This window comes from Vibrio sp. JZG120, from assembly GCF_053890955.1.
Window position 1 is genome coordinate 403700 of the sequence record NZ_JBSRRK010000004.1, and the last position, 115343, is coordinate 519042.

Annotated in this window: 109 protein-coding genes, 1 riboswitch and 1 other annotated feature (2 of these 111 running past the window's edge); of the genes, 49 read left to right on the forward strand and 60 right to left on the reverse strand. The window is 44.9% G+C overall.

Annotated elements, in window-relative coordinates; all coding sequences use genetic code 11:
• Positions 1 to 1269: the 3' portion of an SDR family oxidoreductase gene (locus tag ACWPOD_RS10230; RefSeq protein WP_258687477.1), read on the forward strand. The gene continues 210 nt to the left of window position 1, outside the view; the window shows 1269 of its 1479 coding nt (coding positions 211-1479); its start codon lies off the left edge, out of view; its stop codon occupies positions 1267 to 1269.
• On the opposite strand, the gene ACWPOD_RS10235 is transcribed toward ACWPOD_RS10230, so the two are convergent.
• Both ACWPOD_RS10235 and ACWPOD_RS10240 read right to left on the reverse strand, forming a co-directional pair.
• A complete protein-coding gene (locus tag ACWPOD_RS10235; protein WP_062858565.1) occupies positions 1226 to 1810 on the reverse strand; it encodes a NapC/NirT family cytochrome c in 585 nt (194 codons plus the stop codon). The two genes, ACWPOD_RS10230 and ACWPOD_RS10235, sit on opposite strands and share 44 nt — an antisense overlap.
• Positions 1811 to 1832: 22 nt before the next feature.
• Positions 1833 to 2456 carry a c-type cytochrome gene (locus ACWPOD_RS10240; RefSeq protein ID WP_317411190.1) on the reverse strand — a complete coding sequence of 208 codons (624 nt, stop codon included), beginning with the start codon at positions 2454 to 2456 and terminating at the stop codon, positions 1833 to 1835.
• Between the two features lie 451 nt (positions 2457 to 2907).
• On the opposite strand from ACWPOD_RS10240, the gene ACWPOD_RS10245 reads away from it, so the two are divergent.
• The 3 genes from ACWPOD_RS10245 to ACWPOD_RS10255 are packed head-to-tail and all read left to right on the forward strand — an operon-like array spanning position 2908 to position 8198.
• The gene (locus ACWPOD_RS10245) at positions 2908 to 5172 is read left to right on the forward strand and encodes an OmcA/MtrC family decaheme c-type cytochrome (protein WP_456231866.1); all 2265 of its coding nucleotides are present in this window, start codon (positions 2908 to 2910) and stop codon (positions 5170 to 5172) included.
• A 53-nt stretch (positions 5173 to 5225) separates the two neighbouring features.
• A complete protein-coding gene (locus tag ACWPOD_RS10250; RefSeq protein WP_025520777.1) occupies positions 5226 to 6206 on the forward strand; it encodes a DmsE family decaheme c-type cytochrome in 981 nt (326 codons plus the stop codon).
• A gap of 9 nt (positions 6207 to 6215) precedes the next feature.
• Positions 6216 to 8198 (forward strand): MtrB/PioB family decaheme-associated outer membrane protein, encoded by a 1983-nt coding sequence (locus ACWPOD_RS10255; protein ID WP_456231867.1) that lies wholly within the window; start codon positions 6216 to 6218, stop codon positions 8196 to 8198.
• An 86-nt stretch (positions 8199 to 8284) separates the two neighbouring features.
• On the opposite strand, the gene ACWPOD_RS10260 is transcribed toward ACWPOD_RS10255, so the two are convergent.
• The 3 genes from ACWPOD_RS10260 to rsuA form a co-directional block, all read right to left on the reverse strand.
• Positions 8285 to 8944, reverse strand: coding sequence for a DUF2913 family protein (locus ACWPOD_RS10260; protein WP_164666195.1), 660 nt, complete (start codon positions 8942 to 8944; stop codon positions 8285 to 8287).
• Positions 8944 to 10146, reverse strand: coding sequence for a Bcr/CflA family multidrug efflux MFS transporter (locus tag ACWPOD_RS10265; RefSeq protein ID WP_005393240.1), 1203 nt, complete (start codon positions 10144 to 10146; stop codon positions 8944 to 8946). The genes ACWPOD_RS10260 and ACWPOD_RS10265 overlap by 1 nt, the downstream gene beginning before the upstream one ends.
• A 437-nt stretch (positions 10147 to 10583) precedes the next feature.
• Positions 10584 to 11285 (reverse strand): 16S rRNA pseudouridine(516) synthase RsuA, encoded by a 702-nt coding sequence (rsuA, locus tag ACWPOD_RS10270; RefSeq protein ID WP_033905117.1) that lies wholly within the window; start codon positions 11283 to 11285, stop codon positions 10584 to 10586.
• Between the two features lie 121 nt (positions 11286 to 11406).
• On the opposite strand from rsuA, the gene ACWPOD_RS10275 reads away from it, so the two are divergent.
• From ACWPOD_RS10275 to rplY, 5 genes are all read left to right on the forward strand, one after another.
• Positions 11407 to 13158 carry a DEAD/DEAH box helicase family protein gene (locus ACWPOD_RS10275; protein WP_456231868.1) on the forward strand — a complete coding sequence of 584 codons (1752 nt, stop codon included), beginning with the start codon at positions 11407 to 11409 and terminating at the stop codon, positions 13156 to 13158.
• Positions 13159 to 13253: 95 nt separating this feature from the next.
• Positions 13254 to 13679: a PepSY domain-containing protein gene (locus ACWPOD_RS10280; protein WP_012841930.1), complete on the forward strand. Its 426-nt coding sequence runs from the start codon at positions 13254 to 13256 to the stop codon at positions 13677 to 13679.
• A gap of 76 nt (positions 13680 to 13755) precedes the next feature.
• Entirely contained in the window at positions 13756 to 14415 is a 660-nt protein-coding gene (locus ACWPOD_RS10285; RefSeq protein WP_005378073.1) for a response regulator transcription factor, read from the forward strand.
• Positions 14405 to 15754, forward strand: a complete 1350-nt coding sequence (locus tag ACWPOD_RS10290) for an ATP-binding protein (protein ID WP_031780334.1) — start codon at positions 14405 to 14407, stop codon at positions 15752 to 15754. Before ACWPOD_RS10285 ends, ACWPOD_RS10290 begins: the two co-directional genes overlap by 11 nt.
• A 284-nt stretch (positions 15755 to 16038) precedes the next feature.
• Positions 16039 to 16317, forward strand: a complete 279-nt coding sequence (gene rplY, locus ACWPOD_RS10295; RefSeq protein ID WP_005393245.1) for a 50S ribosomal protein L25 — start codon at positions 16039 to 16041, stop codon at positions 16315 to 16317.
• Between the two features lie 147 nt (positions 16318 to 16464).
• Here the strand turns inward: rplY and ACWPOD_RS10300 are convergent, their stop codons facing one another.
• Positions 16465 to 16980 (reverse strand): GNAT family N-acetyltransferase, encoded by a 516-nt coding sequence (locus ACWPOD_RS10300; protein ID WP_065645330.1) that lies wholly within the window; start codon positions 16978 to 16980, stop codon positions 16465 to 16467.
• Positions 16981 to 17729: 749 nt separating this feature from the next.
• On the opposite strand from ACWPOD_RS10300, the gene ushA reads away from it, so the two are divergent.
• Positions 17730 to 19418, forward strand: coding sequence for a bifunctional UDP-sugar hydrolase/5'-nucleotidase UshA (gene ushA / locus ACWPOD_RS10305; RefSeq protein ID WP_041852973.1), 1689 nt, complete (start codon positions 17730 to 17732; stop codon positions 19416 to 19418).
• 414 nt (positions 19419 to 19832) lie between these two features.
• Positions 19833 to 20054, forward strand: a complete 222-nt coding sequence (locus tag ACWPOD_RS10310; protein ID WP_005393249.1) for a hypothetical protein — start codon at positions 19833 to 19835, stop codon at positions 20052 to 20054.
• Between the two features lie 98 nt (positions 20055 to 20152).
• Here the strand turns inward: ACWPOD_RS10310 and ACWPOD_RS10315 are convergent, their stop codons facing one another.
• Positions 20153 to 20401, reverse strand: a complete 249-nt coding sequence (locus ACWPOD_RS10315; protein ID WP_048626242.1) for a DUF1289 domain-containing protein — start codon at positions 20399 to 20401, stop codon at positions 20153 to 20155.
• Positions 20402 to 20611: 210 nt separating this feature from the next.
• On the opposite strand from ACWPOD_RS10315, the gene ACWPOD_RS10320 reads away from it, so the two are divergent.
• From ACWPOD_RS10320 to ACWPOD_RS10360, 9 genes are all read left to right on the forward strand, one after another.
• A complete protein-coding gene (locus ACWPOD_RS10320) occupies positions 20612 to 21058 on the forward strand; it encodes an META domain-containing protein (RefSeq protein WP_005393252.1) in 447 nt (148 codons plus the stop codon).
• A gap of 466 nt (positions 21059 to 21524) precedes the next feature.
• Entirely contained in the window at positions 21525 to 22685 is a 1161-nt protein-coding gene (locus ACWPOD_RS10325) for an ABC transporter substrate-binding protein (RefSeq protein ID WP_456231869.1), read from the forward strand.
• 9 nt (positions 22686 to 22694) lie between these two features.
• Positions 22695 to 24404 (forward strand): ABC transporter permease, encoded by a 1710-nt coding sequence (locus ACWPOD_RS10330; RefSeq protein ID WP_109168474.1) that lies wholly within the window; start codon positions 22695 to 22697, stop codon positions 24402 to 24404.
• The gene (locus tag ACWPOD_RS10335) at positions 24370 to 25017 is read left to right on the forward strand and encodes an ATP-binding cassette domain-containing protein (RefSeq protein WP_053807233.1); all 648 of its coding nucleotides are present in this window, start codon (positions 24370 to 24372) and stop codon (positions 25015 to 25017) included. Before ACWPOD_RS10330 ends, ACWPOD_RS10335 begins: the two co-directional genes overlap by 35 nt.
• Complete coding sequence (locus ACWPOD_RS10340; RefSeq protein WP_053807232.1) at positions 25010 to 25621, forward strand: CDP-alcohol phosphatidyltransferase family protein; 612 nt, start codon at positions 25010 to 25012, stop codon at positions 25619 to 25621. Before ACWPOD_RS10335 ends, ACWPOD_RS10340 begins: the two co-directional genes overlap by 8 nt.
• A 124-nt stretch (positions 25622 to 25745) precedes the next feature.
• Complete coding sequence (locus tag ACWPOD_RS10345; RefSeq protein ID WP_053807231.1) at positions 25746 to 26225, forward strand: outer membrane lipoprotein; 480 nt, start codon at positions 25746 to 25748, stop codon at positions 26223 to 26225.
• A gap of 212 nt (positions 26226 to 26437) precedes the next feature.
• Positions 26438 to 27967: a nitric oxide reductase transcriptional regulator NorR gene (gene norR / locus ACWPOD_RS10350; protein ID WP_456231870.1), complete on the forward strand. Its 1530-nt coding sequence runs from the start codon at positions 26438 to 26440 to the stop codon at positions 27965 to 27967.
• Between the two features lie 174 nt (positions 27968 to 28141).
• Positions 28142 to 29803, forward strand: coding sequence for a hydroxylamine reductase (hcp, locus tag ACWPOD_RS10355; protein ID WP_025520803.1), 1662 nt, complete (start codon positions 28142 to 28144; stop codon positions 29801 to 29803).
• Between the two features lie 81 nt (positions 29804 to 29884).
• A complete protein-coding gene (locus ACWPOD_RS10360) occupies positions 29885 to 30940 on the forward strand; it encodes a hybrid-cluster NAD(P)-dependent oxidoreductase (RefSeq protein WP_054867318.1) in 1056 nt (351 codons plus the stop codon).
• 213 nt (positions 30941 to 31153) lie between these two features.
• Here ACWPOD_RS10360 and ACWPOD_RS10365 read toward each other — a convergent pair whose 3' ends face one another.
• The 3 genes from ACWPOD_RS10365 to ACWPOD_RS10375 all read right to left on the reverse strand — a co-directional run bounded on the left by ACWPOD_RS10365 (position 31154) and on the right by ACWPOD_RS10375 (position 34272).
• Positions 31154 to 32095, reverse strand: coding sequence for a class I SAM-dependent methyltransferase (locus tag ACWPOD_RS10365; protein WP_248381052.1), 942 nt, complete (start codon positions 32093 to 32095; stop codon positions 31154 to 31156).
• 31 nt (positions 32096 to 32126) lie between these two features.
• On the reverse strand, positions 32127 to 32819 hold the full coding sequence (locus tag ACWPOD_RS10370) for a TIGR01621 family pseudouridine synthase (RefSeq protein ID WP_104974250.1): 693 nt from the start codon (positions 32817 to 32819) through the stop codon (positions 32127 to 32129).
• Between the two features lie 82 nt (positions 32820 to 32901).
• Positions 32902 to 34272 (reverse strand): sodium-dependent transporter, encoded by a 1371-nt coding sequence (locus tag ACWPOD_RS10375; RefSeq protein WP_043884644.1) that lies wholly within the window; start codon positions 34270 to 34272, stop codon positions 32902 to 32904.
• Positions 34273 to 34702: 430 nt separating this feature from the next.
• Here ACWPOD_RS10375 and cls point away from each other — a divergent pair, with 430 nt between their 5' ends.
• From cls to ACWPOD_RS10395, 4 genes are all read left to right on the forward strand, one after another.
• The gene (gene cls / locus ACWPOD_RS10380) at positions 34703 to 36157 is read left to right on the forward strand and encodes a cardiolipin synthase (RefSeq protein WP_005393277.1); all 1455 of its coding nucleotides are present in this window, start codon (positions 34703 to 34705) and stop codon (positions 36155 to 36157) included.
• Between the two features lie 241 nt (positions 36158 to 36398).
• Positions 36399 to 37607: a cystathionine beta-lyase gene (locus ACWPOD_RS10385; RefSeq protein WP_456231871.1), complete on the forward strand. Its 1209-nt coding sequence runs from the start codon at positions 36399 to 36401 to the stop codon at positions 37605 to 37607.
• Between the two features lie 221 nt (positions 37608 to 37828).
• Positions 37829 to 38758, forward strand: coding sequence for an esterase/lipase family protein (locus tag ACWPOD_RS10390; RefSeq protein ID WP_456231872.1), 930 nt, complete (start codon positions 37829 to 37831; stop codon positions 38756 to 38758).
• 12 nt (positions 38759 to 38770) lie between these two features.
• On the forward strand, positions 38771 to 39631 hold the full coding sequence (locus tag ACWPOD_RS10395) for a lipase secretion chaperone (RefSeq protein ID WP_456231873.1): 861 nt from the start codon (positions 38771 to 38773) through the stop codon (positions 39629 to 39631).
• Positions 39632 to 39656: 25 nt separating this feature from the next.
• Here the strand turns inward: ACWPOD_RS10395 and ACWPOD_RS10400 are convergent, their stop codons facing one another.
• The 7 genes from ACWPOD_RS10400 to pspA form a co-directional block, all read right to left on the reverse strand.
• Positions 39657 to 40223, reverse strand: a complete 567-nt coding sequence (locus tag ACWPOD_RS10400; RefSeq protein WP_237308449.1) for a DNA-3-methyladenine glycosylase I — start codon at positions 40221 to 40223, stop codon at positions 39657 to 39659.
• A 72-nt stretch (positions 40224 to 40295) separates the two neighbouring features.
• On the reverse strand, positions 40296 to 43406 hold the full coding sequence (vmeI, locus tag ACWPOD_RS10405; RefSeq protein ID WP_456231874.1) for an efflux RND transporter permease subunit VmeI: 3111 nt from the start codon (positions 43404 to 43406) through the stop codon (positions 40296 to 40298).
• Positions 43403 to 44500, reverse strand: coding sequence for an efflux RND transporter periplasmic adaptor subunit (locus ACWPOD_RS10410; protein WP_268845045.1), 1098 nt, complete (start codon positions 44498 to 44500; stop codon positions 43403 to 43405). The genes vmeI and ACWPOD_RS10410 overlap by 4 nt, the downstream gene beginning before the upstream one ends.
• Position 44501: 1 nt before the next feature.
• Positions 44502 to 45533, reverse strand: coding sequence for an efflux RND transporter periplasmic adaptor subunit (locus tag ACWPOD_RS10415; RefSeq protein ID WP_301581541.1), 1032 nt, complete (start codon positions 45531 to 45533; stop codon positions 44502 to 44504).
• Between the two features lie 162 nt (positions 45534 to 45695).
• On the reverse strand, positions 45696 to 46085 hold the full coding sequence (gene pspC, locus ACWPOD_RS10420; protein WP_456231875.1) for an envelope stress response membrane protein PspC: 390 nt from the start codon (positions 46083 to 46085) through the stop codon (positions 45696 to 45698).
• Complete coding sequence (gene pspB / locus ACWPOD_RS10425; RefSeq protein WP_005393293.1) at positions 46078 to 46311, reverse strand: envelope stress response membrane protein PspB; 234 nt, start codon at positions 46309 to 46311, stop codon at positions 46078 to 46080. The genes pspC and pspB overlap by 8 nt, the downstream gene beginning before the upstream one ends.
• 14 nt (positions 46312 to 46325) lie before the next feature.
• Positions 46326 to 46997: a phage shock protein PspA gene (gene pspA, locus ACWPOD_RS10430; RefSeq protein ID WP_005393294.1), complete on the reverse strand. Its 672-nt coding sequence runs from the start codon at positions 46995 to 46997 to the stop codon at positions 46326 to 46328.
• A gap of 232 nt (positions 46998 to 47229) precedes the next feature.
• Here pspA and pspF point away from each other — a divergent pair, with 232 nt between their 5' ends.
• From pspF to ACWPOD_RS10460, 6 genes are all read left to right on the forward strand, one after another.
• Positions 47230 to 48240 (forward strand): phage shock protein operon transcriptional activator, encoded by a 1011-nt coding sequence (pspF, locus tag ACWPOD_RS10435; RefSeq protein ID WP_268979499.1) that lies wholly within the window; start codon positions 47230 to 47232, stop codon positions 48238 to 48240.
• A gap of 205 nt (positions 48241 to 48445) precedes the next feature.
• Complete coding sequence (sapA, locus tag ACWPOD_RS10440; RefSeq protein WP_005393298.1) at positions 48446 to 50065, forward strand: ABC transporter substrate-binding protein SapA; 1620 nt, start codon at positions 48446 to 48448, stop codon at positions 50063 to 50065.
• Positions 50065 to 51027, forward strand: coding sequence for an ABC transporter permease (locus ACWPOD_RS10445; protein WP_046874787.1), 963 nt, complete (start codon positions 50065 to 50067; stop codon positions 51025 to 51027). Before sapA ends, ACWPOD_RS10445 begins: the two co-directional genes overlap by 1 nt.
• Positions 51014 to 51901 carry an ABC transporter permease subunit gene (locus ACWPOD_RS10450; RefSeq protein ID WP_005378123.1) on the forward strand — a complete coding sequence of 296 codons (888 nt, stop codon included), beginning with the start codon at positions 51014 to 51016 and terminating at the stop codon, positions 51899 to 51901. Before ACWPOD_RS10445 ends, ACWPOD_RS10450 begins: the two co-directional genes overlap by 14 nt.
• Positions 51901 to 52896 carry a peptide ABC transporter ATP-binding protein gene (locus tag ACWPOD_RS10455; protein WP_005378126.1) on the forward strand — a complete coding sequence of 332 codons (996 nt, stop codon included), beginning with the start codon at positions 51901 to 51903 and terminating at the stop codon, positions 52894 to 52896. The genes ACWPOD_RS10450 and ACWPOD_RS10455 overlap by 1 nt, the downstream gene beginning before the upstream one ends.
• A complete protein-coding gene (locus ACWPOD_RS10460; protein ID WP_006742848.1) occupies positions 52893 to 53684 on the forward strand; it encodes a peptide ABC transporter ATP-binding protein in 792 nt (263 codons plus the stop codon). The genes ACWPOD_RS10455 and ACWPOD_RS10460 overlap by 4 nt, the downstream gene beginning before the upstream one ends.
• A gap of 82 nt (positions 53685 to 53766) precedes the next feature.
• Here the strand turns inward: ACWPOD_RS10460 and ACWPOD_RS10465 are convergent, their stop codons facing one another.
• Together ACWPOD_RS10465 and ACWPOD_RS10470 are read right to left on the reverse strand one after the other, a co-directional pair.
• On the reverse strand, positions 53767 to 54156 hold the full coding sequence (locus ACWPOD_RS10465; protein ID WP_012841946.1) for a DUF2750 domain-containing protein: 390 nt from the start codon (positions 54154 to 54156) through the stop codon (positions 53767 to 53769).
• 68 nt (positions 54157 to 54224) lie between these two features.
• Positions 54225 to 55130, reverse strand: coding sequence for a manganese-dependent inorganic pyrophosphatase (locus ACWPOD_RS10470; protein WP_258652856.1), 906 nt, complete (start codon positions 55128 to 55130; stop codon positions 54225 to 54227).
• Positions 55131 to 55316: 186 nt separating this feature from the next.
• Between ACWPOD_RS10470 and ACWPOD_RS10475 the strand changes: the two genes are divergently transcribed.
• Positions 55317 to 56531 (forward strand): putative manganese transporter, encoded by a 1215-nt coding sequence (locus tag ACWPOD_RS10475; RefSeq protein ID WP_258666459.1) that lies wholly within the window; start codon positions 55317 to 55319, stop codon positions 56529 to 56531.
• Positions 56532 to 56608: 77 nt separating this feature from the next.
• On the opposite strand, the gene ACWPOD_RS10480 is transcribed toward ACWPOD_RS10475, so the two are convergent.
• The 4 genes from ACWPOD_RS10480 to torE all read right to left on the reverse strand — a co-directional run bounded on the left by ACWPOD_RS10480 (position 56609) and on the right by torE (position 62450).
• On the reverse strand, positions 56609 to 58348 hold the full coding sequence (locus ACWPOD_RS10480; protein WP_301610919.1) for a glycoside hydrolase family 36 protein: 1740 nt from the start codon (positions 58346 to 58348) through the stop codon (positions 56609 to 56611).
• 199 nt (positions 58349 to 58547) lie between these two features.
• Positions 58548 to 61010: a trimethylamine-N-oxide reductase TorA gene (torA, locus tag ACWPOD_RS10485; RefSeq protein ID WP_041156583.1), complete on the reverse strand. Its 2463-nt coding sequence runs from the start codon at positions 61008 to 61010 to the stop codon at positions 58548 to 58550.
• Between the two features lie 25 nt (positions 61011 to 61035).
• Entirely contained in the window at positions 61036 to 62220 is a 1185-nt protein-coding gene (torC, locus tag ACWPOD_RS10490) for a pentaheme c-type cytochrome TorC (protein ID WP_031780338.1), read from the reverse strand.
• 50 nt (positions 62221 to 62270) lie between these two features.
• A complete protein-coding gene (gene torE / locus ACWPOD_RS10495) occupies positions 62271 to 62450 on the reverse strand; it encodes a trimethylamine N-oxide reductase system protein TorE (RefSeq protein ID WP_005378141.1) in 180 nt (59 codons plus the stop codon).
• A gap of 462 nt (positions 62451 to 62912) precedes the next feature.
• On the opposite strand from torE, the gene ACWPOD_RS10500 reads away from it, so the two are divergent.
• Together ACWPOD_RS10500 and ACWPOD_RS10505 are read left to right on the forward strand one after the other, a co-directional pair.
• Positions 62913 to 63725, forward strand: coding sequence for an ABC transporter permease (locus tag ACWPOD_RS10500; protein WP_065645351.1), 813 nt, complete (start codon positions 62913 to 62915; stop codon positions 63723 to 63725).
• A gap of 366 nt (positions 63726 to 64091) precedes the next feature.
• Positions 64092 to 64217, forward strand: a complete 126-nt coding sequence (locus ACWPOD_RS10505; protein WP_254903806.1) for a hypothetical protein — start codon at positions 64092 to 64094, stop codon at positions 64215 to 64217.
• An 83-nt stretch (positions 64218 to 64300) separates the two neighbouring features.
• Here ACWPOD_RS10505 and focA read toward each other — a convergent pair whose 3' ends face one another.
• On the reverse strand, positions 64301 to 65161 hold the full coding sequence (gene focA / locus ACWPOD_RS10510; protein ID WP_005393324.1) for a formate transporter FocA: 861 nt from the start codon (positions 65159 to 65161) through the stop codon (positions 64301 to 64303).
• 299 nt (positions 65162 to 65460) lie between these two features.
• Here focA and ACWPOD_RS10515 point away from each other — a divergent pair, with 299 nt between their 5' ends.
• A complete protein-coding gene (locus tag ACWPOD_RS10515) occupies positions 65461 to 65694 on the forward strand; it encodes a TIGR02647 family protein (protein WP_005378148.1) in 234 nt (77 codons plus the stop codon).
• 36 nt (positions 65695 to 65730) lie between these two features.
• Here the strand turns inward: ACWPOD_RS10515 and ACWPOD_RS10520 are convergent, their stop codons facing one another.
• On the reverse strand, positions 65731 to 66189 hold the full coding sequence (locus tag ACWPOD_RS10520) for a PACE efflux transporter (protein WP_456231876.1): 459 nt from the start codon (positions 66187 to 66189) through the stop codon (positions 65731 to 65733).
• Positions 66190 to 66278: 89 nt separating this feature from the next.
• Here ACWPOD_RS10520 and ACWPOD_RS10525 point away from each other — a divergent pair, with 89 nt between their 5' ends.
• From ACWPOD_RS10525 to ACWPOD_RS10535, 3 genes are read left to right on the forward strand one after another with little or no spacing between them, the layout of a single operon-like run.
• Positions 66279 to 67157, forward strand: a complete 879-nt coding sequence (locus tag ACWPOD_RS10525) for a LysR family transcriptional regulator (protein WP_170902173.1) — start codon at positions 66279 to 66281, stop codon at positions 67155 to 67157.
• 22 nt (positions 67158 to 67179) lie between these two features.
• A complete protein-coding gene (locus ACWPOD_RS10530; protein WP_161445668.1) occupies positions 67180 to 68007 on the forward strand; it encodes an NAD-dependent epimerase/dehydratase family protein in 828 nt (275 codons plus the stop codon).
• Positions 68004 to 68642, forward strand: coding sequence for a YdcF family protein (locus ACWPOD_RS10535; RefSeq protein ID WP_456231877.1), 639 nt, complete (start codon positions 68004 to 68006; stop codon positions 68640 to 68642). Before ACWPOD_RS10530 ends, ACWPOD_RS10535 begins: the two co-directional genes overlap by 4 nt.
• 62 nt (positions 68643 to 68704) lie before the next feature.
• On the opposite strand, the gene ACWPOD_RS10540 is transcribed toward ACWPOD_RS10535, so the two are convergent.
• Both ACWPOD_RS10540 and cysS read right to left on the reverse strand, forming a co-directional pair.
• Positions 68705 to 69283: a thymidine kinase gene (locus ACWPOD_RS10540; protein ID WP_005378154.1), complete on the reverse strand. Its 579-nt coding sequence runs from the start codon at positions 69281 to 69283 to the stop codon at positions 68705 to 68707.
• Positions 69284 to 69370: 87 nt separating this feature from the next.
• A complete protein-coding gene (gene cysS / locus ACWPOD_RS10545; RefSeq protein ID WP_005390902.1) occupies positions 69371 to 70753 on the reverse strand; it encodes a cysteine--tRNA ligase in 1383 nt (460 codons plus the stop codon).
• Positions 70754 to 70956: 203 nt separating this feature from the next.
• Between cysS and ACWPOD_RS10550 the strand changes: the two genes are divergently transcribed.
• The 4 genes from ACWPOD_RS10550 (at position 70957) to ACWPOD_RS10565 (ending at position 74159) form a co-directional block, all read left to right on the forward strand.
• The gene (locus tag ACWPOD_RS10550; protein WP_005390900.1) at positions 70957 to 71451 is read left to right on the forward strand and encodes a peptidylprolyl isomerase; all 495 of its coding nucleotides are present in this window, start codon (positions 70957 to 70959) and stop codon (positions 71449 to 71451) included.
• Between the two features lie 60 nt (positions 71452 to 71511).
• Complete coding sequence (gene lpxH / locus ACWPOD_RS10555; RefSeq protein WP_006743038.1) at positions 71512 to 72249, forward strand: UDP-2,3-diacylglucosamine diphosphatase; 738 nt, start codon at positions 71512 to 71514, stop codon at positions 72247 to 72249.
• A gap of 98 nt (positions 72250 to 72347) precedes the next feature.
• On the forward strand, positions 72348 to 73562 hold the full coding sequence (locus ACWPOD_RS10560) for an EAL and HDOD domain-containing protein (protein ID WP_456231878.1): 1215 nt from the start codon (positions 72348 to 72350) through the stop codon (positions 73560 to 73562).
• A gap of 81 nt (positions 73563 to 73643) precedes the next feature.
• The gene (locus ACWPOD_RS10565) at positions 73644 to 74159 is read left to right on the forward strand and encodes a YchJ family protein (RefSeq protein ID WP_301571428.1); all 516 of its coding nucleotides are present in this window, start codon (positions 73644 to 73646) and stop codon (positions 74157 to 74159) included.
• A 283-nt stretch (positions 74160 to 74442) separates the two neighbouring features.
• Here the strand turns inward: ACWPOD_RS10565 and hisIE are convergent, their stop codons facing one another.
• From hisIE to hisG, 8 genes are all read right to left on the reverse strand, one after another.
• The gene (gene hisIE, locus ACWPOD_RS10570) at positions 74443 to 75078 is read right to left on the reverse strand and encodes a bifunctional phosphoribosyl-AMP cyclohydrolase/phosphoribosyl-ATP diphosphatase HisIE (RefSeq protein WP_456231879.1); all 636 of its coding nucleotides are present in this window, start codon (positions 75076 to 75078) and stop codon (positions 74443 to 74445) included.
• On the reverse strand, positions 75075 to 75848 hold the full coding sequence (gene hisF / locus ACWPOD_RS10575) for an imidazole glycerol phosphate synthase subunit HisF (protein ID WP_004749837.1): 774 nt from the start codon (positions 75846 to 75848) through the stop codon (positions 75075 to 75077). Before hisF ends, hisIE begins: the two co-directional genes overlap by 4 nt.
• A complete protein-coding gene (hisA, locus tag ACWPOD_RS10580; RefSeq protein WP_005390889.1) occupies positions 75830 to 76567 on the reverse strand; it encodes a 1-(5-phosphoribosyl)-5-[(5-phosphoribosylamino)methylideneamino]imidazole-4-carboxamide isomerase in 738 nt (245 codons plus the stop codon). Before hisA ends, hisF begins: the two co-directional genes overlap by 19 nt.
• A gap of 12 nt (positions 76568 to 76579) precedes the next feature.
• Positions 76580 to 77194, reverse strand: coding sequence for an imidazole glycerol phosphate synthase subunit HisH (hisH, locus tag ACWPOD_RS10585; protein ID WP_006743042.1), 615 nt, complete (start codon positions 77192 to 77194; stop codon positions 76580 to 76582).
• A 26-nt stretch (positions 77195 to 77220) separates the two neighbouring features.
• Positions 77221 to 78294, reverse strand: a complete 1074-nt coding sequence (gene hisB, locus ACWPOD_RS10590) for a bifunctional histidinol-phosphatase/imidazoleglycerol-phosphate dehydratase HisB (RefSeq protein ID WP_456231880.1) — start codon at positions 78292 to 78294, stop codon at positions 77221 to 77223.
• 65 nt (positions 78295 to 78359) lie between these two features.
• Positions 78360 to 79400: a histidinol-phosphate transaminase gene (gene hisC / locus ACWPOD_RS10595; RefSeq protein WP_456231881.1), complete on the reverse strand. Its 1041-nt coding sequence runs from the start codon at positions 79398 to 79400 to the stop codon at positions 78360 to 78362.
• Positions 79401 to 79418: 18 nt separating this feature from the next.
• Entirely contained in the window at positions 79419 to 80711 is a 1293-nt protein-coding gene (gene hisD, locus ACWPOD_RS10600) for a histidinol dehydrogenase (RefSeq protein WP_005390871.1), read from the reverse strand.
• A gap of 5 nt (positions 80712 to 80716) precedes the next feature.
• A complete protein-coding gene (hisG, locus tag ACWPOD_RS10605; RefSeq protein WP_005390869.1) occupies positions 80717 to 81613 on the reverse strand; it encodes an ATP phosphoribosyltransferase in 897 nt (298 codons plus the stop codon).
• 53 nt (positions 81614 to 81666) lie between these two features.
• Positions 81667 to 81804: a sequence feature (His leader region), on the reverse strand.
• 365 nt (positions 81805 to 82169) lie between these two features.
• Here hisG and ACWPOD_RS10610 point away from each other — a divergent pair.
• On the forward strand, positions 82170 to 83123 hold the full coding sequence (locus ACWPOD_RS10610; RefSeq protein ID WP_005390867.1) for a sigma-54 interaction domain-containing protein: 954 nt from the start codon (positions 82170 to 82172) through the stop codon (positions 83121 to 83123).
• A 326-nt stretch (positions 83124 to 83449) separates the two neighbouring features.
• Here ACWPOD_RS10610 and tet(35) read toward each other — a convergent pair whose 3' ends face one another.
• Entirely contained in the window at positions 83450 to 85051 is a 1602-nt protein-coding gene (tet(35), locus tag ACWPOD_RS10615) for a tetracycline efflux Na+/H+ antiporter family transporter Tet(35) (RefSeq protein WP_152812416.1), read from the reverse strand.
• Between the two features lie 109 nt (positions 85052 to 85160).
• A riboswitch (Lysine riboswitch) is annotated at positions 85161 to 85343 on the reverse strand.
• Between the two features lie 582 nt (positions 85344 to 85925).
• On the opposite strand from tet(35), the gene ACWPOD_RS10620 reads away from it, so the two are divergent.
• On the forward strand, positions 85926 to 86333 hold the full coding sequence (locus tag ACWPOD_RS10620) for an H-NS family histone-like protein (RefSeq protein WP_005390863.1): 408 nt from the start codon (positions 85926 to 85928) through the stop codon (positions 86331 to 86333).
• A 127-nt stretch (positions 86334 to 86460) separates the two neighbouring features.
• Here ACWPOD_RS10620 and ACWPOD_RS10625 read toward each other — a convergent pair whose 3' ends face one another.
• Together ACWPOD_RS10625 and ACWPOD_RS10630 are read right to left on the reverse strand one after the other, a co-directional pair.
• Positions 86461 to 87765 (reverse strand): inosine/guanosine kinase, encoded by a 1305-nt coding sequence (locus ACWPOD_RS10625; RefSeq protein ID WP_005390861.1) that lies wholly within the window; start codon positions 87763 to 87765, stop codon positions 86461 to 86463.
• A gap of 117 nt (positions 87766 to 87882) precedes the next feature.
• Complete coding sequence (locus ACWPOD_RS10630; protein ID WP_005390859.1) at positions 87883 to 88152, reverse strand: hypothetical protein; 270 nt, start codon at positions 88150 to 88152, stop codon at positions 87883 to 87885.
• 188 nt (positions 88153 to 88340) lie between these two features.
• On the opposite strand from ACWPOD_RS10630, the gene mnmA reads away from it, so the two are divergent.
• The 3 genes from mnmA to purB all read left to right on the forward strand — a co-directional run bounded on the left by mnmA (position 88341) and on the right by purB (position 91611).
• Complete coding sequence (gene mnmA / locus ACWPOD_RS10635) at positions 88341 to 89465, forward strand: tRNA 2-thiouridine(34) synthase MnmA (RefSeq protein ID WP_005390857.1); 1125 nt, start codon at positions 88341 to 88343, stop codon at positions 89463 to 89465.
• A gap of 10 nt (positions 89466 to 89475) precedes the next feature.
• Positions 89476 to 90093 carry a high frequency lysogenization protein HflD gene (gene hflD / locus ACWPOD_RS10640; RefSeq protein WP_046874772.1) on the forward strand — a complete coding sequence of 206 codons (618 nt, stop codon included), beginning with the start codon at positions 89476 to 89478 and terminating at the stop codon, positions 90091 to 90093.
• Positions 90094 to 90240: 147 nt separating this feature from the next.
• Entirely contained in the window at positions 90241 to 91611 is a 1371-nt protein-coding gene (gene purB / locus ACWPOD_RS10645; RefSeq protein ID WP_005390853.1) for an adenylosuccinate lyase, read from the forward strand.
• Between the two features lie 116 nt (positions 91612 to 91727).
• Here purB and ACWPOD_RS10650 read toward each other — a convergent pair whose 3' ends face one another.
• From ACWPOD_RS10650 to htpX, 9 genes are all read right to left on the reverse strand, one after another.
• Positions 91728 to 92261: a DUF3833 domain-containing protein gene (locus ACWPOD_RS10650; RefSeq protein ID WP_373275597.1), complete on the reverse strand. Its 534-nt coding sequence runs from the start codon at positions 92259 to 92261 to the stop codon at positions 91728 to 91730.
• Positions 92261 to 92854, reverse strand: coding sequence for a chalcone isomerase family protein (locus ACWPOD_RS10655; protein WP_395205247.1), 594 nt, complete (start codon positions 92852 to 92854; stop codon positions 92261 to 92263). Before ACWPOD_RS10655 ends, ACWPOD_RS10650 begins: the two co-directional genes overlap by 1 nt.
• Positions 92814 to 93326 (reverse strand): DUF2878 domain-containing protein, encoded by a 513-nt coding sequence (locus tag ACWPOD_RS10660; RefSeq protein ID WP_343429347.1) that lies wholly within the window; start codon positions 93324 to 93326, stop codon positions 92814 to 92816. Before ACWPOD_RS10660 ends, ACWPOD_RS10655 begins: the two co-directional genes overlap by 41 nt.
• 6 nt (positions 93327 to 93332) lie before the next feature.
• Positions 93333 to 94589: a class I SAM-dependent methyltransferase gene (locus ACWPOD_RS10665; RefSeq protein ID WP_456231882.1), complete on the reverse strand. Its 1257-nt coding sequence runs from the start codon at positions 94587 to 94589 to the stop codon at positions 93333 to 93335.
• Entirely contained in the window at positions 94583 to 95401 is an 819-nt protein-coding gene (locus ACWPOD_RS10670; protein ID WP_456231883.1) for a DUF1365 domain-containing protein, read from the reverse strand. Before ACWPOD_RS10670 ends, ACWPOD_RS10665 begins: the two co-directional genes overlap by 7 nt.
• Before the next feature lies 1 nt (position 95402).
• Positions 95403 to 96713, reverse strand: coding sequence for an NAD(P)/FAD-dependent oxidoreductase (locus ACWPOD_RS10675; protein WP_203346475.1), 1311 nt, complete (start codon positions 96711 to 96713; stop codon positions 95403 to 95405).
• 12 nt (positions 96714 to 96725) lie between these two features.
• Positions 96726 to 97451: an SDR family oxidoreductase gene (locus ACWPOD_RS10680; RefSeq protein WP_006743053.1), complete on the reverse strand. Its 726-nt coding sequence runs from the start codon at positions 97449 to 97451 to the stop codon at positions 96726 to 96728.
• On the reverse strand, positions 97448 to 97867 hold the full coding sequence (locus ACWPOD_RS10685; protein ID WP_005390833.1) for a nuclear transport factor 2 family protein: 420 nt from the start codon (positions 97865 to 97867) through the stop codon (positions 97448 to 97450). The genes ACWPOD_RS10680 and ACWPOD_RS10685 overlap by 4 nt, the downstream gene beginning before the upstream one ends.
• A 223-nt stretch (positions 97868 to 98090) precedes the next feature.
• Positions 98091 to 98960 carry a protease HtpX gene (htpX, locus tag ACWPOD_RS10690; RefSeq protein ID WP_005390832.1) on the reverse strand — a complete coding sequence of 290 codons (870 nt, stop codon included), beginning with the start codon at positions 98958 to 98960 and terminating at the stop codon, positions 98091 to 98093.
• A 510-nt stretch (positions 98961 to 99470) separates the two neighbouring features.
• Here htpX and ACWPOD_RS10695 point away from each other — a divergent pair.
• The gene (locus ACWPOD_RS10695) at positions 99471 to 99638 is read left to right on the forward strand and encodes a hypothetical protein (protein WP_005378215.1); all 168 of its coding nucleotides are present in this window, start codon (positions 99471 to 99473) and stop codon (positions 99636 to 99638) included.
• A 75-nt stretch (positions 99639 to 99713) separates the two neighbouring features.
• On the opposite strand, the gene bioD is transcribed toward ACWPOD_RS10695, so the two are convergent.
• From bioD to bioB, 4 genes are read right to left on the reverse strand one after another with little or no spacing between them, the layout of a single operon-like run.
• A complete protein-coding gene (gene bioD, locus ACWPOD_RS10700; protein ID WP_456231884.1) occupies positions 99714 to 100400 on the reverse strand; it encodes a dethiobiotin synthase in 687 nt (228 codons plus the stop codon).
• Positions 100397 to 101203, reverse strand: coding sequence for a malonyl-ACP O-methyltransferase BioC (gene bioC, locus ACWPOD_RS10705; RefSeq protein WP_046874764.1), 807 nt, complete (start codon positions 101201 to 101203; stop codon positions 100397 to 100399). The genes bioD and bioC overlap by 4 nt, the downstream gene beginning before the upstream one ends.
• Positions 101203 to 102354 carry an 8-amino-7-oxononanoate synthase gene (gene bioF, locus ACWPOD_RS10710; RefSeq protein ID WP_456231885.1) on the reverse strand — a complete coding sequence of 384 codons (1152 nt, stop codon included), beginning with the start codon at positions 102352 to 102354 and terminating at the stop codon, positions 101203 to 101205. Before bioF ends, bioC begins: the two co-directional genes overlap by 1 nt.
• Positions 102341 to 103393, reverse strand: a complete 1053-nt coding sequence (gene bioB, locus ACWPOD_RS10715) for a biotin synthase BioB (protein WP_047008583.1) — start codon at positions 103391 to 103393, stop codon at positions 102341 to 102343. The genes bioF and bioB overlap by 14 nt, the downstream gene beginning before the upstream one ends.
• 130 nt (positions 103394 to 103523) lie before the next feature.
• Here bioB and bioA point away from each other — a divergent pair, with 130 nt between their 5' ends.
• Positions 103524 to 104804 carry an adenosylmethionine--8-amino-7-oxononanoate transaminase gene (gene bioA, locus ACWPOD_RS10720; RefSeq protein WP_456231886.1) on the forward strand — a complete coding sequence of 427 codons (1281 nt, stop codon included), beginning with the start codon at positions 103524 to 103526 and terminating at the stop codon, positions 104802 to 104804.
• A gap of 69 nt (positions 104805 to 104873) precedes the next feature.
• On the opposite strand, the gene ACWPOD_RS10725 is transcribed toward bioA, so the two are convergent.
• The 8 genes from ACWPOD_RS10725 to lrp form a co-directional block, all read right to left on the reverse strand.
• Complete coding sequence (locus ACWPOD_RS10725) at positions 104874 to 105140, reverse strand: DksA/TraR family C4-type zinc finger protein (RefSeq protein WP_301567586.1); 267 nt, start codon at positions 105138 to 105140, stop codon at positions 104874 to 104876.
• 137 nt (positions 105141 to 105277) lie between these two features.
• A complete protein-coding gene (locus ACWPOD_RS10730) occupies positions 105278 to 105718 on the reverse strand; it encodes a hypothetical protein (protein WP_167426730.1) in 441 nt (146 codons plus the stop codon).
• Complete coding sequence (locus ACWPOD_RS10735) at positions 105712 to 106443, reverse strand: ATPase (RefSeq protein ID WP_167426731.1); 732 nt, start codon at positions 106441 to 106443, stop codon at positions 105712 to 105714. Before ACWPOD_RS10735 ends, ACWPOD_RS10730 begins: the two co-directional genes overlap by 7 nt.
• Positions 106444 to 106649: 206 nt before the next feature.
• Complete coding sequence (serS, locus tag ACWPOD_RS10740) at positions 106650 to 107957, reverse strand: serine--tRNA ligase (RefSeq protein ID WP_167426732.1); 1308 nt, start codon at positions 107955 to 107957, stop codon at positions 106650 to 106652.
• 91 nt (positions 107958 to 108048) lie between these two features.
• Positions 108049 to 109404, reverse strand: a complete 1356-nt coding sequence (locus ACWPOD_RS10745; protein WP_269819577.1) for a replication-associated recombination protein A — start codon at positions 109402 to 109404, stop codon at positions 108049 to 108051.
• A complete protein-coding gene (lolA, locus tag ACWPOD_RS10750) occupies positions 109405 to 110031 on the reverse strand; it encodes an outer membrane lipoprotein chaperone LolA (protein ID WP_012841960.1) in 627 nt (208 codons plus the stop codon).
• Positions 110032 to 110105: 74 nt separating this feature from the next.
• Entirely contained in the window at positions 110106 to 113159 is a 3054-nt protein-coding gene (locus ACWPOD_RS10755; RefSeq protein ID WP_456231887.1) for a DNA translocase FtsK 4TM domain-containing protein, read from the reverse strand.
• Between the two features lie 152 nt (positions 113160 to 113311).
• The gene (gene lrp / locus ACWPOD_RS10760; RefSeq protein ID WP_005378234.1) at positions 113312 to 113806 is read right to left on the reverse strand and encodes a leucine-responsive transcriptional regulator Lrp; all 495 of its coding nucleotides are present in this window, start codon (positions 113804 to 113806) and stop codon (positions 113312 to 113314) included.
• 156 nt (positions 113807 to 113962) lie between these two features.
• Between lrp and ald the strand changes: the two genes are divergently transcribed.
• Positions 113963 to 115087: an alanine dehydrogenase gene (ald, locus tag ACWPOD_RS10765; protein WP_005378241.1), complete on the forward strand. Its 1125-nt coding sequence runs from the start codon at positions 113963 to 113965 to the stop codon at positions 115085 to 115087.
• Positions 115088 to 115180: 93 nt separating this feature from the next.
• Here the strand turns inward: ald and ACWPOD_RS10770 are convergent, their stop codons facing one another.
• Positions 115181 to 115343, reverse strand: partial view of a methyltransferase gene (locus ACWPOD_RS10770; protein ID WP_134646911.1) — the 3' portion only. The gene runs 1034 nt beyond the window's last position; 163 of the gene's 1197 nt are visible here — the last part of the coding sequence; its start codon lies beyond the right edge, outside the window — the gene reads right to left on this strand; its stop codon occupies positions 115181 to 115183.

Genomic DNA, 115343 nt, shown 5'->3' on the forward strand with positions numbered 1-115343 from the left:
GTATTTTTCCTAGTACACGGAATGGCACAAGGCGATGACTTTGTTGAGTACGAGCTAAACCTTGCTTTGAACTTTAAATACGCATTGGAGCAAAGCCGTGTCAAACATGTCATTTATTTAAGTGCCATCCAACCGCAAACCGGAAACTCGCGCCATTTAGCCGCACGCAAAGCAACGGGCAAAATTATCCGACAGTCTGGCGTTCCAGTAACTGAATTGCGTGCAGGCGTCATCATTGGCCCCGGCTCCGCGGCTTTCGAGATCATGCGAGATTTTGTCTACAACTTACCTATTTTGATCGCGCCTAAATGGGTCGACTCAAAAGCCAACCCTATTGCCCTACCCAACCTCAATCACTATTTATTGCAGCTGGCCGAAGCATCAGCCCCAGAAGAAAACCAAATTTATGAAGTTGGTGGGCCAGATACACTCAGCTACCGCGAGCAGTTTAAAGTCATTTGCCGAATCACCAACAAGCCTTATCGGCTGTGGTCGACACCGTTGCTTACCCCAAAAATGGCATCGTACTGGCTCGGCTTGGTCACCTCTGTACCAGCAAACATCGGCAAAGCATTACTCGCGGGGTTAGAGCATGACTACATTGCCGATTCCAAAGCGATTGAAGCACGATTTCCGCAAACGCTGATCAGCTACGAGCAAGCGGTATCCGATACCATTCAAGATGAAGGCACGTTTGTACGCAGCAATGTTTGGGGCTTTGAACCAGCGGCACTTCGTCGATGGCAACCGGGGTATGGCTACTACCCTAAACAAGCCGGTGCGAGCATAAAAACTCAAGCCTCCGCTGCGGCATTATGGAAAGTGGCTCAAAAAATCGGGAGTCGTGAAAAAGGCTATTACTTTGCCAACATTTTGTGGCGCACACGTGAATGGCTCGACATCTTTTTTGGTGGCGGGAAACCGATTCGCGTTTCTCCTCCGGGGCCGGAGCTCAAAGTCGGCGATTATATTGACTCTTGGAAAGTGATTCGCTGCGAGGAAGATCAGTTCCTCTCACTGTTTTTTGGGATGAAAGGCCCGGGGCTTGGACGTTTAGAAATTACCATCAAAGACCATGGTGATGAACGAGAACTGGATATCACAGCTTGGTGGCACCCGCAGGGGTTTCTCGGGCTGCTTTACTGGTTTGCCATGATGCCAGCCCATCTATTCATATTCAAAGGCATGGTCAAAGCCATCGCGAAAGAAGCCGAAAGTATCAGTATTACTCCTCAGGTGGGACAGTCTCTGGAGAATCTAGAGAAATAGGCAGGTGATGGGCAATCCCCGCATGGCAATCAATGCACGATTGATCTCGACTTTCCATCATTTGATGTCGACGCGCAACGGTTCGTCCTTGCGCTTCGAAATCCATCTTGTCAACAGAATGGCAGTATCGGCACTGCTTTGATTTATTCTCGATAAACTGCTTTGTAACTTCAGCTGCTAATCTCGGACGATGCTCCGCCTCGAAATTCTCAAGTGTAATGTCACCAGTCAGTTTGTGATAGATGTCGGCTGTAGCGCCTATTTTCAATGCGATTTTAGCAAAAAACTCCCTAGGGACATGGCAATCACTGCACGTAGCGGCAACCACACCCTGAGCATTTTTGAAGTGTGGGGATGCTTGGTACTCCTCAACTATCGTATCCATCCCAATATGGCAACTGTAACAAAACTCGTTGCGATTGGTGTAATCCATACCAAAGTGGAAAACACTGAGGGCCGCCCCACCAAGGATAAACGCCAATAAGCCACCAATTGGTATGCCGAGCATCCATTTTCTGTTTGGTTTACGCCATAAACTCATTGGTGTTCATCCCAAAGCAGCGCTAGCGATAACTCGCATAGTATTCTACGAGCGCGTTTAAATCATCGGCACTAAGCCCTTTGAACGCCTCATCCATTTTTTTATCAACGGAGCGTTTGCCTTGCTTAAACTGTTTCAATGTCGTGGCGAGATAGCCCTTCTGCTGACCAGCTAAAATCGAAGCTTCATCCAGAGCGTTACTGCCACCATCCGAATGACAGTTCTCGCAACTTTTCGCGTGGATAGCCTTACCTTTCATCGCTAACGCTTGATCAAAAGACTGCTTAGCTGGCACAAACTCAAGCCCAGCATAATGCTTTGCTAACTCTTCAATCTGCGCCTCAGATAAAGATTTAACTATCGACACCATGTCGCCTTTTTTGCTCGTGTCTCCGTATACGTGATTAACCGAAGCTGAGGGTCTGCCTTCAAGGTAACGCAACATCTGGTCAAAAAAGTTGAACTCGGGAATCCCTGCGATGGTAGGAATATTCGTGTCGGAACTAACACCGTCTGGCCCATGACAGGCTTCACATTCGTATTGTGAAATTAGCTCACTTGGTGATGCTAAACTGTGGGAAACCAAAGCAGAACTGATGGCTAACACTGAGGAAATTTTTAGTGAGAATTTAATTATCTGGTGCATATTAGACTGACTCCGTAGTAATTATCTTTATTAATCAAAACCAGACAGCGAATAAACGATAAGAAAATCAATTTATAAACGCGACTTAAAACCAACGATATCCAAGATAAAAATATTAAGCCGTCAACTATTTAAAGTAGCGTAGTTCAATACCCTCACTTTTTCTGCGCCGACCTCTTAAATCGCAGAAAATCCAACCCAAACAATTGATTTAAAATGATAATAAATTCAACCCCAAAATTCACACACAAAAATAGCGGTTTATTTTAATAATATTTCATATTGCGTCTATACTCTTACAAGCCATGTATTTCGATTTATTCAAGCGATGTAAATATGGATATTTTTCTTTTGTCTTGAATATAAAATTAATATTTCAATCAATCGTTTATTGAAATATTCAACCATTCCCATGCATTCCCACTTACTTTAGGACGAATCGAGAGGGACTATGAACGGTTTAAAGTCGATCGCTACATTAATATTGTTTATTTTACTGCTCACCGGATGTGGTCCAGACAGCAAAAACGATCAGAATACACCACCACCTGCACTTGGTGATTTCGAGATCAGTGTTTCCGAGCCATCATTGGTCACTCAAGAAACCGGGGAAACCAAACTGGTGGTCAATTTTACCGTCAAAGACGGCAGTGGCAGACCTCATGAGCTAGACGAAACGAGAGATTTTCGCATCGCACTTCTCAAAGCAATGCCCTCTCGTGTCGATACACAAAACTCGAGCGATCCAGCCTTTGCCTTCAATGGGCGCCATGGCAACACTTATTGGAAGAGTTTCCATCACTCAAGTAATACCGCAAATAACCGTGCCAGCATGGAGAGTGTTTGGGATGGAACACTAGTAAAAACAGACGAGGGGTATCGCTACACGTTTGCCATTCCTGACGTTTTGAAAGTGTCAGATCCTTATACTGCCGACTCTTCTAGCAACAATGGTTTTATCGCTTGGGATGCGGATAAACTCCACCGAATCGTCATGGCGTATGGTGAGCAAGGCAACGGTTTTACCTACGTGTTTGAATGGGTGCCGCAAGAAAGTTCAGATACGGCTGTCTCCCGCAATGTGATTGAAACAGGCACCTGTGAAAACTGTCATATGGGCGAACCGCTTCATCATGGACCGGGCTATCGCTCAATTGATAACAACATTGCCGTTTGTACCGCTTGCCACAATGACAGTAACCCTGGCGCTGCGCCAGCCAGACGCCCTCTCGCTGCCGTTGTTCATCAATACCACGGTAATGTTTTCAAATTAGGTAGCGACAGAAATAACACCGAGACTTACAAACAGCCTGTCGACGAGAATGACGTGCTCGTTACCGACATCAATGGTTTAGTCATTGAAGGCAACCCTTTCCCGCAAGATGCCCGCAACTGTACAACCTGCCATTCAACCGATGTCGCGAAAGCATCAGACGCCAACAATTGGTTTGAACACCCAAGCCAAGTTGCCTGTGAGACCTGTCACTTGTACCGAGACAGAGGCGCGCATGATAACCAAATCGGTACGGCTTGGATAAGAAACGGCGAGCCACAAAACTCCTGCTCGGGCTGTCACCGACCTTATGACCGAGATGACAATGGCGATCCAATCATCGGCCAAGACGCAAGCCGAAGTGCTAAAACGGTTCACGTAATGCGTTTAGAGAATCTTGCAAAAGCGCGTGATTCGCTTGAAATCAACGTTGAAAGCGCGCGATTTATTGATGACCAGTTTGAGATTGAACTAAGAGTGTCGAAAGCGGGCACAGGTATTGGATCCATCAACGAACTGACCCCTTTCATTAATGAACATGGGCACCTCAATTTGTTGCTGAACTGGGATAACGGCCAAGGCCCGATAGTCGCAAACAACAGTCTCAACGTCGCCGATGATGGCGCACTTGGTGACGGCTGTGAGGCTCAAGGAGAAGGCCTATTCTTGTGTCATAAAGACTTCACTGACGCTGCGATTAAGCCAATCTCCAACTCTACGTTGACGGTTAACATCGCCGACATGCCACTTTGCGCCAACCGTAGAGATGGCGAGCTCGCCGAATGCGTCACGTTTGAAGGCATCGATCTTATCAAATCGCCTTTCGTCATTGCCGCCAATAACGCATCTGGCTCGTTTGATGTGTCTGGTATCAACAAGCAACACAAACTGCCAGTGGGCGCGGACATTTCATCGTGTAACGATTGTCACAAAGAGCTGACTATCCATAAGCTCGGTGAGCATCCACATGCTGCCACCGACTTCCAACAATGTAAAAATTGCCATAACTCTGAACGTTCTGCGTTTTATCCTGGAATGGCGGCTGATCTAAAGTACCACGTGCACTCATTCCACGCCTTTGGCTCCGCTCATAGCGGTGAAGCGTCTTTCCCTAGCGCAGTCAACAACTGTGAGTCCTGCCATACCAATGCTCAATACAACTTACCTAGCCAACAAAATACGCGCCCTTCTCTGGCGAGTGGTAAATATTTTAGTCCTGCATTAGTCGCCTGTGGCGCGTGTCACTTAGAGTCATCTTTAGCTAATGCTGACCCGGATACCGTGGCAGGAGATGCGCCTCTGAACCATATGCTGAATCACGGCGCGGTATTTGGAGCAGACACAGCAGCACAAGCAACGGGCTCCGAACAATGTGCGACTTGCCATGCTATTGGTCAGTCACAAGGGGTAGATAAGGTTCACAAGGTATACGACTACCGTTGAATTCGTCATTGAACACAATGCTTTGACAACTAAGGATAAGAAAAGGAAGAGCTATGAAAGCAATGTTTCTGCGGTGGTTGGTAGCTGGGATACTTGGGTTAGGCGTCATCTTCACCGTCAGTTCGGAAGATGTCGCCAAGCCAGAACCCGAAGCGGCGACGTTAACTCAAGAAGAAATGGAAACCATATTAGACACCAAGTTTTCCGAGGGAAAATATTCACGCCGCGGACCAGATGGCTGCCTTCGTTGCCATGACGATACCTCAGACAAACCTGCTACGGGTATTTTCGACAACATTCATGGCAAGTCCGCAAACCTGCATGGGCCAATGAATGATAAACAGTGTGAAGCATGCCATGGCCCAGCGAACAATCACGAACGCAATCCACGAAAAGGACAAGTTCGTGAACCGATGATCACTTTTGGGCCAAACTCCCCTGTTCCGGCCGAAAAGCAAAACAGCGTGTGTTTATCTTGTCACCAAGATGCGAAACGCTCGACTTGGCATAGTAGCGAGCACGCTTTTGAAGGGCTGTCTTGTGCAAGCTGTCACCAACTGCATCAAAAAGACGATCCGATGATGGTTGACGAAATGCAAGCAGACAAATGCACCGATTGTCACTCCCGCACCAAATCAGATATCCACAAACGCAGTCGTCACCCTATTATCGACGGCGTCATGACTTGTTCTAGCTGCCACAATCCACATCAGACATTAAATGAAGCGAGCCTGAACTGGTCAACCGTCAATAACGCTTGTTACGAGTGTCATGCAGAAAAACGCGGCCCATTCTTATGGGAGCATGAGCCTGTAACTGAAGATTGTACATCCTGCCACACACCTCATGGTTCAGTGAACAAAGCCCTGCTCAATAAACGGCTGCCAATGCTATGTCAGGAATGTCACCGTGTGCCACATGCAAACGTAGCCATTCCTGAAAACGACTTGAGAGTGCGCGGCGGAAGTTGTTTGAACTGCCACAATCAAGTGCATGGCTCTAACCACCCACGTGGTCAAACATTAAGTTATTAGGAGGGAGGCATGAAACTATCTCAACTGTGCATCGCTATTTCCCTTGCTTTTGCTGTGCAAGCGCACGCCAACGATTATTCGTTACAACGTTCTCAACCAGCCGACACTAGCCGCTGGCAGTGCAGTGAATGCAGCAGCGACGGCACATGGAGTGGAGAAGTCAGCACGGGCGTCGGTTACCTTAACAACGATGGTTCCTCGCGATTCTATAATTGGAATCCACCCGTTTACGGTACAAACTCTGACAATAAACACTTTAACGCGAGCCTAAACGCCGATATCGAACAATATGAAGACGATGGGTTCTACAATCGAATCGTCGTCGAAGATCTTGGTTTGCAACGCTTCTTACTGCAGTGGGAAATGGGCCAGTACGACGGATTACGTGTCCTCGGCAGTTATAGTGAAACGCCGTATTTCTGGAATCAGTCCTCACTCAGTGCGTATCATCCAAGAGAGGATGCATTCGTCAGTGGTGACCTATCGAAATATGAAAACTCAGTGACGCGAGAGACGTTTAAGTTAGAACTCAAGTACACACCACATACGCCATGGAAGCCATATGCATCCATGAAGCACGAACGTAAAGAAGGCACAACTTCGCTTTATTCATCGACTATTCCGGGTTACGCCAACGCGCCGGGATTCATACCCAAAGCCGTCGACCATGAAACATTAAATACTCAAGTAGGAGTAAGCTACATGGAAGATTTTTGGCTGGTGGATATTGCGTATCGCGGCTCGTTTTTTAGAAATGACAAGTCCGCACTTTATTACGGCAGCACTACCAATCCTTACGCTAACCACCTCGCGTATGAGCCTGACAACGACTTTCACCAGTTTGCTGTCACGGGGAATTATCGGTTGAATCAACAAACGTTCAGTGGCCGCTTACTTTGGTCACAGACGTCTTCTGAAGGCGGGTTAAATCCGTTTCCACAGTCCCCCGTTAACTCCAATACATTCCATGGCGAAACCAACACTTGGCAAATGAGCGCGGATTACCACAACAAACTTTCGCGAGACACTGCTTTCGCCATTTCTGCGGACTATTCAGATAAAGACGATAACTCCGATAGAAACACCATCATCGGATCGACGAGAGAAAAATACGACCACACCAAAACCAAACTGGAAGCAACACTCAAGCATCGTGTTACTTCTGATGTGAAATTGAATACGGGTTACCATTTTAGACAAGATGAGCGAAGTTATGCTGATAGGAAACGTACCGATGAACAGCGCGTTTTTGTTGGGGCCCAGTACAGACCAAATAGACCGTGGCAATTAGGCGGTAAAGTCTCCTACTCTTTTCGCGATGGCTCTGATTGGCAGGACGACAGCAGCGACTCGCCTAATTTGCGCCAATACTATTTAGCCGATAAAGAGAGGATTGAGCTCCGTGGCGACGGCAGCTATGACGTAACAAGCGATGTCCAGTTACTTGCTGAGCTTTGGTACGGAAACGACGACTATGCTAAACCCGATATAGGTTTAAGCGAAGGAGAAGATTACGGCTACGATATCAGCGTCAACTTCAATTTACTCGACGGACTAAACGGGCATGTTTTTTACAATCAACAGATCATCCGCTCCGAGCAACAACAAGCAAACTCTGACGTTGTCGGTTGGAACCGCTACACCACCAAACTCAAAGATGACATCACAACCATTGGCTTTGGTGTGAGTAAAGAGCAGCTACTAGACGACAAACTTTCTATCTCGTTTGATTACAGCTACAGCCAAACCGATGGGAAATCTTCAACCACATCTGGTGGCTACCAATATCCTGATAACGAGGCGAACTCGTACCGATTTGAAGTCATCGCTGACTATGAAGTATCTGAAAATCAAAACGTGCAGCTTAACCTCCGTTATGAAGACTACTCAGAAGAGGATTACTTGTTTAATAACGAAACCGAAACGATGGGCGACGTTTTGCAAAGCTATGAAGGTCTATATGGTGGCGTCTATTGGAAATATCGCTTTTAAATACAGAGTGACGTAACAAAAAAAGCATCAGACGTTTCAAACGCCTGATGCTTTCGTATTTCAATTCTACTGCTGTGAGAAGTTGATTAAGCTTGGAAGCTCAACGGAATCTCAGCCAATTGGTTACCTTCGTTTGCAGGAAAGATAAGGTACTCGCCGTGGTATTTCACCATCGATTTGTAGTCCGTCACTTTATGCACCATAAAGCCCGCTTGCGCTGCTTTCTCAACAAACTCAGCATGGTTGCCACGCACAAACCAGCTCATTGGTTTGACGAGCAGCTCGCCGTCGAAGCAGCTTTCGCATTGATCTGCACATAGCGCCAAAGAGTTTTGACCTTCCGTGAAGATTTGGATTTTGCCACAACCAACAAGTTGCTCAGACGTTGATACTTCCCAACCCGCTTGCTCCATCACATCTAAAAATGCTTCGACGTCAGAGTCTTTGATCACTTTTGAATCTTCATCTTCAGGAAAAAACTGAGCGTAAAAAGCAGAAATACGCTTGAAGATAAACAACAAACCAGCGTCATTACCCTTTGAACGACCCGCTTTTTGCCAACGTGTTAAGTCATCGCCTACGACTCGACCGAAACGCTGAGATTTAAGTGCTTTGGTAACCCAGCGCACTAAATAATGGTTATTCGCAACAGGGGCATTGGCTAACTTACCTGAGCGATGCTCTTGATCTAACTCTTCAAGTGCTGAGTTAACTAAGTTTTGAATTTCTTTGGTGTAATTCGACATTACGCCTTTCTTCCTAAAGTCCAATAAAACAGTGCTGAAAGCACAGAACAAGCAAACATCACAATGATCATCGGCCACGCCACATTACCTGGTAGTGATGCCACCAGCGCGCCAACCAATGAGCCGATACCGAATCTTAACGTCCCCGCCAGAGACGATGCTGTACCCGCCATTGATGGGTAGCCACTTAAAAGCAGCGCCATCGCGTTACTACCTATCGTCGACAATGTACCGATAAACAGCACAACAAAAGGTACGATGCCCCATAATCCGAAGTCCATTAACCAACTTACGAATAAACCAATCCCCGCCAAAAGTTGCACGAACAACCCAAAACGAAGCATGGCATGAGAGCCAACTTTCTTCACCAAGCGACCATTAATACTGGTCATGATGATCATCGCAACAATGTTCAAACCAAATAAATAACCAAAGTGGTCTGGTCGAACACCATATAAATCAATATAAACAAACGAGCCCGCAGTCAGGAATGCAAACATTCCGGAAAATGAAAACGCTCCAGAAAGCATCAAACCTATCGCTTCAGGGTTGGAGCATAATCTGGCGTAGTTTCTCATCGTAGTGCGAAAACGAAGCGGCTGACGATTTTCTGGTTTCAACGTCTCTGGGATTTTCCAAAGTACCAGTAGAATTACCACCACAGCGAAAATGGCTAACACCCAAAAGATCGAACGCCAACCAAACCAGATCGCTAGGTGACCACCTATCATAGGCGCAACCAAGGGTGCCATGGTGATCACTAAGGTGACGAAAGACATTGCACGGGCAAAGTCTTCACGGTCAAACATGTCACGCACGACGGCTTGGATAATGACCGCCGCTGCCGCGCCAGCAAAACCTTGTGCTGTTCGCACATAAGTCAATGCATCGATGCCGTTTGTGGTCGCACTCACTACCGCCGCTAATCCAAAGAAAAGCACACCCAAAATCAGTACAGGTCTACGGCCAAAACTATCGGCAAGCGGCCCATGAATTAACTGGCCAATCGCAAAACCTGCCGTATAAGCCGTCAACGTAATCTGAACCGCGCCAGGCGCAACACCCAAATCCTTCGCGATGGTTGGCATTGCAGGCAGATACATGTCGATCGCCAAAGGCGTCAAAGCACCAATCGCTCCTAATACAAGAAACAATAGAAAACTGATTTGGGATTGCGGAGCGCTTTGAGCTTTTTCTGTCATTCTTTTACCTCTTGTTGGAGCCCTTTCGTCAATACTTTCAGAGCAAAGTGAAAATAACGGACGGTTCTCATATCGCTGATATCTAGAAGCCAAAGGCCTGTTCTGTAAACGTTCGAGAATCATAAGGGCAAATATGTACCAAGGTGTGACCTTGACGAACTCGACATAGAAAAGCATGTGAAAGCGAAATGTGTTTATGGGAAACAAACACAATGCAGTAAAAATGATAGCGTTGACACCATCATTCCATTCACCGTAGCCGAAGGCTTTGCAATAAGAGTATGCATGCCTCAGCTAAATGCAAAGGCATATCACTGAGATGAGTAAGCACACCGGAATTGTCTAGGCACTAATTTTGGTAGGAAAATTAATTTTGAGCCAATTCCTACCAAAAAACTAGTTCCAATTGGGAACTAAAGAATTTCCCATGCCGATAATTAATTCCAAATAGAATCAATTTCTTCCTGCGTGAGGTAGCGATAATCACCAGGTTCTAGCGCCTCATCGAGTTCAATCGAACCAATACGCTCACGATGTAAGTACTCAACTTTATTTCCTAACGCCGCAAACATGCGTTTCACTTGGTGATACTTACCTTCCACAATAGTTAATAATACTTCATTCTCTGCCTCGTTCACGATCTCCAAACGAGCAGGTAATGTTGCTTCTGATTCATTGCGCAAAATGATGCCTTGTTCGAGCTTTTCCGCGTAATCAGGCTGAATCGCATCGACAAGCCAAACACGGTACGTTTTCTCACACTTATGCTTAGGTGAGGTAATACGGTGAGACCACTTACCATCATCCGTAATCAACACCAAGCCAGTTGTGTCGACATCTAATCGGCCCGCAAAGTGGAGGTTTTCAATTTTAGGCTCATCAAGCAATGCGAATGCAGTTTGGTTGTAGCCATCTTCATGTGAACAAACAAAGTCAGCAGGCTTATACAACATAATGTAACGAGGACCAGGAGCACCAATAACGCGGTCTTCCCACATTACTTCTGCACCTTCAGGTACTTTAAATGCACCACTTTTTTGAACCTCACCGTCAACGGTGATGTCTCCACTTTTGATGATCTTTGTTGCCTGTTTGCGTGTTGCACCCAGAGCATCACACAAATATTTATCTAAACGCATGAATACCTCATTGAATTATACCCAAGTGATCTCCAAATCTTGGTTTAAAGGTCACTTGGGTATAAAAGTCAGGTATTATAGCGTTCCTCGTTCGAATAGTTGAGCAATTTCACATATTTTCATGTACACACTTCGTCCTTATCAAGCCGACTCGGTTAAAGCAGTCATTCATTACTTTCGTAAACACTCGACACCAGCAGTGATCGTGCTGCCAACCGGTGCCGGAAAAAGCTTGGTGATCGCAGAACTTGCTCGCCTTGCGAAAGGGAGAGTGTTAGTCCTCGCTCACGTTAAAGAGCTGGTCGAGCAAAACCACGCGAAGTATGAAGGTTATGGTTTAAAAGGTTCCATCTTCTCAGCAGGATTGGGGCGAAAAGAAACTGACCAGCAAGTCGTGTTTGCTTCGGTTCAATCGGTCGTACGTAACTTAGATTCGTTCAAAAACCAGTTTTCTCTGCTCGTTATTGATGAGTGCCATCGTGTGCCGGATGACAAAAACAGCAGCTACCAAAAAGTTATTACTCACTTACGAGAACTGAACCCAGGCATTAAGGTTCTGGGACTAACTGCAACGCCCTATCGTTTAGGAATGGGCTGGATTTATCAGTATCACACCCGAGGTCAAGTACGCACCGAAGAGCCTCGATTCTTCCGCGATTGTATTTTCGAACTGCCGATCCGTTACTTGCTCGACGAAAACTTCCTCACTCCGGCCCGCATGATGGACGCGCCCGTTTTGTCTTACGACTTCTCGCAACTGAAACCCGCAAACACCGGACGCTACAAAGAAGCAGAAATGGACATGGTGATCGATAAAGCCAAGCGCGCCACTCCGCAAATTGTTGAGCAAATCATGCAATATGCGAGAGAACGTCAAGGTGTCATGATCTTCGCCGCGACTGTCCGACACGCACAAGAGATCCACAGTTTACTGCCTGAAGGCGAAACTGAAATCGTCATTGGTGATACACCTACGCCGGAGCGCGATGCGATCATCCAAGCGTTCAAGAATCGTCAAATAAAATATTTGGTCAATGTTTCGGTACTGACTACCGGGTTTGATGCGCCGCATGTCGATTTAATCGCGATTTTGCGACCAACAGAGTCAGTCAGTCTATACCAGCAGATTGTAGGGCGAGGATTACGCTTATCAGACGGAAAATCAGAATGTTTAGTGCTTGATTACGCAGGCAACAGCTACGATTTATACCAACCTGAAGTCGGTGACCCCAAACCAGACTCTGACAGTGAAATTATCACAATTCCCTGCCCGGCTTGCGGATTCAATAACAACTTCTGGGGGAAATTGGATAGTAACGGTTTCTTGGTTGAACACTTTGGCAGACGTTGCCAAGGTTACTTTGAAGATGAAGACACAGGCGAACGTGAACACTGTGGATACCGTTTTCGTGCCAAATACTGTGGTGAATGTGGTGCCGACAACGATATCGCTGCGCGCATTTGTCAAGAGTGTGACGCAACGCTTGTTGATCCAGATAAAAAATTAAAAGAAGCCCTTAATCTAAAAGATGCATTGATATTTGAATGCACAGAAATGGACCTGTCAGTATTTAAGTCCAGTGACGGTAAATCTCAACTCAAGGTGACGTATTCTGGTGAACCATACCAAGGCGAAGGCAATGCGTTAGTTCATGAGTTTTGGTCATTGAGTACCAAAAAACAAAAACAAACGTTTAAAGACCAATTTGTGCGCCCTCACTTGGCAGACAAGCATCGCCCTTTTGAAGAGGCTTCACCGACACGTGTTGTTGCCAATCAACATCGTTTCCGTTTACCTCAGTTTGTTATTGCAAGGAAATCCGGTCGCTTTTGGAAATTGCGAGACAAAATTTTTGAAGACGAGTTGAAATAACGTCTGCAACATATAGTAAAACTGAACTCGATGATTCACTCTCTGTTCATCTATATCCGATATACTGCGGCTAACGTTCTAGAAAAGGTTTGACTATGTATAAAGCAACGACTTCTCAACATTCTGCGTTACTTTTCGGCCTTATCACGACATTGATGTGTGCACCAAGTTTCGCCAAGCATGACGACTACTATGCCTCACAAAATGGTCACGCCATCGTGCAAGATGTCGAAAAGCCTGGAACACGTATTGAATTCGATGAAGATCAAGATGAGGTCTATCGCGCGGTTCAACAAGGATATATACGACCATTTTCGGACCTTTACGCCGCAGTAGAAAACGACCTATACGGCCGTATCATCAAGGTCGAACTTGAAGAAGATGATGATGCTTGGGTGTATGAATTGAAAATCCTGTACAACAATAGCGTCCTGAAAGTTGAGTATGACGCCGCCACGCTGGAAATGCTTGAGATCAAAGGTCGCAGCTTTAACAAAGCGTTAAAGCCACAAAACAACTAAACTGGTCTAATGCGTAATCCCGACTCAATGCGTAGCTTACGTCGATAACACTCCAAACATAATAAGAATCACCAATATGAAAATACTTGTCGTTGAAGATGACCCTCGTTTAGGCGAGCAAATCATCGAAACATTAGAAAGTACCGGCTGGGTACCAGAATTATCTCAAGATGGCATAGACGCTCTGTATCGCGCGACATCGGAAGAATGGGACGCTATTGTTCTTGATCTAGGACTGCCGAAATTGGATGGCCTCACCGTGCTAAAAGGCATTCGTGATGAAAACATCAATACCCCTGTCGTTATCCTGAGTGCTCGCGATACCCTAACGCAGAGAGTTGAAGGTCTAAACGCAGGTGCAGACGATTACCTAACTAAGCCGTTTGAAATGGTTGAGCTTATCGCTCGTATTCGCGCACAACTACGAAGAGCATCAGGTAACGCCTCTCCTGTGATGCAAATTGGCGACTTGAGCTTGGATACGCGCACTTCTAAAGTAATGTGGCAAGGGCAAGCAGTAAGCTTAACGGCACTGGAGTATAAAGTGGTCGCTTACTTTATGCATAACCCAGAAAAAGTAATTTCTCGCACCGAACTCGTCGAGCACATTTACAAACAAGACTTTGATCGTGACTCCAACACAATCGAAGTTTTTATCGGCCGAATTCGCAAAAAAATCGCGCCAAAGATCATCAAAACTGTCCGAGGGTTGGGATACCAATTAAATGCCGAATAAGAACAGGCTACCGTTGAACGCAATAAAACGACTGAGTATCAAAAGTCGCCTCGTTTTAGCGGCGATCGTTTGGTTGACGGCAATGATCCTCGCAGCTGGTGTGACGATACCGACCCAAGTGTACAACTATATGGTTGACGACACTCGCTCACAGCTGAGCATTTTTATGGATGAAATCGCCGCTCAGTTAGAAGTCGATGAGACTGGGCACCTCTCACTCGCTGCTCTGCTCTCAGATCCTCGATTTAACCGACCTTACAGTGGTTTATATTGGAGTGCCTCCACTGAGACGAGTCTCGAGCGTTCTCGTTCTTTGTGGGACAAAAAAATCGAATACAAAGGTCTGGATAACGATGCTTACGGCGCGAGAGGCGAAAGGCTGATTACCATCGAAAAAGCTCTGTACTTACCAGATTACGATGGGCCTATCCATATCATTATTGGTATTGACGAAGAGCCTATCAAAAGCACCCTGCAAACGCTAATCGGGCAACTCTGGCTTATTTTAGGCTTATTATTCGCAGGGGTTCTTGCCGTCATTTTGCTGCAAATTGCATGGTCATTGAGTCCGCTTACGAAGTTACAAAAAGAGTTGGCCGAGCTGAAGTCTGGTAACAAAAAGAGTCTAGAAGAAACCTATCCGAAAGAGATTTCTCCTCTTATCTTCGACCTCAACGCTCTGCTTTTCCATTATCAGGAGTTGTTAGAACGAGCTAGGAATCATGCAGGCAATCTCTCACATGCGCTAAAAACCCCACTTTCTGTCCTAAAAAATGAAGTACAGACGTTAGAACCTGATACGCAATCCCGTCTGCGTACTCCGATCAATCAAATACAAGATCATATCGATTACCATCTGGGCCGTGCCCGCATGGCGGGGTCTATGAATATTTTATCAGTGAAATCGAACCCAGCAGAGCGTGTGGATGCTATCTCAATGGCGTTTGATAAAGTGTATGCGAGCCGAGATATCTCCTTAATTAATGAACTTGATTCAGAGCTGAATGTAGCGGTAGAGCAGACCGATCTCGACGAAATGCTGGGTAACTTGCTTGAAAATGCCTATAAGTGGGCCAACAACATGATTCGTGTGCACTCCTCTCAGGATAAAGACAATATACACATCATCATTGAAGATGACGGACCAGGTATCCCTAAAGAGAAACTGAGTCAAGTAATCAAGAGAGGCGTTAGATTGGATGAAGCGACCCCTGGGTCAGGTCTTGGTCTAAATATAGTCAGTGAAATGGCACACAGTTACCGAGGTCAATTAACACTGGAAGCGAGCGCTTTAGGTGGCTTAAAAGCATCTTTAGTCTTGCATCTCAGCCGAACATAAAGCATATAACGCATAAACTTTGTTCTTCGGACCATGATTAGTAAACCGATGAAAATGAAGCCGATGTGAACAAAATCCAAGCAAAGCGTTAAAAGGGATAGCCTTACACCCAGATAAATCATACCTTTTTGTTGATTTGGGGACGATTTGGGTTGCCCATTTATAAGTGGAATGATAGTATCCGCGCTCGCTTGAACAGTTCCTGTTTCAAGCTTTACCACGAACAACAAGGTCGCATTGTTGATTGTGAACATTTGATTTTTACTAATTTGAGAGTAAATACTATGAAATTCGAAGCAGTAGTACGTACTGAACTAGGTAAAGGTGCGAGCCGCCGCCTACGTCACGCTGGCAAATTCCCTGCAGTTGTATACGGCGGTGAAGAAGCAGCAGTAGCTATCGTTCTTAACCACGACGACATCGTAAACCAAATGGACAAGCCTGAATTCTACGAAGGCCTAGTTCTAGTTATCGATGGCAAAGAAGTTAAAGTTAAGCCACAAGACGTTCAACGTCACGCGTTCAAGCCAAAAGTTGAACACATGGACTTCATCCGTATCTAATTCCCTACCAAGGAATTAATCGGATTAAATCCAAACCTTTTGCATTAAAGATAATCGGACTTACCAACCGAGACATCTAAAAAATTTCAAAACCCCGGAGTCTTACCACCTCCGGGGTTTTACTATATGTGGCATATAACAATTGATTTATGAACGGGCAACGTACTTCACTAAAGTGAGATCCGTCAGCGTCATACAGTCTATGATTTCCGTCTCTTCCTCTCCAGTACGCACAAAACCACACTTCTTGTAAAAGTTAAGCCCCTGTTTATTGGTATCCAGTGCTTTCAGGCTTATCTGCATAACGGGCGTAGAGAGTAGACGCGTTTCTAGTTCATCTAACAATGCACTCCCTGCCCCTTGCCCATAATGCAAAGGAGAGACATAGCAACATGTTACCCACGCCGTTTTATCTTCACAGGTGTGGTTAGGTAGTTCGTAACTTAAAAAGCCGACGATTTCCCCTTGTCTCTCAACGACGATCAATTGGGCCAGTTGCTCAGTCATGACTCGCGTCCACATCCTTTCTCGGCGCTCAATCGTAAACTGATCGATGTAGCTCTGTGGCATTAACCCTTTGTATGCTACCTGCCACGAATCAACATGTATCTTGGCGATTTGAGTTGCTTCCTCTCTGACTGCGTTCCTTACTGTGTATCTCATTACTATCCTTTCTTAAAATTCACCACTTACAAATTCTTTCAACCCTACTCTTTAAATCGAAGCTCAAAGCGAGCAGCCACAGATGCAACGCTTTACATTACTCCATTTCATTTTCATTAATTCAATGATAGTGCACATCGTAATATCCGAAGAAAACGCCTCGTTATTTACGTTTCACTTTCGCTCATTAGATTGAATCTATTTGTTTTAACATCCGGGTATCGAAAGCGGGATAAACACGGTAAGGTATCGAATAAGAATAAATAAACGATATCTAAGGCATAAGATTTCTAAACGGTCGCAATTATAGTACAGAGAGAAATACCCTTTCTGGTTGTATTAAACAGAGTAAGCCAAGATCAAACGAGTTTGGGTTTTACAGTGATCATTTTATATACAAAATATTTCCCTCATCATCAGAGCGAAAATTTATAACGATTTGTGTCATAGCTGCTAAGAAAAACATGAACTTGGCAAAATAATCACCAAAATCAGCGCTATACTTCGCAAAAATGCGCATTGATTCACACAAACCACATTCATTCAATTGGCCACTTCACAAAATAACCCCCTCCCTCTAATTTCAATATACTAAAAACTATTTCTGTTTAATTGGAGACGTAGTTTGCAGGCTTATTAATTCATTTCTCCGATAGAAGTATAAATAAGAGATAGATCACTAAAGTTTCACATTAATTCCGTATATTTCACGCCGTAACAATAACAAAATCACAAAGAAAGGATCCCTTATGAAGTTTTCCAAATCTCTTTTGGTAATGGCAGTGGGCGCTGCGCTAGCAGGATGCGGCTCAGACAGCGATAATTCTCCAGTAACCTGCGAGACTGCAGATTCTTGTACTAAGTTCACCGTTCTCCACACTAACGATAACCACGGTCGCTTTTGGCATAACAGCGACGGCGAATATGGCATGGCTGCGCGTCACACTTTAATCGAATCTATTCGCGCAGAAGTCGAAGCAAAAGGCGGTGAAACCATTCTGCTGTCTGGCGGTGATATTAATACCGGCGTACCAGAATCAGACATGCAAGATGCGGTTCCAGACTTCGTAGGGATGAACCTACTTGGTTACGATGCAATGGCTGTCGGTAACCACGAGTTTGATAACTCACTAGATATTCTCGATATGCAAGCTGAGCTAGCTGACTTCCCTATGCTGGCTGCGAATATCTATAAGAAAGATACCAATGAGCGTTACTTCGACCCTTACAAAGTATTTACTATCAACGGCCTTAAGATCGCTGTAATTGGTCTAACCACCCAGGACACGGCGAAGCTAGTCAATCCAGACAACGTATCAAACATCCACTTCGAAGACCCTCAAGTTGAAATCAAAAAAGTACTTAAGGAAATCGAAGAAAACGAAAAAGTAGATCTAGTATTTGCAACGACGCACATGGGTCACTACCAAGATGGTAATAATGGTAGTGAAGCACCAGGGGACGTGAAGCTCGCTCGCTCTCTTGAAGAGGGACAACTAGACGCTATCATCGGTGGTCACTCACAAAACCCAGTGTGTATGGAGCCAGGTACCAATGAGTATGCTGATTTCAAACCTGGTGATGATTGCGCGCCAGACCAACAAAAAGGCACTTGGATTATGCAAGCGCATGAGTGGGGTAAATATGTGGGTCGTGCGGACTTCGAATATTACGACGGCAAGCTTCACTTAGCGAATTACGCACTGATTCCTGTAAACCTTTTGGACGACAACGATGAAGTGATCGGTGAACGCATTCAACAAGATGCGACGGTAAAAGCGTTACTACTGCCATACCAACAGCAAGGTCAAGAGTTATTAGATGAGAAGATTTCTAATACAACGGGTAAGTTAGAAGGTGATCGTAACGTAGTTCGCTCTCAACAAACTAACCTAGGTCATCTACTGGGCGAGGCATACCGTACTTACAAAACGGTAGGTGCTGACTTTGGTGTGATGAACTCTGGCGGTGTGCGTGATTCAATCCAAGATGGTGATATCACTTACCGTGACGTACTAACCGTTCAGCCATTTGGTAACTTCGTGACTAAAGCAACTATGACAGGCAAAGAAGTTAAAGAGTACCTAGATGTGGTTGCGACGAAATCTGCAGGCTCTGGTGCTTACGCTCAACTAGATAACATCACTTTAGATGTAAATTGTGATGCTGGCTCAGTAACCATTACTGACATTAACAATAAAGGCTTCGATCTAGACGCAACGTACACATTCTCTGTAATCAGTTTCAGTGCTGCTGGTGGCGATAACTATCCAATCATCGATGTTCAATCTACCCAGCTAACCGATGCATACGTTTTACGTGAGTTCTTCGTAAATAACCCACAGATCTCTGCGGATAGCTACAACAAAAACTTAGAAAACATCAAGTACTTCAGTAACGGTCAAGCTGTGAAAGGTTGCCCAGCAACTAATAGCTAAAAACACCTTACACTCTGACGTGAAGAGCTTTTAGAAGTTGTTCCGTCAGAGCCTCCCTAAAAACCGAAGCGTGACGCTTCGGTTTTTTTATTTTCGTTAAAGTGCTGAAAATTATCGCCCTTCATAAAGTGTTCAAAAATTATTCATTTGTGTTGTTGACGCCCATGTGCTGGGCTTCTATGTTTGATAAGGTCTTTCGAAAATACAGATTCATCAACTAACTTTTCGCTATGAAGTTTCGTAGCTTAGTGGATGATTCTAGGAAAGATGTGAATGGCGTTACAAACACTGCTCTCAAACAATTTGTCTTTTTGACCTAAAACGAAGGTGATTCGCCGCCAAGCGTTCACCAATGAGCAGCGATCTGGACGTCAATATGTTCAAACTGCTGCCATCGAGTTCAGGAGGTCAAAAATGAAACGAGCCAGCAATAGCTACAGACTTCAAATGATCAAAGAAGTGGTTACCCGTAGAGAGCGCGAAGCTTGCACGGACCCTATGGCGAGATACATTCATCAGCTGATGGATGAACGCCCGACAAGTAAATTAGATGTTGAATTCAATCATCGATTTTCAGGAAGCCACTTTGACGAACATGCTGGGGGATGGGTCAGTGACCGTTGGTCAATGAAGTAGCGCTAATTTAACGAGTTTGCCTTACACGCACCGCATAGTAAGAGCTAATACAGTCCCGGCTCATCATTGATTATTGCCGAGCCGGGATAATTCGAAATTTAAAAGAGATTTTGCTGTGGTGATAATTCTTCTTGAGACTCTTCTGCCTTTCCCTTCCCTGCCAATACCTTTCTTCTATAGCGCTGACGGCATAGCTTAATTACATGCAACTGTTGAGCAGGCGTATAAGTGAGCCAGTTAAATCGCTCTTCTCTTTTACGCATACATCCTTTGCAATACCCTTTTTCGTCCACACTACAAATACCAACGCAAGGGTTTGGGACGGTAAAAAACTCTAGTTGCTCCATGCTCTAACCGTTTTTTGCTCGCTGTGCTGTAATGATATTATAACGACTTCAATATAAGCTCCCAACAGTGCTATACATCTTGCACCTTGAAGCCGTTTGAGTATATAAACTGGACTCTGTCACAGTAATACGAAACTATTACCTTATGCTGACAAAAACAGTGTTTTATTACCTATACTTACCACGTTTTCTAAAAACGGAGTCTATAAAATGAAGCTTAGCCTAAAAACGTTAGTTACAGCAATCTCTCTTCCTGTTCTTATGACTGCATGTGCTAGCAACGGTGACAATGTGAAAGAAATTACGGCTCAAGATTTACAGCACCATAATTGGGAGCTGGTTCAGATTGATGGTAAAAACATCGAATTAAAAGAACGTCAGCAAGCGCCTCGCTTAGAAATCGGAGAAAATCTGACTGCAAATGGTAACGCGGGGTGTAACAACTTCTTTGGTCAAGCTGAACTAAAAAACAATCAACTACGCATCGAAAAAATGGGAATGACCATGAAGATGTGTATGGATGACCAAATGAAAATTGAGCAAGCGATGTCTGAAACTCTTACTGAATGGAGTGATATAACGCTAACCAAAGAAGGGCTAATGCTTAAAAATGACGATCACGAACTAACGTTTCAGTTGCGTGATTGGGTAAACTAAGTCCCATTTCATATTCTAAGAGCAGCCATAAAATGGCTGCTTTTTTTATGCCTCCTAATCCATATCAAAGCAGGCAGGATGTCTGTTTCGCACGTTTCGGTTAGCAAAATCGTTTAAAACGACAAACTCTTTCCCTCTTTACGCCCTCAACGCCACGTCTACGACGCGGGTTCAGTCTTCCAAATCAACATATCGAAGTTGCTTGAGGACAATAATTTTCAATTACTTGAAAGAATATCGTCAAACAAGCGGTCCGCTCTTGTATACCTAAAACGACATCAGAATTGTCCTTTCTTCGTTTTGCTTCACATTGAGAATAATTCTTTGAATCAATGAGTGATTCCGTTTGGGATTGGCATTGATAATAGAGAGAGATGGATTACTATCCTTGTAACAAAGCGGAGCGACTTGTTTAGACGTCAATAACGTCGGAAACGAGAATAAAAAGACATAACACGGAATAGATATGAAAAAGCTACTCAGTACCGTTGGCATTTTAGCCACCACTTTCGCGACATCTTCTTTTGCCAACTCATTGGTTGCTAGTGAATGGCAAAAAATCGAACAACAAGCCGACGGACAATCCGTCTACTTTCATGCTTGGGGCGGAAGCCAAGAAATTAATCGCTACATCCAGTGGGCGAGTAGAGAGCTAAAATCGCGTTATAACGTGACGCTAAACCACGTCAAAGTCACCGATATTTCTGAGACCACCACTCGACTTATCGCAGAAAAAGCCGCAGGTAAAAACAGCGGTGGCAGTGTTGATATGGTTTGGATCAATGGCGAAAACTTCAAATCAATGAAGGATAACCAATTGCTGTTTGGTCCTTTTATTGAAGGGTTGCCAAGCTGGCAATACGTCGATAAATCATTGCCAATTGATGTGGATTTTTCAGAGCCGACTGAAGGTCTGGAAGCACCTTGGGGTGTGGGGCAATTAGTGTTTATCCATGATGAGCAAACCCTGCATAACCCTCCTCGATCATTTGCTGAAATGCTGAGTTACGCAAAAGCGTTTCCAAATCGCCTAACTTACCCTCGCCCACCAGAGTTTCATGGCACAAGCTTTATTAAAGCATTACTCATTGAACTGTCTAACAACGCCCCTGCTCTGCAACAACCAGTTACCGATGAAACGTTTGAACAAGTTACTCAACCGCTATGGGCTTACCTAGATGAGTTCCATAAAGTCGCTTGGCGCGGTGGTAAACAGTTTCCAGGCGGTACAGCAGAAACCCTTCAACTACTGGATGATGGTCAGACTGACCTGGCAATTACCTTTAACCCGAACGCGGTTTTCTCTGCGCAGTCGAGCGGCAATCTTGCAGAGAGCACCAAAGCGTATGCGATGGACGCAGGTGCACTCTCAAACATTCACTTCTTAGCGATTCCTTGGAACGCAAATGCCAGTGCTGGTGCGCAAGTTGCGATAAACTTTTTATTGAGCCCTGAAGCACAATCTCGCAAAGGTAACCTTAACATCTGGGGCGATCCTTCAGTGCTAAGCAGCCAATACCTAACAGGTTCGGCTAAACATACTCAACAATTCAAATCTATCGCTGAGCCGCATCCAAGCTGGCAATCTGCCTTAGAAAAAGAATGGTTGAAACGCTACGGAAATTAATAAGAGCCCATGTTAAGAGCGCTATATTTAGTCATTATCGCAGTTTGTATTTTGCCTACCATTCCGGGACTACTCGGAGTGGTGGTCTCTGCGCTCGGTTATGTGCCTCCTATCGGTTTGCACCACTTTTCTTTAGATGGCTTTAACGCTGTTTTTGATTGGGAGGGTGTTTGGACATCCATCGGGCTTACTTTCTACTCTGCCATTTTCAGTAGCTACTTGGCTTGCTTGATCACATTTGCGATTTTGCAAGCATCGTGGGGCAGCAAGTTTTGGCGAAAAATTGAAGTAAGCCTCTCGCCACTTCTTGCCATGCCGCACGTAGCGTTTGCGATTGGCTTTGCGTTCTTGTTTGCCCCAACTGGTATGGGCGTTCGTGTTCTCAACCAACTGTTTGGTTACGATCCCAATGCGCAAACGGTGAATGACTTAGCATTGCTGATTAAAGATCCGCATGCACTCGGTTTGATCATCATGCTTGCGATTAAAGAAGTGCCGTTTTTATTGTTGATGAGTATTCCAATTCTTCAGCAATTGAAAGTCGATAAGATTGAAAAAGTCAGTCACTCAATGGGCTACAGTTCGGCGCAAGCGTGGTGGAAATGCGTGTACCCACAGTGGATAGCAAAACTGCGCTTTCCAATGCTGGCGGTATTGGCTTACAGCTTGTCGGTTGTTGATGTTGCATTGATTATTGGCCCTACCAACCCACCAACATTTGCGGTTTTAGTGTGGCAGTGGTTTAACGACCCAGATTTATCGCTTCTACCAAGAGCAGCCGCAGGCGCGGTCGTGTTGTTTGCTATCGCTAGCCTTTTGATTGGATTTGCACGCTTAATGGAATGGTGTATTACCAAAGGCTTCAAACGCTGGCAGTACTCTGGTCGAAACGGGTTTCGTTTACCCGGTAAAACCCTATTTTCACTGATCGCGCTACTTGCACTTCTAATGATTCCACTCATGGTGGTGTGGAGCTTTGCTCAACGCTGGCGCTTTCCAGATTTACTACCGAGCCGCTATAGCCTGCGTTTTTGGGAATACGAATGGCACAGTATTCTTGGTACGCTGGAGCAGAGCATGCTGATTGCCGTTATCAGCGCGACTGTCGCTCTAGCCCTTGCCTTGATCGCACATGAGTATCGCCTTCGTTATCGCTGGCAGGTGCCCGGTTACATCATCGCCATCCCAATGCTGATTCCTCAGCTATCGGTGCTATTCGGTATGCAAGTAGTGACGCTGTACTTAAACAGTAACGCGTATTTCTTTTGGGTATGCTGGGCGCATGTGTTCTTCGCATTCCCATTTATTTACCTCTCGCTAGACGGTCCGTGGCGCAGCTTCGATAACGGCTTAACTCGTGTCGCACTCAGCTTAGGTAAATCACCGATGCAAGCTTGGTTAAAAGTGAAACTGCCAATTTTACTACCTGCGATTGCATTCGCATGGGCTGTCGGTATTAGCGTAAGTCTGGCGCAATACCTGCCGACATTGGTGCTAGGGGCTGGGCGCATCAGCACCATTACAACCGAAGCCGTTGCGCTATCCAGTGGTTTTGACCGACGTGTCACCGCGATTTACGCCATTTGGCAAGCTCTGCTGCCATTCTTGTTCTTCTCTTTTGCGATACTACTAAGCCGCTTACACGTGAAGTATCGCCGCTTGTCTATAAAAGGTTTACTACTGAATGAGTCTTTGTCTCGAAAACCTCGCCATCCGTAAAGCCAATGGCGACACGCTTTTTTCAGCGTTCAACATGACCGTAGAGAAAGGTGAAATTGTTACTCTGATGGGACCAAGTGGTTGTGGTAAATCCACTTTGTTGGATGCTATTGCTGGGCACCTATCCGCCGAGTTCAACTACTCTGGATCCATTACGCTTGATAACGAAAAGTTGGATGCCCTCCCTGCCCATAAGCGTCAGGTCGGTATTCTATTCCAAGACGATTTGCTCTTCCCTCACTTGACGGTGTGGGAGAACCTTGCCTTCGCGCTACCAAACTCAATCAAAGGTGAGGAGCGTAAAGCACACGCCATGCAAGCACTGAAGAACATTGCATTGACCAAACTTGCCGAATCCTTCCCAGATCAAATCTCCGGAGGACAACGCGCCCGTATCTCATTGACTCGTATGCTGCTGGCAAAGCCGAAAGTTGCGCTACTTGATGAACCCTATAGCAAGTTGGATAAAGACCTGCGTGTACAATTTCGCAATTGGGTGGTCGAACAATTACAGCAAGCGAACATCCCTACTTTGATGGTAACGCACGATGAGGATGATATTCCTAATGGCAGCCGCTGCCTAAATTGGCCGTGGGAGACAAACCATGCTTGATAGCCTGAGTATAAAGCTCATCCGCAAACCGCTGGCCATCAGTGCGACATACCTCGATAAATGTGGCATCACCGCAAATCAGACGACAGTATTTGGTTTTGTGCTTGGCTGTTTTGCCCTACCGGCTTTGATCGCCGAACAGTACTTGTTGGCGTTGCTGTTTATTTTGCTGAACAGAATCTGTGATGGATTAGACGGCGCACTGGCGAGAATTCAAGGCATTACCGATGCGGGTGGTTTTCTCGATATCAGCTTGGATTTTCTGTTCTATTCCCTGATTCCTTTTGGTTTTGTGTTGGCAAATCCAGAACAAAATGCCATTGCAGGGGCATTTTTGATTTTTTCCTTTGTCGGGACGGGAAGCAGCTTTTTGGCTTTTGCCATCATGGCAGGCAAACAAGGCATCGATAATCCAGTGTATAAACACAAATCTCTCTACTACATGAGCGGTTTAACCGAAGGTACTGAAACCATTGGTTGTTTGGTGCTATTTTGTTTGTTACCGCAACACTTTGCCGTCATTGCTTATATCTTTGGTGCAGCATGTTGGTTTACCACATTCACACGTATTTACTCTGGGTTTCATACGCTTAAAGGCCATTAAACCACTTAGAAGTTCACGTTGCCTTGATAGAACAGCCGCTAAGTGCCTGTTTTATATAACACTAAAGCATATATTAAATTGGGGTATATACTCTTGGGATGGAGAGAAATCATTCGGAGGCTATATGAAAAAATACGTCAAGCTAGGTATGCTGCTCATCATGTCTTGTATTGTTATGCTTAGCGGCTGTACCTCACCTAACCCGTACGGAGATGCATACGGCTCTTCAGACACGCGCAAAGTTCAGCAGGTTTACTACGGAACGATTGAAAAAGTTGAACCAGTAACCATTGATGCCTCTACCCAATCCAACGCCATAGGCACAATCGCTGGTGCCGCCGTGGGTGGCATATTAGGCTCAAAAGTCGGGGGCGGCTCTGGCTCGGATATCGCAGCTATTGGTGGTGGTCTGCTGGGTGGTTATGCCGGCAGTAAAGCCGCTGAAGCAACCGCGAAACGAAATGGTGTGAATCTGACTATTCGCTTAGAGGATGGAAGAATAATCTCTGTCGTTCAAGAAGCAAACCCCAACATGATTTTTCAGCCAGGCCAAGCCGTTCAAATCAACATGTCTGGCAATGACGCAAGGGTTGTTCCTCGCTAATTTGAACGCGGTAACTCCTTTCCATTGGTCTGCTGTTTTAGTTCAAAGAGTTTAATCCGCGCAAGCGTACGTTGCTTACTCATCGGCTTGCGCGATTCTATTTGTATCAAGTTTGATCGTCGTCAATGGAACATCAATCTCCCACACCTTTCGATGTTCAAATGACATCAAGTTGCTAGCATGAGCCCATTCCAGATAACTTTGGGCTTGTTATGACTCCGACTGTTGACAGCGTACTCCTTAATATCGCGCTAAACCTCAGCTCTAATCGCTCTCACGAGCAGCAATATCAAAACCTCATTGATGGGGTCGCGCAAGTATTCCCATGTGATGCGAGCTGCCTGTTTATCTTCGATGAGGATGGGTTTCTGACTCCTGTCGCGGTAAAAGGCTTATCCAGCTCGGTCTTAGGTCGTCGCTATTTCCCCAAAGCGCATCCACGCTTAGATGCCATTATTCATAGCCGCGAACCGGTGCGTTTCGATGCCGATTGTGCGCTTCCGGATCCTTTTGACGGCACACTATTAACCGAAGACCAGTGCATTGATGTACACGATTGTATGGGTTTTAGCTTGTATGTAGAAGGCCAACTTGTTGGCGCACTAACTATGGATGCCCTAACGGTGGGCGCGTTTGATGACATCGATCCTGTCGCTATCGAAACCTTGGCGGCTTTGACCGCTGCGACATTGCGTAACATTGCTCAATTAAAAGCGCTCAAAGCACAAAACCAAAAGCAGAAAAGCGTTACTCAAACCCTTATCCAACAAGCCCGTTCCCAACATGGCGAAATGGTAGGCTTGAGCCAGCAGATCAACCAGTTACGAAACAACATTGCGACCGTTGCTCAATCGGATTACGCGGTACTTATCACAGGAGAGACCGGTACTGGTAAAGAACTGGTCGCGCACTCGGTGCACGCGCAATCTCATCGTAGCGATAAGCCGATGATTTACGTCAACTGTGCGGCCCTGCCTGAAGGTCTGGCTGAGAGTGAACTGTTTGGTCATGTCAAAGGCGCATTCACTGGAGCCAATAGCCACCGCGCCGGTAAGTTTGAACTGGCAGACGGCGGGACTATCTTCCTTGATGAAGTGGGCGAACTGCCTTTGATTTTACAGGCAAAATTGCTGCGTGTGATTCAACAAGGCGAGCTGCAGCGTGTGGGTAGCGATCAGCATTTGATGGTCAATGTGCGCATCATCGCCGCGACCAATCGACAATTAGAAAAAGAGGTCGAAGCTGGCACGTTTCGAGCAGACCTTTTCCATCGTTTGAACGTGTTCCCAATCCAAGTCCCCCCACTTCGTACCCGTGACGGTGATATTCCCGTTTTAGCCGGATATCTGTTAGAAAAGGTACGCCAACAATTTAATGCGCCCAATCTGCACGTTCACCCTAAAGTGTTGACTCAACTGGAGTCTTTACCTTGGTACGGAAACGTACGCGAGCTCGAACACACTTTAACTCGCGCGGCTTTACACGCCATTCAACAAGGTGCGAGCACGATCATGCTTAACCATTTCGACACCTCATTGGCTCTCGATGATGTAAAAAACACATCGCATTATCTGCCTAAAGAAAGTCAGCCAATGCGGGAGCTAATAGAAAGCTATCAGCGTGATTTAATTGAACATGCTTTGAGCCAAACTGGTGGCGTTTGGGCAAAAGCAGCGGAGTTTTTGCAAATGGATCGCGGGAACTTATATCGGATGGGTAAAAAACTTGGGATCAATAAATAACCAACCACAAGAAGCCGATGTAATTAAGACATCATTTGCGTTGTCTTAATTACATCACCTCCTCTATCAAAAACAAACAAAGCCATTAAAAATCAACAAGATAATAATTGGCACGCATTCTGCTCTCTAGTGGTCAACATCACGACTATTAAAACAATCACTGGAGAACCCAATATGTTCTGTATTCAATGTGAACAGACAATTCAAACCCCTGCTGTCAAAGGTTGTTCTTTTGCACAAGGCATGTGTGGCAAAACTTCTGAAGTATCAGACCTACAAGACGTGTTGGTTTACACACTGCAAGGGGTTTCTTTTTGGGCATCAAAAGCACTTGAATTCAACATCATTAACGATGAAATCAACCAATGGGCACCCAAGGCATTTTTCTCTACATTGACGAACGTTAACTTCGACCCTGAACGCATCCTAGAGTTAACTTCTCAAGCTGCAACGTACAAAGCATTGCTAAAAGAGCAAGTGATGTCTGCAGCAACGCTTGCCGATACCGAAGTCGCTGACATTCCTGCGGTTGCCCACTTTGAGCTACCAAACAGCGCAGAAGCGATCTTAGCTTTTGCTCCTCAAGTCGCGGTTAACCGTGGTAAAGACCAAGTACATGAAGATGTTATTGGCCTACGCCTACTTTGCCTATACGGACTTAAAGGTGCAGCCGCGTACATGGAGCACGCACGTGTTCTTGAGCAAACCAACAACGATATCTATGCCGAATACCATGAAATCATGGCGTGGTTGGGCACAGATCCTGAAGATCTTGGCGAACTACTTGATTGCTCAATGCGCATTGGCCTGATGAACTACAAAGTGATGGAAATGCTCGACCAAGGTGAAACAACGACCTTCGGCCATCCAGAACCAACCACGGTGAACGTCAAGCCAGTAAAAGGTAAATGTATTCTTGTTTCTGGCCATGATTTGCATGACCTAGAAAAAATCCTGCAACAGACTGAAGGCAAAGGCATTAACGTTTACACCAACGGTGAAATGCTGCCTGCACACGGCTACCCAGAGCTGAAGAAATACCCTCATCTCGTCGGTAACTACGGCAGCGCATGGCAAAACCAACAGAAAGAATTCGCAAACTTCCCTGGTGCAATCGTAATGACGTCAAACTGCTTGTTGAATCCAAATGTGGGTCAATACGCAGACCGTCTATTCACCCGCAGTATTGTTGGCTGGCCTGGAGTGGCTCACATCGAAGGTGATGATTTTAGCCAAGTGATTGAATGTGCTCTAGCGCAAGACGGTTTCCAACACGATGAAATCGAACACCACATCACGGTTGGTTTTGGTCGCAATGCACTGATGAACGCCGCCCCTGCGGTTATCGACCAAGTGAAGCAAGGCAACATCAAACACTTCTTCCTAGTCGGCGGTTGTGATGGTGATAAAGCGGAACGCAGCTACTACACCGATTTTACGGCTGAAGCACCAGAAGACACGCTAATCCTGACGTTGGCGTGTGGTAAGTTTCGCTTCAACAAGAATACGTTCGGCGATATCAACGGTATCCCTCGCCTATTGGATGTGGGCCAATGTAACGATGCGTACTCTGCAATCCAGCTTGCACTTGCACTGGCGAAAGAGTTTGACTGTGACATCAATGAACTACCACTCACGCTTGTGCTTTCTTGGTTCGAGCAAAAAGCGATCGTTATCTTGCTAACACTATTTGCATTGGGTGTGAAAGGCATTTACACAGGCCCTACTGCACCGGCATTCCTAACGCCAAACCTAATCGCCATCATCCAAGAGAAGTTCGATATGCGCAGTATTGGCAATGTTCAGGATGATCTAAAAGCCATCCTAGCAGCCTAATAAACCTGCTTGTTACGCGCCTCCTTACGTGGAGGCGCTATCTATTTCGAACTAAAAATAGCCACAACCAAAGAGATTGTTATGTTTTTTGAATGGCAAGGTAACCAACCCGTCACACTCCGTTGCATCGACAAATACTTCGAAACACACGACACCGTCAGCATCAAATTGGCCGAACTAACCGAATCACTTCTGTTTCAGTTTAAGCCTGGCCAGTTTATTAACTTGGGCGTCGAAATTGATGGAAAAATGGAGTTTCGTGCCTATTCAATCAGCTCGATCAATGAAGACGATCACCTTCAACTCACCATCAAACGAGTATCTGGCGGTAAAGTATCGAACTACATCGTTGACTCGCTGCTGCTTGGTGATACCGTTCAAGCATTACCACCAGCGGGCGAGTTTAACTGCATTGACCACCCACCCGTTTTACGTAATGGCGAAACAAAAGCCTTGCTTATCAGTGCAGGTTGCGGCGTCACGCCCGTATTTTCGATGGCAAAGCACTGGCTGAGTAATCAAGATGAAAACGACAACGATGTGGACATCGCATTTCTTCATATCGCACGCAGCCCAGAAGAGACGATTTACTACGATCAGCTAGAAACGTTCGACGCTGTGTATCCCAACTTCCATTTAAAGCTGTTGCTTAAAAACCGCGAAGGAACGTCACACCCACAAGGTCGTTTGAATGCCGACTGGCTTAAAGAGCTTGTTCCTGATTTCAAACAGCGCACCGTTTACCTGTGTGGTCCAAGCCAGTTTATGCAAGATGTTCACGGCTATTTGAATGACCTTGGTTTTGACATGACGAACTTCTACCAAGAGAGTTTTACGCCAGCGACTGGCGCAGAAACATCGGTATCCGATGAAGCTGTTTGTGTATCTGTTCCTGACTTTGCTCAAACCATCGATGCGCAAAAAGGTCAGGTACTGGCCGATGTGCTTGAAGGCGCAGGTTTACCATTAATCGTCGCTTGTCGTAGCGGCATTTGTGGCTCGTGCAAATGCAAGGTTCGTCAAGGCAACGTCTCTTCCACCAGCCTAGAAACATTAACGCCAGAAGAAATTGAACAGGGCTATGTGCTCGCCTGCTCATCAACCATCGAAGCGGATCTTGAAGTGCAGATCGGTTAATGCTGCTGGTATCGATCTTTTATTGTTTCCCGTAATTCCGACGAGCCTAGGCGAGATCAGGAATCTAATATCAGCGTGTTGGGAATAACTCACTCTGAGAATAGACTCTGAATCACACTCGTGTCTCGCTATTCAGATTGACGGGGTATCGCGGAAATGCCAGCCGTACTCAAACGGCTGGTATTATAGATAGGTACAACTTTCGTTTCGTCGTCATTGCTTCTCGCTAAACAACAACACTTTCAATGCAGCTTCGCTGTCTACGTCCATAAACTCTGGTGGGTTATCCAGACGCTCACGGTATGTCAACTCTGGCGCTTCTTCTTTCATGCTTTCAATCAAGAAGTCGCTTGTCACAGATGGCGAGTTCACACATGCCATCACTTGACCGCCGTCTGCCAACAAATCCGGCAATCGACGTAGAATCTTTTTGTAATCTTTAGTCAGCGCAAAGCTGCCTTTCTGGAATGAAGGCGGATCGATGATAATCAAGTCATACTGACCAGATTTTTTAATCTTACCCCACGATTTAAAGATATCGTGCCCCATAAAGCTTACCTGGTTGATGTTATGACCATTTAGCTTGTGGTTCTCACGACCTTTAGACAGCGACGCTTTTGCCATGTCGACGTTAACCACTTTATCTGCGCCCCCCGCAATGGCAGCGACAGAAAAGCCACACGTGTAAGCAAACAAGTTAAGCACGTTTTTATGCTTCGCATTTTCCCGTACCCAATCACGACCGTAGCGCATGTCCAAAAACAGACCGAAGTTTTGGTTGCGGCCAATATCCAATTGGTATTTCAAACCGCTTTCTTCAACGACAGGGCGAGCGTCTAATTCACCGACAAGCACTTCTGAAGGCGCACCATCGGCATAACGGTGCTGAAGAACCATAGTGCGACCTTGCTTATCTGCCCACAGTTGTGATTGTGCCAACGCATTGAGGCCGCTTTTCAGCTCAGCGAGAAACGCGTCGTCGACTTCTTTAAACAAGTTGATAATCAACTGACCTTGTAACCAATCACAGGTGATTTGCTCTAGGCCCTCAAAACGGCGGCCACGACCATGAAACAGTCGACGAATTTCATTCGGAGCTTGCGCGAGCTCGGTTTCTAGATGCTGAAAAAACAGCGGAAGTTGTGATGCTTGCATCGAGTTCTCTTATTAGTTTTCTTTGTGACGGTTATTTGATCGTAGGCCAGTTCAGTTCCCAAGGGGAAAGCCAAGTATCCAAACCCTGAGAGACGGTCTCACTGTGCCATTTTTTACCAAGCATTTTGTGTTCTCGTGGGTCGCAAACAAAGCGATATTGCTCATCTCGGTATTGGAAGCAAAGTGAAAATGCATGCAGATAACCGCGATCAGCCTCATTGCCTGCATTGTAAATCGGGTCACCAACAATACCTGAGCCAACCGATTTTAATGCCACGCGGATTTGATGCGTTTTACCAGTGTGCGGCTTACATAAAAATAGGCGTTCTCCGGGCTCTGCCGCAAGAGAGAAAAACTGGGTAACGGCTGGGTTATTTTTGCTGTTGACCAGCTTCCATGATGAACGGCGCGAACGCTCCATATCACCAACGACCAAACCTTGTTTCTTTTTCGGCTTTTTAGAGCCAATCGCCAGATAGAACTTTTCCACTTGGCGGTCAGCAAAGGCTTGCGATAACGCACTGGCCGCTTTGGCGTTGCGTCCGAGGAGCAGAATACCCGATGTCATTTTATCCAAGCGATGGATAAGATAGAGCTGCTCATCACCACTCTGCTTAGCCACTTCTTGCAGCAGCATTGTGTCGCCATCGTCTTTATGAACAGAGACGTTGGGATGCTTATTGATGATCAGAAAATCGGGATGGGTATGTAGAATATCGAACATAAAAAAACTGGCTCCACGTTTGGAGCCAGCAGTATACATAAGTTATCGGACAAAGCTATCGAGGCTTGCCCCAAGGCCTGAGCTAGAGCTTTCTAGAGAAAATACCAGCAAGACCAATGATTGCGATACCCAGCAGCATGATTTCACCTTTGCCACTGTCAAAGCCAGACTTAATCCCCATGAAGGCAACAATAGCAATCGCAACAGGAATCAGGTATTTAACTAAGTTGTACCACAATCCAAATAGCGGGAAAGATACTTCGCCGTCATTAGTGATCTCTTTTTCTAGCTCAGCACGGCTTAGGCGCCATCCAGCAAAGATACAAACCAACATACCACCAACCGCTAAGAAGATTTTGTCCGTTAGCAAGTCGAAGATATCAAAGGCACCTGTACCAAACAGCGTTGGTCCCATTCCACCTAACGATAGTGACGCAAAAATACATAATGCCGCCATAACTGCACTTGCAGACAGAACAGCGTTAGAGCGCTTCATGCCTTTCTCATCGATTAGGTAAGACACGACAACTTCCAATAGTGATACTGAAGAAGTTAATGCCGCCACCGTCAAGCCGATGAAAAATAGCAACGCGAATAGCAACCCAATCACACCGCCCATTTCAGCAAATAGCTGAGGAACGACAACGAATACAAGACCAGGGCCTGCTGCAGGCTCCATGCCAAAGGCAAACATTGCTGGGAACATAGCAACACCAGCAAGAATCGCGACACCTGTATCCATCGCAGTAACCATACCGGTTGTTTGAACTAGGTTCTCTTTCTTCTTCAGGTAAGAACCGTACGTCATCATACAACCCATACCTAAGCTAAGTGAGAAGAACGCCTGCCCTAGTGCAGCAAGAACCACGTTGCTGTCGACTTTAGAAAAGTCCGGCATGAATAAGAACTCAAGGCCAGCCATTGCACCTGGCAGCATCAAGCCTTTAACAGAAACAACGATTAGGATTAAGAACAGAAGCGGCATCAGAACCTTACCGGCTTTCTCAATACCACCCGAAATCCCTTTCATCACAATCATGACGTTAAGGAACAGGTAAACACCCATCCACATTAAAGGTTGAATCGGATCTGAGATGAAACCGCCAAAGCTGTCGCCAATTGCTTCTGGCGCGCTGAGTAGACCACCGCCCACTTTAAAGATGTAGGCCAATGCCCAACCACCAACCACTGGGTAGAAGCCCATGATCAAAAGACCACTGAAGACTCCCATAACGCCAGTGAACGTCCAGCGTCGGTCAGTTGTTTTGAATGCACCTACGGCAGAAAGACCTGTCTTACGACCAATAGCGAACTCTGTCAGCATCACGCTAAAGCCGATAAAAATAACAAAGATAAGGTAGATAGCAACGAATGCACCGCCGCCACTCTCACCCGCTGTGTAAGGGAATTTCCATATATTGCCTAAACCGACAGCGGAACCCGCTGCTGCCATTACGAAGCCTAGTTTAGACCCCCACGTATCACGTGGTGCTGCTGTATTAGTTGTAGCCACGCTTTTTCTCCAAAATTAGTTTGTTGTGTATGCATAGAGATAGGCGTCTAAAAAGTTTATGTAAAAATTATTGTACACTTATAAAATAAGCGTTCGACGCACTATGTCTAGAAAGTAAAGCAGCTCCCCTTTAAAATTGGAACCCCAAAAAAGTACATTTATCGCACAAGTGTCGAGTTACGCAGGTTAAATGCTGCTTTTTTGTTCAAAAGTTAAAGAATGGCCTTATTTTTCACATTAAAATAACAGAATCAGCTGTTATGAAATTCGTTCCTCATATAAGGTCAATCCCACGTCTAAATGGGAAATCTATTCCCCCAACCCACTTTTATGCTTAATATCCTAGAAGGGCATATTACTCTGAGCGTATATGGACAAGTTTTATCACTTTCTTACTTTAGCTGGCATCGGGCTATATTGGTTACTGGTCGCAGGTGTGACCATTCGTGTCGTTTTAAAGCGCCGTGCAGTGAGCGTGTCTTTAGCTTGGCTAATGATCATTTATATCCTTCCCGTTCTGGGTGTCGCGTGTTATTTCCTCTTCGGTGAACTGAACTTAGGCAGAAAACGGGCCGAACGCGCAAAAGAGATGTTTACACCATTCGAGAAGTGGTTCAGTCAGTTGAACGACTGTAACGCGCACAACCCAGAAACGATGGGAAGGCACATCTACCGAATTGATGAACTTTGTAACAACCGCCTTGGTCTTCCCGCATTGAGCGGTAATACATTGTCGCTGCAACAGTCACCTAATGAGATTTTGCATTCCATTATTGAAGACATCGAAAACGCGCAGAGCAGTATTCGAATGGTATTCTACATTTGGCATCCAGGTGGTTTGGCTGACTCTGTCGCTTCTGCACTTATCCAAGCGGCTAAACGCGGCGTAGATGTCAAACTATTGCTCGATTCAGCAGGTAGTCCACGTTTTTTCAGAAGTCCTTGGTATCGAATGATGCAGGATGCTGGAATTGAGGTTATTCAAGCGCTAGAAGTGAAGATGTGGCGTATTTTCTTACGTCGTCTTGATCTTCGCCAACATCGCAAGATCATCGTAATTGATGATGAAATTGCTTATACAGGTTCAATGAACTTGGTTGACCCGGCTTACTTCAAACAAAACAGTGGCGTCGGGCATTGGGTGGACATCATGGTTCGCATTACGGGACCAACGGTAAACGTATTGAGTGCTATCCACTGTTGGGATTGGGAAGTCGAAACTGGCGAACGTCATTTACCGAGACTACCTGAATGCAAGATCGATGAGAGTGAATTCCAACACCCTATTCAGGTTGTGCCTTCTGGCCCTGGTATGCCGGAATATCTGATCTATCAAGTATTAACATTGGCAATCAACCAAGCCAATCGCTCGGTACGAATTACAACGCCATATTTCGTGCCCAATGCAGACTTACTTGAAACGTTAAAGATGACAGCACAACGAGGCATTGATGTTGAACTCATTATTCCACATAAAAATGACTCGATGATGGTGCAATGGGCATCACGCGCTTTTTATAGTGAGCTTTTGTGTGCAGGAGTCAAAATCTATGAGTTTTATGGTGGTTTGCTGCATACGAAATCCGTCGTAATTGACGACCAATTCTGTTTAGTTGGCACCGTAAACATGGATATGCGCAGCTTGTGGCTGAACTTCGAAGTTACCCTCGCCGTTGACGACGAAGAGTTCACAAAGCAAATGTCTTGGTTACAAGATAGCTATATTAAGCAATCTCACACTGTTGTATTGGAAGAATGGGAGAAAAGAAGCCTATTTTCGCGATTCTTAGAGCGAGTGTTCTATCTCTTCAATCCACTCCTCTAATACCTCAAATACACCGACTAAAAAAACCTCCAGCGCTTCAAACATCTTGCTGGAGGTTTGTTCTACTTACGTTTTCCACCTTAGCGATACACTCTAAGCCTACAACTCAACCTTTCAGCTTTGACGCCTTCACTCGATAATCTCGGCTATTATTGGGTGATAGTTGACTTTTCCCTTGCAAACGTTATGTCGTCCATGTTTTAAATAATCAAAATCGTAATATTTAAGACAGGGAACTTTTATGTCAGAGGGCAAAAAAACCAAGCTCATTACCGCTGGCCGCGATAAAAAGTGGACAAACGGTGTTGTAAACCCACCCGTTCAACGCGCTTCAACCGTGGTATTCAACACGGTTGCAGAGAAGAACCAAGCCACCATGAACCGCACCAATAAAACATTATTTTATGGTCGCCGTGGCACCAACACGCACTTCGCTTTTCAAGATGCAATGGTTGAGATTGAAGGTGGATCAGGTTGTGCTCTCTACCCTTGTGGCACGGCAGCAATTTCAAATGCGATTCTCTCTTTCGTCGAAACTGGCGATCACATTCTGATGGTGGACACTTGTTACGAACCAACTCGTGATTTTTGTAATACCATCATGAAGAAAATGGGCATCGAAACTACCTATTATGATCCGATGATTGGAGAAGGTATTCGTGATTTGATTCAACCAAATACCAAAGTCCTTTTCCTAGAATCTCCGGGGTCAGTCACAATGGAGGTGCAGGACGTACCAACATTGGCGCGCATTGCTCACGAGCACGATATTATTGTGATGCTTGATAACACATGGGGAGCTGGCGTGAACTTCTCACCATTTGAACATGGTGTCGATATTTCCATTCAAGCCGCCACCAAATACATAGTTGGTCACTCTGATGTAATGTTAGGTACAGCCGTAGCTTCCGAAAAATACTGGCCCCAACTGCGTGAACAAAGCTACTTGATGGGTCAGTGCGTTTCTCCTGACGACGCATACCTAGGCCTTCGTGGTATTCGCACGCTGGATGTTCGCCTAAGACAACACGCAGAAAGTAGCTTGAAAGTCGCCAAGTGGCTGACTTCTCGTCCGGAAGTTGATCATGTCCGCCACCCAGCATTGGAATCGTGCCCTGGCCATGACTTTTTCAAACGTGACTTCACTGGTGGAAACGGCTTGTTTTCATTTGTTCTCAAAACGTCTTATCCAAAAGCAACGACGGCTCTGCTTGATGGTATGAAACACTTCAGTATGGGTTATTCTTGGGGCGGGTATGAAAGCCTCATTCTAGCTAACGAACCAAAGAGCTTTAACAGCTTGAGAACCGTAGCGCACCCACACTTTGAGGGCACTTTAGTTCGTATTCATATTGGCTTAGAAGACGTGGATGACTTGATCGCCGATCTAGAGGCTGGTTTTGCACGCTATAACGCGTTAATTTTAGAAAAAGAAGTCTCTCTAAAATAGTAATTGAATCGCCCTGCTTCGCGGGGCGTCTTTATAACTCGCTGACTTAATTAGAATTACCTAACATTCCCACCACCCATTCGTTAATGTTAATCATTTGTGTTGTTTTTCAATTGAGCAGTCACAGAATGAAATAATGCGCCACAAATAGGCTTTCCAAATTTAGAGTTTCTCTCCTACTTTTTATCATTCATAAGAGGTCATACCACAAGGAGATAGTTTTGAAACTCAAATTCATAGCACTAATGCTTTTTACCTTAATTACCGTCCCAATAACCTCCGTACACGCCGCAACGGGTTATACCCAAACCAAGTATCCGATTGTTCTGGTTCATGGATTATTTGGTTTTGATACCCTCGCAGGCATAGATTACTTTTTCGGAATACCACATTCCTTAACGAAAGACGGCGCTAAAGTTTATGTAGCGCAGGTATCCGCGACCAACAGCAGCGAAGTTCGAGGGGAGCAGCTGCTTGCTCAAGTAGAAACCTTACTAGCAGCAACAGGCGCAGAGAAAGTCAATCTCATTGGTCACAGTCATGGTGGTCCCACAACGCGCTATGTTGCCTCTGTCCGTCCTGACCTAGTCGCATCAGTTACGAGTATCGGTGGCGTTAATAAAGGGTCTAAAGTGGCAGATTTAGTTCGTGGCACCGTATCTGAGGGTTCTGGTAGTGAGCAGCTCGCGGTAAAACTGGCGCAAGGCTTAACCACTCTTATTAATCTTCTATCAGGCGGTTCTGATCTCGACCAAGACCCTTTAGCCTCATTAGCAGCCTTGACCACGGAAGGCTCATTGGCGTTTAACCAGCACTACCCAGAGGGAGTGCCTACTAGCGAATGTGGTAATGGCGACTTGCTGGCTTCAAATGGCGTTTATTACTACTCATGGACCGGATCATCCACTTTTACAAACGTTTTCGATCCGACTGACGCTGCCATGATGGTACTTGGCTTAGCCTTTGATGGGCCGAATGATGGCTTAGTTGGTGCGTGCAGCACACATTTGGGCAAAGTCATACGTGATGATTATCAAATGAACCATTTGGATGAAATTAACGGCCTACTCGGTATTCATCATCTTTTTGAAACCGATCCAGTCACGCTTTATCGCCAACATGCAAATCGTCTCAAACTTCAAGGTTTATAAGAGGTCATGACAATGAAGAAAGTCGCTCTCACCACTTTTATCCTGCTCTCGATGTTTGGCGTGGGAGCGCTTTCTCTGTTGCAAAGCGACAAACAACAAGAGATAACCCCTAACCATTCGCAATCTCAGCAAGATATAGCCGCCGATGTCTCTTCCCCAAAAGACTTCTTCGAATATTCTCTTAGCCGGCTGGGCGAAGAAGATCTCGATACGATCAAAGCGGAAGTCAATGAAGACACTTTAGCAAAACAAACACTGAATATTGATGCCAAACTTTTTCAGACCTACCTTTCCTACAAGCAAGCGCTCTCTGCATTAGAGCCTTTTGAGCATAAACACCTAACGCTTGAACAGTTAACCATGCTGAATGAAGCGATACTGAATTTACAGCTTCAATACTTTAGCGAGGTCCAGATAGCTCAATTGTTTGACGAAGAAAACCGACTTCGCCAACTTGCATTGGAAAAGCTGACGATTAAAAAACAGGCATCGGATATCGAGAGTCAGACACACCTTCTCAATCAAGCGTTATCAGAACAACCGGATTACATACGAGAAAGTGAACGCAATAACGCATTAGCAGAGCAGCTCGAGCAAGCTTCTCAGCTTGATTCACAAGACAAGTACATCGCCCGTGTTGCTTTGGTAGGAGACGCTGGAGCGCAAAGGCTGCAAAAGCTTGATGAGCAAAGAGCATCATTTGAGACTCACCTCGCCACTTACTTAAAACAGCGTCAAGATATTCTGAATAGGGATTTTCTAGGGCAAGATGAAAAACAGGCAGAAATCATTGCTTTAAGAAAACAAAGCTTCGATGCCACTCAATGGCGTCGAATCGAAGCTTTGGAACGTATTCATGATAGCCAGAACTAACAACATAAACTTAATAAGCCAAACGTTACTTATTCTGCTTTTTAGGACATCCAACGATATGGTCATCCACCATGCCGACGGCTTGCATGAAAGCATAACAGATGGTTTCACCGACAAACTTGAAGCCTTTCTTTTTTAGGAATTTACTCATGGCTTTGGATTGCTCTGTCGAACCTGGTACGTCACTCATATGTTGCCATTGATTGACGATTGGTTCGCCGTCCACGAACTGCCACAACGCGTCTGATAAACTCCCGTATTCAGCAATTAACGCTTTGGCCGCTTTGGCATTACTGAAAACCGAGTTAATCTTTCCGCGATGCCTTACAACATCGAAGTTTTCCACGATGTATTCAGCGCGTTCTTCATTTCTTTGTTCCAACGCATCTAGGTCGTAGTTCTCGAACGCTTCTCTATATCCTTCGCGCTTTTTAAGAATGGTGATCCAACTAAGCCCAGCTTGTGCACCTTCCAACGTAATAAATTCAAACAGGACTTGGTCGTCATATACTGGCACGCCCCATTCGGAATCATGATATTCGCGCTCTAATGGGTGATTCATCGCCCACGCACACGTTTTTTGTTCTGTCATTATTCTTCCTTAAAAAGCGCCTCTAACTGATGAGCTAGAGGCGCGATATTTTTCATCATTATATCAGTAGCACTAAGCCTGTTTCGGTACTGCCACTTTATGGAATAAACGATACAACACTGGCACGACAATCAGTGTCAGTACTGTCGCAAAGCCCAAACCAAACATAATCGTAACCGCCATTGGTTTGAAGAAAATATCTGGTAATAGTGGGATCATACCAAGGATCGTCGTGATTGCAGCCATACACACAGGACGAACACGGCTTACCGCAGCATCAACGACCGCATCATAAGCCTCTTTACCCGATTTCATTTCTATTTCAATTTGGTCCAGTAATACGATGCCATTTTTGAGCACCATTCCCGATAAGCTTAAGAAGCCGAGCAATGCCATAAAACCAAACGGCGTGTTGAGTGCCAACAAACCGGTGGTGACACCAATTAACGCCAGCGGCACGGTAAGCCAAACAATGAGTGGCTCTTTGATAGAGTTAAATAGGAATACGGTGATCAAGAACATGAACAAGTACCCCATTGGCATAGTAGTAAACAGTGACTCTTGAGCATCACCTGAAGATTCGTATTCCCCCCCCCATTCTAGTGAATAGCCAGGAGGCATTTGAATCGCTTCGATTTGGGGCTGTAAACGTTTTTGCAACGTCGATGCGGTTTCTTCACCAAGAATATCAGGGTCTGCCATCACAGTGAGCATACGCTTACGGTTCTTACGTACGATGATAGGATCCTCCCAACGCATGTCGTAACCCATTGTGACTTGTTGAAGTGGGATAAACTCACTCTGTGCTGGACTCCATATTTTCATGCCTTCAATGTTACGAATATCGATGCGTTCATCTTCAGGTAAGCGAGCCACGATAGGCATGAGCGTCGTGCCGTCTCGGTAAAGGCCTATCGTCATTCCAGAGAATGACATGGACAAGAAGTCATCGACATCTGATTTTGTAATGCCATAGCGACGTGCCTGACTCTCATTAAACTGAGGCTCAAGAACTTGGGTTCGTTCACGCCAATCATGCCTGATATTTGTTGCCTGAGGATCGGCGTACATGATATCCTTGACCTGAGCGGCTATCGTACGAAGGACGGTTGGATCAGAGCCAATAATGCGCGCTTCAATTTTTGCACCACCACCTGGACCTAACTCAATCTGTTTGAGCTTGTAATTGATTTCTGGGTAGTTGGCTTTTAAATACTCTCGAAACTTCGCCATTAATGGTTTCAACGCTTCGTAATTTTCCATACGAGTGGTTATCTCACCATAAGCCGCATAACTTTTCTCGGGCGCGTACGTTAACATGAAGCGCTGTAAGCCTTTACCCGCGGTCGTCGTGATATGGTCAACATGCTCTTGCTTAGCTAACCAACTTTCTAACTCTTTAAGCGTTGTGTTGGTTGCTCGAATATCAGTTCCTTCTGGCATCCATACATCTAACTGAAAAATCGGCGTTGTCGAAGATGGGAAAAACGCTTGCTTCACAAAGGTGAACCCGTAAACACTTGCCGCTAATCCCGCAATCAGCACCACAACGGTAAACCAAGCACGACGCATACAAAACTGAAGAAACTTTTTATAAATAACGAAAATAACCCCGTTATATGGATCATTTTCTTCCCCTTCACCTTGTTTAATCTTCTGGCCTTTAAAGAAGATGTCAGCAAAGAATGGTGTCAACGAGATAGCGGTAAACCAACTCAACATCAATGAGATCAGCAGAACCGTAAACAAAGTGCCACAGTATTCACCCGTCGAGTCTTCAGACAGTCCAATGGGCGCAAATGCAGTTACCGCAATCACAGTTGCCCCAAGTAATGGCCACTTGGTTTGGGTAACGATATCAGTCGCCGCTTGGAGTCGAGTTCGCCCTTTTTGGGTACCAATCAAAATCCCCTCAACCACGACGATTGCATTGTCCACCAGCATACCTAACGCGATAACCAAGGCACCTAATGAAATCCGCTGCAAATCTATCGCGAGATACTTCATGAAAATGAACGTACCCAACACCGTCAGCAGTAAAATCAAACCGATAAGCAGACCTGAACGTAGCCCCATAAAGAACAGAAGTACGATAATGACGATACCGACGGCTTGAGCCAAGCTGACAACAAAACCGCTAACCGATTTATCCACTTCTTTAGGCTGACTGTAAATTTCCGAGATTTCGATACCAACAGGTTGTTGGTACTTTAGCTCGGCAAGGCGATGATCAAATGCTTTTCCGACTTCAACGACGTTGACACCTTCAGCAAAAGAAACCCCCACGTTCAGTGCGAGGCTGCCGTTAAAATTAATAATATTACTCGGTACTTCTACATACCCACGTTTTATTTCCGCCACATCTTTCAAGAAGATGAGCCCCTGAGCTCCCGACTCAGTAATCAACAAATCGCCTAGCTCATCCACACTCTGGAATTCGCCAGTCGGCTGAATTCTGATGTACTCGTCACCAATTCTGATCGCCCCTGCGTCAGAAACCACGTTTTGCGTCGAGAGAAGATTAAAGACCGTATCGGGAGAAAGTCCTATACTGCTCAGCTTTTTCATCGATACTTCGATGAAAACTTGCTCTTGCTGCTGCCCGGATACCGAAACTTTACTCACGCCATCAACCAGTTCGAGCTCTCGGCGTAAGTAATCGACGTAATCCAGTAGCTCTTTATAGCTATAACCGTCGCCAGTCACCGCTAACAAAATCCCGTAAACATCACCAAAATCATCGATCACTTGAGGTTCATTCACACCCGGAGGCAACGTCCCTTTAAGGTCATTCACTTTACGGCGTAACTCATCCCAGATTTGTGGCAGATCATCAGGGCCATAATTGTTCTTCATCGTGACCGTGATTTGCGATAATCCTCGGCTAGAAATCGAATTCACTTCATCGACATAAGTAAGCTGCTGAATCGCCTTTTCGATCGGATAAGTCACTTCTTCTTCGACTTGTTGCGGCGTCGCACCAGGATAAGAGGTCACCACCATGGCATCTTTGATGGTAAAAGCAGGGTCTTCAAGACGCCCTAACCCAAAGAATGCAGCGATACCACCAATCAAAAAGATCAGTGCGACCATCCAACTGATGACACGATTTCGGATGAAGTACGCAGCAATACCGGCCACATCATCATCACTTTGAGGCACTGATTTATTAAGATCGCTCATAGACCGGCCTCCTGCGTAGCCATTTCCTGTATCACTTCTACTTTCATGCCATCCCTTAATCGAGAAACACCGGCAATCACAACTTTGTCTTTGAGCATGAGACCATCAAGGATTTGAATGGACGTTTTAGATGCTTTACCTGCTCGAACCTGTTTGCGCGATACCGTATTGTTATCATTCAGTACCCAAACAAATTTGTTTTCGCGCCCCAGCTCGTCACCGTCCGCATTAAAAATGGCTTCAATAGGAACATTAATTCCTAAATTGAGATCCAAGCCAACATTCTTATCTTTGGAGGTCACTTCAACTGCCATCCCATCTAGGATGTATTCTTCTTCCGGCATAGGAAGCGATAATGTGACGGTAAACGTGCCTGTTGTTGGGTCTGGCTCAGTCGTAAATTCTTTCACGGTCGCGCTGTACTCGTTACCACTAGGCACGCGCACCAATGCCTTTATCGCGGTAAGTCTTTCTTCCGTTGGCGGTTGGTTAACATAGAGCCGGTCTGGAAGTTGAATCAGCACCTCAACTCGCTCCAAACTATGAATATTGACGATATGCTGTCCGACTTGGACATTTTCGAATTGCTCGATATTAACTCGAGAAATGATCCCATCCACAGGCGCCTTTAAGGCAGTAAATGATAAACGGAGTTTCGCTAACTTAAGCTCAGCCAGAGCGATTTGTCGTTGTGCTGCAATTTCATCAAACTGAGACTTAGCTAATAGGCCTTTATCAACCAAAGGACGTGAACGGCGATACTGACTATCAACAACAGAAAAACGCGCACTCGCATTATCTACATCCAACTCATAGTCTGTAGGGTCCAACGTTGCGATAACATCACCCTTCGTGACTTTATCGCCCTCTTTTACCATGATGCGGCTGACTTCTCCTGCCACTCTGAAGCTCAAATGAGAGCGATCCGCTGCATTCGCAACCGCTGGGAAGTACAAGTTGTCATCCACCTTGTTTCCCGCTAATGACGTAACCCTAACTCGTGGCGTTTCGAGCTCTTTTTCTGGCGCCTTATCCCCACAGCCAACGAGAAAAAGCGTTGCAAGTAAAGTCGCTAGAGAGATGATTCCTTTCATATTACAACCCTCTTTCCTTAATCCACGCTCTTACCTTAATTCCGGGTTCAATTACACTGACACCCGAGATAATGATTTGGTCGCCATCGTTAAGCCCAGCTAACACTTGATTTTTGTCATTCATCTTAATTGCGGCTTTGGACACAATACCTTGCTCATCGACACGCCAAACGTATGTTTTGCCGTTCTCTTCTAGCAGCGCGGAATTAGGAATTTTTGTTGCACCAGCATTTTTAGATAGGAGGTAAGCATTACCAGACATGCCCGGTAAAAGGCCTATTTCTGCTGGTCGCTCCATAACCATAGTGACTTTGTAACTACCGGTTTTAGGATCTGCTTCTGTATCGATTTCTTGAAAGGTCAAGTCAAATGACTGCTCGGGGAAAGCGTCAAAGACCATTCTGGCAGAGACATCGCTACCCTGGGTGTAACGATTTAGCAGATAGTCAGGGACTTGGAATATCACCTTAAGAAGTTGGTTAGATTGAATATTCATCACGCCTTCTTTTGCGGCAACATACTCATGGTTTTCTGCTGGAATATATGAAATCGTACCATCATATGGCGCGACAAGTTTGGTATACCTTAAATTTGCCTTTGCTTGATTCCACTGAGCTTTGGCTGAATTGTGATTCGCTTTTGCCTCATCAAAATCTTGTTCGGACACCACTTGGTCTTTGCGTAACTTTTGGTATCGCTTGTACTGCACGTCTGCGAGCGCGAAATTTGCCCGAGCTTGCTGTTCAAGCAGAGCATATTCATCAGGGTTTAATGAAGCCAATACATCGCCTTTGCTGACGACTTGACCTTCATTCACCTCAATCGTTTGAAGAAGTCCAGGAACTCGAAACGTCAGTACCGCTTTATCACCAGCTTCCGTCGTGGCAGGAAAGTGTCGTTCAAATTGGGCATTGCCAACAGATACTGTAAATAGCTTTGCGGGGCGGGATTCAGGTTCTGGAACAGGGGGAAGTTCTTTACCACACCCCGACAACACAGCCGAGATGGCGACAGGAATGAGCAATCTTCTCATTACATTCATCCATAAAAAATTAAGGGATTATTTTTAAAGTAGATGAATTCTGGGCGAACTTCCAGAGTTGAAAAGATTAATAGTGCTTTAAAATTAGTAATTTGTGACAAAAAAGCAGGCTTTGCGCCTGCTTCGTTTAAATCTTCTTTGGATACGGAGTGTTTAGAGCTTGCTGAACTCCCGATTCACCCTATATGTATCAGACGTAACATACGCTTCCATGTTACGGATTTTGCCATCAAGACGGTCAAAATCGCGTTCCAACACACTGAGCAATTGGTCCGGACTTTGTCCTTTCTGCCAAGGCTTACTTTTAAGTGTGTGTTCTTGTTGCGCTCGGATATTTTCAAAATACGTCACTGGTTGCTTTTCTAACATAAACGCCATCGCGACGTATGCTAACAACACCAAAAACGTACCGCCCAACAGCGCTGCAGAAATCACTACAATACGAATCAACCAAACCTCTGCACCAAAGTAGTTGGCAATTCCGGCGCAAACACCGGAGATTTTGCCATTTACTGGGTCACGATACAGCTCTCGATTAGTCATACTTGCGTCTCCATGTTGGTGACTCAGCATCCAAGATGCGCTCCAATGTATCAACTCGGGACTGCATCGCTTCCGCTTTTTCAGATAGTACCTGAAGGCGCTCTAAATCTTGGCTCGACAGTGCACTATCTGTTTTGCGTTTGCTGCGATAGTGTAAGAAGAGCCATAGTGGAGCGACAAAGATTAAAAAGACAATCACTGGTCCTGCTATAAAAAATGCCGACATAAATGGCTCCTTTGTTATTTATCTTTCGATGACATCTGTTCTTTCAGTTTTGCCAACTCTTTTTCGATTTCGTCTTGAGCTTGAAGCTCTGCAAACTCTTGCTCTAGCGATTTTGCATTACCAGTTTGTGCGTACAAATCTGCTTCTGCTTCCATTTCATCCACTTTACGCGAGTACTGCTCAAACTTCGCCATCGCTTCATTAGTGCGGCTAGTGTGCAGGTGTTTTTGCACATCACGACGGTTAGAGGCGGTTTGGTTACGAATTGCTAGTGCTTGCTGTTTTGCACGCGTTTCTGCAATTTTGCTTTCTAACTTACCGATCTCGCCTGTAAGCTTGTCGATCGTTTCTTCTACTAACGTCTGCTCAGTGTGAAGGCCTTTAATCACTTGCTCAAGCTTTTGCTTTTCAATTAATGCTGCACGAGCCAAATCTTCACGCTGTTTTACCAACGCTAGGCTCGCTTTTTGGCTCCACTCGCCAATTTGCTCTTCTAACGTTTCAACTTTACGAGCCAACTCTTTTTTGTCTGCAATCGCTTTAGCCGAGTTAGTACGCACTTCAACAAGTGTGTCTTCCATTTCTTGAATGATAAGACGGATCATTTTTTCAGGATCTTCCGCCTTGTCCAGCAATGCACTGATGTTTGAGTTAACGATATCTGCAAATCGAGAAAAAATACCCATAACGGAACTCCTCTTTTTTCCTATTAAAACTCGACAAGGTGGTGATTGACCTTGCGTCTCCCTGAATACATTACAAGTAGCATGCCAACTTAAAATTACATTTAAAATCAGCAGGTTATGCATTTTGTTGTCGTTATGCACTATTATGCTATGATGTTTTTCACCAACTGTTGGTGAAATTCACCAACTCCATATGTAAATCATGGCTCGGCTGTTAAATAAGAAGGACTTTATGAAGCAAAACCTGATTGGTGAATCACCTGCTTTTCTCGCCGTACTAGATAAAGTATCACAACTTGCGCCTATTGAGCGTCCAGTCCTCATTATCGGTGAACGAGGAACGGGTAAAGAACTCATCGCTCAGCGTTTGCATTATTTATCAAGACGTTGGGATAAGCCACTACTATCACTCAACTGTGCGACCTTAAGCGAAGGACTAATAGATTCAGAGCTATTTGGTCATGAATCCGGTTCTTTTACAGGTTCTAAGGGCAAGCATAAAGGACGTTTCGAACGCGCCGAAGGCGGCACTTTGTTTCTTGACGAATTGGCCACCGCACCACTTTTAGTTCAAGAAAAGCTGTTGCGTGTCATCGAATATGGTGAATATGAACGAGTTGGCGGTCATACCGCTCTCAATGCGGATGTTCGACTTGTTTGTGCAACCAATGCGGACTTACCAAAATTGGCGGAACAAGGCGATTTCCGTGCCGACTTACTCGATCGTTTAGCGTTTGACGTCATCATGCTGCCTCCTCTTCGTGAACGAAAGGAAGACATCCTGTCTTTAGCAGAGCACTACGCGATGAAGATGTGCCGTGAACTTCAGCTCGAATATTTTGTCGGTTTTACCTCAAAAGCACAGCATTCGCTTCTTGAATATGAATGGCCAGGTAATGTCCGTGAACTAAAAAACGTGATTGAACGTGCTATTTACCAACATGGTCTCAATGCCGATCCAATTGATGAACTGATTTTCAATCCTTTTGAAACAGTTTGGAATAACACGCTTGGTCATAATGCCGAGCAAGGCGAGCAGCAGCAAGAAGAGGAAGCACCAAGCAGCGCAGTTCAATTCCCTCTAGACTATAAACAGTGGCAAGAAGAGCAAGACATCCACTTACTCAATCGCGCATTGGAAGAGGCCAAGTTTAATCAACGACAAGCAGCCGAGCTACTTGGTTTGAGCTACCACCAATTACGAGGGATGGTTAGAAAATATGGTTTAGTCGGGCAAAGCTAGCTTGGTCGAAGGTGCTTGTTCGGTTAGCGAGCGAGTGACAGCGCTCTAATTTGTATGTCTTTCAAGCATAACACCTTACAGTGTATGGATTTTATGTTTGGAGCGAGTTCACAAAGGTGATAAATTAGCGAGATCATTTTCGCTTGTTAGCTCTGAAAGAGTAAGATCAAATGAAACAAGCAAGATCCAATGAACATTTCATATTATGAATGCTTTTATAAGATTATCGCTGAGCCTTATTGGGATTAGCCTACTGACCGCTTGTGGTGATGAAATTGACCACAATGACATTCGCAAAGCTGGCTTTGTGTTTTGCGGACAAGGTAAGCCAACCACGTTTAACCCTCAGCTTATTGATAGCGGTATTACCGCAGAGGCACTGAGCCCGCAGTTGTACGATACGCTGCTCACGCTCGATCCTAAATCACATCAGCCAGTAGCAAATATTGCTGAGAGTTGGTCTGTGAATGAGTCAGGAACGGAATACACGTTTAAGCTTAAACGTAATGTTCAATTCCAAACCACGTCCTGGTTCACTCCCACTCGCCCATTGAATGCAAAGGATGTGGTATTTAGCTTCAAGCGAATCATTGATGTAGACCATCCTTTTCACCAAGTAGGTGGTGGTTTTTATCCATGGTTTGCAGGGTTAGATTTTCAAAACCTACTGCAAGACGTGACTGCGATTGACGAGCATACGGTAAGGTTTACCTTATCTCAGCCAAATTTTTCCTTCTTGGCAAATATTGCCACCAGCCATGCTGTCATATTGTCTGCAGAGTACGGACAGCAACTGGCAGCAAAAGATCATAAAGAAGAAATCGACCAACTTCCTATCGGTACCGGCCCATATCAGCTAAAAGAATACCAAGTGAACGACTTGATTCGTTTGGAACGTCACTCTAACTACTGGAAGTCACCCGCGAAAATGGAACAAGTGGTGTTCGATATCTCTCACAGAGGCACTGGTACCTTGGCGAAACTTTTAAGAAACGAGTGTGATGTGCTCTCTTCGCCTATTTCAAGCCAAATACCCGTTATTCAAGAAAATGACAATCTTGAGCTAACTGCTACGCCAGCCAACAACGTATCCTTTATTGCGATCAACACTGAAACGACTGCACTTAGTGATGCTCGCGTCCGCCAAGCACTTAACTTAGCGATTAACCGTCAGAATATTTTAGATTCGGTTTACTACGGAACTGGCTCGCAAGCTTATACATTGCTACCGCCTAATTCATGGGCCTATCAAAAGGACAGCGTAAAAATTCGTTATGACCGTAACTATGCATTAGCACTACTCCGTGATGCTGGCTATGAAGACGGTCTAGAGCTGACCATGTGGGTACCACTTGAACCACGCGCCTTTAACCCAAGTCCTCGCAAGACCGCGGAGCTAATCCAAGCGAATTTTGCCGATATTGGGGTTGAGTTAACGTTGCTAACCGATGATAGATTCGAACGTGTGGATTTAGAGAACATCAACGACATCGATTTACTTTTAACTGGCTGGATTGGCGATACCGGGGACCCTGACAACTTTTTCCGCCCGTTATTATCTTGTGAGTCTGATCGCGTTGGCCTCAACGTATCGATGTGGTGTAACGATGATTTCGATTTCTTGCTCGATTTGGCATTGGAAACCCAAGAACCGCGTTACCGTCTGAACCTATATCGCCAAGCGCAGAACATTTTAAATCAAGAATTCCCGGTAATTCCTCTGGCACATGGTGTGCAATTCCGTGTTCACGACAAATCACTGACAGGCTTCAAATCAAGCCCTTTCAATGCCCAACCGTTTGATAGAGTTGAGAGAATTCACTGATGTTTTGGTATACCGTTCGACGCTTTAACCTATTTTTCATCACTTTGATGATCCTCACATTAGTGGGCTTTTCTCTGCTGCGCCTTGACCCTCTATCGCACTGGGCAAACGTTGATTTTTGGTCTGGTTGGCAAACTTACTTAATCAACCTTTCTCAGCTTGATTTTGGCATAAGTAAAAACGGCAACGCGATTTATGACGAGCTCGCCGTCGTATTCCCTGCCACTTTGGAACTGTGCTTTTTTGCCTTTTTGGTGTCCCTTTTGATCGGTATTCCGCTTGGAACCGTGGCTGGGATGAAGCAAGGTAAATGGCTCGACACCAGCATTTCATTCATGTCGATGTCTGGTTATTCCGCTCCAATTTTTTGGGTGGCTCTGCTACTTATCATGGTTTTTTCATTGGAATACCAACTCTTTCCCGTGGCAGGACGGTATGACTTACTATATGAAATTGATCATGTAACCGGATTTGCCATTATCGATGCATTCATGGCGAAAGGTGAATACCGCGCTCACGCACTGCAAAGCGTCATTGAGCATATGGTGCTGCCATGTTTGGTGCTCGCTTTGGCTCCAACCACGCAGGTTGTCGGACTAATGCGTTCTTCGGTGGCGGAAGTGATGAGCCAAAACTACATTCGTGCAGCGAGAATCAAAGGTCTCTCTAACCGCGAGATCGTTACTCAACATGTCTTGCGTAATGCGATACCGCCTATCATCCCCAAAGTCGGTGTTCAGCTTTCCAGTATGATTACCTTGGCTATCATCACTGAATCTATTTTTAACTGGCCAGGTATTGGTCGTTGGTTGTTAGATGCATTGGCAAACCAAGATTATGCATCAATCCAAGCTGGCGTGATGGTACTTGCGACTTTGGTTCTCACCGCTAATATTCTCTCTGATTTGATTGGCGCGATGATTAACCCTCTAGTTCGAAAGGAATGGTATGCTAACAAATAACGTTTATCAGGAAGAACGCATTCCAACTCAGTTTGAGCGATTTTGGCGAAGTTACCGCGCCAACGGGCTAGCCATGTTTGGCCTATGGTGCTTGGTATTTATCGTCCTAATTACCATTTTTGCGCCACTGCTTGCGCCGTTTGATGCCCAAGCACAGTCAGGCGAATTGCTTGTGCCACCATCATGGGCCCCTGCTGGAACGGTTGATTACTTTTTGGGAACCGATGACTTAGGCCGAGACATTCTGTCACGCTTGATCATGGGCTCTCAACTTACATTTGGTGCAGCCGTTGCCATCACTGCGATTGCCGCGGTCGTAGGTTGTTTGATTGGCGTATTAGCAGGTATGACGAAAGGCTTACTGTCGAGTACCCTCAATCACTTGCTCGATACCGTCATGTCGATCCCGTCGCTCTTATTAGCAATCATTTTTGTGGCATTTCTCGGCTTTGGTGGGTTCAATATTTTACTCGCAATCTGCTTGGCTTTGATTCCGCGTTTTATTCGCTCTGTTTATATCGCAGTCCACACCGAAGTTGAAAAAGACTACATCATGGCAGCACGTCTTGATGGCGCGAACGATTTCTACTTGTTGTGGAGCTCAATTCTTCCCAACATATTGACGGTTATTGCTGCTGAAATCACGCTCGCGCTCTCTGCTGCGATTTTAGATATTACTGCGCTGGGTTTTCTTGGCTTAGGCGCACAAGCACCAAGTACTGAGTGGGGAGCGATATTAGGTGATTCTGTCGAGTTGATTTATATTGCACCTTGGACCGTAACCCTACCCGGCCTAACCATCATGTTTACCGTTATTACCCTAAACTTAGTAGGTGAAGGTGTACGTCAAGCGCTTAATGCGGGGATCGAATAATGCCGTTGTTAGATATTCGACATTTGACTATTGAGATTGAAACCCCTCAAGGGTTGGTCAAAGCCGTGGACCGAATGAGCCTAACTTTGAATGAAGGTGAGATTCGTGGTCTTGTAGGTGAGTCTGGTTCAGGGAAAAGCTTAGTTGCAAAAGCGATTGTCGGGGTAAGTAAAGATAACTGGCGCATTACCGCGGACCGTATGCGCCTTGGCAATATTGACTTGCTTCAGCTTACGCCAAAAGAGCGTCGGCGCGTCATTGCTCGTGATATTGCGATGATTTTCCAAGAGCCTTCAACTTGTCTTGATCCTTCAGAAGAAGTGGGACGTCAGTTGATCGAGTCCATTCCATCTCGTGCGTTTGAAGGGAAATGGTGGGAGCGATTTAAATGGCGTAAAAAACAGGCCATCGCGCTTCTGCATAAAGTAGGCATTAAAGATCACAAGCGTTTAATGGGTAGCTACCCTTATGAACTGACTGATGGTGAGTGCCAAAAAGTCATGATTGCCATGGCGATAGCGACCAAACCAAAGTTGCTGATCGCAGATGAACCAACCAACGACTTAGACCCGATTACCCAATCGCAAATATTGCGTTTATTGAGCCGTATGAACCAGCTCAATAACACGACCATTCTGCTTATCGGTCACGACTTAGCGACCATCACACAATGGGCGGGCCGCATTACGGTAATGTATTGTGGTCAGTCGGTAGAGTCTGCCGATACCAGTAAAATCATTGCGGCACCCAAGCACCCGTATACAGATGCCTTGCTGAAAGCGATGCCAGACTTTAATGATTGGGTACCACACAAGCAAAAACTCCAATCCCTACCGGGATCGATTCCGCCATTGCAGCATCTGCCCATCGGTTGTCGACTCGGTCCACGTTGCCCGTATGCGCAGAAACAATGTGTTGAAATTCCACACACCAGACGAATTAAGAATCATAAATTTAACTGCCACTTTCCATTGAACACGGAGAAAAAGTCATGAGTGCGTTACTTGAAGTCGATAATTTATCGAAGCAGTTTGTTACGCGCTCCCGACTATTCAAACGTCAGGTTAATGAGGCTGTCAAACCGGTGAGCTTTACGTTAGAGCCGGGGCAAACTATCGGTTTTATTGGTCAAAACGGGTCAGGAAAATCCACTCTTGCCCGTATGCTTGCAGGCGTTGTAGAGCCAAGCTCTGGAGAAATCCGTGTAAATGGTGAACGATTGGAGCACAAAGATTACGCGACACGCTGTAAGCTCATTCGCATGATTTTCCAAGATCCAAATACATCGCTCAACCCGCGTATCCAGATTGGCCGTATTTTGGAAGGTCCGTTAAAGCGAAACACCAACATGCCGCCAGATGCACGCATGCAGCGTGTGAAGAACACCCTACTCCGCGTCGGATTGTTGCCTGAGCACGCCTATTTTTACCCACAAATGCTAGCGGCAGGTCAAAAACAGCGTGTGTGTTTAGCTCGTGCGCTTATTCTTCAACCTTCCATCATTGTCGCTGACGAGGCGTTAAACGGTTTGGATATGGCCATGCGCTCACAGATCATTAACTTATTCCTCGAGTTACAAGAAGAGATGGGATTGTCATTTGTGTATGTATCTCAACACATTGGCATTGTTAAGCACATTACTGACAAAGTGATGGTGATGCATGAAGGTGAAGTGGTCGAGTTTGGCGAAACTAACCAGGTACTCACTAGCCCAGAACATCCGATTACTCAACGCCTAGTCGAAAGCCACTTCTATAAGGCGCCAAGCCACCAAACAAAATAGCCTATCAAAGATGTCATCGTTCAAATGTAAAGAAGCCTGCGTTAAAGCAGGCTTCTTTATTAAATGGACTCGAATCGAAAAATTAGCGGCGGCTCGCTTGTTTGCGCAGTTCGAAATCAAACTCATCAGGAAACAAAACCACCCCTTCTTCATTTTGATTTGGGAATACAACAACAGATAATTCGTCATCTTCCAGACCAGAGGTCCAACGACTGTGCCACTTGTTTAGAGAGATCGCTTCTGGCTCGCAATCTTCCCAATCACCATTAGCCCATTGCAAAGCAAACTCTTCGTTTGGCCATACTGGTACACAATCATCATCTTCTGTATTTAACATGACACAGCCATGTTCGTCTTTCAGAATCCAAACTTTACGATTCGCCACAATCTCTTTCACGCAGTACTTTAAACGTTGCTCTTCGTTGTAGCGATTAATGGTATCCATCTGCTCTTGGGTCAGTTGCTCAGACATATTCGTCTCCTATTTCCCATAGAAAAATGCCCGCAGCTAGGCGGGCATTTAAAGTATATGCTAGAAAATTAAGCTAGCTCGGTTTGAAGCCAAGGCCAACCTTGCTTCTTACGGCTTAGCGTGTTTTCCATCATTAGCATGCCGTCTTTTTCGTGCTTAACAAGCTTCTCAGCCCACTCACCTTTGTATAGAAGACGAGTTTGAGCAGTCGTGATGTCTGTTAGCATTACAGCAGCAAATGCAAGGTTATCTTTTTCGCAACGCGCTTCTAGATCCGCTTCTAGTGCTTCGATCATACCGTCAACTTGCTCAAGAGTTGCAAGTTCAACCTGACCAACCACTACGTCACGACCGTTGAATGGGTAACCTTTAAGGTCTTTCTCAACAAGCTCAGCCGCTGATAGACCTTCGATGTTTGTTTTAGCAATTAGAAGATCTTTAGTGAACGCGTCAACATCTTGTACGTCTGCGATTGCCGCTAGCTCAGCAACGGCATCTTTGTCTTTTTGTGTACAAGTTGGAGAAGCAAAACCTACTGTGTCAGATAGAATTGCTGACATCATTAGCTTAGCAATTTGTGGAGTAATCGCGTGACCTTCAATCTTGAACATGTTGAATAGAACAGTGTTGGTACAACCAACAGGCCAGATCCATGCTTCCATTGGGTTTACTGTCATCACGTCACCTAGACGGTGGTGGTCAACAATACCCGCAATTTCAGCTTCTGCGATATCGTCTGGTGCTTGTGCTAGATCTGAGTAATCTACTAGCCAAACGGTCTCACCCGCAACTGATGTGCGAAGCTCAGGAACTTCAGCGCCAGCAACTTCTAGGATGTGCTGAGTTTCACGGTTGATTTCGCCTTGGCGAATTGGCATAGCTTCAACGCCACGCGCTTTTAGAAGTTCAGTTGCAACGAGTGCACTACAAATACTGTCACTGTCTGGGTTCTTATGACCTACAACTAGAATCATGTTTCTTCCTATTCAAGTCAATTTTATACGCCGCCTAATACAGTTAATTAGGGCGTGTTTGCTCACAAAGGCCGATACTTTACCTGATTTCAGAGAGTTTGACACGAAGAAAAGTTCACAATGCTATTGCGAATAAATCTCATTTACATATAATGATAATTATTCCTATTTGCATTTGAGTAAACGATGAACGCGACCCAATTATTACACTCTGCACAACAGTTGTTTCAGCCTACTCAGTTTCGTTTAGCTTATAAGCGATTGCTGATCCCTATCGTCATGCTCATTTTGCTAGGCAATGAGAATACACGTGACGTAGCCGTACAGACGCTATCCGACTCATTCTGGGCAGTGTCATGCTATGTTGCTGCCACATTGGCTATTTATCATTATCTTTCAAACTTTATGTCGAAAACCAATCGAATTACCGAGCTCTACCATCGCTCGCGTAATCATCAGGTTTTCTTTGCTTCTTTATTGGGTGCTTTGCCTGGCTGTGGTGGCGCTATTGTTGTGACAACGCAATTTATTAGTGGCCGAGTGGGATTTGGTGCGATTGTCGCGGTACTTACTTCAACAATGGGTGACGCTGCCTTTTTACTTCTGGCCGCCAAACCAAGTGTTGGATTAGGCGTGGTTGGATTAGGCATTATCGTGGGTACTCTTTCAGGGTTAGTCGTTAATGCTTTTCATGCTGATAACTTTCTGCGCCCAGAACCAAAAGAAGCGCCTCAGACACATGCTTGTTGCCAACACCAGACAGACCGTCACACGCCTCTTGAACAACGTGCAATCAATTTACAGGGCGCGTTTTGGAAATGGCTTATTGTGCCTGCCAGCGTCGTTGCTGTGTTAATGTCTTTCCAAATCGATATTAATCAGCTGTTGTCTTTGCAAGCCAATACCATTGAATGGCTGGGCGCTATCTTCGCGGTGATCACAATGTCGTTGTGGGCGATGACAAAAGAGCTCGGCGATTATCAGTCAACGGTCTCTGAAGATGAAAAAATCGTGGACTCACACCCGATTCAAAAAGCAGCCCAAGATACGAATTTCGTCAGTGCTTGGGTGATCGTGGCGTTTCTGGCGTTTGAACTGACGACCTATTTTTCTGGAATCGACCTCGTAGAAACCTTTTCTCATTGGGGGATATGGATGCCATTAGCTGGCTTAGCCATTGGTATGCTACCTGGTTGTGGTCCGCAAATTCTAGTCACCAGCCTGTACATCTCTGGTGCAGCGCCACTTTCGGCGCAGTTGGCAAATGCGATTTCCAATGATGGTGACGCCCTATTCCCCGCCATTGCTATGGCACCGAAAGCCGCTTTGGTCGCGACTATTTATTCGTCCATTCCTGCTTTTATTGTTGGATACGGGTATTACTTTTTATTCGAGTTCTAACGCTCAGGACGTCAAAATAAGAAAGGAGCCACAGTAGGCTCCTTTCTTGTTTTTATAATCGAACGATTTGGTTCACGTTATGCCGTGACGATCGCTTTCGCATTTAACCCTTTATCAACGCTCACCATTAATAACTGACAAGGTTCTTGGTTTAGCTTTTCTCCTGTCCAGTAATCATACCAATCCATCGGTTGATCAGACGTCAGCGTAAATTCCATCGCCCCGTAGCTGGCATAGTTAAACAAGCAGTGAAGGTCATTCTTCGTCGTTAGTTTTAAAAACGCATGATTTAAACTCAAAGCCGTGAACTTTGCTGACTCTTGGTTACGTTGTTGACGTAGCATGAGCTTAGCCAATGTCTTCTTTGCAAATGGCGTAATCTCAGGGAGCGGATCGCCAGACAGCAGCAAACCACCACACGCCAATAACACCGTGCGATGAAATTCATACTCTTCTCTGGATGCGGCTTGATTAGCTAATGACGTGAATGTCGCGCAATCCGGGTCAATTTGCCACAGTTTTCGATGCTGCCAACTACGGTAAAAGGTTTCTTTGGCTATCTGCTCGAAACGACGACTATGGCGTTCTACGTCATCAGAAACACGCATTGCATCCACAAGCCCTAGAGATGGCCACATTGGCGCGTTGCAACCTAAAAGCCACGCCTCACCAGCGCCTTTAGCAATCGCTTCCATTCCTAAGCGATACGCCTCAACGCCGGTAATACCAGATTGTTTACGCACACCTTTCAAAGTGCCCCAATAGTTCGCGTCTAGCTTGAACAATTCAACGCCCCACTCTTGTCTCATGACAGAGACTACATTCGTCAGATGGTCTTGTACTTCTGGGTTTGAGGTATCGAGTATGTACCAAGGCGTGCAGCGCCAACCACCGTATGTGACATCTTCTGCTTTAAGTAAGCTTCCATCTTTGTGACGAACAAACCACTCTGGGTGTTGTTTGAAGATCTCCGACTCAGGTTGAGCAATAAAGGGCGCCATCCAAATCGCCGGCTTTTTGCCTTTTGCACGGATACTATGAATGAGCTCTTTCACACCACCAGAAAACTTATCCGATGGGGTTAACCAATCGCCCATAAAGGCTTGATAGCCATCATCCAGAAGTACCCACTCTAGGTCTTCAAGCTTATCTTGCATGCAATCAACGTTCTGCATGATGTTTTGCTCTGTCACGTCTGCGTAGTAGGCATACCACGAACACCAACCGACAGGCGCATCTTGTGTCACACCTTGGCGAACAGGATGATGCTCTGCAATCATCTCTCCATAGATTTGATAAAGCTCAGACAGAGATTGGCCGCAGAGTACCGCCACGGATTCAAGTTGATTACTTTCCCAATCCGCCACTTGAGTAAACTCACCATCAATCGCGGCAGATAAAACCCAGTGTCCATCACGCAGTACAACATCAAAATAGCCCGCAAAGCGATGACATGATGTGAAGCCAAACAAGGTATAGCCAGCCGAGCCTTCCACCACTAAATAGTTGTAGTAACGTTTAGGGGCATCTTTGGGATAGATTCGATAAGAAGGGTTGTTGTCTGGACAGCGACCAATATCAACGGGATGGCTAACCGTTCCCGCTGTTTGCGCCAGCATTTGGAAGCCATCGCCAATCACGTTGGCCTCGTGCTCGTACAAAAACGACATCTCGAACAACACTTCACGGTCGGTAAACGTTTTATTGTGAAGCCCAGCAAAAGAAAAATGTAATTGATTACCCTCAACTTCAACTTGGAAGTCGTTGTTATTCACAGTGATCTCAATGTGATTTGCCAATTGAATGCTCTGAGCCATAAAGAGTCTACTCACTTAATTATTATTGTTTAGCTTGGTTCATTATCCCCTGCTTATCCCACCCAATTCGTTATCGACGTCACGAATCCTACTGTCGTTTAGCGTCACAAATTTATTATTGAGATAACGCTCACTGAAATTTTGGTAAAAAAAATACCAGCCCGAAGGCTGGTATTTCGATTGATGTGAATTGCATTAATTAAGCAACTTCGATTGGACCACCGAATGAAGTCACTGGCGGTACTTTGCCGGTGAACTTCTCGAAGTCTACGATACATGTGTTCGCAGAAGTCGCCTGCGCAAGTTCAGAAGAGCCAATGTCTTGCGTTAGCGTGTTAGGGTCACCGTAAGTACAGATTGCGCCCTCTTTCTCGTTTAGAGGACCGTACCATGCACCTTCTTCGATACGAATAACGCCACGTGGGTAGCTGTCAGTAAGAACAGCACCAGCTAATAGCTGACCACGACCGTTGAATACGCGCACTAAGTCACCGTCTTTGATGCCTTTCGCTTTCGCATCCGCTGGGTTGATGTAAACAGGCTCACGACCTTGCACCGCGTAAGTTGCACGGAACTCTTCAGATTCACACATTTGAGAGTGCAGACGCTTGTCTGGGTGACAAGACTGCAACCAGAATGGGTATTTATCTGAACCAGGGCCACCGTGTGAACGCTCTGATTTTTCGAACCACATTGGGTGTTCTTGACAGTGTTCGTAGCCGTAACGGCCGATCTTACGAGACGTGATCTCGATGAAACCAGATGGCGTACCTAGTGGGTTAAGCTCAGGGTCTTTACGGAAGTCCGCATGACGAACCCAAGGTTTACCTTCACCGAAGTCTAGTACGCTCTTCTCCCAGAACTCGTTGAATTCTGGCATTTCAAACTTACCTTCGTTCGCTTTCTTACAATCGTTGTATAGGCTTTCGATCCATTCCATCTCGCTCATACCACGAGTGTATTCTTCGCGGCGACCAAAACGCTGAGTTAGTTCACTCATGATTTGGAAGTCAGGCTTAGATTGGAACAATGGATCGACGAGACGATGCATTGCAATCAGACCTTTGTTCGAGTAGGAACCGTATACGTCGATGTCGTTACGTTCCCATTGCGTACACGCAGGTAGAACGATATCCGAGAAACGACATGTTGCAGTCCAAGCAAACTCGATCGTTACAACCGTTTGAAGTTTGCGGAACGCTTTCTTCATGCGGTTACGATCTTGATGGTGGTGCCATGGGTTACAACCCGAGATCACCATCATCTTGAAGTCTGGCAGTTTCACTTTACCGCCGTTGTAGTTGATCTCTTTGCCTGGCTCAAGCAGACAGTCGATCCAACGTGCAACTGGGATAGTACGGCTGTAACCGTTAAAGTCGTTGTTGTCCCACTTCGGCTTCATACCTTGGTCAAGGTTACGAGGGAAACCACCAGGGCCCGCGAAACCAGTTGAAGGTACACCGATACTTGAGTAGTGGTGACCGTAAGAGATACCACCGCCAGGTAAACCGATTTGACCAACCATTGCAGCAACCACAGCCGCCGCCCAGTATGGCTGCTCACCGTGCTCTTGACGCTGGATACACCAACCCATCAGGATCTGTGTACGGCCACTTACTAGCATACGCGCGAATTCGCGAATCTTATCCGCTTTCACGCCACAAATCGCCGCAGCCCACTCTGGTGTTTTCTCTACTTTGTCTTTTGTCTTACCTTGAACGTATTGAATAAACTCTTCAAAGCCTAGACAGTAAGTATCAATGAACTTCTTATCGTACAAATCTTCGTTGTACAGCACGTGCGCCACAGCAAGCATGAACGCTACGTCTGTCAGCGGGTTGATGTACAAGTGATCGTTCTCTAAGTAGCGCTGAGTCTTGTTCTTCACTGGATCTACAGATAGAACGTTGATCTCACCTTTCGCTACTTTTTCTTTTAGTTGTGCTAGGTACTTGAACGACTCATGCGTTTCACAGTTCCAACCTACTTGAAGGTTTTTCACTGGATCGTTAGCCCAAAGAACGATGTTGTCAGAGTTCTCTAGGATTTCAGACCAAGACGTACCTTGTGCGTAAACTTCCGTTGAACCAAGTACGTAAGGCATGATGGTTTGACCTGCACCCGTCGAGTAGTCACCTACTTTCGTGATGAAGTTGCCGTGCATACCTACTGCACGTTGCATGTGCGCGGTACAGTTGTTGAATGAACCTGTTTGGTTCCAACCCGTTTGACCTGCGTGTAGCGCCCATGGACCGTAGTCTTTTTGAATACGTTCTAGTTCGCGGTAGAACAAATCTAGCGCTTCATCCCAAGTCACGCGGATGAAACGGTTGTTACCGCGGGTATCCGCGCTGTATTTATGTTTCTTCAACCAATCTAGACGAACCATTGGGTAACGAACACGTGAAGGGCTGTAGATAATACCCTTGATGCCGTTCAACATTTCAGTTGGGTTTTTGTCTAGCTCTAGCGGTTTGATCTCTTGAACTTTACCCGCATAGATGTGGGCGCGGAACGCGCCCCAGTGAGAACCTGTTACTTTCCAAGTACCTGTCGTCTCAACAGCATTGGCAGAGGCTGACGCCAATAAGCTAGGACCAATAACTGACGCTGCACTTGTGGTTGCTACACCTTTAAGAAAACTTCTTCGTGTAATAGCCATTTAAATTACTCCAATCCGACGCTTATTAGTGGTGACCTTCAGCATAATCTGAAGAGTGTTTCTGTAGATACTTCAAGATCAGGGCTTCACTGTCTGTATCTAGGTTAACGAACGCCAACATACCGTCGAACATACCTGGCCAGGTGTTCGCGTCGAAGTGCGCTTCCGCAGGTTGCGTGTGACATACTGAACAGTTGGTTTTGTACGCTTCACGAGATTTTTCCCAAACAGGATTGATGTCGTTCAGCATAGACTCTTTCTTAAGCCATACTTTCGCTGCCACTTTTTCCCATGGAAGACCCGTTAGCTCATCCACTTTTTTCTCACCAGTCGTCACAATGTTGCTGTCTGTCGCTGCTTCTTTCATCAGAGACGCAGTCGCAATGTTCTTACCGAAGTCTTCTTGAATTACGCGACCAAAACCTTTCGCTTTACGCCAGCCATCGATTTCGATTTCAACAAACTCGCCTTTGTCTTCAAGAACTTTAACGGTCGATGCTGGATTAAGAAGACCGGCTTCTTTAGTGCCTTGTGCATCAAAGTAAATTGGTAGGTGACGAACACTCACTAGTTGCTGACCTACAGAGTAATCTGTATTTGAAGTCATACCTTCTAGGTCACCCACGATACCGCCGATGCTGTCCATACCTGCTGGCAGGTTATGCGCGATACCTTTATGACAGTCAACACAGCTTTGATCTTTCTCTGCTGCTTGCTTCATTTGGATACGAGCCGTTGGAGACATTTGCTCGAAATCCATCGATTCGTAGTTGTGACAGTTCTTACACTCTAAAGATTTGTTTGCCGAGAAACGATCCCATTCGTGTTTCGCAAGTTCGATACGACGCTCTTCGAACACACCAGGTTCATCGTAGTTGCCAAATACCTGTGCAAATACCTCTTTAGATGCCTGCATTTTACGAGCAATTTTGTCTGTCCAGTTATGAGGAACGTGACAGTCAGGGCAAGTAGCACGAACGCCTGAATGGTTTTTCCAGTGAACCGTTTCTTGCAGCTCAACGTACACGTTGTCACGCATTGTGTGACAACTAATACAGAATTCTTCTGTGTTGGTTGCTTCTAGAGCGGTGTTAAAGCCACCCCAAAAGATAACACCAGCAATGAAGCCGCCCATAGTCAGCACACCTAGGCTGATATGTACAGCTGGGCGCGTCATGGTACGCCACAGTTTAATGATTAATGATTTCATTATTTGCTCTCTTAAAATCTTTTCAAAAGTGTGGTTATGAGCTCACAGGCTTACATGCCGTGCGCGCCTGGAGGTCCAAAGAAGAACACTTGCAACATCCAAACGATGAACCCGTAACCGCCGACAAAAGCCACACTCAGAATTGGGAAGAGAACAACTGCAATGAAGAGGAACGACTTCCACTCCAGGGAGCGTTTTTCACCACTCTCAATTTTATTAACATCACTCATACATTTGCCTATTTTGTATCTAGTGTTATTGAAAAGCCCGCGTAACCAAGCTTAAGTTTTTTACAATCTCTAATGGAAAATGTTAGACCATACTAATAGTAAGGTTCAATCAAATAAGAGCTCTCAGGCCTTGTAATTCAACACTTTTTTGAGCTCATCCAGAGATGTGATTGATTGATGTTATTTATTAAAAAACATGAACAGATGTGACAAAATAAGTCTTTTAACTAATTGTTAAAAAGACAACATTTACCAAACATAAGTTACATTTGGATAGTAATTAACGGGTCATAAATTGGCTTAAAAACCCGTCAAAAGATAATCAATTGTGAATAAAATGATGCGAAATAATGACAAGAATAGCGCTAAAGGTTTACGTTGAGAACATCAAAAAATGCACATTGATGTTAATATAAAGGAGGAGCTTAGTTACAATTATTCGCGGATTTTCGAGGAGCGATTATGGATAGCGTGGTGGATATAAGTTGGACCAAACTGGCATTGTTTGGTCTGATTTTGTTGGTTCCCTTCTTTATTAATGCCCGCTACAAATTAGGGATTGCGAAAGACACAATAATCAGTGTTATTCGTATGACACTTCAGCTCATATTGATTGGCGTGTATTTAGAATATCTTTTTCAATTAAACAGCTTACTTGTCAATATACTTTGGCTTGCCATCATGTTACTGATTGGTGCAAGCTCAATTGCCGGAAAAGCTCGCCTGCCTAAAAAGCCACTTATGCTTCCTCTTCTTACAGGCTTAACCTGTGGTCTAATTCCACTTCTTATAGCGATTACCGCAGGCCTAGTGCAGCCATCCCCTATTTACAACGCCCAGTACATGATCCCACTTGCGGGCATGCTATTGGGTAACAGCTTAAGTAGTAACATCATCGCACTGCAGAATTTATTTACGGCTTTTGAACAGAGACAATCAGAATACGAGGCTGCTATCTCACTTGGTGCCTCTCCTCGTTATGCATCATTCCCCTTCATTCAAGAGGCCCTTAGAAAGTCACTTGCTCCAACTTTAGCCTCTATGGCCACTACAGGGCTGGTTACCTTGCCAGGCATGATGACTGGTCAAATTCTAGGTGGCGCAAGCCCGATGGTTGCAATTAAATATCAGTTGGTGATTATGCTGGCTATTTTCGTCATGTTGAGTACCTCCGTCGCTATTACGCTGGAGATGACACTGAGCTGGGTACAAACGAAAGAAGGCCGGATCAAAATAAAAATCCAACAACCAGAACCTACCAAAACTCATAGATAGTTTAAGCGTGTGAACAAAGCCAGTGGAAGGGCTTGTATTATCAAGTCAAACGCACTTTTAACTGAATAACTCATCCATTCTTTAAACATTCATCAAGACGCTTTCTGGAGAAAAGTCAGACAGAATTATCTCGAGTATAAGCCTCTAATTTTATGAAATTTTCTTTGCAAGTTTAGATACGCACGGCCTTTGAGACAGGTTATCCACAGAAAATGTGGATAAACACCCTAAACCCATACGCAACCAGAAACATAGCAACATAAGTGATCAATCTAATCGTCATGCTTTGATCACTTGCCTGACATATTCTAATTTTAGAGTAAAGATAGTGACCACAAACTTGGAGAGACGTACATGGATGTCTTAATGATCAAAGAAAATTACGATGAACTCCTATCCGATGCACCTCTGGACTGGCTCGTTCAAGAACCAAAGGAAGTGACTTCTCATTGGCTCCCAACCGATTTTGGCATCAATGAAGAGCTGATTTAACTCACTCGATTTGTGTGAAACTTATCGACATGAATAAAAGAAAGGCGAACCATTTGGCTCGCCTTTCTTTTATTCTTTTAGATTTATCGTAAATGCTTGTCTTCATCACGTAGATAAATCATCCAATACCACATACCAACGAATACACCGCCACCAATGATGTTCCCTATCGTTACAGGGATAAGGTTATTTACGATGAACCCCATCATGTTTAAGTCCGCATAGTTTGCAATATCCGCCCCTGTCATTTGCCAAAATGCTTCCGGTGCAAAATATTTGATTCCAATCGCCATGGGGACTTGGAACATGTTCGCAATACAGTGCTCGAAACCTGCCGACACGAACATAGCTACTGGCAGAATCATGACCGCTATTTTGTCAGTTAATGTACGTCCACTAAACGTCATCCAAACAGCAATACACACCAGCACGTTACACATGATGCCAAGCGCAACAGCAGCAAAGAAACCATGGTGCAATTTGTGTTGAGAGATCGCCATCGCGTTGAGGCCAACTTGGCCGTGATCAAACATATACTGCTTGGTGACCAACATGCATGCTACCAACAAAAGAGCGCCAACCATGTTGCCGAAATAAACTACAAACCAGTTTTTGATTAGCGCTTGCCACGAGATCTTTCCACTCGCTCGCGCTACCAATGTTAATACTGAGCTAGTGAAAAGCTCACCACCTGTAACGACAACAAGAATCAAACCAAGACTGAAGGCTAGGCCACCGATTAGCCTGGTAATACCCCATGGAAGGTCGCCTGCACCTGTGGTCACCGTGGTGTAAAAGATGAACGCAATACCAATATGAAGTCCGGCAGAAATTGCCAATAAAAAAGATTTGATCGGTGCTTTAGTTGCTTTACCTACCCCCACTTCAGCCGCGCGTTCCGCAGCCTGAGGCGGTAATAGTGAGTCAAACTGATTGAAGTTCATTGTGGTGTAACATTTAGAAACAATTAAAGAGGCGCGGATAATCGCTCCATTTCCCTACTTTTTCAAGCGCTATTTAACATGTTTACTAAAAATGTTGTTATCGAGAGATCAACCAATAAAGGTCAACTATCATTCGCAATCGTAACTATCATTGATACTTAACAAGTATTCTGCCTTTCGAACAAAGATCCTGCGTTATATCAGCCTGATAGCGCCATACTTAACACTTCTTATCGTTTAATGTTGCTCAACTCTTCTTTTCAGACTAGCTTGGTAAAAAAAGCGTAAAGGAATCATTTATGAAATATTCAGCTGAACATATCGCCGAATTGAACCTACTTCTTCAGTTCGACTTAAGTAGTGCTGCAACTGGTATTAAAGTTCATACAGACGCGTCAGAAGAAATGCAGGCAGCCGTTGCTCGTCTATACGAGAAGCAACTTTGTACACAGCCTGATGGTGGTTATTTAACAGATGAAGGTATTGAAGTCGCAGAGCATGCGGATAAGATTTTAAGAGTCCTTTCTGTGTAATTTGAACAAAAACGCCACCGAATTCGGTGGCGTTTTTTATTGGTCCCTGCATTTTGTTCCTGCCGAAACCTGCGGTGCTAATCGTTTTTTCATTTTGCTAAATGGCTGAACCTTGTCGTACAACCAATTAAAGCCTGTGGCATAAAATAGGAAGAACACTAGGAAGCCAGCTTCCAACACCAGAGCTTGGAGAAGCGTAATTTCTAAGAACCAAGCAATGACGGGTATAGAGATAAAGATCAACCCTCCCTCGAATCCAATTGTATGCCCAAAACGCATCGCTAAACTTCGCTCAGTTCGATTGCTGCCAAACCACTTATCAAAGTACAAGTTGTAGATGTAATTCCACACGACGGTATACATGCTCAACCCAATCCCAACTAACGCGAGATCACTCGCTCCCTTTCCGGTGATCAATGAAGCCGCTGGCACAATGATCGCGAGTGCGATTAACTCAAAAAGTACTGCATGAAAAATTCGTTCGTTACGAGTCATATTTCTCTGTCCAAATAGTTCTACTCAATGCTTATAATTTTATCTATTATTCAGATAACAAAAAGTTAGATACCATCGGCAAAAGCGATATGTTTACCATCGAACAACTGCAAGCTTTCATTGCTACATCAGAAACCGGATCATTTTCAGGCGCGGCAAGAAAACTGGGGCGAGCTCAATCCGTAGTCAGCCAACACATCATAAATATGGAGGTCGACTGTGGTGTTGATCTATTTGATCGCTCTGGTCGATATCCGAAATTAACCGAGAGTGGTCTCGCGCTCATACCTTATGCACAAGCGGCAATCAGCCAACTAGACCGATTGAACAACAGAGCATCACAGCTTTTTTCAACACCAACTAATAAATTGGTTTTAGCCATTGATGAAGGGATTCCTCTGACTCGCTTGCCCGACGTGCTAAAAAATTTAGAGCAACGCTTTCCACACTTGCAAGTTGAATGCTTAACAGCTTCAAGTCCGGATATCATTGAATTGGTCAAATCGGAGCGCGCCACTACTGGGATTATTTTGAGTGACTTACAAATGCCAAGACATATCGATTTCACTAATCTTGGTAACATTGCGTTCGATGTCTATGTCTCTTCAACACACGCTCTGGCACAGCAACGCGTCACTCACATTGATCAACTCAAACAACATCGTCAACTGGTCATACGCTCCAAAAACGCAGAGCCATGTGGTCTCAATCAAGCATTCAGCCCGGATATCTGGTACGCTGATAACTACTATATTTTGTTGGAATTAGCGAATAAAGGGTTTGGTTGGTGCTTTCTTCCGGAGCATTTAGTCGCGTATTCACCGAACACACTGACAAGAGTTGGGGATGATTTCACAAAGCTGGCTTGGCAAGTCAATGTTGACCTTATTCAACATCAGAAATGGCATTCAGATCCCCTCCATCAACAAGCCAAAGCAGAGCTGCTCAATCTATTCGAGCAGACATAAATAAGTAAGTAGGAAGACCCAAATGGCAAATACATTGATCGTAGGTGCAGGCTGGCTCGGAACTCCGCTAGCAGAAACTTTGATGAAAGACGGACACCACGTTGTCGTTACTCGTCGTAACCAAGCTCGGTTAAACGAGTTACCCGCTTCATTAACTCACTCCGCATTATTCGATTTTAATCAACTTAACGCGGCGAAACGGCTAGATGAGTTGCTTAAGCAACATCAAATTACTCACGTTGTCGGTGCTTTTCCCCCTGGTTTTCGCAAAGGACGCGGACAAGAATACGCCCAACAATGGCAAATGCTCGCAAACGCAGCAAAGCAAAACAACGTTGAAAAGCTCGTTATGATTAGCTCTACAACGGTGTATCCCAACCTAGCTTCTGATATGGAAGAAGCAGATGCGTCACTCTCTTTAGCAGCCGACAGCCCTTATTTCTCTGACAATGCACGTATTATGCTGCAAGCCGAGCAGCATGTTATCGACTCTAATATTAGCTTCGTCATTATGCGTTGTAGCGGGCTAATTGGGCCAGACAGGCACCCTTCTCGCTTTGCAATGAGACTAAAACAAGTCAGTCGTAAAGCGCCTGCTAATATGCTTCATCAAGACGATGCGGTATCGGCGGTCAAATTTGCTTTAGATAATTTAAGTAACCAAGTCATTAACGTGACCACACCGCATACCGTCAGCAAGGCGGAGTTCTACCAAGCCGCTATAAATAAGAGCGAAAGTGAGATACCTCTTCCACCAGTCACAGAACAAACAGATAAGCGCATTCTCGCAGACAAACTACTCTCACTTGGCTATCAATTTCATTTCAACTCAACTTTGGACGCGCTATGAAACTCTATCGACACATAGAAACACTTTGGGATTACATGCAACTCAAACATGAGCTGAAACCCGCAGACTGTTTGTTTGTGATGTGCAGTAACGATGTGCGTGTAGCAGAGCATGCAGCAAATCTGTACCACCAAAAGTTAGCGCCTTTGATTGTATTTTCAGGGGGAGAAGGTCGTTTTACCGATGGACTGTTTGAAAAAAGCGAAGCGGAAACTTTTGCCGAAATTGCCAAGATGTCAGGTGTGCCCAGTGAAGCAATTTTGCTCGAAACTGAATCCACCAACAGTGGAGAAAACGTTCGCTTTACTGAGCAGCGATTGAAAGAAGAAGGAAAACATTGCTCATCGTTTATTCTGGTGCAAAAACCATTTATGGAACGCAGAGCTATAGCGACATTTGAAAAACAGTGGCAGTCACCCTACTCCCAGCTCCAGGTAAGCTCTACGGCTCATCCGTTTTTTGAATATATTAATGAAGACATGCCACTAATGATGGTGCTAGAAGCACTAATGGAAGATTTCTCTCGTGTAAAAAGCTATCCAGAGAAAGGATTTCAAACCGAGCAAAACATCCCTCCGCAGGTAGAATTATCTTATCAGTTTTTGCTAGAGAGATTTGGTTTTGACTTAGTCTAAAGCCCTTTCTAGCAGACAACAAAAAGCCACCGATTACGGTGGCTTTTCTGTATTAATACGGATTATTTACCGAGTGCTTCTTTGTAATGCTGACGGCACACGGAGACATATTTGTCGTTACCGCCGATCGCAACTTGATCGCCCTCTTTAATCGCCACGCCATGTTCATCGGTACGAATAACCATATTCGCTTTGCGACCGCAGTGGCAGATCGTTTTGAGCTCAACCAACTTGTCTGCCCAAGATAACAGGTACTTACTGCCTTCAAAAAGTTCGCCTAGAAAATCGGTGCGAAGGCCGTAACACAATACTGGAATATGCAGTTTATCAACAACTTCAGTAAGTTGGTAAACCTGCTCTTTCGACAAGAACTGACACTCATCAACAAGAATACAGTGACGTTTCTCAACCTCATTCAGAGCTGCGATCTCTTGATATAAATTGGTATCCTGACGAAACAAATGTGCGTCAGATTGAAGACCAATACGAGAGCTCACTTTACCGACACCAAAGCGATCATCTAGTGCCGCCGTAAAAATAACTGGCGTCATACCGCGTTCTTGATAGTTGAAAGAGGATTGAAGAAGCGTTGTTGATTTACCCGCATTCATTGCTGAGTAATAGAAATACATCTGAGCCACAGAGCATTACCTAAAGTTAAAGTTTTAATTTATGGAAATGGAAAATAAAAGGGCTGAATTATCAGCCCTTTAAAATTGAAAATTCAATTACTTACGACGCCACGTTGTGCCTTCTGGACCATCTTCCAGAACAATGCCCATTTCGGTTAGCTTGTCACGAGCCATATCTGCATTCGCCCAATCTTTCGCAGCGCGAGAGTCGTTACGCAGCTTGATAAGAGCTTCGATTTCAGCCACTTCATCATCGTTACCTGCATCACCTTTTAGGAAGGCTTCTGGATCTTGGTGAAGAATACCGATCACATCTGCTAGTTCACGCATAAGCGCACCTAGCTCGCTCGCTTTCTCTAGGTTTTCTGTTTTCAGACGGTTAACTTCGCGCGCCATGTCGAACAGAACTGAGTACGCTTCTGGCGTATTGAAGTCATCGTTCATCGCTGCTGTAAAGCGAGATACATACTCTTCACCACCAGCAGGAGCAGCATTTAGATCCAAACCACGTAGAGAAGTGTATAGACGCTCAAGCGAAGCGCGTGCTTGGTTTAGGTTCTCTTCGCTGTAGTTTAACTGGCTACGGTAGTGACCAGACATAAGGAAGTAACGAACCGTTTCTGCATCGTAGTGACCAAGTACGTCACGGATAGTAAAGAAGTTGCCTAGAGACTTAGACATCTTCTCGCGATCTACCATCACCATGCCACTGTGCATCCAAGTATTTACGTACTTAGTGTCGTGCGCACAGCATGATTGCGCGATTTCGTTTTCGTGGTGTGGGAACTGAAGATCAGAGCCGCCACCGTGAATATCAAAGTGATCACCTAGGATTGAAGAGTTCATAGCAGAACATTCAATGTGCCAGCCTGGACGACCAGGGCCCCATGGTGATTCCCACGTAGGTTCACCTGGTTTAGACATCTTCCAAAGAACGAAGTCTAGTGGGCTGCGTTTGGCTGTTTCGACATCAACGCGCGCGCCCGCTTGCAGCTGATCCAAATCTTGTTTAGACAGTTTGCCGTATTCGTCAAACTTGCGAACCTCAAACATTACATCGCCATTATCCGCAACGTAAGCAAAACCGCGTTCAATCAGTTTTTGAACAAGTTCGATGATTTCTGGAATAAACTGGGTTGCACGAGGCTCAATATCAGGACGCTTCATGTTTAATGCGTCGAAGTCTGCGTGCATTTCACCGATCAAGCGCTCGGTTAGTGAGTCACAAGACTCGCCATTTTCAGCCGCACGTTTAATGATCTTATCATCGATGTCTGTGATGTTGCGTACAAACGTTAGATCGTAACCTAGGTAACGAAGGTAACGTGATACCACGTCAAAGGAGACAAAAGTGCGACCGTGACCGATGTGACAGAGATCGTAGATGGTAACTCCACAGACATACATGCCGACTTTGCCAGCTGTAATTGGTTTGAATTCCTCTTTCTGTCTTGTGAGTGTGTTATATATCTTTAACATGATCTCTATCTATGATTGTGAATGAATAAAAGAAGGTCGAGTATATCAACTCCGACCTGGTTAGGTAATAGCAATTAACCGATAAAACGATAATCGGCTAAACTTCAAGCACAAAACGAAGAATTTCCTCTTCCTGAGTTTTTAAAGCACTAGAACTTAGGCTAGAATCTCGGGCTCAACACAACACAGTAAAGGAAAGTAGCATGATCACCCTTCACACTAATTTTGGTGACATCAAGATTCAACTAAACGAAGAGAAAGCGCCAGAGACTAGCGCAAACTTCCTTCAGTACTGCCGCGATGGCTTTTACGACAACACTCTTTTCCACCGTGTTATTGACGGTTTCATGATCCAAGGTGGTGGCATGGAACCTGGTCTACGTGAAAAAGCATCACGTGCACCTATCAAGAACGAAGCAAACAACGGCCTAAGCAACAAAGTGGGTACACTTGCTATGGCGCGTACTATGGAGCCGCATTCAGCAAGCTCTCAGTTCTTTATCAACGTAAACAACAACACATTCCTAGATTTCCGTAGCGAAAGCCTAGATGGTTGGGGTTACTGTGTATTCGGTGAAGTTGTAGAAGGCATGGACATCGTAAATAAGATCAAAGGCGTTAGCACTGGTTCTTACGGCATGCACCAAGACGTACCTCTAGAGGACGTAGTAATCACTGGTACAACAATTGAAGAATAATTCGTAAGAATTATTTCTAAGAGATAAGTTAATGGGGAGGCATCGCTTCCCCTTATTTCTATGACAACATTATTTATTTCCGATCTTCACCTCACCCCATCGCGTCCGGATATTACGGAATGTTTTGTGACGTTCATGCGAACAGAAGCAACGAAAGCCGATGCACTTTATGTATTAGGCGATCTGTTCGAGTTTTGGGTTGGAGACGATGACAAAACTCCTTTTGCCAATCAAATCCGTACAGAGTTCCAGCAACTAACAAAGACTGGCGTTCCTGTTTATTTCATTCAGGGCAATCGCGATTTCCTATTGGGAAAACGCTTCTGTAAAGAGACAGGCATTACATTATTGGATGAAGTTAGCCTCATAGACCTTTATGGTACTAAAGCAGTTATTCTCCACGGTGACACCCTGTGTACTGACGACATTGATTATCAAAAATTCCGTAAGACTGTTCATCAACCTTGGTTGCAATGGCTGTTTAATCACATTCCTTGGTTTATTAAGAAGAAAATTGTCTCAAAAGTTCAATCCGATATTCGTGATGATAAAATGAGCAAGCCTTTAGATATCATGGACGTCAATCAAAATGAAGTCGAGAAAGTGATGTCTCAGAATTGCGTCAACTTAATGATTCATGGTCACACTCATCGCCCGAATACACATTTTTTTGACGTCGATGGCGTTAAAAAGACCCGGATAGTTTTAGGGGATTGGTATACGCAAGGCTCAGTTTTACAAGTAAATTCTGATGGCTTTGACCTACAAACGAGACCATTCATACAGAATTTGCGTTAAGCATGTAGAGCGTGTAGAAGATTCACGCTCAAGTCGTAGATATTTTGTAAAAAATCGCTATTATCATAATACTAAGTTAAACAGAACGAAGTACCTAATTGAAGTATTCTTACGTAGCTCGCCAACCGATTCTGAATAGAGAAAAACGAACCATAGGTTACGAACTCCTTTTTCGAGACGGCCCTAAAAATACCTTCCCTGAAGTAGAACCAGAGCTGGCTACTAGTCGACTGCTATCCGATCATTTTTTGTCGACGCATTACAACACATTAGGAAACAAACTTGGCTTTGTTAACTTTCCGCATCAAAGCTTGGTGAACTTGGTCCCAACTTTGTTCCCTAAAGAATCTCTCGTCATTGAAGTCCTTGAAGACTGCGAACCGACAGAAGAACTGTTAGAAGCCATCAAGCACCTTCATGAGTGCGGATACAAAATTGCTCTGGATGATTTTGTTCCGACGAAAGCTTGGAAGCGTTTTCTTCCATACGTTTCCATGATCAAGTTTGATATTAGACTTGTGCCGATCAAGAAAGCTGCCATTTTTATTCAGGCGTTGAGCCCATTTAAAATCGACTTTCTTGCGGAAAAGGTAGAGACCTATGAAGAGTTTGAGCAAGCTCTAGAAGCCGGTTTTAACTATTTTCAAGGGTATTTTTTTAGCAAACCTGAGATGATCCAGAAAAAACGGTTGAACCCCGCGTTTCTTACCGTCATCCAACTTTGTAAAGAGATTGCTGATAAGCCCATCGACTTCAATGAGGTTGAACGTCTGTTTTCGATTGATGTGACGCTGTCATACAAGCTGCTTACTTACGTAAATTCAGGATATACATTAACGACTAAGATCAAATCGTTCAGACAGGCGCTTATTTATCTGGGTGAAGAGCGACTACGACGCTTTATTTCCTTAGTTGCTATTGCGTCCGTTCAAGAAGATAAACCAGATTCTCTTTACTCCTTGGCGATTCAGCGTGCAAGAATGTGTGAACTGTTACTTAGTCAAATGAACACTAGGTATGACCCTGGGCAGGCTTTTTTGACAGGCATGTTTTCTTTACTCGGATCTTTGCTCGATCAACCGCTCTCGGATGTCATTGAAGATATCCCCGTTGACGAAGATATAAAACTCGCTTTAACCAGTCGAAAAGGCGTACTTGGCCACTTACTTTCAATGACGATCGCCTACGAACAAGCAGACTGGGAATTAGCTGAGCGGTATTGCACCGTTCTTAAATTAACCGAGCCTCAATTAGCAGACGCTTTTAATCAATCTACCGAGTGGGCTCAAGAACTGCTGTCTCAAACGCCCTAAATCGCTATAATGCCTCACCTCCAGCCTCGCAATTGTGAGGGTTGTTTGTTTTTACCGCTTAATTAATCGAGATTTCATTTTATGGCTTCTTCTTGTCCTTGCGGCTCTAACCGCACCTACCAACAGTGTTGTGAAATTTCCCACAATAACCATGCTGACGTTACCACTCCGGAGCAGTTAATGCGCTCTCGTTACAGTGCGCATGTGTTAGGTCTAGTAGATTACGTGGTGAACACGTACCACCCAAGCTGTAATGCAGAAGAACAACGAGAAGGCATTGCCCAATCTATCGACAGCGATTGGTGCAAACTTGAAGTATTAAAAACAGAAGCTGGCAGTAATGACAATGAAGGCTTTGTCGAGTTTAGCGCTTATTTTGATGAAGACGGCAAACGCTACTGTATGACAGAACGTTCTCGCTTCGTAAAAGAAAATGGGCTTTGGTACTACATTGACGGCACATTTCCTGAAGAAGAGCCAGAAGAAGAACCAGAACAGGATCCACGATTGAGCCAGCCAGTGAGTAGCCTAAAGCTAGGTCGTAACGATCCGTGTATCTGCGGAAGCGGTAAGAAGTTTAAGAAGTGTTGTGGGTAAAGGCATCCACGCCTAGCTTATTGAGTTCGCTTTAATGAGATTCCTGACCTCACCTAAGCTCGTCGGAATAACGTGAATATGTACTTTCGTTTGAAATAGATAACGCGACTTCAAATACCGTTAGAAAATATATCGTCATTCTGAACAGCGAAGAACAAGCGTGATTCAGAATATAATCACCGTAGGCTCTGCTTTCAGATTTCCCCACCGAATCAACAATATTACATTAAAAAAAAGCCCCTAGACTCACGGGAATAGAGGCTTTCATTTATCTATGACAGGCTTATTTATGACGCTCTTTCAACTTGTTCACTACGTCATTCATCGATAAGCCTTGGTCTTGAAGCAATACCATTAAGTGGTAAATCAAGTCTGCTGATTCACACACTAACTCCGCCTTATCGCCCGACGTCGCCGCAAGCGCGACTTCAACGCCTTCTTCGCCCACTTTTTGCGAAATACGCTTGGTGCCACGGGCATAAAGACTGGCAGTATAAGAGGAATCTGGGTCGGCACTCTTGCGGGCAGCCAATAGCTGCTCAAGTTGATGAAGCCACACCATTTGTGACTCCTCTTGAGGGTCCACATCCCAGCAAGTTGTGTTACCCAAGTGACACGTAGGACCAATGGGATTCACTTTCACCAGTAGCGTATCGTTGTCGCAATCGAGCTGCATGTTCACCAATTGCAATACGTTGCCAGAAGTCTCCCCCTTCGTCCAAAGATGCTGCTTGGTACGAGAGAAAAACGTCACTTGACCTGTTTCGCCCGTTTTTGCCAACGCATCTTGGTTCATGTACCCCATCATCAGCACTTGGCTTGATTGAAAATCTTGTACGATGGCAGGTACCAGACCATCCACCTTTTCCCAGTTGATTCGCTCAGCTAGCGAACTTACTTCGGCGGCTTTCACACTCATAGTCGAACCTCAATGCCTTGTTGTTTCAAATACTGCTTTAATTCACCAATATTGATGACTTGCTTGTGGAATACCGATGCGGCAAGCGCGCCATCCACATTTGCTTTTTGGTAGGCTTCTGCGAAATGCTCCATAGCACCCGCGCCACCCGATGCAATCAGCGGTACATTACATACTTCGCGCACCATATTCAGTTGTTCGATGTCGTAGCCGTTACGCACACCGTCTTGGTTCATCATGTTCAGTACGATTTCACCAGCGCCGCGTTTTTGTACTTCTTGCACCCAATCACGCGTTTCCCATTGGGTCGCTTTGGTGCGTTCTTCATCACCAGTAAACTGGTAAACCTGATACTTGCCCGTCTCTTTGTCGTAGTATGAATCGATACCAACGACGATACATTGCACACCAAACTTATCAGCAAGGTCAGTAATCAACTGAGGGTTCGCCAAGGCAGGAGAGTTAATAGATACCTTATCTGCACCAAACTCAAGAATGCGCGCCGCGTCCTCTGCTGATTTAATGCCACCAGCCACACAGAACGGAATATCAATCACTTCTGCAACGCGAGCGACCCAACTTTTATCAACGACACGCCCATCACTTGAAGCGGTAATATCGTAGAACACAAGCTCGTCAGCGCCTTCTTCAGCATAACGCTGCGCCAGAGGAACGATGTCGCCAATGATTTCGTGGTTGCGGAACTGAACGCCCTTCACCACTTGTCCATCACGAACATCAAGACATGGAATTATTCGCTTTGCCAGCATGCAAACGCCTCCTCTGCTGTGAACTTACCATCTAACAATGCACGACCAACAATCACACCAGCAACACCGCTGCCTTTTAGCGCTTCGATATCCGCTAATGAGCCGATGCCACCTGAAGATTGGAACTGCACTTGTGGGTACTGTTTACATAGGTCGACATAAAGCTCTACGTTTGAGCCTTCTAGCGTACCGTCACGAGAAATATCCGTACAAAGCACGTGCTGCAAACCTACCGTCAGGTAATCGTTGATCAGAGCTTCGATGGTCACGCCTGAATCTTCTTGCCAACCAGAGATCGCCACTTTACGCGTGCCGTCTTGATCGATGTTGATGTCTAGCGCGAGAACGATTTTCTCTGCGCCGTATTTTTCCATCCAACCTTTCACAAGCTCTGGCTGTTTTACTGCTGTAGAACCAACAACAACACGCTGCGCACCGGCTTCTAACAGATCAATTACGTCTTGCTCTGTACGCACACCACCACCGATTTGGATGTTCGCTGGCGTGCTTGCTAGTAGCTTTGCAATCAAGTCAAGCTGGCGCGCTGTTGTATCTTTCGCACCAGTTAAATCCACTAAGTGCAACCAGTTTGCACCAGCTTGGTGGTACAAGTTGAACTGCTCTGCTGGGTCGACTTTGTACTCGGTTACTTGGCCGTAATCACCTTGATAAAGGCGAACCACCTGTCCTTCAATTAAATCAAGAGCTGGAATAATCACACTAAATCCCTTTTATAATTCTAAGAAGTTTTGAATAAGCTTCGCACCCGCTTTTGAAGAACGCTCTGGGTGGAATTGCACACCATAATAGTTACCGCTTTGAACCGCAGCAGTGAATGGATTTCCGTAATCACATTCAGCAATGGTGTAGTCTCCAACTGGCATCGCAAAGCTGTGCACAAAATAGAAGTACTCACCCTCTTCAATGCCTTTGAACAACGGATTGCCTGCTTTTGCAGAAACGGTATTCCAACCCATATGCGGCAGCGGTAAGTCGCCAGTTTGTAGCAGCTTCACTTCGCCATCACAAAGTCCGAGACATTCAACTAACTCGTCGGCTTTCTGGCCTTTTTCTTGAGACACTTTGCCCAACAGCTGCATGCCTAAACAGATACCTAATAGCGGCTTTTCTACCTGTTTTACCAAGCTGATAAGGTCACGCTCTTCTAGGTTTTTCATCGCTTCGCTGGCGGTTCCCACTCCCGGTAGGAATAACTTATCTGCCGACAATACAACTTGCGGATCTTTTGAAATCGTTACGTCATAGCCTAGGCGTTCAATGGCGAACTTCACCGAAGAAACGTTGGCACAGCCAGTATCGATAATGACAACTTTCTGTTCTGTCACTGTTTTTCTCCTTGCTAACGTTAGCCTTAAAGTACGCCTTTACTACTTGGTAGCTCAGTGCCTTCTACTTTGATTGCTTGGCGCAGAGTACGACCAAACGCTTTAAATAGGCTCTCAATGATGTGGTGATCATTGTTGCCCGCAGAAGAAAGGTGCAGTGTACACGCTAGGGTGTCAGTTAAAGAACGGAAGAAGTGAACCACCATCTCTGTTGAAAGGTCCCCCACTTGCTCACGACTAAACTGCGCGTCGAACTTAAGGTAAGGACGACCAGATAGATCTAGTGCACATTGTGCCAAGCACTCATCCATTGGCAGGCTAAAGCCAAAGCGACCAATACCACGTTTGTTACCCAGTGCTTCTTTCAATGCTTGACCCAACGCAAGAGCGGTATCTTCGACCGTGTGGTGATCATCAATGTGTAGATCACCTTCTACTTTGCACACCATCTGGAATCCACCGTGCGTCGCAATTTGATCCAACATGTGGTCGAAGAAACCAAGACCCGTTGAGATATCGTTACCGCCTTGCTCATCAAGATTAACCGCAACTTTGATGTCCGTTTCTTTCGTGGTACGAATAACTTCAGCAACACGAGCTTTCACCGTCAGATCTTTCAGGATCTGTTTCCAACCCATGGTTTCTGGGTTGTATTGAATACCACGAATTGCCATGTTTTCTGCAAGTTGAAGATCGGTTTGACGATCGCCAATCACAACAGAGTTTTGGAAATCAACTTTGCCACCTTGAAGGTACTCTTTCACCATGCCTAGCTTAGGCTTACGGCAAGAGCAGTTATCTTCTTCAAAGTGAGGACAAATCAACACGTCATCGAACTTCACACCTTGAGACTCGAAGATCTCCATCATCATGTTGTGCGGTGCATCAAAATCAGCTTGTGGGTAGCTGTCAGTACCCAAACCATCTTGGTTAGTGACCATCACTAGACGGTATCCAGCATCCTGCAACGACAACAGGCTTGGGATAACAAATGGCTCTAGTTTTAACTTATCCAAGCGGTCAACTTGGAAATCAATCGGTGGCTCAACAATCAGCGTGCCATCTCGGTCGATAAATAGGATTTTTTGTTGCTTGCTCACTCGAACTTCCTTATTACTAATCTTGTTTCGTTCTCGGCATAAACCGAGAACGTTGAGAATTCTATTTATGAATAGTAGTTTCTAATGAAACCCAGTGTCTTTTCACACTCGTCGCGGTTACCAACACTGATACGCACGCAGTTCTCAATTGGCGAGTTACGCAGGATAATGCCCGTATCCCAAGCGGCTTTGAAAAGAGCATCGCCATCTGGGAATTTCACCAATAAGTAGTTACCCCACCCTTCAAAAACCTCCAGACCCGGAATCATCGACAAACCAACTTGTAAGTAAGCTCGGTTTGCGTTCAAGTCGAGAACTTGGAACTTCGCTCGCGCTAGGCCTGCTTCAGAGAGCGCTTGAGTAGCAATTTCAGCAACTGGAACCGGTACTGGATATGGTGCGATCACTTTAAGAAGGACGTTAATCAGTTCTTCGTTTGCTAGCGTAAATCCACAACGAAGACCAGCAAGCGCGAAAGCTTTCGACAGAGTACGCAGAATCGCTAGATTTGGATATTCTGCCAATAAATCTACTGTTGACGCTTCTGGACAAAAATCGATGTACGCTTCGTCCATGACCACGATTGCGCGGTCTTTTGTCATCTCAAGCAGAGAGACAATATCGTCACGCTTAACTAAGTTACCCGTTGGGTTGTTTGGCGAGCATACGAAAACCAGTTTCACGTTATCTAGATTCGCTTCGATACCTGCGAGGTCTAGTTGCCAATCTGACGTTAGCGGCACCGTTTTGCGCTCTACACCGATGGTTTCTGCACTGATGGCGTACATACCGTAAGTCGGTGGGCAGTATAAAATCGTGTCTTCACCCGGTTCACAAAAAGCACGAATCAATAACTCAATACCTTCGTCTGCGCCGCGAGAAGTCATCGTTTGTTCTGGCTTCACTCCAGCATACGCGGCGTAAGCAGAAATCAGTTCTTTCGGCTGGCATTCGCTGTAACGATTAAGACGAACAAAGTCTGTTTTGTATTCATTGTTGAATGGCGATTCGTTGGCGTTCAGCCATACGTCACCTGTTCCACCAATTCGGCGAGCCGAAAGATAAGGTGTTAGTTGTTGGACTTGTTTACGCGCTAGCTTTTCCATCTCTTTACTCTCTTATTCTTACTTACTTGCTAATTTTTCTACACGGATAGTAACAGCACGTTTGTGGGCGTCCAGACCTTCTGCTTCAGCCATGGTGACAACCGTTGGCGCAAGATTTTTAAGGCCGTCAGCTGAAAGCTCTTGAACCGTCATTCGTTTAGAAAAATCAGCCAAACCTAAGCTTGAATATGTCCGTGTGTAACCGTAAGTAGGAAGAACGTGGTTAGTGCCCGATGCGTAATCACCTGCAGATTCAGGCGACCAATCCCCAAGGAAGATCGAACCTGCGTTGTCTAATAGAGGCAGAAGCTCGCGTGGGTTCTTAGTCTGAACAATTAAGTGCTCAGGACCATAATAATTAGAAATAGAGATCGCTTGGGTGATCGATTCAGCAATAATGATTAAACTCGATGCGAGCGCTTTTTCTGCAATCTCTGAACGAGACAACTCTTTCAATTGACGACGAACGGCATCTGTCACCTGATCTGCAATAATGGCTGATGGAGTCACAAGTACAACTTGAGAGTCAGGTCCATGCTCTGCCTGACTTAGAAGGTCCGCCGCAATAAAATCTGGGTCCGCTGTTTCATCCGCAATCACAAGAACTTCCGAAGGACCCGCTGGCATATCAATCGCTGCGCCACGGAAATCATTGCTCACCTGACGCTTTGCTTCCGTCACGTAAGCGTTACCCGGGCCAAAAATCTTATCAACTTTTGATACGGTCTCTGTACCATATGCCATTGCAGCAACAGCTTGACCACCACCGACGTTGTACACTTCATCAATGCCACACAATTTTGCTACGTAAAGGATCTCGTCAGCGATTGGAGGCGGAGAGCAAAGCACAACTTTACGACAGCCAGCAATTTTCGCAGGCACGCCCAGCATCAAAACCGTCGATGGCAATGGCGCGCTACCACCAGGAATGTACAAACCCACTTTTTGAATTGGACGTGTTACCTGTTCACAAAGCACACCCGGTTGAGTTTCGACTTTAATTGGCTGTGGCTTTTGCGCTTTGTGGAATTTAGAAATATTGGCATAAGCTTGCTCTAATGCGTTTTTCATTGATTCAGACAAGCGCTCTGAAGCGGCTTTAATTTCCTGAGAAGAAACACGAATGGACTCAGGTTTAACGCGATCAAACTTTTCTGTCAGCTCGTTGAGAGCAGAGTCGCCTTCATTTCTAACTTTAGCGATAACCTCAGACACTGCTGCAGTGATATTTGCACCTTCTGCAATAGCAGGACGTTCTAAGATCGAATCTTGCTGCTCTTCACTTAAAGATTGCCAAACGACTGTTCTCATGATGTTTACTCCATCATTTTTTCAATTGGTAGCACTAGGATTGAGCTAGCACCTAACTCTTTTAGCTGTTCCATGGTTTCCCAGAACAGGTTTTCAGAACTCACTAAGTGAACAGCCATTTTCTGCTTATCTGCAGAAAGAGGAAGAACCGTAGGATCCTCAGCACCAGGAAGTAGTGCTTTGATTTGATCGAGCTTTTCAGCTGGCGCGTGAAGCATGATGTACTTAGACTCTTTCGCTTGTTGTACGCCTTGCATGCGAGTCAGTAGTTTTTCAATCAGTGCTGTTTTGTCTGCATCAAACTCACCGATACGTTGAATCAGCGTCGCTTTAGATTTAAAGATCACTTCCGCTTCTTTTAAGCCATTCGCTTCTAACGTTGCGCCAGTCGATACCAAATCAGCAATAGCGTCAGCTAGACCTGCGCGAGGTGCAACTTCTACAGAGCCAGTTAGCATACATGTGGAGAATGGAACGCCTGCTTCATCCATGTAAGCTTTTAGGAGTTGAGGGTAAGTTGTGGCAATACGCTTACCAGCTAAGTCTTGTGGACCGTTGTACTCTTCATCCTTGTCGATAGCGATAGACAAGCGACAACCGCCAAAATCCAGTCGACGAAGTTGAACAAACTCACATGGCTCACCCAAAGCTTTGCGATCAAGACGAACTTCTTCTAGTTCGTTTTCTCCGATGAAACCAAGGTCAACCACGCCATCCATGATCAAGCCAGGGATGTCATCGTCACGAACCAAAAGCAAATCAATTGGCATGTTCTCCGAGTGAACCACTAAACGCTCACCCATTACATTAAATTTTACGCCGCACTGTTTTAGCAGAGCTTGGCTCTCTTTGCTAAGGCGACCTTTTTTCTGAATTGCGATTCTTAAGCGTTGTGTTTGCATTGCTTTTTCCCTGTGCAAGATTTTGATATCTAAGTAATTTTTGAATTAATAAAACTAAAAAACCCTCGAGAGATTGGAGTCTCCCGAGGGTTTAAAATCTGCTTTTACTTTGATTTCACCTCCGGGAGTTTCCTGCCTCCCGGGTATGCGTGCATCGCCCGAAAGACTAGATTGGGTGATGATGGTGATGAATGTTCATTACAAAATTACGCATACTTATTTAAGGCTCTATTGAGTTGCTTCGTTAGTAACCACACTAACCAAGGATTCTATATTTTTCAATACTGAATTTAGCATTTTCTAACTATTTTTTATAATCACTTGATTTTAAAGGATTTAAATTTAATTTCAGTTGAGTATATGGGTAGAAATTAGGTTTCTATTCAACCCTATTCTTAAAGAAAAAGAAGAATAGTATGAATTTTCATCAAAACAACTATTTAGATCTCACCGCCCTTAGTAATTGACATCATTCTCAATAAAGAGACATCCACTCACGTTTGAGACGACTCATTCAAAACTATTATTTGAGTGGGGCAAAAAATAGTGATTAACCATGAAACTGCGTAACGGTAGTAACAAACAAGCTGTGGATTTCAGCGATACAACACTATACCCATTAATCGGCAATAGTGCATGTATCCAAGAACTTCGCACGGCAATCCAAAAGTACGCTCAATGTGATGCTGAAGTACTCATTCAGGGTGAAACAGGGGTGGGCAAAGGTCTCTGTGCTCGTCTTATTCATCAGTTGTCGAACAGACACTCGGCACCTTTTGTTGAAGTTAACTGCGGCGCAATTCCAAGTGGTCTTATTGCGTCCGAACTTTTCGGTCACGAAAAAGGAGCATTTACAGGAGCGATTTCAGATCGTATCGGTTTTATTCAAAAAGCGCATAAAGGTACCCTATTCCTAGATGAGATTGGTGATATGCCGCCGGATCTACAAATCCACCTTCTGCACTTTTTAGAGAGTAAGCAAATCCATAAAGTCGGCGCTGATAAATTCATTGACGTGGACTGTAGAGTCATTGCTGCGAGCCACGTGGATTTGAAAAATGAGGTTGTACAAGGTGGATTCCGTGAAGATTTATTCTATCGGCTTAATATCTTGCCATTAACTATTCCTCCACTGAGAAAGCGTGGGAAAGATATCCTTATGTTATCAGAACACTTCTTAACAGATTTGTCTCATGGTCAGGTACAAAAAATGTCGGATAAAGTGAAAGCCAAGCTCCTCAAGCATCGTTGGCCAGGTAACGTACGAGAACTGCGAAATGTAATTCAACGAGCGATTGTCATGTGTGAAGATCACACGCTTCTCGTCGCTGACTTGGGCCTTGATAATAATGAAAGGCAATTACTCCCTTCAGTGGACCAAATTGATCTCGACTACCTACTGCAAGCTATCGAAGAAAATAAGCACAATATGAGTGCGGCTGCACGTCATCTTGGTATTTCAAGAACAACGCTTTATCGTCTAATAAAGAAATACAACTTAAATGTTTAGTTGCTGTACAGGTGTAACGTGACACTGTGTAACAGACAACTCATCATATATCATTTACTTAGCCCCTCATCATAAACCTCTTGATATTACCGCCTTTAAAATCAACAACTTAAACTAGGCATAGTCTTTGCTTAGAGCTAAGAAGAAGTCGGTTGATAGATTTTCTATCACAGCACAGAAAGGAGTGCTCAGAACACAAATAGCTCGCTTTTAACACGAAACGATTATCCCCAAAAACGCGATTGCCCCCCTCACCTAAATCGCGTTAAAAAAAAGCTCCGCTAAATTTAGCGGAGCTTCCTCTTTATTAAAAATACTGAGCTGTACTAGACATTTTGGCACGATGCCATTTTAGACTTCGACAACCAAGAAAGTGCTCCACATACAATAATAAATGTGATTGATGCAGCGATGAATGAGAATGCAATTGACGCAGTCATCCCCAAAGTAATGAAGCCAACACAGGAAACTAGCGCCACGGACAATGCATAAGGCAACTGGGTCGATACGTGATCAATATGATTACAACGTGCACCAGTCGACGACAGAATAGTGGTATCGGAGATAGGTGAACAATGGTCACCAAAAACGGCACCGGCTAAAACTGCACTTAGCATTGGGAGCATTAGCGCAAGATCGGTTGCACCAGCCATATCACCCGCGATTGGAAGCATAATGCCGAACGTACCCCAAGAAGTACCTGTTGAAAATGCCATTAGACCAGACAACAAGAATAGGATAACCGGTAGCCAATGTGGATTGATATTGCCCTGAGCCATTGTAGAAAGGTAAGAACCCGTCTTCATATCACCGATAACCGAACCGATAGTCCAGGCAAATACTAGGATTAGAATCGCGCCAAACATAGACTTAGCACCAATCCATAGTGTGCGTGCAATTTCACCTATTGGAAGACCTTGCTTCACAACAGTAAATAATGCGACAGCTAAGCCAAGCAAGCTACCGTAGATTAGTGATGTGCCTACATCTGTATTTTCAAACGCACCTAGAAGCGCAAACTCTTTGCCGTCAGCAGCCAATGCTTGGCCACCCGTGTAAAGCATAGAAGCGATAGTCGCAATAATCAGCGTCACGATAGGAAGTACCAGGTCTGACACTTTACCCTTTTCGCTTTCACGGATATCTAGCTCTTCGTTTAGATCATGCGCTTCTTGCGAGTCGTTTTCTTTGTCTTTATCAAAGCCGCGGCCTTGAGATGCAGAGATTTCATGCTCACGCATCTTACCGATATCGAGGCCAAACCACGCCACAGCAAACACCATAAGCAGTGCAAAAACTGCGTAAAAGTTCATTGGAATAAGACGAACGTACGCGCCAAGAGCCGAATACTCAGTGATCCCATGTGAGACTAAGATACCGCCGATAATCGTAATAATGTAAGCACCCCAGCTAGAAGCAGGCATGATCACACACATTGGTGCAGCAGTTGAGTCTAGAATGTACGCAAGCTTCGCGCGAGACACATAAAAACGATCGGTTACTGGACGAGAAATGGCACCAACAGCAAGACTGTTAAAGTAATCGTCGACAAAAATGAATACGCCTAAAAAGGCAGCAAGAAGTTTGGAGCCGCGTTTACTCTTTACTCGAGATTGTGCCCATTCGGCAAATGCACGAGTACCACCAGATAGCGTTAATAACGCAGTTGTCATACCTAATAAGATTAGGAAACCAACAATGCTCATGTTCCAAGTGTTAATTCCGCCATCTTCAATAAAGACAGAAGAAACTTGAGAACTCACGTAACTAACGGTATCACCGATAGACCAGCTATTAAGTAGAACCGCACCCAGCACGATACCTACACCTAAGGAAACTAATACACGTCGAGTCAGAATCGCCAAAGTCAAAGCGACAATAGGTGGCAATAATGAAACAGGAGAACTAGAAAAATCTATTAAATTCATGATCTTCAAAAACCAAAGTTTGGCTAGAGATCTACTGCAGACAAGTCACGTAGCATACGATACGTGCTCATGTTGAACTTAGCGACAGGGAAGCGAACACTCCACCCAACCCTACAGTAGCGCTCCATAGTTTAATGTGAATATATACTATGGCAGTGTTGTTCCTTTCAGATACAACCCCAGCAAGTAACTTTGATGAGTTACTTACTTCGGCAATCTTCGCCTTCCACTATTATTCATTGGCATCACCCCAATAATAGCTACTCTTCGAGACCGCGCCTCTACGGCAACAACAAACAATTAACCACTAACTGTACAAATTAACAACAAATTGTCTGCAATATTGCATCAGGTAGAAGCCATTGTACTTATGATGAGAGTCAATGCAACACATCAAACTAAATTAAACAAATAAATAATGACTGAGATAATTTATAAACCTTGTCTACTTCAAGTTAGTTTTGTGCAACTGAAATCACATCAATTTTGTTATTTATGAAACATTATTACTACCTTAAAAATATCATGGTTTATCTTGTATCAATAAATTAAGGATATATGACACTCCATCAAAGATGGACGCTTCATATTTTTAAGTAATAACTCAACTTTTTTTATAAAAACCAAGCTGGCTCTATCTCTATACAATAACAAGTGTTGATTTCAATTCTCATCTAATAAGATTTATTTCGAGTGTAATAATATTTATTGCTTTAAAAAAATAGCTAAATTTAAACAAAATCTTGATTTAGTATTTGCACATAAGGAAAAGATAAAGTTAAATATAAGGACTCTTTGTTTATTTATAGATTGGCATTATTTAATCGTAACGATAAAAAGTGCCCAACACATTAACCTTTTAATAGGAATCGTTATGTCAGAGCTGACTAAAACCCTTCTAAATATCCGTAGCCTTCGTGCATTTTCTCGTGAGCTGACTCTAGAACAATTGGAAGAAGCTCTAGATAAACTAACTACTGTCGTAGAAGAGCGTCGTGAAGCAGAAGAAGCAGAACGTGCAGCACAAGCTGAGCAAGAAGCTAAGCTAGCAGAGATCGCAGAGAAAATTGCTCAAGACGGTATTGACGTAGAAGCGCTTATTACTGCGCTATCTGGCGAAACTAAGACGAAAGGCAAAGCGAAGCGTGCACCTCGTCCAGCTAAATACAAATACACAGACTCAAACGGTAATGAGAAGACTTGGACAGGCCAAGGTCGTACACCTTCTGCAATTCAAGAGCAACTTGATGCAGGTAAATCTCTGGATGATTTCCTGATCTAAATCCGCGCTATTTTTAAAAGGCTCCCAATGGGAGCCTTTTTTATTTGGTTCATTACAAATAAAAAAGGCGCATTTTTTAATGCGCCTTTTACTTTAGTTATAGAATGGTTAATTAAACTACTGTGTATTAACGTTCCCAGTATGCTTCTTCTAGGCTATCTTCTCGCTCAGGAAGCCCACGTGACAAACGTGGAGAATGTTGCACGAGAACTTCGTAGCTCGCACGGTTTGCGTATTTACATACTTGAGAAAAAGAAGAGTAAGTTAAATATTCGTTACTGTGCTTGCTTGAATTAGGCACATTTTCTTTATGGTATTTGTTTGCCGCCATATCATGAAGAACAGCAGATAACGCAGCATCACCTGCACCATTGGTATTCTTGATTTTTTCTGGACCACCCATATATGGCGAGATATGTGAGTACACTTTTATTGGTGTTTCACATGTATCTTTTTTCGCCGGACGACTAAATTCATAGCGATTAAATTCAGCGATTGACCCCGGAAGTAATGGTAAAGAAGTTTCGCGCTTCGCGCTGTCTTCCGTATAACCCGCCATAAATAGGCCTACAGGCCCCGCGGTGCACAATACTAGATCTGCCCACTCCAGTGTTTTATCAGATGCAGCAAGTGGGTCTGACTCACCCGTCAGAGCTTCTGCTTCATCTTCATTCATCGCAACGACTGAAACGTTATCTCGAATGAATTCTTGCCAATATTTCGGGTCATCTTGAATAACGAACTTCGTCCCAAGAGTCAGAACAACAGGTACATCATTCTTTTTCGCGTACTCAATCGCTTTCATTGTTGCTTCAGGCATTGGGTCGCCTTCTTTACAACGTACTAAATATGACGTTAGTACAAGCGCCGATGCATTTTTAAAGATTTTTTCTGGAATGCTATCAGGATGCAGTTGGTTCATTTGCCCTTCACTGATCGCAAAAGTACGTTCACCATCTTCTGTAATAAGAGCGAAACAACGACCGATAGCGCCATCAACACCTTGTAGATAGTTCAAGTCCATGCGGCTTGATGTATTACAAAGGTAACGGTAGCCATAACTACCAATTTTGATATCCTGACTCATCACTCCAAGCAGCGTAGAGCGATCATCTGCTAGCACAGAGTAGTTGTGTAGCGTGTTACCAATTGTGCCACCCGCATACTCATTGGTAATTAAGTTCTCTTCTTTAAGTTGCTGGTACAACTCTTCTGCTCTTTCGTCATCAATAACCAAAGAGTGACCTTTACTCAGACCGTACTTTTCAATCACATCCGTTGTAACTTTAGCTTCAATATCAACCAAAGTTTGGTCAATACCAATGATGTGAGTGCGCGTCATCTTCTTGCTTTCTTGTGCTTGGCTCACCAGCGGGTCACGAGCATGAACAGGAAAATAGTGCTTCGATTTGCGTTGTCCAGGAAATTTCATATTGTCAGTCTGAGTAAGGGGATGAAAAGGAGAACGGATTCTATACCGCTAATAATAAAGCGGCAATAAAAGCAATTATAGCAAACGTTTGCTAGCCACTTTTTTATTCTAGACTCCTTATTCACCTTCCATAAAACTTAGATCTGGCAGTTGCTCAAGGTGCTCGCAGTAACGCTTTAGGTTGAACTCACCTTCATTTTTCATCACATCGAAAATTTCAATCGACATGGCACATGCCATCATTGCAACCGCTTCTTCTCTAGGTGTCCCTGTCATCATTAAGCGCATTAGCGTCTCTTTAACTTTTAATGGATTGCCGTCCTCAAGTTGGTTTTCAACAATTTCAATCAACTCGGCTTCTTGCATAAACTGGTTTTCTTCGGTCATTTGGACTTTCCTCTTGGATTTTTGCCAACTATGCCATATATACCTCTTCTATACTTGCGAAATTGCCCGTTCGAATTTCTGTTGAAGAAAAATGCAGCGAAACGAATTGTGATTTCGATCTCGGATCTGTCACCGGTCTGTGGATTCTGATAGAATCTGCATCCCGTTTATTTAAGTGGTGTTTAGTAATGTCTGATAACAGCCAAAAGAAAGTCATCGTCGGTATGTCCGGCGGCGTTGATTCATCTGTTTCTGCGTATCTTCTCAAGCAACAAGGCTACCAAGTAGAAGGCCTGTTCATGAAGAACTGGGAAGAAGATGACAACGAAGAATATTGTACAGCAGCAGAAGATCTTGCTGATGCTCAGGCAGTATGTGACAAGCTAGGCATTCATCTACACACCATCAACTTTGCTGCCGAATACTGGGATAACGTATTTGAATACTTCCTTGCTGAATACAAAGCGGGTCGTACACCGAACCCTGACATTCTTTGTAACAAAGAAATCAAGTTCAAAGCATTCCTAGAATTCGCTGATGAAGTGCTTGATGCTGACTACATTGCAATGGGTCACTACGTACGTCGCTCTTTCCCAGATAACGGTGAGAAACCAGCGATGTTGCGTGGCCTAGATGGCAACAAAGACCAGAGCTACTTTCTATATACACTAAGCCACGAACAAATTGGCCGTAGCCTCTTCCCTGTTGGTGATTTAGAGAAACCTGAAGTACGCCGTATTGCGGAAGAGCAAGGTTTAGTAACAGCGAAGAAGAAAGACTCGACAGGTATTTGTTTCATCGGTGAGCGTAAATTTACCGACTTTCTAGGTCGTTACCTTCCTGCTCAGCCTGGTAATATCGAAACGCCAGAAGGCGAAGTGATCGGTCAACACCAAGGTTTGATGTACCACACACTAGGTCAGCGTAAAGGTCTACACATCGGTGGCCGTAAAGGCGGCGGTGGTAACGAAGAGCCGTGGTTTGTCGGTGAAAAAGACCTAGAGCGTAACGTGCTAATCGCAGTCCAAGGTAAAGACCACCCGATGCTAAAATCAGAAGGTCTACTTGCGTCACAACTTCACTGGGTAGATCGTGAGCCAATTCGCGATGTTATGAAGTGCACAGTGAAAACTCGTTACCGTCAGGAAGATATTCCTTGTACAATCATCCCGATCGATGATGAAAACATTAAAGTGATCTTTGATGAACCACAAATTGCAGTGACGCCTGGTCAATCAGCAGTGTTTTATAAAGATGACGTATGTCTAGGTGGCGGCATCATCGAGCAACGCATTAAATATTCTCAAGCTTAGGAGTCGTTACGTGGCGAATACACTTTATGACCGTACTATCGCTTTCGCTGGTATTTGCCAAGCTGTCGCTTTGGTTCAACAAGTTGCGAGAAACGGGCATTGTGATCAAGATGCTTTTGAAACATCAATCAACGCTATTTTGAACACAAACCCTGCTAACACCGTTGGCGTATTCGGTCGCGAAGCCGATCTAAAGCTCGGTCTGGAGTGTCTGGTTAAAGGGATTGATAGCACCCCATCAGGCAGTGAGATCACTCGTTACATCATTAGCTTAATGGCGCTAGAACGTAAGTTAAGCGCTCGCAACGATGCCATGTCCCAGCTTGGTGACCGTATCCAGATGGCCAAGCGCCAGTCAGAGCATTTTGAACTGCTAGATGATCAAATGATCAGCAATTTAGCAAGCATCTACTTGGATGTTGTTAGCCCTATAGGACCACGCATTCAAGTAACAGGCACGCCTTCTGTACTGCAACAAACGGCCAGCCAACACAAAGTCCGTGCTTTACTGCTATCTGGCATTCGTAGTGCTGTTCTGTGGCGCCAAGTAGGCGGTAAACGTCGTCATCTAATTTTTGGCCGAAAGAAAATGGTCGAACAGGCTCAAATCCTGTTAGCCAGAATGTAGAATACTCTGCTAGCTCGCGTTTATCGCGAGCTACTTTTTTTCGAATAAAACAAATCCCGCGCAAACGTTTGCGCAATATTCGTGACAATTGCCACAGTTATTGGTATAACGCTCACGAAATTTAGAAACCCAATTCAGGAGAACATCATGGAACTGTCAGCATTGACTGCTGTTTCACCAGTAGACGGCCGTTACGGAAGTAAGACGATTGCGTTACGCGAAATTTTCAGCGAGTACGGTCTACTAAAATACCGTACTATCGTAGAAATTCGTTGGCTACAGAAGCTAGCTGCTACTGCTGAAATTGCAGAAGTGCCAGCATTCAGCGCAGAAGCTAACCAATTCCTAGACGACCTTGCTGCTAACTTCTCTGAAGAAGATGCACGCCGTATTAAAGAAATCGAGCGTACAACTAACCACGACGTTAAAGCGGTTGAGTACTTCTTAAAAGAGAAAGTAGCAGACGTTCCTGAACTGCACGCTGTTAATGAGTTCTTCCACTTTGCATGTACTTCTGAAGACATCAATAACACCTCTCATGCGTTAATGCTAAAAGAAGCACGTGAGCAAGTGATTCTTCCAGAAATCCGTAACCTAATTGACGCTATCAAAGCACTCGCAGTTGAATACCGCGACATTCCTCTTCTATCTCGTACACACGGCCAGCCAGCTTCTCCATCTACAATGGGTAAAGAAATGGCAAACGTGGCGTACCGTATGGAGCGTCAATTCAAGCAAATCGAAAACGTTGAGATCCTAGCGAAAATCAACGGTGCAGTAGGTAACTACAACGCACACCTTTCTGCTTACCCAGAGCTAGATTGGCACAAGTTCTCTGAAGAATTCATTACAGAGTCTCTAGGCGTAACTTGGAACCCTTACACAACACAAATCGAGCCGCATGATTACATCGCTGAGCTGTTCGACGCTATCGCTCGTTTCAACACTATCCTGATTGACTTCGATCGTGACGTTTGGGGTTACATTGCATTAGGCCACTTCAAGCAAAAAACCATTGCTGGTGAGATCGGTTCTTCAACAATGCCGCACAAAGTTAACCCAATCGACTTTGAAAACTCTGAAGGTAACCTAGGTCTTGCGAACGCAGTATTCGGCCACCTAGCACAAAAACTGCCTATCTCTCGTTGGCAACGTGACCTAACTGACTCAACGGTTCTACGTAACCTTGGTGTTGGTGTTGGCTACGCAATCATCGCTTACACTTCTACGCTAAAAGGTATCAGCAAGCTAGAAGTAAACCGTGAAGCACTTCTTGCTGAACTGGATAAAAACTGGGAAGTACTCGCTGAGCCAGTACAAACAGTAATGCGTCGTTACGGCATCGAGAAGCCATACGAGAAGCTAAAAGAGCTAACTCGTGGTAAGCGTGTAGACGGCGAAGCAATGCGCAACTTCATCGACGGTCTTGAGCTCCCTGAGCACGAGAAAGCACGTCTGAAAGAGATGACGCCAGCGAACTACATTGGTCAAGCGGTTGAGCTGACAGATAAGCTGTAATCACACCTTGATTATCTGCAATTGAAAAGGTTGACGTGAAAGCGTCAACCTTTTTAGTTAGGAAGAAATAATTTCGGTTATTTGGTAGTAATGCAAGAGGATAAATCCCTCAACTATTATGGCTGTTTTTGGAAGAATAAGGTTATTGTCCCGACCTCTATACCAAACTTTTTAATTTTGGTGAGGTTGAAAACATGCTTCTCGTCCTGACGATAAAGCCAATCATCAAAAGCGACCGTTACTGTTGAGTCATCCATTTGCAACTCAAAGTCATACCGCCACTGCAACGCATTGCCTTGCTCAGCCCCTGTTGCTACACCAATAATATCCTCTGCTTTACCTTCATAGCGTCCATCTTCTAATTTGGTAATAACCCAAATTCGCTGGTCAACCTCTCCATCATCAAACACAAAGTCTTCCACCAGCGTCAACGTGTTACCTTCCACAGTACCCACGATGTCGACTTCAAAACGACGAGTTTGTTGTTCAGTGTAATCTTGGACCATCCCCCACGCCTTTGTTTCGCCTTCAAAATAGCCGAATAAATCAAAAGTCGGTGTAGAAGATTGATAATTATCGATATCTGCTGAGCATGCTGAAAGTAAGGCCGCAGCAGCCAAGGCGACTGATTTTAAAATTCGTTTAAGCACTATCTAACCTGCCCTATTAATTGTTTTCGAAGTTTTGGGAACTCTGTATTAGGTGACAACCATATAGACAAAAACGCATCGTTCATTCGCTCATCTTGAACGAAGCCGACTGTCTTGATTTGTGCAATGCCAGCTTGTCGGTAAAGAAGCTGACCAGTTTTACCATCGGTTAAGTAAGTAAGCTCATCCCCTTTTTTTATATCAGGGAACATACGGTTTAGCTCACTGATCCAACGTTTTCGATATGGTTCAGTAAAACCAAGTTTTGCCCATTGCTCATCAGTTACATCAAGCAACTGCTGCTTGCTGATGTCTCTTTGATAGTTAATTTCCAATGCCAGAGGGTGCGGTGATACATCGCCATTTACAATAAACTTTCCATCAGGTGCTCTTAGTCGAGACTGATATATATCGAAGATGAACCATGTGAGTTGTGCCTCACCGACGGTTTTCCACCCCTTCCAACTCGACATCTTATCTGCGTTTTCACTGTTTCCAACTGGCTGAGCTTGTAGAGCAAAGGAGCCCATAACTACTAGAGAAGCAACTACCTTAATCAGCCTCTGGGTTAAATCTCTCTTCAAGCTTTTCATATCCGTATACCTTGAGTATCAAAAGTGTCATGGCAAACCATTCAGCAAATAGAATGACCAACGTGACGCTGGTATTAAATCCATATTCAACGACTTGGAGCTTGTAACCGGCATAGTAACTGACGGTTCCTCCAACGCCACCTACAATTGATACGTAGATTTTTGGGAAACGGTACAAAACAGGCTTGAGCTGATAGGCATACCAAGAGAACAAAACCCAAAGGCACAATAACCAACTGGGTAACCATTGTGTTGGAAACACAAAAACAGAAAACTGTTGATTGAGCGTATCGAGCACTACACCCGCCAAAACGATACTCGCGATGTGCTTCAAGGCAGAAACGTCCATCATCCAACAATAGACAAGAGTAAGAAATGTTAAGATCAGTGTTAGCCACTGCCATTGATAGGTCCCAAGCACTGCAGAGAACCAACAGAGCTGGAACCATGTAGAGGCAATCAGCAACTTCATAACGGTTTAAGGTCGCTGGAATGTCATGTGAACGGCACTGATACTTCGAGCTAAAAAGCCACCTTCACAATAACTCAGGTAGTAGCGCCACATGCGGACAAAGCGGTCGTCATAACCGAGAGAGCGTACGTGATCTTCAGCTTGATTAAATCTAGAGTGCCACTCGCTCAAGGTTCTCGCATAGTCCAAGCCAATATCAAATAAGTCTCTCACCACCAAGTCACTGTATTTGGTCGCAGCTTGAGTTAAAGATGTAACCGAAGGTAAAAAACCACCTGGAAAGATATATTTCTGGATAAAGTCAACGTTGTTACTGTAGTAATCATAACGCTGGTCAGCGATAGTGATGGCTTGAATTGCCATTAAACCACCCGGCTTGAGTAATGATTGGCATTGCTTGATGTAGGAAGGCAAAAATTGTTTTCCAACCGCTTCGATCATTTCTATCGAGACTAACTTATCGTAGTGACCCGAAAGGTCTCGATAGTCTTGTTTTAATAGAGTGATCTTGTCACCCAAATTTCGCTCTCTAATTTTTTGTTCAGCGTAAGCATGCTGCTCTTCAGAAATCGTCGTTGTCGTTACATGACAACCATATTGCTCTGCCATGTAAATGGCCATAGCACCCCACCCTGTACCGATCTCAATCACTCGATCGGACGGTTGAAGCTCAAGTTGCTGGCACAAACGATCCATTTTGTTGATTTGCGCTTGTTCCAAAGTGTCGTTGTGTTGCGCATATAAGGCCGATGAGTACAGCATGTTGTCGTCTAAAAATGACTCGTACAAATTGTTGCCCAAGTCGTAATGCGCATGAATGTTTTTACGAGAGTTCTCTTGAGAATTGCGGTTGGTCCAATGACTGAACTTGTACAGTATTTTAGTCAGCCAACTTCCTTTCTCTTCAAGTTTATCTAGCGCGCGCATATTAAGAGCCATAAGTTTCATTAACGAGGTTAGATCTGGGCTGTCCCACCAACCATCCATATAAGCCTCACCCGCTGCAATGCTGCCACCTTGCAAGATTCGCGAGTAAAAGCCAGGATGCTTTACCTCAATCGTCGCCACAACAGGCTGACCGCTGTATTCACCGTTGGGCGCATTAAAGCGCTCGCTTCTTTCTGTCGTTTCCGTCTTAAAGCTTTCAATAACAGTTAAGCAGCCGATTTCCATTTTTTGCAGACATTGAAAAATAACTCCGCGAGCCGCCTTTTGTGTTGTCGTCAATTTGCGCGGCAATGTCATAGAACTGGTATTTAACATGCAGAATTCTCCTTGTGCTTTTTATTTTTTTTGTCTGTTTTTTTAGTGTCGGCTTCTATTTCGTCGTGTGTTGAATATTTAGGATGAGAATAAAAAGGCGCGCCTTTCACCCAAAGTTTTAATGCGTGCCAATAAATACCAACCATTACTTTTACCGTCTGTATTGGCGTAACGATCAAACACTTCAATAAGCTTTTGCTCGAAAACACTTGAGCTTTCATTGTCATCGTCGCATCAAAGTGCTTTTCGCTTTTGTGGCATTCAAGATGAATCCTTAACTTGTCCGTCAGTGGTTTAATCTTCCAGTGATACTGTTGGTCAATTGGATTAAACGGAGAAACATGAAAGGCTTTCTCTTGTTCCCATCCAAAGTTTTCATCGTTTTGCTCAGCAGCGACTGCGTAGTAATGACGCTCGTTCCAAGGTGTATTGCTGACTTCAGATAAGAGGTATTTCCATTCCCCTTCTTTGTTATAAACGTAGTAGAAATTCACCGGACTAAAATAAAGTCCTAAATAGCGTAAATGACAAACAGCTATGACTTTGCCGGTACAACGAACACCTGTTAACTCTTCAATTTTGTCGTGTACGGCCACCTTTAAGCAGCCCTTACCAACATAGTCACTGCGTTTAAAGCGTGCCCAATGCCACCAACGAGAGCCAAAACCCCAAACTTTTTCCTCTAGTTTTTTTAGCTCATCGACGTCAATAGCTGGCATAAACAATGAGTAGTTTAATTCATGTTTTATCGGCGTGAACCTGCGATGTCGAACGTTGCCAACAAACAACTGGCTGTTCATTTGGCTATCCATATCACGCTGCACCTTTTTCTAAGTTGACAGCAGTTTGAACGCGATATTTCTCTTCAAGCCCTTTCACTACGTCCAACGCGCTGCGAACGCCATCCTCATGGAAACCGTTGTACCAATAAGCGCCGCAGAACCAAGTATTGTTCAGCCCTTGCACCTCTTCTTTACGTTGCTGTGCAGCGATAGAGTCGGTGGAAAACACTGGATGGTGATAGGTAAACGTCCGTAATACTTTGCTCGGTTCGATCTGCTCAGTGCTGTTTAGCGTGACACAGAATGTGTGCTCAGATTGAACATGTTGGAGAATATTCATGTTGTAAGTGAGCGAAGGGAGACGTTGCTGTTCGTCTTCACTGCCCTCCAGTAGGTAGTTCCACGAAGCCCACGCCGCTTTACGCTTTGGAAGTAAACTCGTATCAGTGTGAAGCACCACTTCATTCGCTTGATAAGCCATATTACCCAGCACCTCTCGCTCGACTGGGCTAATGTCACCTAACATGTTCATCGCTTGATCACTGTGACAAGCAAAGATGACATCATCAAACCAGTGCATTTCACCGTTAACTTTTAAACCCACACCATTCTCACTACGGAGCACTTTTTCTACCGGACTATTGAGTCGAATTTTATCGATAAAACCTTGAGTCAAAGGTGGAATGTACTCACGAGAGCCACCTTTAATTACATACCATTGCGGCCTGTTAGTGACATCAAGCAATCCGTGATTTAAGAAAAAGCGAAGGAAAAACATCAGCGGAAATGCGCGCATGTCCGCTAAAGTCGAAGACCAAATTGCAGCGCCCATCGGCAAAATGTAGTTATCTGAAAAGAAAGTACTGAAGTTGTGCTCATCAAGAAACTCACCTAGCGTCTGAGAATGACTCGATTGTTTGCTAGCGACGCTTTTGGCAAGTTTGTTGAAACGAAGGATCTCGAAGATAAAACGATAGAACTTGGGATTTACCCAATTGCGCTTTTGAGCAAATAATGTCGACACGGTATGACCGTTATATTCCAAGCCATTGCCGTCGTTTCTTACGCTGAAGCTCATCTGGGTTGGCAATCCTTCGACACCAATCTCGTTCATCATTTTGATGAAATTAGGATAAGTGCGATCGTTGTAAACGATAAAGCCCGTATCAATCGCATATTCTTTACCATCGAGTTTTACATCCACCGTCGCGGTGTGCCCGCCAATGTAATCGTTAGCTTCAAATACGGTGACATCGTGCTCTTTATGTAGATAGTAACCACACGTAAGGCCAGAAATTCCGGTCCCCACAATCGCTATCTTCTTTCTTCCTGCTGTTTTCATTTTTATTCCTTCTTATGACACGAGTTTAGCAGTTAGGCGAGCTTGCCAACTGTATGGAAGTAACGAGATAAAACGTAAAATACTGGTAAACCTCGCGGGGAAATAGATGTGAGTCTTGTTGGCAGCCAACTGTTTTCTGATAGAGTTCGAGGCTTGCCGCGTAGAAATAATCATCGGCATTTCGAAGTCATTTTTGTCAGTTAACGGGGTTTCCACAAAGCCTGGGAACACGGTCACCACTTGAATGCCCTTCTTCTTCAAATCAACAGCTAATGTGCGAGCAAAGTAGCTCACAGCGGCCTTAGAAGCGCCGTAGGCTTCAGCCCTTGGTAACGCGACTTCTGAAGCAATAGAACCCACGATAACGATGCGATGCCCTTTATCTAAGTGTGGTTGGCAACCTTCTACGCAGTTGGCAACACCAACGACGTTTACATTCATCACACGCGCCATGAGTTTCGCGTCAACCACACCGTTGTCCATATACTCACAATCCCCTGCATTAAAAACCCAGGTACTCGGCGTGAAAGGCAAACTGGACAGCGCCTGCTGAGTTTGTTCATGGTTTGTCACGTCAAACTGCAATGTATGGATATTAGAAGAAGCAGCCCCCAATTCAGCAAGAACGTCTTTGTTTCGCCCACAAGCAATAACGCTCCAATCAGAGTTCGCGTAATCTAAAGCCAGTTGCTTCCCTATTCCGGAGGTAGCGCCAGTGATTAAGATAGTATTGTTCATTGTCCTAACCTCTGCTTGATGGTTTTTACGACGGAGCCAAGTAAAGGTAAGTTTTCGTAAAGCATTTCTCCGAGATCAAAGTAATCTCGGTGATAAATAACTTGGCCTTCGCTGAATTTAAGATGCGACACACCATTAACGAGAATAGGTGCACCTTTTTGAAGTTTGGGATGCTGAAGATCCATGGTCCACGTTAGGAAGCCAGTATCTCCGACTTGTTGATGTTCGTGGATAACAAAGTCACAGCTTATGACGTTGGCATATAATGATGTGAAGTAATCTGAAAGTGCAGGCCACCCCTCTAAACGATGAGCAGCATCTTCAAAGACGACATCTTGGTGATATACGTCTTTAAGCAGATGTAAGTTCGCTTTATTCAGCTTTTGATAGATATTGCCAACAGACTGTATGTCCATGTGTTTACTCCTACATGCCCATCAAGTTGTACAAAATTATTATATGTACAAGATAGTTCATTCCTTAAAAGTTGTACAAAAATTATTTTGTATAACTTTGTTTCTGTAGGTAGATACGTGATGGATCTCGCAAGCGATCAATCGATCAAAAAAAGGCTTGGTCAAAACCAAGCCTTTTCAGGAAATTAACGATTACTTTCGTGTGCGCTGTCAGTTTTTACAACTAGTATTGCTGACTACGTAACGCTGCAATACGTTTATCTAGCGGAGGGTGACTCATCAGTAGTTCAGTCAATGACTGCTTGCCATTGATACCGAACGCCATCATTGTGCCATCAAGTTGAGATTCGTGACTCATCTTCAAACGTTCCAATGCCGCGATCATTTTCTCTTTACCAACTAAGTGAGCAGCACCTGCGTCGGCATGGAATTCGCGATGACGGCTGTACCACATGGTAATAAAGCTTGCTAAGAAGCCAAACACTAGCTCAAGCACCATAGATACACCGAAGTAAACCATCATGTTTGTACCTTGACCTTCTTCATCATCGTTCGATGCCACAATATTGGCGATAAAACGGGATAGGAAGATAACAAACGTGTTCACAACACCTTGCATCAATGTCATCGTGACCATGTCACCATTTGCAATATGGCTCACTTCGTGGGCCAGTACCGCTTCTGCTTCATCACGAGTCATATTGTGTAAAAGGCCAGTGGAAACCGCGACAAGAGAGTCATCTCGCTTTGCACCCGTCGCGAATGCATTGATATCTGGTGAGTCATAAATAGCCACCGTTGGCATACCAATACCCGCTTGCTGAGCTTGACGACCCACAGTTTCGACTAACCAATGCTCAGTTTCGTTACGCGGACTTTCAATGACCATACCGCCAACCGAGCGCAGTGCCATGCCCTTTGACATCATCAACGAAATCAGTGCACCACCAAAACCAAATATGGCGGCCATAACTAGCAAACCAGAAAGACTGCCAGGTTGCATTCCAGTGGTAGCGTAAACAATATTCAGAACAACACTAAGCACTAGCACGACAGCTAGGTTAGTTGCTAGGAATAACATAATTCGCTTCATTACTTTTCTCCGAGGAAGCTTATCGTTTTTTTTTAAAACGGATTGTTATAAGGAACAGGTGGTAATCGCTGTAAAAGCCAATTCCGCTAAGTTTCATGCTCCGTGCGTTATAGATATAGTCTATCCGCGATAAAAACAAGGTTAAGCAATAAATTGCAACATTTGTTTTCGAGACTGAAAGATTATGTTCAAGCGATTTCTAGGCACGTTCTGATAAAAGCTATTACCTCCATTCATATTCATTCCTTTCCGTAATGAAAAGTACTTTGAATCGCACCTCATCTATCAATGGATGACCTTGATGTTAAATCTATCACCTCTAGGCAACTTAGCTAGAAATATTTTACTAGACCAAAAACAGTATGTTGGCCCCGCTATAGACTTTGGTCTTATTGTGCGGTGACATGGACATGCTAGATTCAAACGAGATGAACAAAACAGAGCCACTCTAAGTACATTAAAAAGGTACATTAGGCGAGCTCAAAACTTCCATGTATTGAGGGAAAAACCATGGTAGAAACTAACGACTATCAAATGGCTATTGATTTACTACGTTGTCATCTAGGCATCTCAGAGGATGAGGCGAAGCAACAACTTGGTATTTCAACCGATCATCATATGTCTCAGCGTGTTGCAGAAACTCAGCAAGCATTGATGGGGCTTAGCCAAGATAAGTAATCTGATGTTATAGATTACACCTATAAAAAAGGGCTGCATTACGCAGCCCTTTGGTTTTTAGTATTTTAAACACAATCAGTCAGTATTTAGCAAAGGCTCGACATTAATGTACTTGCCTAGCTCTTTGCGCTTAGCACTTGGAATGTATGGGATTTCGCCAAGCTTAGGCGCACCGATACGCGCTTCAAGCATCTCGATAATATCAGCATAGTGCTCGGTGCCAGGGTTAACTCGGTTTGCCACCCAACCAACAAGATTCAAGCCATCCGCTTTAATACTCTCAGCCGTGAGTAAAGCATGGCTCAAACAGCCTAGTTTAATACCAACCACCAAGACCACGGGCAACTGCTCTGCTTGTACCCAAGTAGATAAACAGTCGGTAGCTGACACAGGCACACGCCAACCACCTGCGCCCTCAACGAGAACGACGTCAGCTTGCTGCTTGTGTTGAGCCAGCTTTTCACTGAGGAGTTCGTATTTTATTTCGACATGTTCATGTTTTGCCGCGATGTGAGGAGAAGCAGGCAGTTCTAAAGCGTATGGATTCACATCATCATAAGCGACATCGAGTGTCGCGGCTGCTTGTAAATGTAAGGCGTCAGAGTTACGCCATCCAGCTTCAGTCTTATCACTCCCTGCTGCCACTGGTTTATAACCAATAGTGTTTAGTCCTTTTGCTGCCAACGCTTGCAAAATGGCTTTAGACGCTACCGTTTTTCCTACATCAGTATCCGTACCAGCAATAAAAAAAGCATCAATCATAGATGTATTACTCCAAAACAAACCTGATAACTTGCAGGTAGAAGACCTTGATCATTTTTAAACGCTTGGTACTCATGCTCAACTTGCAACAAAGTCTCTCGACTGGTTAAACCATGTGAGCGCCCGCTTACGTGATTTGCACCTATACCTTTGAGGTCACGCATAACTGAAAATGCTGAGTCGTACCAAACTGTGATGGTGGTCAAGTCTAGTTGATGGTTGTCACATCGAGATTGCGCTAACGCAATTTTTACCTGATTGAGCGATAGAAAGTTATTGACGTGTTGATATGCATCAATTTTTTTCCATGATGCACGCAACTCGCACAGTGACCCTTCAGCTAGGGTAGAAAAAGCCGCCTTCCCATTAGCTTTTAGTACACGACGAACTTCTCTCAGGGGGTAACTTAAATCGGCACACCATTGCAAAGCCAAGCTAGAGAATACGTAGTCGAAGCTTGTATCGTCGAAAGGCAAGTTTTCTGCGTCGGCTAGCACATAATTCATTCGCTCATGGCCACAGCGCACCATAGCTTTGCTTAACATCTCTTGAGAGATGTCCACACAAAACACTTCAGCGCCACGCTCTTGAAGAAGTTGAGAAAAATAGCCCGTACCACATCCTAAATCCAAAACACGTTTATGAGTTAAGTCATTCGGAAGTTTGTCTAGTAAGCGATGGCCGACATCACGCTGGAAAGCGGCATGTTTGTCGTACGTGTTAGCTGCTTTACTAAAGGAAGCAGCGATCGCTTGTTTATTAGGCAGTAAGCAATCCAACTTCATTTGCTCTGCATTATCCATTACTGCGTTCCTAATGCTTGCTTCAATGCCATTGAAAGCGTTTTAACTTGTTCGTTAGTGTGATTAGCAGTGAGTGTGATTCGCAGACGAGACGTCCCTTTCGGAACTGTTGGAGGACGAATAGCAGTAACCCAAATACCGTTTTGGCGACAAGCACCTGCTACTCGCAAAGCCAAATCAGATTCACCAATCACAAACGGCTTAATCGAAGTTTGAGTCTCAACAAAGCCCTCAACGTCGCTGAGGCTATCTCGATACACTTCACTTAACTCTGTGAGCTTTTCACGTCGCCAAGACTGTTCTTGAACCATCGAGACAGCATGCGTGAGCGCATAGGCTTGTGCCGGAGGCATCGCCGTGGAATACACATGGTGACGAGCAAACTGAGTTAAAAAGTCCCCCGTTGCGTGGTCACATAAAATAGCCGCGCCAGACATACCAAACGCTTTGCCGAAAGTAACGATCAGTATCTCAGGCTTAACCGCCGCTAATTCACATGAGCCACCGCCAGATTCCCCTAGAACACCGATACCATGAGCGTCGTCTACAGCAAGCCATGCATCATGATTACCGGTGACGTCAGCGATATCAGCAAGTGGGGCACAATCCCCGTCCATGCTGAATACCCCTTCAGTCACAACTAGATGGTTGTCTTCGCTATTAATCAGCGACTTCAGGTGTTCGATGTCATTGTGCTTGAAGCGCTTCATCTTAGCTGGTGACAACGCCCCCGCTTCCATTAGTGAGGCATGGTTCAAACGGTCTTGGATCAATACGTCTGATTTTTCTAACAAGGTGAACAACAAGGCTTGATTAGCACTGAATCCAGAGCCAAACAGAATTGCTCTGTCGTAGCCCAGCCATTCGGTCAGTGCGGCTTCTAAATTGCTGTGCGCGGCACTAAAACCTGTGACCATTGGAGACGCGCCGCTACCGCTGCCGTATACACTCAAGCCTTGCTGCCAAGCACGAACGAGCGCTTGGTCATTGGCCAAGCCTAAATAATCATTACTTGAGAAGTTGATGTAGCGTCTGCCTTCGTATTCCAAAATCGATTGGTTGCCGGAAAACACCACATTCATCGAACGATTCAGCCCCTGCGCTTTACGATCGGCAAGGGCGGACTCGATACGAGATTTAAACGCTGGCATCGTAGAAAAGGTCGTCTTTTGTTGGACGAGCAGCCACGCGCTCTACAACGCGGTCCAGCAACTCGTTTTCTTCAATTTCATCAGGTTTTTGAGACACTTCTTGTCTGTTAATGCCAAGCTTATTAAACAGCATCATGTCCTTATCTTCAGAAGGATTTGGTGTCGTCAGAAGTTTGCAGCCATAGAAGACGGAGTTTGCACCCGCCATAAAACATAGCGCTTGCATTTGTTCGTTCATGTTTTCACGGCCAGCGGATAAACGAACGGCTGATTGAGGCATCATAATTCGTGCTATTGCAATCAGACGAATAAAGTCGAACGGCTCAACATCGTCCACTTCTTCCAATGGTGTACCCTTCACCTTAACCAGCATGTTGATTGGCACACTTTCAGGATGTACTGGCAAATTAGCCAGTTCAACCAACAAACCAGCTCGGTCATTGGCACTCTCACCCATGCCGATGATGCCACCGGAACAAATCTTCATACCAGCATCACGAACGTGAGAAAGCGTATCTAAACGGTCTTGGTAAGTACGTGTGGTAATGATGTTGCCGTAAAACTCAGGTGAGGTATCTAGGTTGTGGTTGTAGTAATCCAGACCAGCAGTTGCCAATTGCTTTGCTTGATCTGGCGTCAGCATGCCTAATGTCATACACGTTTCTAAACCCATGCCCTTCACGCCTTTGATCATGTCGGTCAAATGCGGCATGTCACGCTCTTTCGGGTTTTTCCATGCTGCACCCATACAGAATCGAGTAGAACCAGCATTTTTGGCTTTTTGCGCAGCATCGAGTACGCGTTCTACTTCCATCAAACGCTCTTTCTCGATGTCTGTGGTGTAACGAGCACTCTGAGGACAGTACTTACAATCTTCTGGACAAGCACCTGTCTTAATCGACAGAAGCGTGCTTACTTGAACATGGTTGGTTTGTTGATATTGACGATGTACAAGCTGCGCTTCGAATAAGAGATCCATGAATGGTTTTTCCATGAGATCGCGCACTTCAGCATGCGTCCAGTTATGACGAACTTCCACGTGTATTCCTTTAGTCACTTTTGTTGTTGTGTTGACAGTCTACTGAGTCTCGATAAACTGTCAACACAACACAAAATAACAAAGTTTACACCTGTTTATTTTTTAATCTTAATTGTTATTGGAATCGCACATGGATCTCGCCTTCGACCGCCAGCATATCTGGCATCCTTACACTTCGACATTAACACCTCTGACCTGCTACCCAGTAGAATCAGCAAGTGGTGTTCACATTAAATTGGAAGACGGTACTGAGCTTGTCGATGGCATGTCTTCTTGGTGGTCGACAATCCACGGCTACAACCATCCGCACTTAAATCAAGCCGCTCACCAGCAAATCGATAAGGTCTCTCACGTGATGTTTGGCGGGATTACCCACCAGCCAGCAATCAGTTTGTGTAAGAAGTTGCTATCCCTAGCACCAAGTAATCTTGAACATGTATTCCTTGCCGATTCAGGCTCCGTTTCCGTAGAAGTCAGCTTAAAAATGGCACTGCAATATTGGCATGCAAAAGGCGAACGCCGACCGAAGTTTCTTACTTTGCGACACGGTTATCACGGCGACACCTTTGCGGCCATGTCGGTTACCGATCCTGACAACTCAATGCACTCTCTCTACAAAGGCTTTTTACCTGAGCATATCTTTGCGGAGTCACCAACTTGTGGTTATTGGGATGAGTGGAAGCCAGAAGACCTTGCTGACTTTGAAGACAAGATTGACTCGCACCATCAAGAGCTTGCAGCGGTGATCCTAGAGCCTATCGTTCAAGGTGCAGGCGGCATGCGTATCTACCATCCAGAATTTCTCAAAGGCGTGCGTAGACTTTGCGACAAATACGGTTTGTTATTGATTGCAGATGAGATCGCTACCGGTTTTGGACGCACAGGCAAATTGTTTGCCTGCGAACATGCAGATATTCAACCAGACATTCTGTGTGTCGGGAAAGCACTCACTGGCGGCTACATGACCCTCTCTGCGACCCTGGCGAGCAAACACGTTGCGGATACTGTTTGTGGTGGTGATGCTGGGTGTTTTATGCACGGTCCAACCTTTATGGGGAATCCACTCGCTTGTGCTGTAGCTACTGCAAGTTTGGAGTTGATCGAACAAGGTGATTGGAAGCAGCAAACCCAGCAAATTGAAACGCTGTTTTCTGAGTTACTACCAAAACTTGAAGAATACGACTTGGTGAAAAACACCCGTTGGTTGGGTGCTATTGGCGTAGTGGAGACGCATCGCCCTGTGAATATGGAAACCATCCAGGCTCTCTTTGTTGAGCACGGTGTTTGGATTCGTCCATTTGGCAAACTGATTTATATGATGCCGCCGTTCATCAGCAAGCCGGAAGATATTGAGAAGCTAGTTAACGCGATTGATGCAGCGTTGCAACGTAAAGACTGCTTCGCTTCATAGTCCAACTCAACACGAAAACGGTTTGAGTATGAGACTCAAACCGTCTCTTTATTTATTAGAGCAGTAAAGCTATCGAAGTTGACTGTCTTTACTCGCTCGTCGATTAAATAATACTTGGCGTTGAGAGAACAATTCGATAGTTGACTGACATTCGATACACAAACGAACGCCTTTCATTGCAAGACGACGCGCTTCCGGAATCTCATCACCACACTCATCGCAGTAATGGGCGCTCTCACCCTTTGTGATACTGCCACGAACACGGGAAATTTCGTCGTCTATTGTGTTTTGAATTTGTTGGCTGACGCTATCGTCGTTTGCCCACCCTACGGCCATAAGCCCTCCTCGTTACTTGAATGAGAAAATCTACTTACCGTGGTAAGGTGGATGATTATATCGATTACAAATAACAAGATAATTAGGGTAAATTCGAAAACACTATTACGCTTTGGTAATAATTACTCTGCAATCGATTATTCGGCACTCTCATGGAAAAGCAATGCAAGGTTACTCATACTCCCTTCCTCACATTCAAAGTACTGCGTTTGCTCAGGCTCTCTCAAAGTAACACTGAGTATCTTCTCTACCTCACCAAACTCCTCGCTAAAGTACTCACTGACTAATATGACGCGCTCACCAATACTAAATTCCAGTGACTTCTCATCTACCAACGCTCGATGATAATGTTCAACACGATAATCTTGAGGTTTTATCCGCTGTAAAACAGAGCTTTGATTCTCAATGGACTCATTAAAGATAATCCCACCTTTGCCTTGCTCTATAAAAATACTAAAGTTCATAGTTTGGTTCACTGAGCATTCAAAGACTCTTCTGGGCGAGGTGTTAGCAACAGCAAACGTGCTCATCATCGCAACACTTAAACCCAAAGTGACCGCCAATCGTTTCATTACCATTCAGCCAACACTGTAAATAGCGCTTGTTCAGACATACAGGTTAATACATATCCGTGTGAAGATGAATACGAGCCACTGAGTACACTATTCTCTTTCTCAATAACGATATCCTCGATGCCGTCAGCGTTGTAATCACCTTTTGCGGTAACGGTAATAACCTGAAAGCCATCAGTCGAATCGTAATACTCTGCTCTGACTTCACTGATGACCTGAGTTCTTTGGATATGGTCTGCTTCATCCCACGTTGATAGCGTCTTTGCTTTCTCTGCACTTTCGTCAGAAATAACAAAAGCAAGTGCACTTGGAGCGAAATTAGGAAAGGTATCGTCTAACTTAAAGTCTGATATAAATGAACGCTTAGAGGCAGCTAACTTTGCCATCTCACTCCATGTTTGGCACTGAGTTAAATATGCTTTAAACGCGCCGTATTCATAGGCTTTTGCCGCAGTAAAGCCCGTAGAGTTTGCCGTAGCTAAGTCTTGGCAATTAGATACTAGTTTTTCTTCATCAGATGCACGTTTCAATTCAAGTTCATAGCCCCAATCGAGTGAGTTACGAAGTTGCATATTTTCTTTGGAAGGTTGCGCTATTTCGCGCGCGAAAAAGCGATCGGTTCGCTCACTATCTAAGTATTGAGGCTGAATAAGTTCACTTGCGATAACACTCTTACTAACGAGCAAAGTAAGCGCAAAAATAATAAGCAATGAAAGATGATTTACTGGCATAACGTTTAACAACAAGGGCAAATGATGCCATTAGCTTGTCACGTGAAAAACCGTTTAGAAAAATATCATTTGTCTCGTACTGCCAGATTCTGGGCGAGCTCTTCACTATTGCGTGTGCTAATTACATAACAACGTATTTTCACTCGACGCAAATAACAAAAAACCCAGCACTATGGCTGGGTTTTGGTGTTCTAGTGGCTAATGCACTAACCGATGTGCGTTGCGCCGCCCATGTACTTCTGAAGTACTGTAGGGATTGCAATGCGACCGTCTGCTTCTTGGTTGTTTTCTAGGATAGCAACCATTGTACGACCTACAGCTAGACCAGAACCGTTTAGCGTGTGTACAAGCTCAGGTTTCTTCTCGCCTTTACGACGGAAACGCGCTTGCATACGACGAGCTTGGAAGTCCCACATGTTAGAACATGAAGAGATTTCACGGTAAGTTTCTTGAGCAGGAACCCACACTTCTAGGTCGTAAGTCTTACGAGCGCCGAAGCCCATGTCGCCAGTACATAGAACGACTTTACGGTAAGGAAGTTCAAGAAGTTGTAGAACTTTCTCAGCGTGACCTGTTAGCTCTTCTAGTGCGTTCATTGAATCTTCTGGCTTAGTGATTTGTACTAGCTCAACTTTGTCGAACTGGTGCATACGAATCAGACCACGAGTATCACGACCGTATGAACCTGCTTCTGAACGGAAACATGGCGTGTGTGCTGTCATCTTGATAGGTAGATCCGCTTCGTCAGAAATCGTGTCACGAACTAGGTTCGTTACAGGTACTTCTGCCGTAGGGATTAGCGACAGTTTGCGTGGCTCTTCGTCGTTTACTTTTTCCGCTAGAGGCTCTGTGTGGAAAAGGTCTTTACCGAACTTAGGAAGCTGACCAGTACCGAATAGGCTGTCAGAGTTCACTAGGTAAGGTACGTACATTTCAGTGTAGCCATGTTCTTCTGTGTGAAGATCTAGCATGAACTGAGCAATTGCACGGTGTAGACGAGCAAATTGGCCTTTCATCACGATGAAACGTGCGCCAGTAATCTTAACTGCACTTGCGAAGTCTAGACCGCCACCCATTTCACCTAGGTCAACATGGTCTTTCAAATCGAAATCGTAAGTCTTAGGCTCACCCCAACGAGAGATTTCAACGTTGTCGTTCTCGTCTTTGCCATCTGGCACTTCATCTGCTGGGATGTTTGGTACAGAAAGCGTGAATTCGTCTAGTTGAGCCATTACTTGCTCAAGTTCAACTTTCTTCGCATCAAGATCGCTACCTAGAGTACCGATTTGTTTCTTGATCTCTTCTGCGCCTTCTTTGTCGCCAGCCGCCATTTTTTGGCCGATTTGTTTGGAGATGGAGTTACGCGTGGATTGTAAATTTTCTACTTCTACTTGAATGGACTTACGTTGTTCTTCAAGTTTACGAATAGTCTCTACGTCTAGCTTAAAGCCACGACGCGCCAGTTTAGCAGCTGTTTCATCCAGCTCTGTACGAAGTAATTTAGAATCCAGCATTGTTAATCCTATGCTTTTTGTTGTGAAATCACGCGTACTTTCCAAGCGTACGCGTTAAAAAAATTTACTGAACAAATGTATCCAAAAACGCCTACTTTTCATAGCGCTTTTGTTGGCTATTTGCGTCTAATTTAGCCAAGTAATCTAACTTTTCGCCGATTTTGGTTTCTAGACCGCGATTTGTTGGCTGATAATACTTACGATCCGCCATTTCTGGTGGCAAATATTGCTCACCGGCTGCATAGGCACCCGGCTCATCGTGAGCATAACGATACTCTGCTCCATAACCCATGTCTTTCATCAAACTGGTAGGTGCATTTCGAAGGTGATGCGGCACTTCATATTCAGGTAAGTTATGAGCATCTGTGAGCGCTTGTTTCCATGCTACGTACACCGCATTACTTTTTGGCGCGCACGCTAAGTAAACGATTGCCTGTGCAATCGCACGTTCACCTTCTGCCGGACCAACACGGGTAAAGCAATCCCACGCGGAGAGTGCGACTTGCATGGCTCTAGGGTCCGCATTGCCAACATCTTCCGATGCTATCGCAAGTAATCGGCGAGCGATGTAGAGCGGATCACAACCTGCGGCGATCATACGTGCAGCCCAATACAAAGCGGCGTCTGGATTTGAACCACGAATGGATTTGTGAACTGCAGAGATTAAGTCGTACCAGATATCACCTTTGTTATCAAAGCGAGAGACCTTTTCTCCCGCCACTTCCGCAAGCAACTTAAGCGTGATTTCTTTTTCACCTTGCGCATTGTCTTCTGCCATATCGTATAGCAGCTCAAGGTAGTTAAGAGACATGCGAGCATCACCGTTCACTAGCTCTGCTAGGCGATCTAGTACGTTGTCGGCGAAATTTGCTGGTGTATTACCCAAGCCGCGCTCTTTGTCGTTAATCGCTTGATCAAGCGCCAGCGATATTTCGCTCTGGTCAAGAGAAGTCAACTTGTAAACGCGAGCACGCGAGAGTAATGCGTTGTTTAACTCAAACGAAGGGTTCTCTGTGGTCGCACCGATAAACGTAACCGTACCGTCTTCAATATGCGGTAAAAACGCATCTTGCTGCGATTTGTTAAAGCGATGCACCTCATCCACGAATAAGATAGTGCGGCGACCTGCCATTTTGTTCTCACGCGCTTTGTCGATCGCAGCCCGGATCTCTTTAACGCCAGACGTCACCGCAGATACACGCTCAACTTCGGCGTTGGCATAGTTTGCTGCCACTTCCGCTAATGTCGTTTTACCTGTGCCAGGTGGTCCCCACAAAATCATCGAGTGAATGTGTCCGGCCTCTAGCGCTCGGCGTAGGGGTTTACCCGGACCTAAAATATGCTGCTGTCCAATATACTGTTCGATAGTTTGTGGTCTCATACGAGCAGCAAGGGGACGAAAATCTTCGTCCCCTGAGAAATCTAACGTGTAATTACTCACTAACAATTAATTCCTTTGGTCATCCACTTCCACGCCATCTGGAATTGTGAATGTAAATCTGTCTACCTTTGGTTTACCAAGCTTAACATTACTAAAAGTAAACAGCCCTTTCTGACCATCTTGCTCAATGACGTTAAAGCCTTTCACTACGCCTTTTGCATCAATATTAATCTGGAATTGGCCTTGAGTAGAGTCAATTGCCGTTGGAATGAGCGTAAACTCATTACCTTTCTGAGAAATTTTATAGTTATCCCAATCGCTTGCTCTATTGCGAGTTAACAGCACAAATGGTGTTTGCTCGGTCGCTTGCTCTTGCCAGTAAATGCTTACTTGCTCAATGAATGGGCTGTAATACCACAACGTCTTACCGTCAGATACTAAAAGGTTTTCATCAGGAAAAGTCGTACTCCAACGGAACAAGCTTGGACGAGCGATTTCAACCGTGCCCTCACCTTCCATTACCGTTTCACCTTCAGGGCTGATCACTTGCTGGGAGAAATCGGCACTGAAACCCTCGTTCATTGCGAGACGTTTATTGAGTTCATCTTTTGGAGATGCTGCATTCGCAGCTGAGAAGAAAGAAACGCTTAAAACTAGCGCTGAGAAAAGTTTCGCTGAAAATCGTTTTTTCATTCAGATACCTATCAGAGGGTCAAAGACCTAAAGTTACTCACCTCAGTTGGACTGAAGTGAGTAAAACAAGTTCATTAATCTTTTGGCGGCGCAGGAGCTAAAACTTCGCGGTTACCGTTGTGACCCGGAGCACTCACGATACCTTGCGCTTCGAGTTGCTCAACAATACGGGCGGCACGGTTGTAACCGATCTTAAATCGACGCTGTACGCCAGAAACAGAGCCTCGACGTGACTGAACTACGTGCTCAACGACTTGATCGAAGAGTGGATCCACATCTTCATCCGCTTCCATTTGCTCACCTGGCAATAAGCTTTCTGGACTTTGATCTCCGCTGATGATCTCTTCAATGTAGTTCGGTTTACCACGCGCTTTCCAGTTGTTTACAACAGCATGAACATCATCATCTGATGCAAATGCACCGTGGACACGAGTTGTATGACTTGAGCCCGGCGGTAGATACAACATATCACCCATACCAAGCAGTGATTCTGCACCACCTTGGTCTAGAATCGTACGGGAGTCTGTTTTAGTCGATACCGTAAACGCAACACGAGTTGGAATATTCGCTTTAATCAGACCCGTGATAACATCCACCGATGGACGCTGAGTCGCAAGAATTAGATGAATACCTGCCGCACGCGCCTTTTGTGCCAAGCGTGCAATCAGTTCTTCTACCTTCTTACCCACCACCATCATCAGGTCAGCAAATTCATCGACAACGACAACGATATACGGCAGTTTTTCTAGCAATGGCGGTTCCGTATCCATACTGTCGCCTTCTTGCCAGAATGGGTCATGAATTGGGTGGCCTGCTTCTGCTGCCATCTTCAACTTCTCGTTAAAGCCTTTCACATTACGAACGCCCAATGCCGACATCAACTTATAACGACGTTCCATCTCACCCACACACCAACGTAGAGCGTTTGATGCGTCTTTCATATCAGTCACAACTTCAGAAAGAAGATGAGGGATACCTTCGTAAATAGAAAGCTCTAGCATTTTCGGGTCAATCATGATGAAGCGCACATCTTCTGGACCTGCTTTATATAGCATGCTCAAAATCATCACGTTCACACCCACCGACTTACCAGAACCAGTTGTACCTGCTACTAGCACGTGAGGCATCTTCGCAAGATCGGCCACAACAGCTTCGCCCGCAATGTCTTGACCTAACACAACCGTTGTGGGTGACGTTGCTTGCTCAAACTGAGGACTACTGATTACATCAGATAAATAGACCGTCTGACGGCTCATGTTTGGCAGTTCCAAACCGATGTAAGGCTTGCCAGGGATTACTTCTACAACACGTACAGCCATTGCAGACAATGCACGCGCTAAGTCAGTTGAAAGACCAGAAATACGGCTTACCTTTACCCCCGGCGCCAAATCAAGCTCGAAGCGAGTGATCACTGGACCAGGATAAATCCCCACCACGTCGGCTTTGATTTTGTAGTCCGCTAGCTTGCTCTCAACCAATCGAGCGACCTGCTCTAGCGCATCTCGGTCGATAAAGTTTTCGCGTTTTTCTGGATGGTAAAGCAACTCGAGCGTTGGAAGTGGCTCTTCTGGAACAGGCAAGTTTTCTTCTTTCTGTACCAAAAATGGGTTCTGTGTCGCTGCTACTTTGGCTTGCGCACTAGAAACCATGTCTTGGAATGCCGCTACATCTTCGTCGCCGTCTTGAACCTCTTCAACCTCCGCTTTTTGAAGTGCAGGTTCAAATGTTGTTGAAGGTGTTGCCACTTGCTGATGAGGTGTTGTTGGAGCTGGCTGTACTTGTTGTACAGGCTGTGACTCCACTTCGTCTTCATCGTCTAACACGTCAAAATCAGAGATCGTAGGTTCAATGTGTTGACTCGATTCTGTTTGCTCCGTGATGCTATCTAGCGCAGCGGAATCAATTACAGGCTCTTCATGCACAGGATGCTCAATACTTGGCTGCTGTACTTGCTCTGCTTCAAATTGTTCGTACTCCGCATAATCTGGTTCAACACTGATCGGTTCTTCTGTAGCTGTATGTTGCTCTACATAGGAAGAGTAAGTGTCTGCAAATGATGGGGCTGCCTGTTCTCCAGTTCCCCAGTCATCTGCTTGTTGCGCTGCAGCTTCAAGCTCTTCTATCGTGACATTCAGCTGCTTGGTACGCTCCAGAAGCGGATCAACGTTATCAGTATTCACCGCATGGACAGGTTGCGTTTGGTGCTCAGGTTGAGCATAAACTGGCGCAGCATTAACCGTAGCCTTGCGTTGTGGTGGCGTTGGTTCCACCATCATTTGTTCCGCTGGCTTCTCAGGTTTAGCTTGCGGCATATAAATAGGATACTCATGTGCATGCGCCGATTCTTTCGGCTCATCGACATCGAACGCCGTTAAATGAGGAAGCGGCTCATCATCAATGTCATGGTCTACGTTATGTCTAGGCGTAGAGACTTTATCTTCCACGAACTCATCTAGCTGAGGTTCTAAAACTTCTTGCTCAGAGCCTCTTATCTTATTTGCAAGCGCCGCAATTAGCGCTAATGCACGATCTCCAAGCCACTCAACGATGTTAAGCCATGAGATGCCAGTAAAGAGAGTAAAACCCGCTCCCCATAAGAACAGCAGTACCAATGTCGTGCCAAGTACATTTAATGTAGGTAAAGCTAGGCTAGACAACACGTCCCCGACGACACCACCGGACGAGAAATACCAAATATCATCAAAATTAATATCAGCTAGACCACAGCTAGTCATTATAAGGACGACAAGGCCGAGTAACCTCGTACCCCATAACATGAAATTAATTGGCTCATCTTCTCCTCGTTTACGGCAAATCACCCATGCAGCCGCAGCTAGCAAGAAAGGGATGGGATAAGCGAGAGAGCCAAATGTGAAGAATAGTGTGTCCGCAAGCCAAGCGCCGAAAAGGCCACCAGCATTGTCGATCTCCCCTCCCCATGCGGTTTGGGACCAGGAAGGATCGGCCGGACTGAAGGTAAATAGTGCAACCGCAAGCAATACCGAGCTAAGAACGCCAACGATAAAGCAGCACTCTTTTAAGCGTTGGAAGCCATTTAAGCGTGAAGACTGGGGCTCTTCACTGGTTTTGATAATGGTTTCGACTTTCTTTGCGTTCTCTTTGAACATAAATCAACTTGAATATGGAAATGAAATAGGAATTTGCAAAACATTCCGAGCGGCATCAAGCCGCTCGGTAAATTGATTTAACCATATCAAAGAGAAAAACCCAATTACTCTCTGGCGAAAGCGGAAGCATATACCGCTTTCTTTGCAAGAAATTAACGAGTTTTGATCACAAGCTGGTTAGATTGTTTCACTTCTTCCATTACAACGTATGTGCGAGTGTCATTTACGCCAGGTAGACGTAGTAACGTATCGCCCAATAGTCGACGGTAAGCACCCATATCTGATACACGGGTTTTAAGAAGATAGTCAAAGTCACCTGATACAAGATGACACTCTTGTATGTCGTCTAGCTTTTGAACAGCTGAGTTAAACTGCTCAAATACATCCGGCGCACCACGGTTTAGTGTAATCTCAACGAATACTAATAGTGACGCATCCAGGAACTGCGGATTCAATAATGCAGTGTATCCTGTGATGTAACCCTGACGCTCTAAGCGACGTACACGCTCCAAACATGGCGTTGGAGAAAGTCCCACACGTTTTGAAAGCTCAACGTTTGAAATACGACCGTCTTTCTGCAGTTCATTAAGAATGTTGCGGTCGATACGGTCTAGTTCCTTGGACGGCTTTTTATAGTTGTCTGCCATTTTTTATTCCACCTTATTACTTCCTTGCAAAAAAATATACTACAACTTTTTAATATTTGGTGCCAAATTTTACAAATCTATAACTATACTAGTTATTAATTCGACAATAACACCCTACAAACAGTTAATACAACCATTATAGAAAGAGGATACAGGATGATCATTGGCGTACCTAAGGAAATCAAGAACCACGAATATCGTGTTGGTATGATCCCAGCAAGCGTGAGAGAACTCATCTCACATGGTCACCAAGTTTTAGTTGAGACCAATGCAGGTGCCGGCATTGGTTTTTCAGACGATGATTACATCGCTGTCGGCGCATCCATTCTCCCTCATGCTGCAGACGTATTCGCGCAAGCAGACATGATTGTAAAAGTAAAAGAACCCCAAGCAGTAGAGAGAGCAATGCTCCGCGAAGGGCAAATTTTATTTACTTATTTACACCTAGCACCAGATTTTCCACAAACTGATGAGCTAATCAAGAGCAAAGCTGTCTGTATAGCCTATGAGACTGTAACAGATAATATGGGTCGTTTGCCACTGTTAGCACCAATGTCAGAAGTGGCAGGTCGGATGTCTATCCAAGCTGGTGCGCAAACATTGGAAAAATCACACGGCGGTCGTGGTCTGCTACTAGGTGGCGTACCTGGTGTTGAGCCAGCGAAAGTCGTCATCGTTGGTGGTGGTGTTGTTGGTGCAAACGCAGCTCGTATGGCTGTTGGTCTTCGCGCTGACGTAACCATTCTAGACCGTAACGTAGATACACTTCGTAAGCTTGACGAAGAATTCCAAGGTCGCGCTAAAGTGGTTTATTCTACTGAAGACGCTATCGAGAAGCATGTTCTAGAAGCTGACCTTGTTATCGGTGCCGTTCTAATTCCTGGAGCAGCAGCGCCTAAGCTGGTAACAAAAGAGCACATTGCTAAGATGAAACCTGGTGCGGCAGTGGTTGACGTGGCTATTGACCAAGGTGGCTGTTTCGAGACATCTCACGCAACAACCCACGCAGATCCAACTTACATCGTTGATGAAGTGGTTCACTACTGCGTAGCAAATATGCCTGGTGCGGTTGCACGTACTTCAACTTTCGCATTGAACAATGCAACACTCCCTTACATTGTGAAACTCGCAAACAAAGGCTACCGTGAGGCACTTCTAGAAGACAAAGGCTTCCTTGAAGGTCTAAACGTTATTCACGGAAAAGTAACATGTAAAGAAGTAGCAGAAAGCTTTGACTTGGAATACGTTGAACCAACTCAAGCTATCGCTATGTTCAATTAATGACAAAATAAAACACAACTTGTCACGTTTTGTTTACAAAAGCCCACGCATAAGTGGGCTTTTTCATATAGAGCGTTTAGCTATAAAAAATAACTAATTCTTATATGCGCAAATTAAAATATTTCTAGGTGTAACTGATTTAGGGCAAAACTCTGACAATCTAACACGATAACCACGTTCTTCAAGATAAAGTGCTTTGTCCAATGCGAGCCAGATCTCCAATGGACGTTGAAAAACCAGTTGCACTAAGCTCATT

What these genes read in the sequence shown, in the direction of transcription:
- ACWPOD_RS10260 (WP_164666195.1), bottom strand. Translation starts at nt 8,944, where the DNA reads ATGTCGAATTACACCAAAGAAATTCAAAACTTAGTTAACTCAGCACTT.
- torE (WP_005378141.1), bottom strand. Translation starts at nt 62,450, where the DNA reads ATGAGTGATGTTAATAAAATTGAGAGTGGTGAAAAACGCTCCCTGGAG.
- ACWPOD_RS10665 (WP_456231882.1), bottom strand. Translation starts at nt 94,589, where the DNA reads ATGTTAAATACCAGTTCTATGACATTGCCGCGCAAATTGACGACAACA.
- vmeI (WP_456231874.1), bottom strand. Translation starts at nt 43,406, where the DNA reads ATGAGCGATCTTAATAAATCAGTGCCTCAAAGTGATGATGATGTGGCC.
- ACWPOD_RS10675 (WP_203346475.1), bottom strand. Translation starts at nt 96,713, where the DNA reads ATGAAAACAGCAGGAAGAAAGAAGATAGCGATTGTGGGGACCGGAATT.
- ACWPOD_RS10550 (WP_005390900.1), top strand. Translation starts at nt 70,957, where the DNA reads ATGATCACCCTTCACACTAATTTTGGTGACATCAAGATTCAACTAAAC.
- ACWPOD_RS10235 (WP_062858565.1), bottom strand. Translation starts at nt 1,810, where the DNA reads ATGAGTTTATGGCGTAAACCAAACAGAAAATGGATGCTCGGCATACCA.
- ACWPOD_RS10530 (WP_161445668.1), top strand. Translation starts at nt 67,180, where the DNA reads ATGGCAAATACATTGATCGTAGGTGCAGGCTGGCTCGGAACTCCGCTA.
- lpxH (WP_006743038.1), top strand. Translation starts at nt 71,512, where the DNA reads ATGACAACATTATTTATTTCCGATCTTCACCTCACCCCATCGCGTCCG.
- ACWPOD_RS10275 (WP_456231868.1), top strand. Translation starts at nt 11,407, where the DNA reads ATGTACACACTTCGTCCTTATCAAGCCGACTCGGTTAAAGCAGTCATT.
- ACWPOD_RS10240 (WP_317411190.1), bottom strand. Translation starts at nt 2,456, where the DNA reads ATGCACCAGATAATTAAATTCTCACTAAAAATTTCCTCAGTGTTAGCC.
- hisF (WP_004749837.1), bottom strand. Translation starts at nt 75,848, where the DNA reads ATGCTGGCAAAGCGAATAATTCCATGTCTTGATGTTCGTGATGGACAA.
- ACWPOD_RS10455 (WP_005378126.1), top strand. Translation starts at nt 51,901, where the DNA reads ATGCCGTTGTTAGATATTCGACATTTGACTATTGAGATTGAAACCCCT.
- ACWPOD_RS10450 (WP_005378123.1), top strand. Translation starts at nt 51,014, where the DNA reads ATGCTAACAAATAACGTTTATCAGGAAGAACGCATTCCAACTCAGTTT.
- ACWPOD_RS10755 (WP_456231887.1), bottom strand. Translation starts at nt 113,159, where the DNA reads ATGTTCAAAGAGAACGCAAAGAAAGTCGAAACCATTATCAAAACCAGT.
- norR (WP_456231870.1), top strand. Translation starts at nt 26,438, where the DNA reads ATGACTCCGACTGTTGACAGCGTACTCCTTAATATCGCGCTAAACCTC.
- bioD (WP_456231884.1), bottom strand. Translation starts at nt 100,400, where the DNA reads ATGATTGATGCTTTTTTTATTGCTGGTACGGATACTGATGTAGGAAAA.
- cls (WP_005393277.1), top strand. Translation starts at nt 34,703, where the DNA reads ATGGACAAGTTTTATCACTTTCTTACTTTAGCTGGCATCGGGCTATAT.
- ACWPOD_RS10525 (WP_170902173.1), top strand. Translation starts at nt 66,279, where the DNA reads ATGTTTACCATCGAACAACTGCAAGCTTTCATTGCTACATCAGAAACC.
- bioC (WP_046874764.1), bottom strand. Translation starts at nt 101,203, where the DNA reads ATGGATAATGCAGAGCAAATGAAGTTGGATTGCTTACTGCCTAATAAA.
- rsuA (WP_033905117.1), bottom strand. Translation starts at nt 11,285, where the DNA reads ATGCGTTTAGATAAATATTTGTGTGATGCTCTGGGTGCAACACGCAAA.
- ACWPOD_RS10290 (WP_031780334.1), top strand. Translation starts at nt 14,405, where the DNA reads ATGCCGAATAAGAACAGGCTACCGTTGAACGCAATAAAACGACTGAGT.
- torC (WP_031780338.1), bottom strand. Translation starts at nt 62,220, where the DNA reads ATGAAATCATTAATCATTAAACTGTGGCGTACCATGACGCGCCCAGCT.
- pspC (WP_456231875.1), bottom strand. Translation starts at nt 46,085, where the DNA reads ATGACTAATCGAGAGCTGTATCGTGACCCAGTAAATGGCAAAATCTCC.
- ACWPOD_RS10315 (WP_048626242.1), bottom strand. Translation starts at nt 20,401, where the DNA reads ATGGAGCAACTAGAGTTTTTTACCGTCCCAAACCCTTGCGTTGGTATT.
- ACWPOD_RS10345 (WP_053807231.1), top strand. Translation starts at nt 25,746, where the DNA reads ATGAAAAAATACGTCAAGCTAGGTATGCTGCTCATCATGTCTTGTATT.
- ACWPOD_RS10515 (WP_005378148.1), top strand. Translation starts at nt 65,461, where the DNA reads ATGAAATATTCAGCTGAACATATCGCCGAATTGAACCTACTTCTTCAG.
- ACWPOD_RS10335 (WP_053807233.1), top strand. Translation starts at nt 24,370, where the DNA reads ATGAGTCTTTGTCTCGAAAACCTCGCCATCCGTAAAGCCAATGGCGAC.
- ACWPOD_RS10395 (WP_456231873.1), top strand. Translation starts at nt 38,771, where the DNA reads ATGAAGAAAGTCGCTCTCACCACTTTTATCCTGCTCTCGATGTTTGGC.
- serS (WP_167426732.1), bottom strand. Translation starts at nt 107,957, where the DNA reads ATGCTGGATTCTAAATTACTTCGTACAGAGCTGGATGAAACAGCTGCT.
- ACWPOD_RS10400 (WP_237308449.1), bottom strand. Translation starts at nt 40,223, where the DNA reads ATGACAGAACAAAAAACGTGTGCGTGGGCGATGAATCACCCATTAGAG.
- mnmA (WP_005390857.1), top strand. Translation starts at nt 88,341, where the DNA reads ATGTCTGATAACAGCCAAAAGAAAGTCATCGTCGGTATGTCCGGCGGC.
- torA (WP_041156583.1), bottom strand. Translation starts at nt 61,010, where the DNA reads ATGGCTATTACACGAAGAAGTTTTCTTAAAGGTGTAGCAACCACAAGT.
- ACWPOD_RS10325 (WP_456231869.1), top strand. Translation starts at nt 21,525, where the DNA reads ATGAAAAAGCTACTCAGTACCGTTGGCATTTTAGCCACCACTTTCGCG.
- ACWPOD_RS10255 (WP_456231867.1), top strand. Translation starts at nt 6,216, where the DNA reads ATGAAACTATCTCAACTGTGCATCGCTATTTCCCTTGCTTTTGCTGTG.
- sapA (WP_005393298.1), top strand. Translation starts at nt 48,446, where the DNA reads ATGAATGCTTTTATAAGATTATCGCTGAGCCTTATTGGGATTAGCCTA.
- ushA (WP_041852973.1), top strand. Translation starts at nt 17,730, where the DNA reads ATGAAGTTTTCCAAATCTCTTTTGGTAATGGCAGTGGGCGCTGCGCTA.
- ACWPOD_RS10330 (WP_109168474.1), top strand. Translation starts at nt 22,695, where the DNA reads ATGTTAAGAGCGCTATATTTAGTCATTATCGCAGTTTGTATTTTGCCT.
- ACWPOD_RS10320 (WP_005393252.1), top strand. Translation starts at nt 20,612, where the DNA reads ATGAAGCTTAGCCTAAAAACGTTAGTTACAGCAATCTCTCTTCCTGTT.
- lrp (WP_005378234.1), bottom strand. Translation starts at nt 113,806, where the DNA reads ATGGCAGACAACTATAAAAAGCCGTCCAAGGAACTAGACCGTATCGAC.
- hisD (WP_005390871.1), bottom strand. Translation starts at nt 80,711, where the DNA reads ATGAGAACAGTCGTTTGGCAATCTTTAAGTGAAGAGCAGCAAGATTCG.
- ACWPOD_RS10300 (WP_065645330.1), bottom strand. Translation starts at nt 16,980, where the DNA reads ATGAGATACACAGTAAGGAACGCAGTCAGAGAGGAAGCAACTCAAATC.
- pspA (WP_005393294.1), bottom strand. Translation starts at nt 46,997, where the DNA reads ATGGGTATTTTTTCTCGATTTGCAGATATCGTTAACTCAAACATCAGT.
- ACWPOD_RS10445 (WP_046874787.1), top strand. Translation starts at nt 50,065, where the DNA reads ATGTTTTGGTATACCGTTCGACGCTTTAACCTATTTTTCATCACTTTG.
- purB (WP_005390853.1), top strand. Translation starts at nt 90,241, where the DNA reads ATGGAACTGTCAGCATTGACTGCTGTTTCACCAGTAGACGGCCGTTAC.
- ACWPOD_RS10250 (WP_025520777.1), top strand. Translation starts at nt 5,226, where the DNA reads ATGAAAGCAATGTTTCTGCGGTGGTTGGTAGCTGGGATACTTGGGTTA.
- cysS (WP_005390902.1), bottom strand. Translation starts at nt 70,753, where the DNA reads ATGTTAAAGATATATAACACACTCACAAGACAGAAAGAGGAATTCAAA.
- rplY (WP_005393245.1), top strand. Translation starts at nt 16,039, where the DNA reads ATGAAATTCGAAGCAGTAGTACGTACTGAACTAGGTAAAGGTGCGAGC.
- bioF (WP_456231885.1), bottom strand. Translation starts at nt 102,354, where the DNA reads ATGCCAGCGTTTAAATCTCGTATCGAGTCCGCCCTTGCCGATCGTAAA.
- ACWPOD_RS10285 (WP_005378073.1), top strand. Translation starts at nt 13,756, where the DNA reads ATGAAAATACTTGTCGTTGAAGATGACCCTCGTTTAGGCGAGCAAATC.
- ACWPOD_RS10670 (WP_456231883.1), bottom strand. Translation starts at nt 95,401, where the DNA reads ATGGATAGCCAAATGAACAGCCAGTTGTTTGTTGGCAACGTTCGACAT.
- bioA (WP_456231886.1), top strand. Translation starts at nt 103,524, where the DNA reads ATGGATCTCGCCTTCGACCGCCAGCATATCTGGCATCCTTACACTTCG.
- ACWPOD_RS10505 (WP_254903806.1), top strand. Translation starts at nt 64,092, where the DNA reads ATGATCAAAGAAAATTACGATGAACTCCTATCCGATGCACCTCTGGAC.
- pspF (WP_268979499.1), top strand. Translation starts at nt 47,230, where the DNA reads ATGAAGCAAAACCTGATTGGTGAATCACCTGCTTTTCTCGCCGTACTA.
- ACWPOD_RS10465 (WP_012841946.1), bottom strand. Translation starts at nt 54,156, where the DNA reads ATGTCTGAGCAACTGACCCAAGAGCAGATGGATACCATTAATCGCTAC.
- ACWPOD_RS10415 (WP_301581541.1), bottom strand. Translation starts at nt 45,533, where the DNA reads ATGAGAAGATTGCTCATTCCTGTCGCCATCTCGGCTGTGTTGTCGGGG.
- ACWPOD_RS10375 (WP_043884644.1), bottom strand. Translation starts at nt 34,272, where the DNA reads ATGGCAGCAGCGGGTTCCGCTGTCGGTTTAGGCAATATATGGAAATTC.
- ald (WP_005378241.1), top strand. Translation starts at nt 113,963, where the DNA reads ATGATCATTGGCGTACCTAAGGAAATCAAGAACCACGAATATCGTGTT.
- ACWPOD_RS10360 (WP_054867318.1), top strand. Translation starts at nt 29,885, where the DNA reads ATGTTTTTTGAATGGCAAGGTAACCAACCCGTCACACTCCGTTGCATC.
- hisG (WP_005390869.1), bottom strand. Translation starts at nt 81,613, where the DNA reads ATGCAAACACAACGCTTAAGAATCGCAATTCAGAAAAAAGGTCGCCTT.
- ACWPOD_RS10370 (WP_104974250.1), bottom strand. Translation starts at nt 32,819, where the DNA reads ATGTTCGATATTCTACATACCCATCCCGATTTTCTGATCATCAATAAG.
- ACWPOD_RS10460 (WP_006742848.1), top strand. Translation starts at nt 52,893, where the DNA reads ATGAGTGCGTTACTTGAAGTCGATAATTTATCGAAGCAGTTTGTTACG.
- ACWPOD_RS10565 (WP_301571428.1), top strand. Translation starts at nt 73,644, where the DNA reads ATGGCTTCTTCTTGTCCTTGCGGCTCTAACCGCACCTACCAACAGTGT.
- ACWPOD_RS10725 (WP_301567586.1), bottom strand. Translation starts at nt 105,140, where the DNA reads ATGGCCGTAGGGTGGGCAAACGACGATAGCGTCAGCCAACAAATTCAA.
- ACWPOD_RS10500 (WP_065645351.1), top strand. Translation starts at nt 62,913, where the DNA reads ATGGATAGCGTGGTGGATATAAGTTGGACCAAACTGGCATTGTTTGGT.
- ACWPOD_RS10610 (WP_005390867.1), top strand. Translation starts at nt 82,170, where the DNA reads ATGAAACTGCGTAACGGTAGTAACAAACAAGCTGTGGATTTCAGCGAT.
- ACWPOD_RS10470 (WP_258652856.1), bottom strand. Translation starts at nt 55,130, where the DNA reads ATGATTCTAGTTGTAGGTCATAAGAACCCAGACAGTGACAGTATTTGT.
- ACWPOD_RS10265 (WP_005393240.1), bottom strand. Translation starts at nt 10,146, where the DNA reads ATGACAGAAAAAGCTCAAAGCGCTCCGCAATCCCAAATCAGTTTTCTA.
- ACWPOD_RS10310 (WP_005393249.1), top strand. Translation starts at nt 19,833, where the DNA reads ATGAAACGAGCCAGCAATAGCTACAGACTTCAAATGATCAAAGAAGTG.
- ACWPOD_RS10475 (WP_258666459.1), top strand. Translation starts at nt 55,317, where the DNA reads ATGAACGCGACCCAATTATTACACTCTGCACAACAGTTGTTTCAGCCT.
- ACWPOD_RS10245 (WP_456231866.1), top strand. Translation starts at nt 2,908, where the DNA reads ATGAACGGTTTAAAGTCGATCGCTACATTAATATTGTTTATTTTACTG.
- ACWPOD_RS10735 (WP_167426731.1), bottom strand. Translation starts at nt 106,443, where the DNA reads ATGCCAGTAAATCATCTTTCATTGCTTATTATTTTTGCGCTTACTTTG.
- ACWPOD_RS10730 (WP_167426730.1), bottom strand. Translation starts at nt 105,718, where the DNA reads ATGGTAATGAAACGATTGGCGGTCACTTTGGGTTTAAGTGTTGCGATG.
- ACWPOD_RS10365 (WP_248381052.1), bottom strand. Translation starts at nt 32,095, where the DNA reads ATGCAAGCATCACAACTTCCGCTGTTTTTTCAGCATCTAGAAACCGAG.
- pspB (WP_005393293.1), bottom strand. Translation starts at nt 46,311, where the DNA reads ATGTCGGCATTTTTTATAGCAGGACCAGTGATTGTCTTTTTAATCTTT.
- ACWPOD_RS10410 (WP_268845045.1), bottom strand. Translation starts at nt 44,500, where the DNA reads ATGAAAGGAATCATCTCTCTAGCGACTTTACTTGCAACGCTTTTTCTC.
- ACWPOD_RS10480 (WP_301610919.1), bottom strand. Translation starts at nt 58,348, where the DNA reads ATGGCTCAGAGCATTCAATTGGCAAATCACATTGAGATCACTGTGAAT.
- ACWPOD_RS10385 (WP_456231871.1), top strand. Translation starts at nt 36,399, where the DNA reads ATGTCAGAGGGCAAAAAAACCAAGCTCATTACCGCTGGCCGCGATAAA.
- ACWPOD_RS10280 (WP_012841930.1), top strand. Translation starts at nt 13,254, where the DNA reads ATGTATAAAGCAACGACTTCTCAACATTCTGCGTTACTTTTCGGCCTT.
- ACWPOD_RS10660 (WP_343429347.1), bottom strand. Translation starts at nt 93,326, where the DNA reads ATGAAGTTGCTGATTGCCTCTACATGGTTCCAGCTCTGTTGGTTCTCT.
- ACWPOD_RS10630 (WP_005390859.1), bottom strand. Translation starts at nt 88,152, where the DNA reads ATGACCGAAGAAAACCAGTTTATGCAAGAAGCCGAGTTGATTGAAATT.
- ACWPOD_RS10520 (WP_456231876.1), bottom strand. Translation starts at nt 66,189, where the DNA reads ATGACTCGTAACGAACGAATTTTTCATGCAGTACTTTTTGAGTTAATC.
- ACWPOD_RS10620 (WP_005390863.1), top strand. Translation starts at nt 85,926, where the DNA reads ATGTCAGAGCTGACTAAAACCCTTCTAAATATCCGTAGCCTTCGTGCA.
- ACWPOD_RS10340 (WP_053807232.1), top strand. Translation starts at nt 25,010, where the DNA reads ATGCTTGATAGCCTGAGTATAAAGCTCATCCGCAAACCGCTGGCCATC.
- htpX (WP_005390832.1), bottom strand. Translation starts at nt 98,960, where the DNA reads ATGAAGCGAATTATGTTATTCCTAGCAACTAACCTAGCTGTCGTGCTA.
- hisIE (WP_456231879.1), bottom strand. Translation starts at nt 75,078, where the DNA reads ATGAGTGTGAAAGCCGCCGAAGTAAGTTCGCTAGCTGAGCGAATCAAC.
- ACWPOD_RS10695 (WP_005378215.1), top strand. Translation starts at nt 99,471, where the DNA reads ATGGTAGAAACTAACGACTATCAAATGGCTATTGATTTACTACGTTGT.
- ACWPOD_RS10685 (WP_005390833.1), bottom strand. Translation starts at nt 97,867, where the DNA reads ATGGACATACAGTCTGTTGGCAATATCTATCAAAAGCTGAATAAAGCG.
- hcp (WP_025520803.1), top strand. Translation starts at nt 28,142, where the DNA reads ATGTTCTGTATTCAATGTGAACAGACAATTCAAACCCCTGCTGTCAAA.
- hisC (WP_456231881.1), bottom strand. Translation starts at nt 79,400, where the DNA reads ATGGAAAAGCTAGCGCGTAAACAAGTCCAACAACTAACACCTTATCTT.
- lolA (WP_012841960.1), bottom strand. Translation starts at nt 110,031, where the DNA reads ATGAAAAAACGATTTTCAGCGAAACTTTTCTCAGCGCTAGTTTTAAGC.
- focA (WP_005393324.1), bottom strand. Translation starts at nt 65,161, where the DNA reads ATGAACTTCAATCAGTTTGACTCACTATTACCGCCTCAGGCTGCGGAA.
- ACWPOD_RS10680 (WP_006743053.1), bottom strand. Translation starts at nt 97,451, where the DNA reads ATGAACAATACTATCTTAATCACTGGCGCTACCTCCGGAATAGGGAAG.
- ACWPOD_RS10625 (WP_005390861.1), bottom strand. Translation starts at nt 87,765, where the DNA reads ATGAAATTTCCTGGACAACGCAAATCGAAGCACTATTTTCCTGTTCAT.
- ACWPOD_RS10535 (WP_456231877.1), top strand. Translation starts at nt 68,004, where the DNA reads ATGAAACTCTATCGACACATAGAAACACTTTGGGATTACATGCAACTC.
- ACWPOD_RS10655 (WP_395205247.1), bottom strand. Translation starts at nt 92,854, where the DNA reads ATGAAAAGCTTGAAGAGAGATTTAACCCAGAGGCTGATTAAGGTAGTT.